At 67.4% G+C, this 91,739-nt stretch carries 85 protein-coding genes, 2 tRNA genes, 2 pseudogenes and 2 riboswitches; of the genes and pseudogenes, 40 read left to right on the top strand and 49 right to left on the bottom strand.

The window, feature by feature from the left end:
• The 7 genes and pseudogenes from ACE3Q6_RS16120 to glpD form a co-directional block, all read right to left on the bottom strand.
• Positions 1-586, bottom strand: a pseudogene (locus tag ACE3Q6_RS16120) (carbohydrate ABC transporter substrate-binding protein); the annotation flags it as partial.
• An 84-nt stretch (positions 587-670) separates the two neighbouring features.
• On the bottom strand, positions 671-1,078 hold the full coding sequence (locus tag ACE3Q6_RS16115) for a DUF2160 family membrane protein (protein ID WP_374434504.1): 408 nt from the start codon (positions 1,076-1,078) through the stop codon (positions 671-673).
• Positions 1,079-1,241: 163 nt separating this feature from the next.
• On the bottom strand, positions 1,242-2,045 hold the full coding sequence (locus ACE3Q6_RS16110) for a carbohydrate ABC transporter permease (RefSeq protein ID WP_374434501.1): 804 nt from the start codon (positions 2,043-2,045) through the stop codon (positions 1,242-1,244).
• Entirely contained in the window at positions 2,045-2,917 is an 873-nt protein-coding gene (locus tag ACE3Q6_RS16105; protein ID WP_374434498.1) for a carbohydrate ABC transporter permease, read from the bottom strand. The genes ACE3Q6_RS16110 and ACE3Q6_RS16105 overlap by 1 nt, the downstream gene beginning before the upstream one ends.
• Positions 2,918-2,920: 3 nt before the next feature.
• Positions 2,921-3,991: an ABC transporter ATP-binding protein gene (locus ACE3Q6_RS16100; protein WP_374434496.1), complete on the bottom strand. Its 1,071-nt coding sequence runs from the start codon at positions 3,989-3,991 to the stop codon at positions 2,921-2,923.
• On the bottom strand, positions 3,992-5,080 hold the full coding sequence (locus ACE3Q6_RS16095) for an ABC transporter ATP-binding protein (protein ID WP_374434492.1): 1,089 nt from the start codon (positions 5,078-5,080) through the stop codon (positions 3,992-3,994).
• A 10-nt stretch (positions 5,081-5,090) separates the two neighbouring features.
• The gene (glpD, locus tag ACE3Q6_RS16090; protein WP_374434490.1) at positions 5,091-6,692 is read right to left on the bottom strand and encodes a glycerol-3-phosphate dehydrogenase; all 1,602 of its coding nucleotides are present in this window, start codon (positions 6,690-6,692) and stop codon (positions 5,091-5,093) included.
• Between the two features lie 228 nt (positions 6,693-6,920).
• Here glpD and ACE3Q6_RS16085 point away from each other — a divergent pair, with 228 nt between their 5' ends.
• Complete coding sequence (locus ACE3Q6_RS16085; protein WP_374434488.1) at positions 6,921-7,682, top strand: DeoR/GlpR family DNA-binding transcription regulator; 762 nt, start codon at positions 6,921-6,923, stop codon at positions 7,680-7,682.
• Between the two features lie 39 nt (positions 7,683-7,721).
• On the opposite strand, the gene ACE3Q6_RS16080 is transcribed toward ACE3Q6_RS16085, so the two are convergent.
• Together ACE3Q6_RS16080 and ACE3Q6_RS16075 are read right to left on the bottom strand one after the other, a co-directional pair.
• Complete coding sequence (locus ACE3Q6_RS16080; RefSeq protein WP_374434485.1) at positions 7,722-9,023, bottom strand: HlyD family type I secretion periplasmic adaptor subunit; 1,302 nt, start codon at positions 9,021-9,023, stop codon at positions 7,722-7,724.
• On the bottom strand, positions 9,020-10,759 hold the full coding sequence (locus ACE3Q6_RS16075; protein ID WP_374434483.1) for a type I secretion system permease/ATPase: 1,740 nt from the start codon (positions 10,757-10,759) through the stop codon (positions 9,020-9,022). Before ACE3Q6_RS16075 ends, ACE3Q6_RS16080 begins: the two co-directional genes overlap by 4 nt.
• Before the next feature lie 584 nt (positions 10,760-11,343).
• Here ACE3Q6_RS16075 and ACE3Q6_RS16070 point away from each other — a divergent pair.
• Complete coding sequence (locus ACE3Q6_RS16070) at positions 11,344-13,458, top strand: M10 family metallopeptidase C-terminal domain-containing protein (RefSeq protein ID WP_374434481.1); 2,115 nt, start codon at positions 11,344-11,346, stop codon at positions 13,456-13,458.
• A 140-nt stretch (positions 13,459-13,598) separates the two neighbouring features.
• Here ACE3Q6_RS16070 and ACE3Q6_RS16065 read toward each other — a convergent pair.
• The 8 genes from ACE3Q6_RS16065 to ACE3Q6_RS16030 form a co-directional block, all read right to left on the bottom strand.
• Positions 13,599-13,674 (bottom strand) — tRNA-Ala (locus ACE3Q6_RS16065).
• Positions 13,675-13,805: 131 nt separating this feature from the next.
• The gene (locus ACE3Q6_RS16060) at positions 13,806-14,225 is read right to left on the bottom strand and encodes a hypothetical protein (RefSeq protein ID WP_374434479.1); all 420 of its coding nucleotides are present in this window, start codon (positions 14,223-14,225) and stop codon (positions 13,806-13,808) included.
• A gap of 115 nt (positions 14,226-14,340) precedes the next feature.
• Positions 14,341-14,985, bottom strand: coding sequence for a response regulator (locus ACE3Q6_RS16055; RefSeq protein WP_374434477.1), 645 nt, complete (start codon positions 14,983-14,985; stop codon positions 14,341-14,343).
• Positions 14,982-16,364, bottom strand: a complete 1,383-nt coding sequence (locus ACE3Q6_RS16050; RefSeq protein WP_374434476.1) for a sensor histidine kinase — start codon at positions 16,362-16,364, stop codon at positions 14,982-14,984. The genes ACE3Q6_RS16055 and ACE3Q6_RS16050 overlap by 4 nt, the downstream gene beginning before the upstream one ends.
• A 68-nt stretch (positions 16,365-16,432) precedes the next feature.
• A complete protein-coding gene (gene trxC / locus ACE3Q6_RS16045; RefSeq protein ID WP_374434474.1) occupies positions 16,433-16,876 on the bottom strand; it encodes a thioredoxin TrxC in 444 nt (147 codons plus the stop codon).
• Between the two features lie 63 nt (positions 16,877-16,939).
• Complete coding sequence (locus tag ACE3Q6_RS16040) at positions 16,940-17,257, bottom strand: DUF3775 domain-containing protein (protein WP_374434472.1); 318 nt, start codon at positions 17,255-17,257, stop codon at positions 16,940-16,942.
• A 53-nt stretch (positions 17,258-17,310) separates the two neighbouring features.
• On the bottom strand, positions 17,311-17,634 hold the full coding sequence (locus ACE3Q6_RS16035; protein WP_374434469.1) for an AzlD domain-containing protein: 324 nt from the start codon (positions 17,632-17,634) through the stop codon (positions 17,311-17,313).
• Positions 17,631-18,317: an AzlC family ABC transporter permease gene (locus ACE3Q6_RS16030; protein WP_374434467.1), complete on the bottom strand. Its 687-nt coding sequence runs from the start codon at positions 18,315-18,317 to the stop codon at positions 17,631-17,633. The genes ACE3Q6_RS16035 and ACE3Q6_RS16030 overlap by 4 nt, the downstream gene beginning before the upstream one ends.
• A 126-nt stretch (positions 18,318-18,443) precedes the next feature.
• Here ACE3Q6_RS16030 and ACE3Q6_RS16025 point away from each other — a divergent pair, with 126 nt between their 5' ends.
• Complete coding sequence (locus ACE3Q6_RS16025) at positions 18,444-19,103, top strand: hypothetical protein (protein WP_374434465.1); 660 nt, start codon at positions 18,444-18,446, stop codon at positions 19,101-19,103.
• Between the two features lie 82 nt (positions 19,104-19,185).
• On the opposite strand, the gene gcvP is transcribed toward ACE3Q6_RS16025, so the two are convergent.
• From gcvP to gltX, 5 genes are all read right to left on the bottom strand, one after another.
• Positions 19,186-22,053, bottom strand: a complete 2,868-nt coding sequence (gene gcvP / locus ACE3Q6_RS16020) for an aminomethyl-transferring glycine dehydrogenase (protein ID WP_374434463.1) — start codon at positions 22,051-22,053, stop codon at positions 19,186-19,188.
• Positions 22,054-22,155: 102 nt separating this feature from the next.
• On the bottom strand, positions 22,156-22,515 hold the full coding sequence (gene gcvH / locus ACE3Q6_RS16015) for a glycine cleavage system protein GcvH (protein ID WP_374434461.1): 360 nt from the start codon (positions 22,513-22,515) through the stop codon (positions 22,156-22,158).
• Positions 22,516-22,524: 9 nt separating this feature from the next.
• The gene (gcvT, locus tag ACE3Q6_RS16010) at positions 22,525-23,646 is read right to left on the bottom strand and encodes a glycine cleavage system aminomethyltransferase GcvT (RefSeq protein ID WP_374434459.1); all 1,122 of its coding nucleotides are present in this window, start codon (positions 23,644-23,646) and stop codon (positions 22,525-22,527) included.
• Between the two features lie 159 nt (positions 23,647-23,805).
• Positions 23,806-23,895, bottom strand: a riboswitch (glycine riboswitch).
• 77 nt (positions 23,896-23,972) lie between these two features.
• Positions 23,973-25,385, bottom strand: a complete 1,413-nt coding sequence (locus ACE3Q6_RS16005) for an MATE family efflux transporter (RefSeq protein WP_374434457.1) — start codon at positions 25,383-25,385, stop codon at positions 23,973-23,975.
• Between the two features lie 106 nt (positions 25,386-25,491).
• Complete coding sequence (gene gltX, locus ACE3Q6_RS16000) at positions 25,492-26,817, bottom strand: glutamate--tRNA ligase (protein WP_374434454.1); 1,326 nt, start codon at positions 26,815-26,817, stop codon at positions 25,492-25,494.
• Between the two features lie 225 nt (positions 26,818-27,042).
• Between gltX and ACE3Q6_RS15995 the strand changes: the two genes are divergently transcribed.
• Positions 27,043-27,843: an FkbM family methyltransferase gene (locus ACE3Q6_RS15995; protein ID WP_374434451.1), complete on the top strand. Its 801-nt coding sequence runs from the start codon at positions 27,043-27,045 to the stop codon at positions 27,841-27,843.
• A 212-nt stretch (positions 27,844-28,055) separates the two neighbouring features.
• Here ACE3Q6_RS15995 and ACE3Q6_RS15990 read toward each other — a convergent pair whose 3' ends face one another.
• Positions 28,056-28,373, bottom strand: a complete 318-nt coding sequence (locus ACE3Q6_RS15990) for a hypothetical protein (protein ID WP_374434449.1) — start codon at positions 28,371-28,373, stop codon at positions 28,056-28,058.
• 146 nt (positions 28,374-28,519) lie between these two features.
• On the opposite strand from ACE3Q6_RS15990, the gene ACE3Q6_RS15985 reads away from it, so the two are divergent.
• From ACE3Q6_RS15985 to ACE3Q6_RS15970, 4 genes are all read left to right on the top strand, one after another.
• Positions 28,520-28,930, top strand: coding sequence for a metallopeptidase family protein (locus ACE3Q6_RS15985; RefSeq protein WP_374434446.1), 411 nt, complete (start codon positions 28,520-28,522; stop codon positions 28,928-28,930).
• Positions 28,931-29,047: 117 nt separating this feature from the next.
• Positions 29,048-29,980 (top strand): MBL fold metallo-hydrolase, encoded by a 933-nt coding sequence (locus tag ACE3Q6_RS15980; RefSeq protein ID WP_374434444.1) that lies wholly within the window; start codon positions 29,048-29,050, stop codon positions 29,978-29,980.
• A gap of 127 nt (positions 29,981-30,107) precedes the next feature.
• Positions 30,108-31,055, top strand: coding sequence for a 1-phosphofructokinase family hexose kinase (locus ACE3Q6_RS15975; RefSeq protein WP_374434442.1), 948 nt, complete (start codon positions 30,108-30,110; stop codon positions 31,053-31,055).
• Between the two features lie 104 nt (positions 31,056-31,159).
• Positions 31,160-31,951, top strand: a complete 792-nt coding sequence (locus ACE3Q6_RS15970) for a phosphodiesterase (RefSeq protein WP_374434439.1) — start codon at positions 31,160-31,162, stop codon at positions 31,949-31,951.
• Here ACE3Q6_RS15970 and ACE3Q6_RS15965 read toward each other — a convergent pair.
• Both ACE3Q6_RS15965 and ACE3Q6_RS15960 read right to left on the bottom strand, forming a co-directional pair.
• A complete protein-coding gene (locus ACE3Q6_RS15965) occupies positions 31,899-32,321 on the bottom strand; it encodes a hypothetical protein (protein ID WP_374434437.1) in 423 nt (140 codons plus the stop codon). The genes ACE3Q6_RS15970 and ACE3Q6_RS15965 overlap by 53 nt on opposite strands.
• Entirely contained in the window at positions 32,311-33,969 is a 1,659-nt protein-coding gene (locus tag ACE3Q6_RS15960) for an NAD+ synthase (protein WP_374434435.1), read from the bottom strand. Before ACE3Q6_RS15960 ends, ACE3Q6_RS15965 begins: the two co-directional genes overlap by 11 nt.
• A 150-nt stretch (positions 33,970-34,119) precedes the next feature.
• Here ACE3Q6_RS15960 and ACE3Q6_RS15955 point away from each other — a divergent pair, with 150 nt between their 5' ends.
• A complete protein-coding gene (locus ACE3Q6_RS15955; RefSeq protein WP_374434433.1) occupies positions 34,120-35,589 on the top strand; it encodes a 2-isopropylmalate synthase in 1,470 nt (489 codons plus the stop codon).
• 138 nt (positions 35,590-35,727) lie between these two features.
• Here the strand turns inward: ACE3Q6_RS15955 and ACE3Q6_RS15950 are convergent, their stop codons facing one another.
• On the bottom strand, positions 35,728-36,051 hold the full coding sequence (locus ACE3Q6_RS15950; protein ID WP_374434431.1) for a hypothetical protein: 324 nt from the start codon (positions 36,049-36,051) through the stop codon (positions 35,728-35,730).
• Positions 36,052-36,458: 407 nt separating this feature from the next.
• Here ACE3Q6_RS15950 and zapE point away from each other — a divergent pair, with 407 nt between their 5' ends.
• Positions 36,459-37,538 carry a cell division protein ZapE gene (gene zapE, locus ACE3Q6_RS15945; protein ID WP_374434429.1) on the top strand — a complete coding sequence of 360 codons (1,080 nt, stop codon included), beginning with the start codon at positions 36,459-36,461 and terminating at the stop codon, positions 37,536-37,538.
• Here zapE and ACE3Q6_RS15940 read toward each other — a convergent pair.
• Genes ACE3Q6_RS15940 through serB form a run of 3 tightly spaced genes read right to left on the bottom strand, consistent with a single transcriptional unit; the run spans position 37,535 to position 39,673 of the window.
• Positions 37,535-38,296, bottom strand: a complete 762-nt coding sequence (locus ACE3Q6_RS15940) for a TSUP family transporter (RefSeq protein ID WP_374434426.1) — start codon at positions 38,294-38,296, stop codon at positions 37,535-37,537. The genes zapE and ACE3Q6_RS15940 overlap by 4 nt on opposite strands.
• A 40-nt stretch (positions 38,297-38,336) precedes the next feature.
• Entirely contained in the window at positions 38,337-38,804 is a 468-nt protein-coding gene (locus ACE3Q6_RS15935) for an N-acetyltransferase family protein (RefSeq protein ID WP_374434424.1), read from the bottom strand.
• Entirely contained in the window at positions 38,798-39,673 is an 876-nt protein-coding gene (gene serB / locus ACE3Q6_RS15930; protein WP_374434422.1) for a phosphoserine phosphatase SerB, read from the bottom strand. Before serB ends, ACE3Q6_RS15935 begins: the two co-directional genes overlap by 7 nt.
• Positions 39,674-39,827: 154 nt before the next feature.
• On the opposite strand from serB, the gene ACE3Q6_RS15925 reads away from it, so the two are divergent.
• The 4 genes from ACE3Q6_RS15925 (at position 39,828) to ACE3Q6_RS15910 (ending at position 44,133) form a co-directional block, all read left to right on the top strand.
• Positions 39,828-40,985: a phosphoserine transaminase gene (locus ACE3Q6_RS15925; RefSeq protein ID WP_374434420.1), complete on the top strand. Its 1,158-nt coding sequence runs from the start codon at positions 39,828-39,830 to the stop codon at positions 40,983-40,985.
• Positions 40,986-41,074: 89 nt separating this feature from the next.
• Positions 41,075-42,667: a phosphoglycerate dehydrogenase gene (gene serA / locus ACE3Q6_RS15920; RefSeq protein ID WP_374434417.1), complete on the top strand. Its 1,593-nt coding sequence runs from the start codon at positions 41,075-41,077 to the stop codon at positions 42,665-42,667.
• Positions 42,668-42,710: 43 nt separating this feature from the next.
• Entirely contained in the window at positions 42,711-43,298 is a 588-nt protein-coding gene (locus ACE3Q6_RS15915) for a dimethylsulfonioproprionate lyase family protein (protein ID WP_374434415.1), read from the top strand.
• A 79-nt stretch (positions 43,299-43,377) separates the two neighbouring features.
• Complete coding sequence (locus ACE3Q6_RS15910) at positions 43,378-44,133, top strand: metallophosphoesterase (RefSeq protein WP_374434412.1); 756 nt, start codon at positions 43,378-43,380, stop codon at positions 44,131-44,133.
• Here the strand turns inward: ACE3Q6_RS15910 and ACE3Q6_RS15905 are convergent.
• On the bottom strand, positions 44,130-44,351 hold the full coding sequence (locus ACE3Q6_RS15905) for a hypothetical protein (RefSeq protein WP_374434409.1): 222 nt from the start codon (positions 44,349-44,351) through the stop codon (positions 44,130-44,132). The genes ACE3Q6_RS15910 and ACE3Q6_RS15905 overlap by 4 nt on opposite strands.
• Before the next feature lie 98 nt (positions 44,352-44,449).
• Here ACE3Q6_RS15905 and ACE3Q6_RS15900 point away from each other — a divergent pair, with 98 nt between their 5' ends.
• A complete protein-coding gene (locus ACE3Q6_RS15900; protein WP_374434407.1) occupies positions 44,450-45,025 on the top strand; it encodes a DUF2585 domain-containing protein in 576 nt (191 codons plus the stop codon).
• Between the two features lie 4 nt (positions 45,026-45,029).
• Here the strand turns inward: ACE3Q6_RS15900 and ACE3Q6_RS15895 are convergent, their stop codons facing one another.
• Positions 45,030-46,130, bottom strand: coding sequence for a sugar MFS transporter (locus tag ACE3Q6_RS15895; protein ID WP_374434405.1), 1,101 nt, complete (start codon positions 46,128-46,130; stop codon positions 45,030-45,032).
• A 127-nt stretch (positions 46,131-46,257) separates the two neighbouring features.
• On the opposite strand from ACE3Q6_RS15895, the gene bktB reads away from it, so the two are divergent.
• Positions 46,258-47,415 (top strand): beta-ketothiolase BktB, encoded by a 1,158-nt coding sequence (gene bktB / locus ACE3Q6_RS15890; protein WP_374434403.1) that lies wholly within the window; start codon positions 46,258-46,260, stop codon positions 47,413-47,415.
• 92 nt (positions 47,416-47,507) lie between these two features.
• Here bktB and rpiB read toward each other — a convergent pair.
• The 3 genes and pseudogenes from rpiB to ACE3Q6_RS15875 form a co-directional block, all read right to left on the bottom strand.
• Positions 47,508-47,957 (bottom strand): annotated as a pseudogene (gene rpiB, locus ACE3Q6_RS15885) (ribose 5-phosphate isomerase B).
• A 103-nt stretch (positions 47,958-48,060) separates the two neighbouring features.
• Positions 48,061-50,103, bottom strand: a complete 2,043-nt coding sequence (pbpC, locus tag ACE3Q6_RS15880) for a penicillin-binding protein 1C (RefSeq protein WP_374434401.1) — start codon at positions 50,101-50,103, stop codon at positions 48,061-48,063.
• 118 nt (positions 50,104-50,221) lie between these two features.
• Positions 50,222-55,669 carry an alpha-2-macroglobulin family protein gene (locus tag ACE3Q6_RS15875; protein WP_374434397.1) on the bottom strand — a complete coding sequence of 1,816 codons (5,448 nt, stop codon included), beginning with the start codon at positions 55,667-55,669 and terminating at the stop codon, positions 50,222-50,224.
• Between the two features lie 164 nt (positions 55,670-55,833).
• Between ACE3Q6_RS15875 and ACE3Q6_RS15870 the strand changes: the two genes are divergently transcribed.
• Positions 55,834-58,371 (top strand): response regulator, encoded by a 2,538-nt coding sequence (locus ACE3Q6_RS15870; protein ID WP_374434395.1) that lies wholly within the window; start codon positions 55,834-55,836, stop codon positions 58,369-58,371.
• Between the two features lie 422 nt (positions 58,372-58,793).
• Here ACE3Q6_RS15870 and recQ read toward each other — a convergent pair whose 3' ends face one another.
• Complete coding sequence (recQ, locus tag ACE3Q6_RS15865; protein ID WP_374434393.1) at positions 58,794-60,839, bottom strand: DNA helicase RecQ; 2,046 nt, start codon at positions 60,837-60,839, stop codon at positions 58,794-58,796.
• A 2-nt stretch (positions 60,840-60,841) separates the two neighbouring features.
• Positions 60,842-61,126, bottom strand: a complete 285-nt coding sequence (locus ACE3Q6_RS15860; protein WP_374434391.1) for a YggT family protein — start codon at positions 61,124-61,126, stop codon at positions 60,842-60,844.
• A 126-nt stretch (positions 61,127-61,252) separates the two neighbouring features.
• On the opposite strand from ACE3Q6_RS15860, the gene ACE3Q6_RS15855 reads away from it, so the two are divergent.
• The 8 genes from ACE3Q6_RS15855 (at position 61,253) to ACE3Q6_RS15820 (ending at position 68,191) form a co-directional block, all read left to right on the top strand.
• Positions 61,253-61,786, top strand: a complete 534-nt coding sequence (locus tag ACE3Q6_RS15855; RefSeq protein ID WP_374434389.1) for an acyl-CoA thioesterase — start codon at positions 61,253-61,255, stop codon at positions 61,784-61,786.
• A gap of 97 nt (positions 61,787-61,883) precedes the next feature.
• A complete protein-coding gene (locus ACE3Q6_RS15850) occupies positions 61,884-63,251 on the top strand; it encodes an MFS transporter (protein WP_374434386.1) in 1,368 nt (455 codons plus the stop codon).
• The gene (mepA, locus tag ACE3Q6_RS15845; RefSeq protein WP_374434384.1) at positions 63,248-64,144 is read left to right on the top strand and encodes a penicillin-insensitive murein endopeptidase; all 897 of its coding nucleotides are present in this window, start codon (positions 63,248-63,250) and stop codon (positions 64,142-64,144) included. Before ACE3Q6_RS15850 ends, mepA begins: the two co-directional genes overlap by 4 nt.
• Before the next feature lie 84 nt (positions 64,145-64,228).
• Complete coding sequence (locus ACE3Q6_RS15840) at positions 64,229-64,849, top strand: queuosine precursor transporter (RefSeq protein ID WP_374434382.1); 621 nt, start codon at positions 64,229-64,231, stop codon at positions 64,847-64,849.
• Positions 64,850-65,108: 259 nt separating this feature from the next.
• A complete protein-coding gene (gene arfB / locus ACE3Q6_RS15835) occupies positions 65,109-65,531 on the top strand; it encodes an alternative ribosome rescue aminoacyl-tRNA hydrolase ArfB (RefSeq protein ID WP_374434380.1) in 423 nt (140 codons plus the stop codon).
• Positions 65,528-66,436 carry a phosphotransferase enzyme family protein gene (locus ACE3Q6_RS15830; RefSeq protein WP_374434378.1) on the top strand — a complete coding sequence of 303 codons (909 nt, stop codon included), beginning with the start codon at positions 65,528-65,530 and terminating at the stop codon, positions 66,434-66,436. The genes arfB and ACE3Q6_RS15830 overlap by 4 nt, the downstream gene beginning before the upstream one ends.
• Before the next feature lie 94 nt (positions 66,437-66,530).
• Complete coding sequence (locus ACE3Q6_RS15825) at positions 66,531-67,175, top strand: DUF47 domain-containing protein (RefSeq protein ID WP_374434376.1); 645 nt, start codon at positions 66,531-66,533, stop codon at positions 67,173-67,175.
• Positions 67,175-68,191, top strand: coding sequence for an anion permease (locus ACE3Q6_RS15820; RefSeq protein WP_374434373.1), 1,017 nt, complete (start codon positions 67,175-67,177; stop codon positions 68,189-68,191). The genes ACE3Q6_RS15825 and ACE3Q6_RS15820 overlap by 1 nt, the downstream gene beginning before the upstream one ends.
• 10 nt (positions 68,192-68,201) lie before the next feature.
• Here ACE3Q6_RS15820 and pncB read toward each other — a convergent pair whose 3' ends face one another.
• Together pncB and pncA are read right to left on the bottom strand one after the other, a co-directional pair.
• Complete coding sequence (pncB, locus tag ACE3Q6_RS15815; RefSeq protein WP_374434371.1) at positions 68,202-69,494, bottom strand: nicotinate phosphoribosyltransferase; 1,293 nt, start codon at positions 69,492-69,494, stop codon at positions 68,202-68,204.
• Between the two features lies 1 nt (position 69,495).
• Complete coding sequence (gene pncA, locus ACE3Q6_RS15810) at positions 69,496-70,104, bottom strand: bifunctional nicotinamidase/pyrazinamidase (protein ID WP_374434369.1); 609 nt, start codon at positions 70,102-70,104, stop codon at positions 69,496-69,498.
• A 99-nt stretch (positions 70,105-70,203) separates the two neighbouring features.
• Between pncA and ACE3Q6_RS15805 the strand changes: the two genes are divergently transcribed.
• Positions 70,204-71,115, top strand: coding sequence for a rhodanese-related sulfurtransferase (locus ACE3Q6_RS15805; protein ID WP_374434367.1), 912 nt, complete (start codon positions 70,204-70,206; stop codon positions 71,113-71,115).
• 6 nt (positions 71,116-71,121) lie between these two features.
• Here the strand turns inward: ACE3Q6_RS15805 and ACE3Q6_RS15800 are convergent, their stop codons facing one another.
• Positions 71,122-72,159 carry an LLM class flavin-dependent oxidoreductase gene (locus ACE3Q6_RS15800; protein ID WP_374434364.1) on the bottom strand — a complete coding sequence of 346 codons (1,038 nt, stop codon included), beginning with the start codon at positions 72,157-72,159 and terminating at the stop codon, positions 71,122-71,124.
• Between the two features lie 261 nt (positions 72,160-72,420).
• Here ACE3Q6_RS15800 and ACE3Q6_RS15795 point away from each other — a divergent pair, with 261 nt between their 5' ends.
• On the top strand, positions 72,421-72,903 hold the full coding sequence (locus ACE3Q6_RS15795) for a RidA family protein (protein WP_374434362.1): 483 nt from the start codon (positions 72,421-72,423) through the stop codon (positions 72,901-72,903).
• 102 nt (positions 72,904-73,005) lie between these two features.
• On the opposite strand, the gene ACE3Q6_RS15790 is transcribed toward ACE3Q6_RS15795, so the two are convergent.
• On the bottom strand, positions 73,006-73,194 hold the full coding sequence (locus ACE3Q6_RS15790; protein ID WP_374434360.1) for a hypothetical protein: 189 nt from the start codon (positions 73,192-73,194) through the stop codon (positions 73,006-73,008).
• Positions 73,195-73,289: 95 nt separating this feature from the next.
• Here ACE3Q6_RS15790 and ACE3Q6_RS15785 point away from each other — a divergent pair, with 95 nt between their 5' ends.
• Positions 73,290-74,144: a LysR substrate-binding domain-containing protein gene (locus tag ACE3Q6_RS15785; protein ID WP_374434358.1), complete on the top strand. Its 855-nt coding sequence runs from the start codon at positions 73,290-73,292 to the stop codon at positions 74,142-74,144.
• Positions 74,145-74,148: 4 nt separating this feature from the next.
• On the opposite strand, the gene ACE3Q6_RS15780 is transcribed toward ACE3Q6_RS15785, so the two are convergent.
• A complete protein-coding gene (locus ACE3Q6_RS15780; RefSeq protein ID WP_374434356.1) occupies positions 74,149-74,898 on the bottom strand; it encodes an NYN domain-containing protein in 750 nt (249 codons plus the stop codon).
• A gap of 122 nt (positions 74,899-75,020) precedes the next feature.
• Here ACE3Q6_RS15780 and ACE3Q6_RS15775 point away from each other — a divergent pair, with 122 nt between their 5' ends.
• Entirely contained in the window at positions 75,021-76,007 is a 987-nt protein-coding gene (locus ACE3Q6_RS15775) for an acyltransferase family protein (RefSeq protein WP_374434354.1), read from the top strand.
• Here the strand turns inward: ACE3Q6_RS15775 and ACE3Q6_RS15770 are convergent.
• The 5 genes from ACE3Q6_RS15770 to ACE3Q6_RS15750 are packed head-to-tail and all read right to left on the bottom strand — an operon-like array spanning position 76,004 to position 78,740.
• Positions 76,004-76,384, bottom strand: a complete 381-nt coding sequence (locus tag ACE3Q6_RS15770) for a hypothetical protein (protein ID WP_374434352.1) — start codon at positions 76,382-76,384, stop codon at positions 76,004-76,006. The two genes, ACE3Q6_RS15775 and ACE3Q6_RS15770, sit on opposite strands and share 4 nt — an antisense overlap.
• Positions 76,385-76,420: 36 nt before the next feature.
• The gene (gene ybaK, locus ACE3Q6_RS15765; RefSeq protein ID WP_374434350.1) at positions 76,421-76,897 is read right to left on the bottom strand and encodes a Cys-tRNA(Pro) deacylase; all 477 of its coding nucleotides are present in this window, start codon (positions 76,895-76,897) and stop codon (positions 76,421-76,423) included.
• Positions 76,894-77,310 carry a type II toxin-antitoxin system VapC family toxin gene (locus ACE3Q6_RS15760; protein ID WP_374434347.1) on the bottom strand — a complete coding sequence of 139 codons (417 nt, stop codon included), beginning with the start codon at positions 77,308-77,310 and terminating at the stop codon, positions 76,894-76,896. The genes ybaK and ACE3Q6_RS15760 overlap by 4 nt, the downstream gene beginning before the upstream one ends.
• Positions 77,307-77,549: a type II toxin-antitoxin system Phd/YefM family antitoxin gene (locus tag ACE3Q6_RS15755; protein WP_374434344.1), complete on the bottom strand. Its 243-nt coding sequence runs from the start codon at positions 77,547-77,549 to the stop codon at positions 77,307-77,309. The genes ACE3Q6_RS15760 and ACE3Q6_RS15755 overlap by 4 nt, the downstream gene beginning before the upstream one ends.
• A 60-nt stretch (positions 77,550-77,609) precedes the next feature.
• Positions 77,610-78,740: an S-(hydroxymethyl)glutathione dehydrogenase/class III alcohol dehydrogenase gene (locus tag ACE3Q6_RS15750; RefSeq protein ID WP_374434340.1), complete on the bottom strand. Its 1,131-nt coding sequence runs from the start codon at positions 78,738-78,740 to the stop codon at positions 77,610-77,612.
• 92 nt (positions 78,741-78,832) lie between these two features.
• Between ACE3Q6_RS15750 and ACE3Q6_RS15745 the strand changes: the two genes are divergently transcribed.
• Together ACE3Q6_RS15745 and ACE3Q6_RS15740 are read left to right on the top strand one after the other, a co-directional pair.
• Positions 78,833-79,117: an I78 family peptidase inhibitor gene (locus ACE3Q6_RS15745; protein WP_374434337.1), complete on the top strand. Its 285-nt coding sequence runs from the start codon at positions 78,833-78,835 to the stop codon at positions 79,115-79,117.
• Positions 79,110-79,364, top strand: coding sequence for an I78 family peptidase inhibitor (locus ACE3Q6_RS15740; RefSeq protein ID WP_374434336.1), 255 nt, complete (start codon positions 79,110-79,112; stop codon positions 79,362-79,364). Before ACE3Q6_RS15745 ends, ACE3Q6_RS15740 begins: the two co-directional genes overlap by 8 nt.
• A 51-nt stretch (positions 79,365-79,415) precedes the next feature.
• Here ACE3Q6_RS15740 and ACE3Q6_RS15735 read toward each other — a convergent pair whose 3' ends face one another.
• On the bottom strand, positions 79,416-79,859 hold the full coding sequence (locus ACE3Q6_RS15735) for a cytochrome c (RefSeq protein WP_374434334.1): 444 nt from the start codon (positions 79,857-79,859) through the stop codon (positions 79,416-79,418).
• 202 nt (positions 79,860-80,061) lie between these two features.
• Here ACE3Q6_RS15735 and ACE3Q6_RS15730 point away from each other — a divergent pair, with 202 nt between their 5' ends.
• The 4 genes from ACE3Q6_RS15730 (at position 80,062) to ACE3Q6_RS15715 (ending at position 85,359) form a co-directional block, all read left to right on the top strand.
• Complete coding sequence (locus ACE3Q6_RS15730) at positions 80,062-81,738, top strand: DNA polymerase Y family protein (RefSeq protein WP_374434508.1); 1,677 nt, start codon at positions 80,062-80,064, stop codon at positions 81,736-81,738.
• Between the two features lie 121 nt (positions 81,739-81,859).
• Positions 81,860-83,107: an RNA polymerase factor sigma-54 gene (gene rpoN / locus ACE3Q6_RS15725; RefSeq protein WP_374434332.1), complete on the top strand. Its 1,248-nt coding sequence runs from the start codon at positions 81,860-81,862 to the stop codon at positions 83,105-83,107.
• 73 nt (positions 83,108-83,180) lie between these two features.
• Complete coding sequence (locus ACE3Q6_RS15720; protein WP_374434330.1) at positions 83,181-85,181, top strand: hydantoinase/oxoprolinase N-terminal domain-containing protein; 2,001 nt, start codon at positions 83,181-83,183, stop codon at positions 85,179-85,181.
• Positions 85,182-85,282: 101 nt separating this feature from the next.
• Positions 85,283-85,359: transfer RNA gene (locus ACE3Q6_RS15715), tRNA-Met, on the top strand.
• A gap of 305 nt (positions 85,360-85,664) precedes the next feature.
• Here ACE3Q6_RS15715 and gndA read toward each other — a convergent pair.
• Entirely contained in the window at positions 85,665-87,062 is a 1,398-nt protein-coding gene (gene gndA, locus ACE3Q6_RS15710) for an NADP-dependent phosphogluconate dehydrogenase (protein ID WP_374434506.1), read from the bottom strand.
• Complete coding sequence (locus tag ACE3Q6_RS15705) at positions 87,059-87,961, bottom strand: SMP-30/gluconolactonase/LRE family protein (RefSeq protein ID WP_374434328.1); 903 nt, start codon at positions 87,959-87,961, stop codon at positions 87,059-87,061. The genes gndA and ACE3Q6_RS15705 overlap by 4 nt, the downstream gene beginning before the upstream one ends.
• Positions 87,962-88,026: 65 nt before the next feature.
• Between ACE3Q6_RS15705 and ACE3Q6_RS15700 the strand changes: the two genes are divergently transcribed.
• From ACE3Q6_RS15700 to ACE3Q6_RS15680, 5 genes are all read left to right on the top strand, one after another.
• Positions 88,027-88,782, top strand: a complete 756-nt coding sequence (locus ACE3Q6_RS15700) for an SDR family oxidoreductase (RefSeq protein ID WP_374434326.1) — start codon at positions 88,027-88,029, stop codon at positions 88,780-88,782.
• Positions 88,779-89,261 carry a gluconokinase gene (locus ACE3Q6_RS15695; protein WP_374434324.1) on the top strand — a complete coding sequence of 161 codons (483 nt, stop codon included), beginning with the start codon at positions 88,779-88,781 and terminating at the stop codon, positions 89,259-89,261. Before ACE3Q6_RS15700 ends, ACE3Q6_RS15695 begins: the two co-directional genes overlap by 4 nt.
• 152 nt (positions 89,262-89,413) lie before the next feature.
• Positions 89,414-89,626: riboswitch (cobalamin riboswitch) on the top strand.
• 30 nt (positions 89,627-89,656) lie between these two features.
• Entirely contained in the window at positions 89,657-90,106 is a 450-nt protein-coding gene (locus ACE3Q6_RS15690) for a DUF1636 family protein (protein WP_374434322.1), read from the top strand.
• Positions 90,103-90,867 carry an ABC transporter ATP-binding protein gene (locus tag ACE3Q6_RS15685; protein ID WP_374434319.1) on the top strand — a complete coding sequence of 255 codons (765 nt, stop codon included), beginning with the start codon at positions 90,103-90,105 and terminating at the stop codon, positions 90,865-90,867. The genes ACE3Q6_RS15690 and ACE3Q6_RS15685 overlap by 4 nt, the downstream gene beginning before the upstream one ends.
• Positions 90,867-91,739 (top strand): ABC transporter substrate-binding protein (locus ACE3Q6_RS15680; protein WP_374434317.1); only part of this gene is annotated, 873 nt, incomplete at its 3' end. The genes ACE3Q6_RS15685 and ACE3Q6_RS15680, both read left to right, overlap by 1 nt.

Below are 91,739 nucleotides of genomic sequence, written 5' to 3'. Positions count from 1 at the left end.
TGAACCAGTCGTAGCGGAACCAGTAGAGGTTCGCGAACTGCTGGTCGGGCAGCTGGTAGACCTTGCCATCCGGCCCGGTCACGAACTTCAGGCCGATGAAGTCCTGCAGGTCGAGGTTCGGGTTCGTGACCGCCGCCCCGTCGCCTGCCATCCAGTCGGTCAGGTTGTGGGCCAGCTGATAGCGCCAGTGGGTGCCGATCAGGTCCGAGTCGTTGATGTAGGCGTCATAGATGTTCTCGCCCGACTGCATCTGCGTCTGCAGCTTTTCCACCACGTCGCCTTCGCCGATCAGGTCATGGGTGACCTTGATCCCGGTGATCGCGGTGAAGGCCGGCGCCAGCACCTTGGATTCGTATTCGTGCGTGGTGATGGTTTCCGAGACGACCTTGATCTCCATGCCCGCATAGGGCTTGGCCGCGTCGATGAACCACTGCATTTCCGCTTCCTGCGCGGCGCGGTCCAGCGTCGAAAGCTCGCCGATTTCGGCATCGAGGAAGGCTTTCGCCGCCTCGATGTCGGCCCAGGCGGGGGCCTGCATGGCGATCAGCGCAAGCGCCATCGCCGTTGCGGTGGAACGAAGTCTCATGTGATTCCTCCCAGAATGTTGAGACGTTTCAGGTTCTTGTTCCCGGGCCGGTCTCCTTGCCCGCCCCGGGCCGTCGTTGCCCCCTTACACCCAGCGGAAGACCGCGAAGGCATAGGCGAGGGAGAGGATAAGCGCGCCCCAAAGTGCGTCGGGGCCCGCGAAGAAGAGCCAGCCCAGATGGATGAAGGCTGTGCCCAGAAGGGTGATGAAGAGCCGGTCGCCACGCGTCGTCTCGATCCGCAGGATGCCGACGCGGGGGGTTTCCGGGAAGCGGATCGCAAGCAGCGTCATGATGATGAGAAGCGCCGCGATGCACCAGAAGAAGAGCGCGACCGGGAAGGTCCAGGCCATCCAGAAACCGGGGATGAGCTGGCCGGTCCATTCGCGGACGCCCTCGTCATCGACGGGGACGGCCCAGATCAGAAGGGCGAGGATCGCGCCCATGATCGCGGCGATGGTCAGGTAGATCGGGGTCCAGCGGGTAGTGGTCATGGCGTTGGTCCCTTGGGTCTGGCCGTGTGCCCCCCACCCCCGGCCCCTCCCCACGGGGGGGAGGGGAGGCGCTTGGGGCAGACGGCGGGAAGGAAGGCGGGGTTTGCGGCTCCCCTCCCCCTGGTGGGGAGGGGATGGGGGTGGGGGGCGCTGTGGTGGATCATCACACCCTCCCCAGGGCGAAGCCCTTGGCGATGTAGTTGCGGACGAAGTAGATCACCAAGGCCCCCGGCACGATGGTCAGGACCCCTGCGGCGGCGAGCACTCCCCAGTCCATCCCCGAGGCGGAGACGGTCCGGGTCATCGTGGCGGCGATGGGCTTTGCGTCGGTGGTGGTGAGAGTGCGGCTCAGCAGGAGTTCGACCCAGCTGAACATGAAGCAGAAGAAGGCGGCGACGCCGATGCCCGAGGCGATGAGCGGCATGAAGATCTTCACGAAGAACTTCGGGAAGGAGTAGCCGTCGATATAGGCCGTCTCGTCGATTTCTTTCGGGACGCCGCGCATGAAGCCTTCCAGGATCCAGACCGCGAGCGGCACGTTGAAGAGGCAGTGCGCTAAAGCCACGGCGATGTGCGTGTCGATCAGGTTCATCGCCGAGTAGAGCTGGAAGAACGGCAGCGCGAAGACGGCCGGCGGGGCCATGCGGTTGGTGAGCAGCCAGAAGAACAGGTGCTTGTCGCCCATGAAGCTGTAGCGGCTGAAGGCATAGGCCGCGGGCAGCGCCACGATGATGGTGATGACCACGTTCATGGTCACGTAGATCATCGAATTGACGTAACCCATGTACCAGGACGGGTCGGTCAGGATGACCGCGTAGTTCTGGAACGTGAGGTCCGCCGGGAAGAGGGTGAAGGTCGAGGTGATCTCGGTGTTGGTCTTCAGGCTCATCCCCACCAGCCAGTAGATCGGGATGAGGAGGAACAGCAGGTAGATCGTCATCACGACGGCGTTGGAACGGAAGCGCATCAGCGGGACTCCTCACGGTCGAGGTTGGTCATGACGGTGTAGAAGACCCAGGAGATCAGGAGGATCACCAGGAAGTACATGATCGAGAAGGCGGCGGCGGGGCCGAGGTCGAACTGGCCGGTGGCCATTTTCGCCAGGTCGATCGACAGGAAGGTGGTGGAGTTGCCGGGGCCGCCGCCGGTGACGACGAAGGGCTCGGTGTAGATCATGAAGCTGTCCATGAAGCGGAGGAGGACGGCAATGAGAAGGACGCCCTTCATCTTCGGCAGCTCGATGTAGCGGAAGACGGACCAGCGGGTGGCCTGGTCGATCTTGGCGGCCTGGTAGTAGGCCTGCGGGATCGACTGGAGGCCCGCGTAGCAGAGGAGTGCCACCAGCGAGGTCCAGTGCCAGACGTCCATCACGATGACGGTGATCCAGGCGTCGATGGGATCGTTGGTGTAGTTGTAGTCGATCCCCATCGCGGCGAGCGTATGGCCCAGAAGCCCGATGTCGACGCGGCCGAAGATCTGCCAGATGGTGCCGACAACGTTGAAGGGGATAAGCAGCGGAAGGGCCATCAGGACCAGGCAGAACGAGGCCCAGAAGCCCTTCTTCGGCATGTTCAGCGCGATGAAGATGCCAAGGGGGACCTGGATCAGCAGGATGATGACCGAGAAGAGGATCTGCCGCCCCAGAGCCTCGTGCAGGCGGTCGGAGGCGACCATCTCCTCGAACCAGTCGATCCCGGCCCAGAAGAATTCGTTCTGCCCGAAGGTGTCGTTGAAGGCGTAGTTGACCACGGTCATCAGGGGCAGGATGGCCGAGAAGGCCACCAGCACGAGGACGGGAAGGACGAGGAACCAGGCCTTGTTGTTCTGGGTCTTTTCCATCGGTCAGGCCCCCATTGGCTGGATGCGCCAGTCGTTGGCGTAGACGTTGATCTTTGCGGGCGGGAAGGCGACGCGGGGGTCCGCCGGAACCGTCTGGCCTTCGGCCAGGATGGCGTTCAGCGGCTGGCCCTGGAACTCGGCCCGGATGATGCGGTGGCGGCCCACGTCCTCGACCCGCTTCACGGTCACGGGCAGGCCCTGATCCGAAATGGTCACGTAGTCCGGGCGGATGCCGATCTGGGTGCGGCCCGTTGTTGGCCCGTAGGCCGCACCCAGGGGCACCGAGACGCCTTGCAGGCGCGCCTCGGATCCCGAAATCTCGGCCTCAAACAGATTCATGCCCGGCGAGCCGATGAAGTAGCCGACGAAGGTATGGGCCGGGGTCTCGAAGAGTTCCTCGGGCGTGCCCATCTGCACCACGCGGCCCTCGTGCATCACGACGACCTTCTGCGCGAAGGTCAGCGCCTCGGTCTGGTCATGGGTCACGTAGATCATCGTGTGCCCGAACTCGCGGTGGAGCTCCTTGAGCTGGGTCCGCAGCTCCCACTTCATGTGGGGGTCGATCACCGTCAAAGGCTCGTCGAAGAGGATCGCGTTCACGTCCTCGCGCACCATGCCGCGGCCAAGGCTGATCTTCTGCTTGGCGTCCGCCGTCAGCCCGCGCGCCTTGCGGTTCAAGTCGGCCTCCATGCCGATCATCTTCGCGATCTGGTCGACGCGCCGCGCGATGTAGGCGGCATCCATCCCCCGGTTCCGCAACGGGAAGGCCAGGTTGTCGCGGACGGTCATCGTGTCGTAGACCACGGGGAACTGGAACACCTGGGCGATGTTGCGTTCCGTCGTCTCGGCGTCGGTCACGTCGCGATCACCGAACAGGACGCGGCCCTGCGACGGGCGCACGAGGCCCGAGATGATGTTCAGAAGAGTGGTCTTGCCGCAGCCCGACGCGCCCAGGAGAGCATAGGCCCCGCCGTCCTGCCAGACGTGGTCCATCTCTTTCAGCGCATAGTCGGCGTCGCTGGTCGGGTTGGCCAGGTAGCTGTGGGCCAGGTTGGAAAGCGTGATCCGGGACATTCAGGCCGCCATCGCGTAAGGGGCGGGCGCGGCAAGGCGGCCCGAGTTGTCGAACAGGTAGACATGGGCGGGGTCGAGGTAGACCGAGCAGGCCGTGCCCGCTGACATCGGATGCACCCCGTGCACCAGCCCGACCCAGCGGTCCGGCCCGTGGTCGAGGTGCAGGAAGGTTTCCGACCCCGTGATCTCGGTCGCGCCGATGGTGCAGCGGAATTCGACCGCATCGCCGGAGTGGCGGTTCAGCGTGACATGGTTCGCGCGGAACCCGGCCATGTAGCTGCCGTCCGGCAGGGACAGAAGCCCCTGCGGAGCGGGCGCGTGGGTGCTGTCGCCGAAGGTCAGGCGGCCGGCTTCCTTGCGGCAGGCCACGAAGTTCATCGGCGGATCCGAGAAGACGCGCGCCGTGGTCGCATCCGTGGGCATCCGGTAGACCTGCGGCGTCGGGCCGAACTGGGTCACCCGGCCCTCCCAAAGCGTGGCGGTGTTTCCGCCCAGAAGCAGCGCCTCTTCCGGCTCGGTGGTCGCATAGACGAAGATCGCGCCCGAGGCCTCGAAGATCCGCGGAATCTCGATCCGCAATTCCTCGCGCAGCTTGTAGTCAAGGTTGGCGAGCGGTTCATCCAAGAGGACCAGCCCCGCGCCCTTGACCAGCGCCCGGGCAAGCGCGCAACGCTGCTGCTGGCCGCCCGAAAGCTCCAGCGGCTTCCGTTGCAGCATGGGCGTCAGGCGCAGCATCTCGGCGGTCTGGCGGACGGCCTTGTCGATCTCGGCCGCCGGGCGCCCCATCAGGCGCAGGGGCGAGGCGATGTTTTCATAGACCGTCAGGCCCGGGTAGTTGATGAACTGCTGGTAGACCATCGCCACCTTGCGGTCCTGGACCTTGACACCGGTGACGTCCTTCCCTTCCCAAAGGATGCGGCCTGCAGACGGCTTGTCGAGGCCCGCCATCAGCCGCATCAGCGTGGTCTTGCCCGCAAGCGTCGGCCCCAGAAGCACGTTCATGGTCCCGTTCTTCAAAGTGAGGTCAGTGGGGTGGATATGCACCCTGCCCCCGACCAACCTTGAGACCCCCTGCAATTCCAGCGTCATTCCGTCCCCCCTATTCCGCCGCCGGGCTGACCGCCCGCGCGGCGTCCGCCCCGGCCTCGTGGGCCATGAAGCGGTCAAGCCGTTCGATCTGGTCCGCCGTCATCCGCAGCCCAAGCTTCGACCGCCGCCAGACCACATCGGCAGCCGCCACCGCATATTCGTGTGACATGAGCCAGCGCACCTCGGCCTCCGTCAGCGTCGCGCCGAAGTCCTGGCCCAGCGCCTCGGCCGTGGTGGCCCGCCCGAGGATCGCCTCGGCCTCGGTCCCGTAGGCGCGGACCAGGCGGGCGGCCCAGTAATCGGTGAGGAAGGGGTGATTGGTCTTCAGCTTCGAGATCAGGGCGGCAACACCGTCGTGCGGGAAGTTGCCCCCGGGAAGCGGCACGCGGGCAGTCCAGGCGGGCTTTGCCGCCGGGAAGAAGGGCTGAAGCTTCGCAAGCGCGGATTCGGCCAGGCGGCGGTACGTGGTGATCTTGCCGCCAAAGACGTTCAGAAGAGGCGCGCCGTTCTGATCCAGCGACAGGACATAGTCGCGCGTGGCCGCCGTGGCCGACTTGGCCCCGTCGTTGTAAAGCGGCCGGACGCCAGAATAGGTCCAGACCACGTCGTCTTTCGTCACCGGCTTGGCGAAGTACTGCGAGGCGAAGGCCAGCAGATAGTCCCGTTCCTCGTCCGTGCAGTGGGCGTCCTTGGGGGCGCCCTTGTGGTCCTTGTCGGTGGTGCCGATCAGGGTGAAGTCCTGCTCGTAGGGGATCGCAAAGATGATCCGCCCGTCCGATCCCTGGAAGAAGTAGCAGCGGTCGTGGTCGAAAAGCCGTTTCGTCACGATGTGGCTGCCGCGGACAAGCCGGACGCCTTCGCTGGAGTTGATGCGGGCCACGTTGCGGATGACGTCTTCCACCCAGGGGCCGCCGGCGTTGACCAGGGCGCGGGCCTGGTGGTGTTCGGTGCCGTGGGGGCCTTGGGTCGTGACATGCCACAGGCCATCGCGGCGCTCGGCACTGGCGACGCGGGTGCGCGTCAGGATCCGCGCGCCGCGCTGCGCCGCATCGCGGGCGTTCAGGGCGACAAGGCGCGAATCCTCCACCCAGCAGTCGGAGTATTCGAAGGCCTTGCGGAACTTCGGCTGCAGCGGCTTGCCCGCCACGTCTCGCGTCAGGTCCAGCGTGCGGGTCGCGGGCAGGATCTTCCGGCCGCCCATGGTGTCGTAAAGGAAAAGGCCCAGCCGGATCAGCCAGTCCGGGCGCCGCCCCTTGGCCCAGGGCATGACCCAGCCCAGAAGGCGCGAGGTCGGCGTGTCGCTTTCAAACCGCATGTCCGGGGACAAGGGCAGGACGAAGCGCATCGGCCACGAGATGTGCGGCATGGCGACAAGAAGCGTCTCGCGTTCTTCCAGCGCTTCGCGGACCAGGCGGAACTCGAAATATTCCAGGTAGCGGAGGCCACCGTGGAAAAGCTTGGTCGAGGCCGAGGAGGTACCCTGCGCAAGGTCACCCTGTTCGGCCAGCGTGACGGTCAGCCCGCGGCCGGTCGCGTCGCGGGCGATGCCGCAGCCGTTGATTCCGCCGCCGATGATGAAGAGGTCGCTGACCCCTGCGCGTTCGATTGTCACCTTGGGCTCCTCCCCCGGTGGCAAACTGGACCGGGCGTTGCGATTCAGTCAACAGGAAATTTTCGTTTACGCGCGCTTTTCCAAAAAGCGAACATCGGCGCAAGCGCGATTGTGCATCTGCAGCGGAAAATTCTGCAATCGCAAAAAAGCGAAAGCAAGAAAATCGCTGACAGCCGCGCTCGTGCGTGGCAGAAAGCGGGAACGCGGAATGCGAAGGAAACCGAACCCGTGGCGCTGAACTTTCGGCAGACCGAGATCCTGGAACTGGCCCGCGCCGAGGGCCGGGTGGTGGTCGAGGATCTGGCGCAGCGCTTCGACGTGACGCTGCAGACGATCCGGCGCGACCTGTCGGACCTGGCGGACGCCGGGCACCTCGATCGGGTGCATGGGGGCGCAGTGCTGCGGACGGGCGTGGCCAACATCGGCTACGAGGCACGGCGCAAGATGAACGAGGGCGCGAAGGCCGCCATCGCCCGGGCCTGCGCGGCGGCGATTCCGGACAATTGCAGCCTGATCCTGAACCTTGGCACCACCACCGAAGCGGTCGCCCGCGAATTGCTGGCGCACCGCAACATCACCGTCATCACCAACAACATGAACGTGGCGAACACTCTCGTCGCGAACCCGGGCTGCGAGATCGTGGTGGCGGGGGGTGCGCTGCGCCGGACGGACGGGGGCCTGGTCGGAGAGCTGACGACCCAGTTCTTCGGACAGTTCAAGGTCGACTACGCGGTCATCGGCGTCTCGGCCCTGGATCGGGACGGCGACCTTCTGGACTTCGACCTGGCCGAGGTGCGGGTGTCCAAGGCGATCATCCAGCAGTCGCGGCGGACTTACCTCGTCTGCGACCATTCCAAGCTCGACCGATCCGCCCCGGCCCGGCTGGCGTCCCTGTCCGAGATCACGACGCTGTTCACCGATCAGCCCTTGCCGGCAGAGCTTATGCGGAAATGCGAGGCCTGGGGGACCGGAGTGCAGGTCGCGGGCTGAGCCCGGCCCTTCGCGACCTTCCGTCGGTCCCGGCGGCAATCAGTGTTCGCGGAAGGCGTTGCGGAAGTAGTCGGTGAAGGGCTTGAGCAGATAGGACAGAGGCGTCCGGTCTCCCGTCCTGATGAAGGCATCCACGGGCATTCCCGGGACCACGGTCTGGTCCAGCTTCTGCAGCCCCTCGGGATCGATCAGGATTTCGGTCCGAAAGAAGCGCGCTCCGCTCGCCTCGTCCACAAGCGCGTCGGCCGAGACCAGCGTCACCTGCCCGACGACCTCGGGCGTGGTCCGGGACGGCAGCGAGGAGAAGACGAGCCGGGTTTCCTGACCCACGTGCACGTCGTCGACATCGGTCGCCCGAATGCGGACCGCAGCCAGAAGCGGGCGGTCTTGCGGCACGATGAACAGAAGCGGATCGGCGGGCCGGATCACCGATTGCGGGGTCGTCACCTTCAGCCCGAACACCACCCCCGCCGCCGGCGCGCGGATGTCGAGCCGCCCGATCCGCTCGACAAGAGCGCGCTGGCGTTCCGAAAGCTCAAGCTCTCGCGCGGCGACATCGCGCAGCTCGGCCTCGGCCCTTTCACGCAGTTCGGTGGCAAGGCCCTGGATCTCGATCTCGATCTCGGTGATCCGTCCGGCGGCTTCAGCCTCTGAGGCCGCCAGCTCCCCCATCCGCCCCTCGACCTCGGCCAGCTCGCGCTCGATGGCCGTCACGCGCGGTGCCTGGGCCAGCCCCTTGGCCAAGAGGTCGCGCTGCGCCTGAAGGTCGGTGCCAAGAAGTCTTGCCTGCGTCTCAAGCGCCGCCTCCTGCGCCTTGATCCCCTTGATCTGGCTGCCGATCTGGTCGATCCGCTTGCGTCTTTCCTCGACCCCATGGGCCAGGCTCTCGCGGTGCGCGGCGAAGAGACCGGCCTGCCCTTCGACCATCTCGGCCACGTCTGGGGACCCCTCGGCCACCTGCAGCAGGTTGTCCGGGAAAGTCACCACCCCGGCCCCGTTGCGTTCGGCCTCCAGCCGGGCGCGGCGGGCGCGGAGTTCGTGAAGCTGGTTCTCGACAATGGTCAGCTCGGACCGCAGCGGGCTTCCGTCCAGCCGCAGAAGGACATCACCGACCCCAACCCTGTCGCCTTCCGCGACCAGGATCTCGGAGACGACCCCGCCGTCGATGTGTTCGACCACCTGCCGGTTCCTGGACACCTCGACCTGGCCGGGCGCGATGATCGCCCCGGTCAGCGTCGTCAGGACCGACCAGGCCCCCAACCCACCGATCAGCAGCACCAAGGTCAGGAATCCCAGGACCATCGGCCCGCGCGCCGACCAATGCGTCGTTTGCCCGGTCATGTCGCCCCCACCCGGTTGGCTGGTCCGAGGATCAGCGTGTTGTGGTTTCGCACCAGCTCGCGCAGGACCTGGTTGCGCGGACCGAAGCCCCGGCGCAGCCCCTCGTCCAGGACCAGAAGCATGTCGCATTCCTGGATCGCCGCCGGGCGGTGCGCCATGATCAGGACCGAGTTGCCCTCGGCTTTCATGGCCCGGATCGCGGCGTTCACCGCCGCCGAGCCGTCGCTGTCGAGGTTCGAGTTCGGCTCGTCCAGGATCAGCAGCACCGGGTCGCCGTAAAGCGCCCGCGCCAGGCCGATGCGCTGGATCTGGCCGCCGGACAAGCGGTTGCCCGCTGCCGAGACCAGCGTGTCATACCCGTTCGGCAACCTGACGATCATCCCGTGCGCATCGGCCTTCATCGCCGCGGCCACAACGCGGGCGCTGTCTGGTTTGGGATCAAGCCGCGCGATGTTGTCGGCGATGGTGCCGTCGAACAGCGTGATCCGCTGCGGAAGATAGCCGATGAGACGCCCAAGCCGATCCGGATCGTACTGGTCCAGCGTCGCCCCATCCAGCCGGATCGTCCCCGACCGCGGGCGCCAGACGCCGGTCAGGGCCTTTGCCAACGTCGACTTGCCCGATCCGGAGGGTCCGATGACGCCGACCGCTTGTCCCGGATCGACCCGGAAGCTGACCATGCGCAGGATCACCCCCTGGTCGCCCGGAGGGCCGACCGTCAGCGCGTCCACTTGGACCAGCGCGCGCGGGCGCGGCAGGGCCGTGCGCGGTGCTGTGGGCGGCACGCGGGACAGAAGCCCTTCCAGACGGCGCCAGCCTTCGCGCGACCGCTGCGCCAGCGGCCATTGCCCCACCACGGCCTCGATCGGCGCCAGCGCCCGGCCAAGCAGGATCGAGCCCGCGATCATCGCCCCCGCCGTCAGTTCGCCCTGCAGGACCAGCCAGGCCCCCAGGCCCAGCATCGCTGATTGCAGGAACAGCCGGAAGGTCCGGGTAACGGAGCCGAAGGCACCCACCACCCCGCCGGCCGTGATCGCCTTCTGCAGCGCCCTTTGGCGAGAGACATGCCAGCGGTCGAAGCCCGCCTCCTGCATCCCCAGCGCCTGCAGGGTCTCGGCTTCGTTCTTCAACTGGTCCGACAGGCGTTCGGATGTGACCGAAGCCCGGCCCGCTTCGATCTGGGGACGGCGCGAAAGGATCTGGTTGACCAGGGTGATGGCCACCAGCGCCGCACCTCCCCCGATGGCAAGCCAGCCCATAAGCGGATGGAAGACGAAGGCGGCGGCGAAGAAGACCAGTGTCCAGGGCAGGTCCATCAGGGCCAGGAACAGGGGCGAGGCGAGGAAGGTCCGGATCGCCTCGAGGTCCCGCTGGGCCGTGACGGCGTCCGCATCGTTCGGAGCGACGGCCGCCACCTGCATCGCTGCACTGAACACCCGCCGGTCCAGCCGGTCCTGGAACCGGGCGGCGGCGATTGCCATGATCCAGCTGCGGGCATAGTCCAGAAGGCCCATCGCCAGGAACAGGGCAAGGGTCAGGATCGACAGCGCCACCAGCGTTTCCTCGGACCGGCTGCCCAGCACGCGGTCGTAGACCTGCAACATGTAAAGTGGTCCGGTCAGCATCAGGACGTTCACCACCAGGCTGAAGAGCGCGACGGTCCAGGTCAGTCCGATGGCCTTTCTTCGCGCCGACCGAAGCTCGCCCCCGCCCTGGACCGACTTACTCTCCTCCAAGATGATTCTCCGGGTGGCTTGCCATCGTCATTCCTTCACGCTGCGGACGGCGGTCCGGTCGTTGGCACGGGGGTCACCAGCACAGGAAAGACGGGCTCACATGCCCTTCAGGACCCGATTTGCAACCCGCATAGGCGGACGGCCGCGGCAGAATGCCACGGACAGGCGAATTTCGCCCACAACCAGAGGTTAACTCTCGCCAAGTGATTTAATCCGCCGTATAGGGAAATGGTTCCGTAACGAATGAAATATTTTTTGGGGCGACAACGCCCCGCGGGGGCATATCGATTGGCCCCGTTCACCCGGAATGGCTTTCTGCCCCGCAATTCCACGCCGCCACCCGCGGCGCGGACCGGAAGACGCTTGCCTGCCCGCAATCTTAAGGCTTGGCCGCGGTCAAGACCCGTCAGTTCTGCTGCCTTTCCGGCGGCCTGTTCCCGCATGCCCAGTTGGGCCCCCAACTCACACCCCAGGATCACTGCCATGACTCCCACCCTCCACCTCCCGGCCACGTCGCCGATGCTTCACCACAGGCTCGCAGAAACCGCGGCGGCCCGTTCCACCCTTCTTGCGGCGGTCTGATCATGCTCGTTTCGCTTGGCACGACCGCGGCGCAGCTGCAGACACTGATCAACACGGCACCCGCCGGGACCACGCTTCAGCTTGCGGCGGGTCACTACAAGTTCGACCGCACCATCGTCGTGGACCGCGACGACATCTCGATCGTGGGCGCGGGATCGGGGAAAACCTTCATCGACATGCCGTCCGGCCTGGGCGGGGCCGCATTCCAGATCGGCAGCGGGGTCCAGAAGGGGGCCTTCACCCTTGCCAAGGACATGGCCGAAGGCGGCACGGTGATGACCCTGTCCGGCGCGCACAGCTTTGTTGCGGGAGACTATGTCTACCTGTCGCGGGAAAGCACCGCGGCCTTCTACGCCGAGATCGGCGACACCACCTGGGCGCGGACCGACGTGCCGCTGCGCACCTCGATCGCGAAGGTCGTGGCGGTCAACGGATCGCAGATCACCCTGTCGCCCGGCGTCCACTTCGATTTCCCCATCGGCGAGACCAAGATCAGCGAGATCGCGATGGCCGAGAACGTCAAGGTCGGCGGGTTCACCGTGGACTACGGCCTGTCCGCTGCGAATCCGTCCAATTTCGCAAATACGCTCAGCGCCTATGACCGCAACGCCGTGATCGAGATCGACGGCACGGCGGGCGTCCAGCTGTTCGACGTCACCTCGCATGACGTGCCCTCGCTGGGGGTCAACGTGGCCAGCAGCACGAACGCGAAGATCGACGGCATCACGATGACCGGCGCGCACAACAAGGGCGAGGGCGGCAACGGCTATGGCCTGCAGATCCGCGACGTCTATGACAGCAGCTTCACCAACCTCAGCGACATGGACATGCGCCATTCGGTGGTCTTCGCCTCGTGGACCTCGGCCGCCGGGAACTTCGTGCATGTGTCGCAGACCGACCGCGACATCAACTTCCACGGCGGGCGCGACCATGACAACGTGGTGATGGTCGACCGGTCGATCCGCGATGCGAACTCGGACATCATCTCGCCCACGCTTTTCGTCAACACCGAGGGCACGCATTACGGAACCGTCACGGACGCCAGCGCAAACAAGGTCGCTTTCGGCAGCGTGGTCGGAACCCGGCTGGCCGACGCCATCACCGGCTATGACAACGGCGCATTGCTGGACGGCAAGGCGGGCAACGACAGCCTGACGGGCGGGGCCGGCAACGACAAGCTGATCGGCGGCGCGGGCGCGGACAACCTGAACGGCATGGCCGGCGTGGATATCGCCGCCTACACCGGCAAGCATGCCGACTTCACGATCCGGTCGCTGGGCGCCGGCGTGTTCGAGGTGACCGACCGGGTGGGCACCCAGTCGGTGGACCGCGTGACGGGCGTGGAATGGCTGGTCTTCGATGACAAGGCCGTCGATCTTCGGGACATGTCGGTCAAGCCGCTTTCGGCCGTGGACGGCATCTTCCAGGGTGCCGGAACCTGGCGGCCCGCCAGCACCACCACGCAGACGCAGAACATCGCCACCACGGGCGACGACGTCTTCACCGTCACCAGCAGCAGCACCGTCATCTCAGGCCTGGCCGGGATCGACACGGTGCGGTCATCGGCGACCTACACCATCGCGTCCGATGTCGAGAACCTGGAACTGACGGGCACGGCGGCGATCAACGGCACCGGGAACCTGAATGCCAACGTCCTGACCGGCAACGCCTTGGCCAACACCCTGCGCGGGCTGGCAGGGGCCGACCGGCTGGAGGGACGCGAGGGGAACGACAGCCTGAACGGCGGTTCCGGGAACGACGTCCTGCACGGCGACGCCGGCAATGACATGCTGAACGGCGGCGCGGATCGGGACGTCCTTTCGGGCGGCGCGGGCGCGGACGTGTTCATCTTCCAGCGCGCCTCGCACTCGACCCGCGCCGCAAGCGACAGGATCCTGGATTTCCAGACCGGGGTCGACAAGCTGGACCTGTCGCTGATCGACGCCGACACCTCGGTCTCGGGGAACCAGGCTTTCGTTTACGGCACCTCCGCCGCGGGGGCGGCCTCGCTGTGGATGAGCGGCGGATTCGTCTTCGGCGACGTGAACAACGACGGCATCGCGGACCTCGCGATCGAAGTGACCGGCGCCATCGCCCAGAGCGACTTCCTGTTCTAGGCGATCTGGCAGGGCTGGGGCATCCGGCCTTCCGTAGTCCTCGGAAGAAGGGCACGGAAGGTCGGCGAGCGCCGGAATGTCAACGGCCGGACCCGCCGGGGTCAGGTGCAGAGTTCAGGCCGGTCTGAAATGGAAGGATTTGGTGGAGCAGAGGGGGATCGAACCCCTGACCTTATCATTGCGAACGATACGCTCTCCCAACTGAGCTACTGCCCCATCCGCGCCGCCGTATTCATCGCAAATCGGCAAAGGAGTCAAGCCGGGTCGGTGCGTGGATGAGGATCGCACATGGACGAACAGGGCGGGCCGGCGGCCCACCCTGTTGCACATCCTTGCCCTTGCAGGACTCAGGTGTGGTTCGGGCCGTCGTCGCGGCCACGGCCCTTGCCGCCCCGGTCGTCACCAGCCGGATCATCCGCGCCATGCTTGGCCAGGATCAGCGTCGAGCCCGGGATCCAGGCGTGGTTCGCGCCGTCGTCGCCGCCACGGCCCTTGCCGCCCCGGTCGTCACCAGCCGGATCATCCGCGCCATGCTTGGCCAGGATCGGGGTCGAGCCCGGGACCCAAGTGTGGTTCGCGCCGTCGTCGCCGCCACGGCCCTTGCCGCCCCGGTCGTCGCCAGCCGGATCATCGGCGCCGTGCTTGGCCATGACCGTCGGCGCAAAGGACAGAAGATCGGCCTCGGGCGATACCGAAGCCTGGGCGGCGGGAAGGGCGAGCAGGCTCAGCGCGGCGGCGAGGGCGGGGAAAGTCAGCATTCTGGACATCTCTGGTCTCCTGTTGGTTTGCGTAGGCCAAAGGTAGACCAGTGACTGTCGCCGCATCAGGGAAGAAGGTCGGGCGATATTGGGGGATTGTTTCAGACCAAGGTCCGACTCCCCGTCAGCCCTTGAGATGTTCGCGTGCCAGCATCGCCGCCTCGACCCGGTTCCTGACATGCAGCTTCTGCAGGATCGAGGTCATGTAGTGCTTCACCGTCTTTTCCTGCAGGTCGAGCGCCTCTCCCACCTCGCGGTTGGACTTGCCCTGCGCCACCAGCCGCAGGATGTCCTCCTCGCGGCGCGACAGGTCTGCCATCGGGTCATGCCGGTCGGGCCGGCCCTTCAGCGAGACGAGAAGCCGCCCGGCCAGACCCGGCGACACATGCGGCCGACCGCTGGCAAGGTCCCGGACCAGGGCCACCAGGTCTCCTGCGCCGATGCCCTTGAGGATGTAGCCAAGCGCCCCCTCGCGCATCGCCTGGACAAGGTCGTCCTCCGCCTCGGAAGCGGTGAGCATGGCGACATGCGGAGGTGCGGGAAGGGCGCGGATCTGCTTCAGGGCCGCCAGCCCGCCGCCACCGGGCATGGAGATGTCAAGCAGGACAAGGTCCGGCGCCAGCCTTTCCGCCAGGCGCACCACTTCGGCGCCGTCCGCAGCCTGGCCCACCACGGCGATTCCCGCTGCCTCACCCAGGGTATGCGCAAGACCTTCGCGGTAGATCGGATGGTCGTCGGCCAGAAGCACGGTGATGGTCCGATCGGTCATTCCAGGCCTCCAAGGTCGAGTGTCATCCGAAGTTCGGCTCCGCCCGAGTCGCGGTTGCGCCGATCGATGTGACCACCAAGGCTTTCCACCCGGTCCTTCACCCCCTGCAGGCCCATCCCGCCCTCGTCCGGCGCGGCATTGTCCGGCGGGAAGCCCGGCCCCCGGTCGCGGACCCAGAGCGAGAGCCGCTCGCCCACGATTTCCAGTTCGACCTCCTGGCCGGTCCCGCCGCCGTGCCGCCAGGCGTTGGTCAACCCTTCCTGCGCGACGCGGAAGACGCAGGTCTTGACCGCTGCCGATAGCTTTGGCGCATTGCGAAGGCGGGAGGCGAAGCCGACTTCGGTGCCGGTCCGGTCGGCGTGGCTTTGCGTCAGCGCCTGCAACAGGTCGGGCAGTGACCGCTCGGCGATGTCGGGCAGCGACAGACCCCGGGCGATGGAGCGGATTTCGCCCATCGCGTCACGGACCGCCCGCTCGACCTGGTCAAGGTCGGCTTGCGCCTTGCCCGCCGGGGCCTGCGCCCGAAGCGAATCCAGCCGCAGGGCGGCAAAGCCCAGCAGTTGCGCCGGGCCGTCGTGCAGGTCGGCGCCGATCTGTTTCAGCGTGCTGTCGTTCATCGCGGCGACCCGCCCCGCAGCGCCCTGCGCCCGGATCCGCAGCGCGACATTGCGGGCCGACAGCGATTTCAGCTCGGCGATCTGGCGGTCGATGGTGAAGCTGCCGCGCAGTACGATGGCGAAGAGCGAAATCCCGATGGCCGCCATCACCGCCGCGACCGCCCCCCAGCTGGCGAGCCGGGCTTTCAGCAGGTCGGACTTCAGCGCGCTGGCGTCCTCGTAGAACTCTGCCACGGCGATCACCTCACCCGTGCGGGTGTTGCGGATCGGGCTGTAGATTTCCAGAAGCGGGATGCCCAGCGCCCGCTCGGCGATATCCTCTTCGTCGCTGGTCTCTTCCAGATCGGCCTGAACCTCGCCCTCCCAGGCCAGCTTGAGGTTCCGCGTCTCGTCGAAATGCTTGCCGACCAGGGACTGGTTGCTGGCATCGGCCAGATAGCCGCCAGCCCGCCACAACTTGAACGAAACCACCCGCTTGCCCAGCGCGGTCTCGTCCAGAAGCCGCGCGACTTCCAGCCGGGTCTCCGGGCTAAGGCTTTCACGCGTGGACAGCTCCTGCATCAGCGGCGCAACGAAGCTTTCCATGTAGAGCGCGGTGGCGTTGGCCGTGTTGCGGACCGTGACCTCCTCGATCCGGCCCGAGACCCAAAGCCCCACGGCGAGGACCGCCACCAGCATGACCGTCCCGCCTGCAAGCGCGAATTGCCGGGCAAGGGACAACCTTTCCCACTGCCAATCGGACAGACCCGCCCCTACCGTCACTCTGAACACTCCTGCACCTGGGGCGCAGGCTAGCGGATGCACCGCACAAGGCCAGAGTTTTTCGGGCGTCAGACGGCGTGCTGGCGGACGAAGGCCAGGATGTCGGCGGCGGGGCGCGCACCTGCAAGGCGGGCGACCTCGCGGCCGTTGCGGTAAAGGATCAGCGCCGGGATGCCGCGGATACCCGCCCGGGCCGAGATCTGGGGATGGTCCTCGGTGTTCAGCTTCATCAGCCGGGCCTGGCCCTCCAGGGCCTTGGCGGCCTTGGCGAATTCCGGTGCCATCATCCGGCAGGGACCGCACCACGGCGCCCAGTAGTCGACAAGGACGGGCAGGCCGTCGCCGCGCGTCACCTTGTCATGGCTGGCGGCGTCCAGCTCGTGTACCGCGCCGTCCACCAGCACCGCGCCGCAGATGCCGCATTTCGGGGCGTCGCCCAGCCGGGCCAGGGGCACGCGGTTCGCTTGGCCACAAGCCGCGCAGGTCAGTTTCAGGGCTTCGGTCACGGGCATGGCGCACCTCACATCTTGCAAGTCTTGAAGATGTGTCGAGTGGATCGCCGCTGCAAGGGAGGGTCAGAGAAAATCCTCTTCCTCGCCGCTGACGTCGACACCCAAGGCCTCGAGCCCCGCTTCCAGGTTCTCGGCCAGGTGTGGCATTCCCATCAGGTAGTCGGCGGTGGGCGTGGTTGCCTCGCGCACGGCAGTGGCCACCGCCTCGTCGAAATCCTCGGGCTCGAAGGCGCCACGGCCGACCCAGGCGACGGCGGTGAGCTGCGCCTTGTCGTCCTCGTTCAGCGCGTCGATGAAGGCGTGCAACTCGGCATCGCCGACGCCGCCCTCACGGGCCAGGTAGATCACGTGCACCACCTTCTGCGGGCTGATCTCAAGCATGGCGGTCTCCCTCTTTCGTGCATCGTCGCGCAAGGCGGCGCGGGGCGCAAGCGTCAGCCGATCAGCCAGACGGTGACCCCGTGCGCCACGGCCCCGGCGAGAGTGGCCAGGACGACCGACCGGCGCGCGATCCAGGTTGCCACCACCGCCGCCGTTCCGATGACGACCGGGGCAAGGCGCAAGGCATCCGGTGACAGTGCGGGCAGGATCGAGGCCACGAACAGCGTCGCGATGGCTGCCGGTCCCGTCGCCGACAGAAATCGGCCCAGCCAGCCGCCGACGGACATCCGGTCCATCCGCGCCAGGATCGGCAAGGCGCGAAAGGCCCAGTTCGCGACGCCGGCCATCAGTGCGACCGTCAGAAGCTCCCAGTTCATCGCCGCACCAGCCCGGTGGCCGCGCCCGCAAGCATTCCCAGAAGGATGCCGCTCGTCGTGCCCAGCGCCAGCGTCGCCGCCACGGTCACCAGCCCCGCCACCGCGATGACCGGCAATTGCGCCCGGCTGAGGATCGACAAAAGAAGCGCCAGGAACAAGGCGGGCAGCATGAAGCCCAGGCCCGCGTTCAGCGCAGGCCAGCCTTCCAGCGCCCCGCCCCCGGCGAAGGCGCCGACAGCCGTGCCCGAAACCCAGGCGACATAGGCCCCAAGGCCCAGGCCGAACATGTGCGCCTCCGAGAACCGATGTCCCCGCGCCAGCGCCCCAAGCGCCTGGCCAAAGACCTCGTCCGTCAGGCCCCAGGCCCAGGCCCAGGCATGGCGGCGGGTGGCCTCGGGCCCCGCCTCGCGCATCAGGGCGGGGCCGTAAAGGAGATGGCGCAGGTTCATCGCGATCAACGTGAAGGCCGCGACAAGGACCGGAGCGCCCGAGGACAGAAGCGCCAGGGCCAGGAACTGCGAAGCCCCGGCATAGATCACCAGGGACAAGGCGACCGCATCCAGCGCCGTGAAGCCCGCCCGCGTGGCAGCAACCCCGAAGGAAAAGGCGATCGGAAAATAGCCAAGCGCGATGGGAAGGCTGGCCATCAGGCCGTCAAGGAAGGGCGGGCGGGACCGGGTCATGGGGACGATGGGCTATCGCGGCGACTGGGCGCGGTCAATGCCGCGGGACTGTTGCGGAAACCCTGACTTGCGCCTGTGCCTGCGGCTCTGCATTCTCGGCGCCGAAATCTGGTTCAGGACCCGCCCATGCGTCTCGCTGCCCTTGCCGCCCTTCTGACCGCCACCGCCGCGCTGCCCGCCCTTGCCCAGGACATTCCGGGCACCGAATTCGAAGCCGGCAACTGGGCGGGCGCTGCGGTTGCCGACGACCGCGGGAATTTCTCGCACTGCTATACCTCGGTCGGCTACATGAACGGCCAGACGCTGTGGGTTGGGCTTTACCCGAACGACAGCGTGTCGATCCTTCTGTCCCAGCCAGATGTGCGCTTCGAACCCGGCCAGAAATTCGAGCTTTGGGTGATGATGGAGACCGGCCTTCCCGCCATCGGCAACGGCGAGGCCTGGGACGAAGCCTTCGCGGGCATCACCTACACCGGCATCCAGCCCACGGTCGAGTTCCTGGTCAGCGGCCGCTACCTGAGGATGCTCGGCATGGGCATCGACGACGGGTTCGACGTCGACGGGATCGCCCCGGCGCTGGACCTGGCGCAGGCCTGCCTTGCAGCGCAGGGCCAGCAGGGCGGGTCGGGCGGCAAGGTGCTGGGCTCCTCCCCCGGGGGCGTCAAGACACCGCCGAAAGTCCCGGACCTGTCGAAGCCGAAAACCAGCGGCGTAGGGTCCGGAGGCGGCCTTGGCGCGCGGCCGGGCGGTGCACTCGGGACCCCGGCACCGAAGCCCCAGCCCTGACGTTTTGGCCCCCGGGTTGCTCCAGGGGCCAAATTTCTTAAGCAAGAAATTTGTCAAAATCCTTGCTTAAGGATTTTGGTCCTTACTCCGCCGCCTCGGCGTAGGCCTCCACCGGCGGGCAGGTGCAGATCAGGTTCCGGTCGCCATAGACGTTGTCGACCCGGCCCACCGGCGGCCAGTACTTGTCGACGCGGAACGACCCCGGCGGGAAGCAGCCGGTCTCGCGGCTGTATTTCCGGTCCCAGTCGCCCACCAGCGCCGCCACCGTGTGCGGTGCATGGCGGAGGGGTGAGTCCTCGGCCGTGATCTCGCCCTTCTCGACCGCCCGGATCTCATCCCGTATCGACAGGAGCGCGGTGATGAAGCGGTCGATCTCGGCCTTGGTTTCCGATTCCGTCGGCTCCACCATCAGCGTGCCCGCCACCGGCCAGGACATGGTCGGTGCGTGGAATCCGTTGTCGATCAGGCGCTTGGCGATGTCGTCCACCGTCACGCCCGCTTCCGCGAAGGGCCGGGTGTCGAGGATGCATTCATGCGCGACCCGGCCCTTGTTGCCCATGAAGAGGATCGGGTAGTGGCCGCTGAGCCGCGCCGCGATGTAGTTCGCGTTCAGGATCGCCACCCGCGTCGCCTGCGTCAGCCCTGGTCCGCCCATCATCAGGCAGTAGGCCCAGGAGATCAGCAGGATCGAGGCCGAGCCGTAAGGCGCCGCCGAGACGGTTCCCTGATCGGTGCTCTTCAGCCCGCCACCTTCCGGATTGTCCGTCTCCGGATGCCCCGGCAGGTGCGGCGCGAGGTGGGCCTTCACGCCGATCGGCCCCATGCCCGGCCCCCCGCCGCCATGCGGGATGGCAAAGGTCTTGTGCAGGTTCAGGTGGCTGACATCCCCGCCAATCTCGCCCGGCTTCACCAGGCCCACCAGCGCGTTCATGTTCGCCCCGTCGATGTAGACCTGCCCACCGTGGTCATGGGTGATCTGGCAGATCGTCCGGACGGTTTCCTCGAAGACGCCATGCGTGGAGGGATAGGTGATCATGCAGGCCGCAAGCCGGTTCCCCGCCGCCTCGGCCTTCGCGCGGAAGTCCTCGACATCCACGTCACCGTTCGGGGCGGATTTCACCACCACGACCTCCATCCCTGCCATCTGGGCGCTGGCCGGGTTGGTGCCGTGCGCGCTGGTCGGGATCAGGCAGACCGTCCGCTGGGTATCCCCCCGCGCGCGGTGGTAGGCGAGGATGGTCAGAAGCCCCGCGTATTCCCCTTGCGCGCCCGAGTTCGGCTGCATCGACATGGCGTCGTAGCCGGTGATCTCGCACAGCTTCTGGCTCAGGTCGTTGATCGCCTCATGATACCCCGCCGCCTGGTCGCGCGGGGCGAAGGGGTGAAGGCTGCCGAACTCCGGCCAGGTGATCGGCATCATCTCGGCCGCGGCGTTCAGCTTCATCGTGCAGGACCCAAGCGGGATCATCGCCCGGTCCAGCGCCAGGTCGCGGTCCGACAGACGGCGCATGTAGCGCATCATCTCGGACTCGGCCCGGTTCATGTGGAAGACCGGATGGGTCAGGTAATCGGAGGTCCGAAGCATCTCCTCCGGGAAGCCCAGGTCGGCGCGGTGCGGCGGGACCCCGTCGATCCCGAAGGCGCGGAGGACCTTGATCAGGACACGCTCGTCGGTCGTCTCGTCCAGGCTGATGCCCACGCGGTTGTTGCCGATCTTGCGGAAGTTCAGGCCTTCGTTCCGGGCCGCGGCAAGGATACCCGCCTGGCCCACGCCGACCTCCACCGTGATCGTGTCGAAGAACGCCCGCGGTGCCACGACCGCGCCGGCCGCCTTCAAGGCCCGCGCAAGGCGCTGGGTCAGGAAATGCACCCGCTCGGCAATCGCGCGCAGGCCTTTGGGCCCGTGGAAGACCGCGTACATCGAGGCCATGACGGCAAGGAGAGCTTGCGCCGTGCAGACGTTCGACGTGGCCTTCTCGCGCCGGATGTGCTGCTCGCGGGTCTGGAGCGAAAGGCGATAAGCCTTGTTCCCCTGCGCGTCGATGGAGACGCCCACGATCCGCCCCGGCATCTGCCGCTTGTGCGCATCCTTCACCGCCATGAAAGCGGCATGCGGGCCGCCATAGCCCATCGGCACCCCGAAGCGCTGCGCCGAGCCGACGGCGATATCCGCCCCCATCGCGCCCGGTTCCTTCAGCATGCACAGCGCCAGAAGATCCGTCGCCATGATCGCGATGGCACCCACGGCATGAAGCGTGGCGATACGCTGGGTGAAGTCGACCACGTGGCCGTAGCTGGACGGATACTGGAAGATTGCGCCAAAGACCTTGGCGGGTTCCAGCGCCCGGACGTCATCGACGATGATCTCGATCCCCAGGGGCAGCGCGCGGGTCTTGATGACGGCGATGGTCTGGGGGTGGCAGAAGCGGTCGACGAAAAAGGCTTTCGCCTTCGACTTCGCCACACGTTCGGCCATGGTCATCGCCTCGGCGGCGGCCGTCGCCTCGTCCAGAAGGGAGGCGTTGGCCACATCAAGGCCGGTCAGGTCGCAGACCATCGTCTGGAAGTTCAGCAGAGCCTCCAGCCTACCTTGCGCGATTTCGGGCTGGTAGGGGGTGTAGGCGGTGTACCAGGCCGGGTTCTCCAGGATGTTCCGCTGGATCGCCGGGGGCGTCACCGTGCCGTAGTAGCCCTGCCCGATCAGGCTGGTCATAACGCGGTTCTTCGCGCCGACCTCCTTCATCTTGGCCAGAAGCTCATGCTCGGCCAAAGGCGCCCAGGGAAGCGGCTTCGACTGGCGGATCGACGGCGGCACGGTCTGGTCGATCAGCTCGTCCAGGGTGCGGACACCGACGGCGGCCAGCATCTCTTCCATCTCTACCGGGGACGGGCCGATGTGGCGGCGGTTGGCGAAATCGTAAGGGTTGTAGTCGGTGGGAGTGAAGGTCATGGGACAAGCCTTTGGCATGGGGCGGACAAATCCCTTCGAAGGGATTTGCAATTTTCTTCGAAGAAAATTGTCCGGAGTTTTCGAAAACTCCGGGCGCGGAGATCAGCCGATCAGGTCCTGATACTCGTCCTCGTCCATGAACTGGTCGAGCACGCTCAGGTCGTCAACCTTCAGCTTGAAGAACCAGGCGGCGCCGGTCGGGTCCTCGTTGACGAGGCCGGGGTTGTCGACAAGCTTCTGGTTCACCGCCACCACCTCACCGTCGATGGGCGCAAGGATGTCGGACGCGGCCTTGACGCTTTCGATCACGCAGACCTCGTCCCCCTCGGCGACCATCGTGTCGGTCTCGGGAAGCTCGACGAAGACCACGTCGCCCAACTGGGTCGCGGCGTGTTCGGTGATGCCGACGACCACGAGGTCACCCTCGACGCGCAGCCATTCGTGTTCCTTGGTGTATTTCATGGTCAGTCCTCAGCGCTTGTAGGTTGTCGGTTGGAAAGGCATCTCGGCAACGGTCACGGGCAGGCGCTTGCCGCGCACCTCGCCCATGAGAGTCGTGCCGATGGTAGCATGGGCGCGGGCGACGTAACCCATCGCGATGGGGGCGTTGACCGAAGGGCCAAAGCCGCCGGAAGTCACTTTTCCGACAGGCGTCCCGTCCTCTGCGAAAAGCTCCACGCCTTCGCGCATCGGCGCGCGACCCTCGGGGCGGAGACCGACGCGGAGCCGCTCCGGCCCCTCGGCCAGTTCCTTCAGGATGCGCGCCGCTCCCGGGAAGCCCCCTTCCCGCGCGCCACCGGCCTTGCGGGCCTTCTGGATCGCCCAGGTCAGGTTCGCCTCAACCGGGCTGGTGGTCGTGTCGATGTCATGGCCGTAGAGGCAGAGCCCCGCCTCCAGCCGAAGCGAGTCCCTTGCGCCAAGGCCAATCGGCGCGACCCCGGCCTGAGCCAGCAACTTCCGCGCGAAACCCTCCGCCTGCGCCTCGGGGACCGAGACCTCGAACCCGTCCTCGCCCGTGTAGCCCGACCGCGAAACCCAGATATCCCCGAACACCCGGTGATCCATGAACCGCATCGCGGTCACGCCCGGCACCACCGCCTCCAGCGCGGCCTCGGCCCCCGGCCCCTGCAAGGCAAGCAGCGCCCGGTCGGTCAAAGGTTCCACCGAAACGCCCGGCATCCCGGCGGTCATATGGGCGATGTCCGCCGCCTTGCAGGCCGCGTTCACCACGACATAGAGGTGATCCCCCCGGTTGGTGAACATCAGGTCATCCAGGATCCCGCCCGCATCATTGGTGAAGAGGCCATAGCGCTGCCGCCCCTCGCTGAGGCCCAGCACATCCACCGGCATCAGCGCCTCGAAGGCGAGCTTCAGCTCCTCCATCGAGCCCCTGGGCCGCAGGATCACCTGACCCATGTGGCTCACGTCGAACAACCCCGCCGCACTGCGCGTGTGCAGGTGTTCCTTCAGCACCCCGTCCGGGTACTGCACTGGCATCCGGTAGCCCGCGAAGGGCACCATCTTGCCGCCAAGTTCCTCATGCAGGGGCTCCAGCCCCAGATGCAAAAGCTCCGGCTCCTCCAGGTCGGCCATCGCCGTCCCTCCCGTCGTCTTTGGCCGGAAAACGCACCGGCACCGTCAGGCGGGCCAATCCCCACCCTGCGATGCCCCCTCTGTCCCTGTGCCCGAAAGCACGCCTGAGATCGTTATCCCTTCGGCGTCCCGCCTGCGGCGGGAACTCTCCAGAGTCCTTGGTCAGAAACGGTCCTTGCGCCTGAGAGTTTACCGGGGCGGTTGCTCCTTCGGCACCGGGCTTTTCCCGGATTCTCCCGAACCTGACGACACTTCCCTACCCCAAAGCCCCACCACCCGGCAAGCGAAATTCGGAATACGACGGTATGCCGAGCACTACCGACGCGTCACGCCCGCCGCTCGCCGGGGCTGGCCACCGGCTCGGTCTCGGGCGCAGGGTCGGGGGCCGGGCGCATCCGGGACGCAGGCAGGCCCGGCGCGCGGATCGCCAACAGCGCCAGCCAGGCGGCCAGAAGGCCGAAGACCACCCCGCCCAAAGCCTGCCCCACCAGAACGCCCTCGGCCCCCCAGTATTGCCCCAGCCAAAGGGCCAGCGGGATCGTCCCCACCGTGTGGCGGCCCCAGTTCACCAGCGTGGACCAGAAGGGCCGGCCAAGGTTGTTGCAGACCGCATTGCCCACGAAGACCATGCCGTTGAAGAACCACAACAGCGCCAGCGGCCCGCAGAAGAGGTAGACGAGGTCGCGCGTCAGCCCCTCGGCCTTGAACGCGTCCGCGATGGGTCCGCGCAACAGGAACAGCAGCGCCGAGACGAAGAGGATGACCAGCGCCGTGAAGATCAGCCCGTCCCAGAAGGTGCGCCTGACGCGGTCCATCCGCCCCGCACCGAAGTTCTGTCCCACGATGGGTCCGATGGCACCCGCCAAGGCGAAGATCACCCCGAAGGCCACCGGCGTCAGCCGCCCGGCGATGGCCATGCCCGCCACCGCCGCCTCGCCATAGGCGCTGGTGGCGCGGGTCACGAAGGCCTGTCCTACCGGGGTTGCCACCTGCGTCAGGATCGCCGGGATCGCGATGGCCCAGATCGGCCCCATGTCCGCCACCACCTGCCCGACCGTGGGCCGGTCGAACCCGCCGTATTTCCGGCGGATCGGTTGCAGGGCGATCCAGGCGATGACCACCCGCGCCGCGACGGATGCAATCGCCGCTCCGGTCAGTTCAAGCTTGAAGCCGAAGATCAGGATCGGGTCCAGCACGGCCGTCGCCACCGCGCCCCAGACCGTCGCCATCATCGCCGCGCGGGCGTCGCCGTGGCTCCGCAGGATCGCGCCGCCGATCATCCCGACCATCAGCAGGGGCTGCGAGGGCACCACGATCTGCAGGAAATGCACCGCCAGCGCCGCCGTCTCTCCCGTCGCGCCCAGAAGCCCGACCAGCGGCCAGAGGAAGAGCCACACCACCGCCGCGAAGAGCGAGCCGAAGACGAAGCTCAGCACCAGCCCGGTCGTCGCCTTCTCGCGCGCAAGGACCGGGTCCCGCGCCCCCAGTGCCCGCGCCACCAGCGCGCCCACGCCGATGGACATCCCGATCCCGAAGCTTGTGGTGAAGAACAGAATCGCTCCCGCGTACCCGATGGCGGCCGCCAGTTCCTCGCGCCCCAGAAGCGCGATGTAGAACATGTTGATCAGGTCGACGACGAAGACCGCCATCAGCCCGACGGACGAGGTGAGCGACATCACCGACACATGCCGGAAGAGGTTTCCCTCGACGAACTTCGCCTGCGCGTTCGGTGCTGCCATAGCCGATCCTAGTCTTGGGACTGACCGGGCCCAAGCTCATTTCATGTCTACAAATATCCCACGGGAGGTCCGGAGGGTGTGAAACCCTCCGGGGTGTCCATGGGGCTCAGACGCTCGGCACCTTGCGCAAGAGCGGCATCACGTCGGCCATCTCCGGCCCCGCATCGCGGCCCGTCAGCGCCCGGCGCAGCGGGCGGAACAGGTCCTTGCCCTTGCGCCCCGTCGCTTCCTTCACCGCCGCCGTCCACTCGCCCCAGGTTCCTTGCGTCCACGGCTTCGGCGGCAGCATCGCCAGCGCCTGGGCCACGAAGTCGCGGTCGGCAGGGTCGATCACCGGCTCGGCCCCGTCGCGGAAGAGTGTCCACCACTCCTGCAGGTCCGCCAGCACCGTGATGTTGCCTTTGGCCACCGCCCAGAAGGCCTCGGCCTCGCCCTCGGGCACGCCGAGGTCCAGCACACGGTCCTTCACCGCCTCGAAGGGCAGCGACTGGACATGGTGGCGGGTCAGGGGGAACAGGTCCTCGGCATCGAACTTCGTCGGCGCGGCCCCGAAGGAGCCCACGTCGAACCCCGCCACCAGCTCGTCCATGTTCGCGGCCAGTTCCACCGGCTTCGACGACCCCAGCCGCGCCATCAGGCTGAGAAGAGCCATCGGCTCCACCCCCCGCGCGCGCAGGTCGCGCAGGGACAGGACGCCCAGACGCTTCGACAATTCCTCGCCCTGCGGCCCGGTGAGCAGTGAGTGGTGCGCAAAGGTCGGCGGGGTGCCGCCCAGGGCCTTCATGATCTGGATCTGCGTCGCCGTGTTCGTCACATGGTCCGCGCCGCGCACGATGTGGGTCACCCCCATGTCCACGTCGTCCACCGACGAGGCGAAGGTATAGAGCACCTGGCCGTCGGCCTTGATCAGCACCGGGTCACTGACGGACGCCGCATCGATGGAGATCGGCCCGATGATCCCGTCGGTCCACTCGATCCGCTCCTGGTCCAGCTTGAAGCGCCAATAGCCCTGCCGCCCCTCGGCGCGGTAGGCCGCCTTCTGCTCCTCGGTCAGGTTCAAGGCCGCGCGGTCATAGACCGGGGGTTTCCCCATGTTCAGCTGCTTCTTCCGCTTCAGGTCCAGCTCGACCGGGGTCTCGAAGCACTCATAGAACCGCCCGGCAGCCTTCAGCTGCTCGGCCGCTTCCGCATAGCGGGCCATCCGGAGCGACTGCTGCTCGATCCGGTCGTACTTGATCCCCAGCCAGGCAAGGTCCGCCTTCAGCCCGTCGATGTATTCCTGCTTCGACCGCTCCTGGTCGGTGTCGTCCAGCCGCAGGATGAAGGTCCCGCCGTTCTGGCGCGCGATCAGGTAGTTCATCAGCGCGGTGCGGAGGTTCCCTACATGGATCCAGCCGGTGGGCGAGGGGGCGAAGCGACAGGTGACGGTCATTGATAGGGCTCCTTCGAAGGCCCCTCCCTGTCATATGGACCCGCGATTGTCCAGTTTGCGGCAGGGTGCAAGGTCGTTCTGGCCAGGGATGCCAGGCCGGGATGCGGCATCTGCGACCGAATCCGGCACAATACTGCGCCTGTCCCTGGCTCCAAGAACAACTTGATCGGTGCGCGAGAACATCTCATCCTCTCCGGCAGGATTGGTTGATCGTGTAAGGTGTGGATGAAGCTCTTCAGGAAGATTTCGCAGGAAGGTTTCGTAGCTCCGATCAAACGGCGTCTTGGCTGGTACAAGGTACGTCTCCAGGTCGAAAACAGGACGGTTGGCCGCCTGGTTGAACTCTTTGGCAATCGCGTCCGGATGGACGGGCTTCGCTATTCGGTCGACTGCCCGCTGATCTCCACGCCCCGCAAAAGCACGCTCTACTTTGGCCTGCACGAAATGGACGAGCGGGCTCTGGTGAAAAGCTGGATCGATGGCCGTTTCGCGGTGGTCGAGTTTGGCGGTGGTCTGGGCGTCGTCTCCTGCCTGACAAACCGCAAGCTCCCTCCCGGCACCAAACATGTCGTTGTCGAAGCGATTCCCATGATGATCCCCCTGCTCGAACGCAACCGCGACCTGAACGGCTGCACCTTCACGGTGATCAACCGGGCCCTGGCCTACGACCAGGACTGGATCGCGCTCAGCGTCGATCCCGAATTCGTCGGCTCCAGCGCCGTCGCTGACGTCGGAGCGGAAGATATCAAGGTCCCGACGATCCAGTTGGGTCAGATCCTTCAGGACCACGGCTTTGGCGCCACCGTCGTGGTCTGCGATATCGAGGGTCTTGAGCGCGAGTTGATTCGCCGGGAAATCCTGCACGAGACGAAGGTTGTCGGCCTTCTCGCGGAAATGCACCCGGCCATCCTGGGCGAAGAAGAGGTCGACAGGCTTCTCGCCGAATTGGTGGCCGCCGGCTTTGCAGTGCGGGGCCGCGTGGGCGATTCCGTCTACATGGAGCGGGGCCAGAGCGGTGGCAGGTGAACAGCGGGCTGCAAGACTGCGCGATCGGAAAATCTATTGGCGTCGCTCGTGGTTCCCGTGCGTATCCACCCCGTGCATAAAACAGTGCGATTGAATTGACCAGGCTAGCAACGCCGTCCGAGAGGCTCGATGCCACGAGGACGGCTCCGCGTTCAGGGTCACACCGGATGCACCGGCCAGCGCACCTTTGTTCTCCTCGACCCCAGCCCGGATCATCGCGCGCAAGACGCCCTCGTCCAACCCCGCCGCCGCTTCACATAAGGGCAGGACTTGCCCATCCGGTGCCGCCCCAGCCGCTCCAGGAGCCCCGCCGCGCCGGGGGCCGATGTCAGCCCATAGAGCGAAATCTCCGGCTTCCGGGGCGAGAAGCCCACGACATGCCCCTCGCCGCCATGCCCGCTGTCATAGCGGTAGACCTGCCGCCCGAACCCGGCCTGCGTTTGCGCCGCCCCCCAGACCCGCGGCTCCCAGCCCATCACCTCGGCAAAAGGGTCCAGAAGCCGCGCCGCCTCGGACCGCCGCTCGGGCAAGGCCGCCGCCAGCCAGGCCGCCCGGTCCTTCGGCCCCCCCGTGTCCCGGCACCCTCCGCCATCCGCGCCTCGCTTGCCGCCACCCTATCACGAACCCGCCCGCCGCGCCCCTTCCCCCCGGCGCCCGACGGCCCTATCTTCCGACCATGACAAACCCATCGCCCGACAGCATCGCCCCCTCCCTCGCCCTTCTCGAGCAGCTCGCCCACGAGGCGATCTCCACCCTGCCCGAGCCTTTCCGCGAACCCGCCACCCACATCCGCCTCAGGATCGAGGAATTCCCGGACGAGGACATCCTGGACGAGTTGCAGATCGACGACCCGTTCGAGCTGACCGGCCTTTACGACGGCATCCCGCTGACCGAGAAATCCACTGCCGATCAGGTCATCAAGCCCGACGTGATCTGGCTCTTCCGCCGCCCGATCCTGGACGAATGGTGCGAACGCGGCGATGTCTCGATCCAGGAACTGGTCTCCCACGTCGTCGTGCACGAGCTTGCCCACCACTTCGGCTGGTCGGACGAGGACATCGCCAACAACGATCGCTGGTGGGAGTGATCGGCCCGGCCCTGCCGCACAGCGTCTGTGCAGCGCCGCACGACTGCTGACACAGCCGTGACCGGACAGCGCCCGCCTGCGTCCTATCCTTCCGCCATTCAACCGAAGGAGGACCCCATGACCAGCCTTTCCCGCCGTCAGGCGATCTTTGCCGGTGCTGCCCTGCCTCTTGCCGCCACCCTACTGCCCCGGCCCGTCCAGGCGCAGGAAACCATGCTTGGCTCGGGCTTCGCGCCCTGGAACCGCTTCAAGCTGGGCAGCTTCGAGGTGACGACCCTGCTCGCCGGCACCCGCGCCGGTGACAAGCCGCAGGAAACCTTCGGCACCAACGCCAGCCCCGAGGACTTCGCAGCGCTTTCGGCAGCGAACTTCATCCCGGCCGACAAGACGCAGAACTTCTTCACCCCCACCGTCGTCAACACCGGCTCCGAGATCGTGCTCTTCGACACCGGCCTCGCCGCCGAGGGAACGCTGGCCGCCCTGACCGCCGCCGGCATGTCCCCCGACATGGTCGACGTCGTGGTCCTGACCCACATGCACGGCGACCACATCGGCGGGCTGATGGGCGCAGACGGCACCACGCCGACCTTTGCCAATGCGCGCTACGTCACCGGCGCCGTCGAGCACAACGCGGCGACCGAGGCGGGGGATGAGGGCTTCGTGAAGAATGTGGCTCCGCTGAACGACCGGATGACCTTCCTTGACGACGGCGGCTCGGTCGCATCGGGCATCACCGGCATGGCGGCGTTCGGCCACTCGCCCGGGCACATGGTCTACCAGGTCGAATCCGGCGGCCAGCGCCTGATGATCACCGCCGACACCGCCAACCACTACGTCTGGTCGCTTCAGCGCCCGGACTGGGAGGTTCGCTTCGACCGCGACAAGGCCGCGGCCGCCGCCGTCCGCAAGCAGGTCTTCGGGATGATTGCCGCCGACAAGATCCCCTTCATCGGCTACCACATGCCCTTCCCCGGCGTGGGCTATGTCGAAGCCCAGGGCGAAGGCTTCCGCTACGTCCCGGCCTCCTACCAGCTTCTGCTGAACGGCTGAGCCTGGTCCGGACTGCTCCCTCCGGACTGAGGTTCTTGACGAGTGTGCCCCCGGCGACCCCTCGACCGGGGGCTGTTCCATTTCCCGACGGAAGGCTTATGATAGCGGTAACACGAACAGGTGCCGCATGTCCCAAGCCCCCATCCTTACCCTCACGCTCAACCCCGCGCTCGACATGGCGACCGAGGTGCATGAGCTGATCCCCGGCCACAAGCTGCGCTGCACGGAACCGCTGCTGGACCCCGGCGGTGGCGGGCTGAACGTCTCGCGCGCGATCAAGTCGCTGGGCGGGGACAGCCTGGCGCTGGTGGCCATCGGCGGCCTGACTGGCGACCGGCTTGCCGGTCTGATCCGGCAGGAAGGCGTGACGTTCCTGTCGATCCTCGGCCCCGGCGAGACGCGCCAGTCGCTGACCGTCAATGAAGGCACCACCGGCAAGCAGTATCGCTTCATGCTCCCCGGCCCGGTCTGGGGCGAGGCGGAGCGGGCGCGCGTCTTCACCCTTCTGCGCGCCACTGCGCGGCCCGGCGGGTTCTCGGTCATCTCGGGCAGCCAGCCTCCCGGCGTGCCGGTCGACTTCCCCGCCCAACTCGCGGCCTCGATGCCCGAGACGCGCGTTGTCCTCGACACCTCCGGCTCCACCCTGACCGAGGCCGTGCGCCACCCGATCCCCGATCTCGAAGTCCTGCGGATGGACGGGCCGGAAGGCGAGGAACTGGCGGGCAAGCCCCTGCCGACGCTAGCCGACACCGCCGAATTCGCCCAGTCGCTCGTCCGCCGCGGCGTGGCCAAGACGGTGATCATCGCGCGGGGGGCCGAGGGCAACGTGCTGGCTGACAAGGACCAGAAGCTCTTCGCCAAGGCCGCAAAGGTGAAAGTCAAGTCCACCGTCGGGGCGGGCGACAGCTTCGTCGCGGCCTTCGTGCTGGCGCTTGCGCAGGGCCAGACCAATGCCGAGGCGCTGGCCCTCGGTTCCGCGGCCGCCTCCGCCGCCGTGACCACCGACGCGACCCAGCTTTGCCGCCCCGAGGACGTGATGCGCCTCCTGCGCGAATGCACGGTTACCGAGGTCTGACCGAAGGGGTCGGCAGTCCTGCCCACCTTTCCCACCAAACTGGGGACTTCGCGCACAAACCCCCGTAGGGTGGGCATACCTGCCCACCGCCCGCGGACACCACCATGCTGATCGCCCACCTCTCCGACCCGCACCTCTGCCCCGAAGGTCAGCTCTACCAGTCCGTCCTGGACACCACCCCGCGCTTTGCCGAGGCGCTGGAGCAGGCGGCGACCTTCTCCCCCGACCTCCTCATCCTCTCCGGCGATCTGACCGAGCATGGCGACGCGGAAAGCTACGCCCGCGCCCGCGAACTGCTGGCAGGCTTCCCGGCCCCCATCCTTGCCATCCCCGGCAACCACGACGACCGTGAGGGCTTTCGCATGGGCCTCTCCGGCCTGCCGAACCTGATCCCGCTCCCCACCAGCGGCCCGCTCCATTCCGCCGCCGACGGCCCCATCCGCGTGATCGGCTTCGACGTCACCGTCCCCGGCGACCACCACGGTCTTGTCACCCCGGACCACGCCGCCTGGCTCGACGCCACGCTCTCCGCCGCGCCGGACCGGCCCACGCTGGTCATGATGCACCAGCCGCCCTACGCCACCGGCATCAGCTTCATCGACGAGTTCCGGTGCTTCGGAGAGGACCTTCTGGCCGAGGTCCTGTCACGCCACCCCCAGGTGATCCGCCTCCTCGCGGGCCACGTCCACCGTTTCATGCTGACCAGCTTCGCGGGGCGTCCTGCCCTGACCGCCCCCGCCATCGCGACCAGCCTCGCCCTGCGCCTCGATCCGGGGGCCGAGCCCGCCTCGTTCACCGAACCCGCAGCCTTCCTCCTTCACCACTGGCGGGACGGGCAGCTTGTCAGCCACCTGCAAGTCTCTGGAAAATACCCCGGGCCGCACCCGTTCTTCTGACCGGCGCGGCGGGCGCAGATGGCGTGTCGCCGATCAGCCGGAGCCGCCGCCCAAGACCCAGCCCTTCGGCCCAATCCCGCATGGGCGGAGAAAGCGAGCCATAGACGTCCATCCGCGCCAGTCGCGCCGCGACCCGCAAGGCCGCGCTTTCCGCCCAGGGGGCGATCCGCTCCTGAAACTCCACCCAGGCCGCGGCGTCCTCATATATCGCCACCAGCCGCCGGTCCCGCAAACCTCCCAGGAACCGGAAGCTCCGCACCCCCTCCATCCCCGTCAGCCGCATCCGCGCGACAAGAAGCCGGGCCGCCCGGTCGAAGGCCTCGGCATCCCGCAGGTCGTAGAAGCTGGAGACGACCAGCTCAGCTGTCATCGCGCCAGCGGTTGGCGATGGGATAGCGGCGGTCGAGCCAGAAGGCCTTCTGCGTCAGCCGCACGCCGGGCGCCGACTGGAAGCGCTTGTATTCCGCGATGTAAAGCAGGTGCTCGACCTTCTTCACCACCGCCCGGTCGAAGCCCAGGGCCACGATCTCGGCCACGGACATCTCCTTCTCGACCAGGCATTCCAGGATCGCGTCCAGCACCTCGTAGGGCGGCAGGCTGTCGTCGTCGCGCTGGTTCGCGCGCAGCTCCGCCGACGGGGGGCGCGAGATGATCCGCTCGGGGATGACCTCTCCCGGCGGACCCTTCATCCAGCTCCGATGGTTCTCGTTCCGCCACCGCGCGGTCAGGAACATGCGGGTCTTGTACATGTCCTTTACGGGGTTGTAGCCCCCGTTCATGTCGCCGTAGATCGTGCAGTAACCCACCGCCATCTCGGACTTGTTGCCGGTGGTCAGCAGCATCTCGCCGAACTTGTTCGACAGCGCCATGAGGAGAAGCCCGCGCAGGCGGGACTGGATGTTCTCCTCCGTGATCCCCGGCTCGGTTCCCGCGAACAGAGGCGCCAAGGCTTCGCCCACCGCCGCTTGCGCGCCCTTGATCGGCACCGTGTCGTAGCGGCACCCGAGGGCCTTCGCCGCCGCCGTGGCAAGGTCCAGCGACTCCTGGCTGGTAAACTCCGACGGGAGCATCACGCAGCGCACGTTCTCTGGCCCCAGGGCATCAACCGCCATCGCCGCGACGATCGCCGAGTCGATCCCGCCCGACAGGCCCAAAAGCGCCTTCTTGAAACCCGTCTTCCGCATGTAGTCGCCAAGGCCCATGACGCAGGCCCGATAATCCGCTTCCCCGATTGGCGGGATCTCCGCAATTTCCCCCTGGTCCGCGAGCCAGCCCTCCGGCCCGCGCAGGAACGTGACCATCACCTCGCACTCATCGAACTGCGGCAGCTGCGCCATCAGCCGCCCGCCCGGGTTCAGGACCATCGATGACCCATCGAACACCTGGTCATCCTGCCCGCCCACCATGTTCAGGTAGACCAAGGGCAACCCCGTCTCGACGACGCGCGACACCATCAGGTTCAGCCGCAGGTTGGGCTTCCCTCGGTGATAGGGCGACCCGTTCGGGATCAGCAAAATCTCCGCCCCCGTCTCGGCCAGCGTCTCGGCCACGTCCGGATGCCAGGCGTCCTCGCAAATCGGGGTCCCGATCCGCACGCCCTTTACCACGTATGGACCATGCACGTCCGCCGAGGCGAAGACCCGCTTCTCGTCGAAGACCGCATCGTTCGGCAGGTGGTGCTTCAACACGCGGGCATGGACCCGCCCGCCTTCCAGCACATAGTACCCGTTGTAAAGCTTCAGCCCCGCCAGCACCGGCCCGCCGATCCCCAGCGCCGGGCCATCCGCGCACTCCACCGCCAGCCGCTCCACCGCCGCCACCGCCGCCGCGACGAAGGCGGGCTTCAGGATCAGGTCCTGGGTCTGGTAGCCGGTGATGAACATCTCGGTCAGCGCGACCATGTCCGCCCCCGCCGCGCGGCCCGCTTCCCAGGCCGCCTTCGCCCGCGTGGCATTCCCCGCGATGTCCCCCACCACCGGGTTCAGCTGCGCCAGCATCATCTTGAACGTGTCGGTCATGGCCCGGCCCCTACTATATCCTCCCCTTCTACCAAACCACGCCCCAAGGGAAAGCGTTTCCGGCCGCTCCCAAGGCTTTGACCGTCAAATCCTTGTCACACCGGAACCCGCCCCTTACCCTGCCCGGCACAAGCCCCCAGGGATTCGCCCATGCGCCTGCCCACTGCCCTGCTCCTCGCCGCCCTCGCCCTTCCCGCAGCGGCCCAGGAAGGGGACATCATCACCAAGCAGTACGACGACGGCTCGGTCTACGAAGGCACGTTCCTGAACGGCCGCCAGCACGGGATGGGCACCTACCGGCTGCCCTCAGGCTTCACCTATTCCGGTGAGTGGGTCGAGGGCGAGATCACCGGCGTCGGCACCGCGCGCTACCCCAACGGCTCGGTCTACGAGGGCAGCTTCGTCAAGGGCCAGCCCGAGGGGAAGGGCAAGATCACCTCGCCCGACGGACGCATCTACGAAGGCGACTGGGTCCAGGGCCAGATGACCGGCACGGGCAAGGCCACCTATGCCAACGGGTCGGTCTATGAAGGGACCTTCGTCAAGGGCACCCACAACGGCAAGGGCAAGCTGACGAACCCCTCCGGCTACACCTACGAGGGCGACTGGGTGCTGGGCGTCAAGGAAGGCCAGGGCAAGATCACCTACCCCGATGGTACCGTCTACGAAGGAGCGCTGGTCAAGGGCCAGCGGTCGGGCAAGGGCAAGCTCACCATGCCCGACGGTTTGATCTACCAGGGCGACTGGGCCGAGGGGCAGATCAACGGCCAGGGCATGCTGACCCAGCCCAACGGGGACGTCTACGAGGGCAGCTTCAAGGATGGCCTCCGCGACGGGCAGGGGAAACTGACCCACAAGAACGGCGACATCTACATCGGCACCTGGACCAAGGACCGCCGCCAGGGCCGCGGCACCTTCACCACGCCGGACGGCTTCAAGTACGAAGGCACCTGGGTCGAAGGCCGGATGGAGGGCACGGGCTCCATCACCTACCCCGACGGGTCAGTCTACATCGGCGCGATGAAGGCCGACCAGCCGAACGGCCAGGGCGCGATCACCTATCCCGACGGCTCCACCTACCAGGGCAACTGGGTTGCGGGAGTGATCGAGGGCCAGGGCCGCGCCACCTACCGGGACGGCCGGGTCTATGAGGGGTCGTTCAAGCAGGCCAAGCCCGAGGGCAAAGGCACGATGACCTACCCCGACGGCTACCGCTACGAAGGCGACTGGGTCGCGGGTCAGCGGCAGGGCGTGGGGTCAGCCGTCTACCCCGACGGCAGCCTCTACAAGGGCGACTTCAAGGCCGGCCTCCGCGACGGCCAGGGCGAGTTCTCCACGACCGACGGGTTCAAATACGTGGGCAGCTGGGTCAAGGGCCAGATCGAGGGCCAGGGCGTGGCCACCTACCCCGAGGGCGACATCTACGAAGGCATGTTCAAGGCCGGCAAGCGCGAGGGCCAGGGCAAGCTCACCTACGCCAGCGGCGAGGTGGCAGAAGGCATCTGGCAGAACGGCATCCTGACCGCCCCCCCCGAGGCTCCGGCTGCTCCGGCGGAAGGTGAGGCCCCTGCGGCTCCCACCGAGGACACCGCCCCGGCAGAACCTGCGGCAAACCCGTAGGTCGGGCTTAAGCCCGACTTCCTTCGCATTGTATTGCAACTCGCCAAGTTAGGGCTCTGGCCGGGGGCAGCTCGGCGCCTTGTGCTGGGCATTAACGTCGCCCCCAGACATCGTCTTTTTAGCCCCGGAATATCAGCGTCAGCACGTCGCGATACCCTTTTCGGCGATCTCTTTCCATTTCTCGCCAAGAACACCCTTAGCGTCCACGCCACGTTCATAGCCAGCATCACCGCGCTTCAGAAGGAGCACGCCAAGGGAAGCATCATGCGTTCCATAAATGATGGTGTTTCCTCCGCCGAACTGAGTATTGGAATAACCGTAGCCGGTATTTCCATACGTATTCAGCGTGGTGGTGGTTGCGTAAGTTGGCGCGGTCTGGAACACCCCAGTATTGTTCTGTTGTGCCGCCCCAGTAATGATAAAACGGTCAAACCCTCTACGCAGTGCCTCTACCGCGGCCATCTTTACCGCGACATTCTGCGCGCCTGTCCCGCGACAGACTGGTGCCGCACTAGTGTTAATTATGATTTGATTCTGAGCCACGGGTACTACCGAGGTCTCAACACAGGCTGAAAGCGCGAGTATCGCAATAAGGGAAAGTTTCGAATACATAGCTTTGACCTCGTTTGGGATTCGTTCGATCTTTCTTATCGATCCTCTTTGGCAACTAAGAGTGGAATTTCTGTCGAATGTTGGACGCCAGTCCACCGCAGTTCACCATTGCGTCACCGACTTTTCCGAATAAGCCAGTTAACACCACCCTAACGCCCACCCCCAACCCCTTGAAATCCCTGCCCCCGCACCCCCTGTCCTGCGTGGACAGCCGGAATCCCTTGCGGCCCCCACCCCGGCCCCGCTAATCCTCCTCCATGCGCCAGACCCTGACCGAGATCTACGAGGCCCGCGTGGCCGAGGGCACCCTGAAGCCCGACCCTGCCCAGCACGCCCTCCTCCCCCGCCTCGAAGAGCTCCGGTCCTGGCTGGAAGCGAACGCGACCCGCAAGGTCGGCCTCTTCGCGGGCCTCTTCGCCAAGCCCATCCAGCCCCCGAAGGGTCTCTACCTCTGGGGCGGCGTCGGGCGGGGGAAGTCGATGCTGATGGACCTCTTCACCGAGGCCACCCAGATCACCCAGAAACGCCGCGTCCACTTCCACGCCTTCATGCAAGGCGTCCACAAGGGCATGCACGCCGCCCGCGCGCGCGGCGTCGAGGACCCGCTGACCCCCGTCGCCGACGAGATCATCCGCGACCTGCGCCTCCTCGCCTTCGACGAGATGCAGATCACCGACATCACCGACGCGATGCTGGTCGGCCGCCTCTTCGAGAAGCTCTTCGCCGCCGGGATCGTGATCGTCACCACCTCGAACCGCCCGCCGCAGGACCTCTACAAGGACGGCCTCAACCGCGGCATCTTCCTGCCCTTCATCGCCATGCTGGAGGACCGCCTCCACGTCGTGGAACTGGAAAGCCCCACCGACTACCGCCAGCACCGCCTGCAGGGCGCGCAGGTCTATTTCCACCCGGCCCGGTCTGCCACCACCCAGATCGCCGAGATCTGGACCGACCTCACCGGCGGCGCACCCGAAGCCTCGCTTCAGCTGGAGGTCAACGGGCGGCAAGTCACTCTGCCCCGCTTCTCCAACGGCGTCGGGCGGGCCAGCTTCTGGGACCTCTGCTCGAAACCCCTCGGCCCCGCCGACTACCTCGCCATCGCCCGCACGGTCCGCGTGCTGATCCTGGAGGACATACCGCAGCTCTCCTCGGCCAACTACAACGAGGCCAAACGCTTCGTCACCCTGATCGACGCGCTCTACGAGGCGAAGGTCCGCCTCATCGCCTCGGCCGCCGAAGCGCCGGAGCGGCTTTACATCGAGGGCGAAGGGTCCTTCGAGTTCGAACGCACCGCGAGCCGGCTGCGCGAGATGCAGGGCGCGGACTGGGGCCTTTAGCCGAAGGCCTGCCACAGAAGCCGCAGCGCCATCGCGGTCGAAGTGACGACCAGCAAAGGCTTGATCAGCCGCGCGCCCACCCGCATCGCGAGCCGCGCTCCCAGAGACGCCCCCGCTACCTGCGCTGCCGCCATCGCCAGCCCCACCGCCCACCACATGGCACCCGAGGGGATGAAGACGACGAGCGAGCCGATGTTCGAGGCGAAGTTCAGCATCTTGGTGTGCGCGGTCGCTTTCAGGACCCCGTAGCCCGCCAGCAGGACGAACCCCATCATGAAGAATGACCCGGTCCCCGGCCCGAAGAACCCGTCATAGGCCGCGATCAGCGGCACCGCCGTGACGGCGAAGACCGCGGGCTTCATCCTCTGCGCCCGGGCGTCATCCGACAGGCCCGGCTTCAGCGCGAAGAACCCCGCCACCCCGATCAGCACCACCGGCATGACGATCCGCAAGACCTCCGCCGGGATTAGATGCGCGACGAGCGCCCCGAGCGCCCCGAACACCGCGCTGATCGCCGCCATCCCCAGTTGCTCCGACGGCCGGACGTGCCCTGCGCGCGCATAGGTCAGCGTCGCCGTCGCCGCGCCGAAAGTGCCCTGCAGCTTGTTCGTCGCCAGGGCTTCGACCGGGGAAGCACCGACCAGAAGAAGGGCCGGAACCGAGATCAGCCCGCCGCCGCCCGCGATGCTATCGACGAAGCCTGCGCAGAAGGCGGCAAGGACCAGCAGAAGGGCAAGGTGGGTGGCAATCTCGAACATGCTGGCTTGTCGCCCGCGCTGGCTGCGGGGGCAAGGGGGCTCAGAGTGTGAAGCGGCGGTGCACGCGTCCGACCTTGCGCCCGTCCGACAGCATGAAGTCGGGGTCGTGGGCAAAGTCGACAAAGCCGATGCGGGCGTAGTAGGCGAGCCCGGGCACATTGTCCGCCCGGATCGAGGCGACGATTTCGCGCATCCCCTTGCCCCGCAGGATCTCGCAGGTCAGGGCGAACATCCGGACGCCCGCGCCTTTCGCCTGCAGGCCCGGCTGGACGAAGCTCCCGATATGCGCCTCGCCCTCCCAATGCTCCACCGACTGCCAGCCGACAACGCGACCCTCGTCCTCTGCCACGACCGAGGAGAGAACCTCCGGCCCGTCGATGTACTCGAGCTGCACTTCGGCGGGGGATTTCGGCACCTCGTGCGCGGTCGTGCCGCCCACCGCGATGACTGCATTCAGCACCTCGGCCATCGCTTCGGCGTCCGCGGGAGTCGCCGGGCGGATCAGCACGCGAACTCCTCGCGGGAATAGCCCTGCAGGTAGAGAAGCGCCGTCAGGTCGCCGTGGTTCACCCGGACCTCGCACTGCGCCTGGACCGTGGGCTTCGCGTGCAGTGCAACCCCCGTCCCTGCGGCCTTGAGCATGGGCAGGTCGTTCGCCCCATCCCCCACCGCCAGCGCCTCGGCGGGCGTGATCCCCAGCCGCGCGGTGATCTCGTTCAGCGCCTGGAGCTTTGCTTCCTTGCCCAGGATCGGCTCGGCCACCGTGCCCGCCAGGGCGCCCTCGGCCACATGCAGCGTGTTAGCCCGGTTCTCGTCGAACCCCAGCTTCCCCGCCACCGCCGCAGTGAAGGCCGTGAACCCACCCGACACCAGCGCCGCATAGGCCCCGTTCGCCTTCATCGTCGCCAGCAGCACCGGCCCCCCTGGCATCAGCGTGATCCGGTCGCGCAGGACCCGGCCGATCACGCTCTCCGGCATCCCCTTCAGCAACCCCACCCGCTCGCGCAGTGCGCCCTCGAAGTCGAGCTCGCCATTCATCGCCCGCGCCGTGATGTCGGCCACCCGCGCACCCACGCCCGCCTCATCGGCCAGCTCGTCGATGCATTCCTGCCGGATCATCGTCGAATCCATGTCGGCGATGAGGAGGCGCTTCTTCCGCCCCTCCGCCGCCTGGACCACCATGTCCACCCGCAGCGCCTGCAGGCCTTCCCAGACCTCCCAGCGGTTCTCCGGGACCGAGGCAAGGTCGAACTCCGCCGCCACACCCGGGTCCAGCCAGCGCGCCTCGCCCCCGCCCCAGGCGTTTCGCAGGGATTCGACCGTCACGCGCTCCAGCACCGGGGTTTCGGGGTTGGTCAGAAGCGTGACGACATACATGGGGCAGGTTTCCGATAGTGAACTTGGGTGTCGCTTTTTCGCGACGATGCGGCGCATTAGCGCGGTTTTTTCCCTTGCGCCAGAGCGGGCGGGTCTTTAGCCAAGGCGGCGGGACACCCTTCCCCAACGAAGGGCTTTTAGCTGGAAGGCTACCATGACAGACCTGACCCCGCCGGCCAAGCGCCCGGCCAACCCGCGCTTCTCTTCTGGCCCCTGCGCCAAGATCCCCGGATATTCCCTCGACATGCTGGCCGACGCCCCCCTGGGCCGCAGCCACCGCGCCGCCGTCGGCAAGGCCAAGCTGAAAGAGGCGATCGACCTTACCCGCGAAATCCTCGGCGTGCCCGCCGACTACCGGATCGGCATCGTTCCCGCCTCGGACACCGGGGCCGTAGAGATGGCGATGTGGTCGCTCCTCGGCGCCCGTCCGGTCGAGATGCTGGCCTGGGAGTCGTTCGGCGAAGGCTGGGTCACGGATGTGGTCAAGCAACTGAAACTGGACGCTGTGGTCCGCAAGGCCCCCTATGGGCAAATCGTGGACTTTGCCCAGGTCGATTTCGACAAGGACGTCGTCTTCACCTGGAATGGCACAACCTCGGGCGTCCGCCTGCCGAACGGCGATGCGATCCCCGCGAACCGCCAGGGCCTGACCATCTGCGACGCGACCAGCGCGGCGTTTGCAATGGACCTGCCCTGGGACAAGCTCGACGTCACCACCTTCTCCTGGCAGAAGGTCCTCGGCGGTGAGGGCGCGCATGGCGTGTTGATCCTGTCGCCCCGCGCCGTAGAGCGGCTGGAGAGCTACACCCCCGCCTGGCCGCTGCCGAAGATTTTCCGCCTGACCGCCAAGGGCAAGCTGATCGAAGGCATCTTCCAGGGCGAGACGATCAACACGCCCTCGATGCTCGCGAACGAGGATTACCTCGTCGCGCTGAAATGGGCGAAGTCCATCGGCGGGCTGAAAGGCCTGATCGCCCGCGCCAATGCCAACGCCAAGGTGGTCTGGGACTTCTGCGCCGCAAACCCCTGGATCGCCAACCTGGCCGAGGACCCGGCCACCGCCTCCACCACCTCGGTCTGCCTCAAGTTCACCGACCCGCGCATCACCGACGGCGAGGCTTTCGCCAAGGCCGTCGCCAAGCGGATCGAGAAGGCCGGCGCGGGCTTCGACCTCGGCGCCTACCGCGACGCCCCTCCGGGCCTGCGGATCTGGTGCGGCTCGACGGTCGAGACGGCGGACGTCCAGGCGCTGATGCCCTGGATCGCCCATGCCTTCGAGGCCGAGATCGCCGCGCTGGCGCAAGCTGCCTGACATCGCGGGTGCGCCGTGAATGCGCACCCTAACCCACCGCGTAGGGGGCGCATTAATGGCGCACCCCCCCCACCCACAGGATTGATCCCATGCCCAAAGTCCTCGGTTCCGACGTACTTTCCGAAACCGCCGTCCAGATCTTCCGCGACCGGGGGGTCGAGGTCGACTACCTTCCGAAGCTCGGCAAGGACAAGGAGGCGCTTGCCGCCGCCATCGGCCAGTATGACGGCCTTGCCATCCGCTCGGCCACCAAGGTCACCGAGAAGCTCCTGGAGAACGCCACCAACCTCAAGGTCGTCGGCCGCGCCGGGATCGGGGTGGACAACGTCGACATCCCGGCGGCGTCGAAGAAGGGCGTCATCGTGATGAACACGCCCTTCGGCAACTCCATCACCACGGCCGAGCACGCCATCGCCATGATGTTCGCTGTTGCCCGGCAAATCCCCGAGGCCAACGCCTCCACCCACGCCGGAAAGTGGGAAAAGTCCAAGTTCATGGGGGTGGAGCTTTTCAACAAGACCCTCGGCGTGATCGGGGCCGGAAACATCGGCGGCATCGTCTGCGACCGCGCCGTGGGCCTGCACATGAAGGTCGTGGCCTATGACCCGTTCCTCAGCGACGAACGCGCCAAGCAGCTGGGCGTGACCAAGGTCGACCTGGACGAACTCCTCGCCCGCGCCGACTTCATCACCCTCCACGTCCCCCTCACCGACAAGACCCGCAACATCCTGTCGCGCGAGAACCTCGCCAAGACCAAGAAGGGCGTCCGCATCATAAACTGTGCCCGCGGCGGGCTGATCGACGAGGCGGCGCTCCTCGACGCGCTCAACTCCGGCCATGTCGCCGGGGCCGCGCTGGACGTGTTCGAAACCGAACCCGCCACCGAAAACCCGCTCTTCAACCACCCGAACGTCGTCTGCACCCCGCACCTCGGCGCCTCCACCACGGAAGCGCAGGAGAACGTGGCGCTGCAAGTGGCCGAGCAGATGTCGGACTACCTCCTGACCGGCGCCGTGCAGAACGCGCTGAACATGCCCAACGTCACGGCCGAAGAGGCCGCCGTGATGGGCCCCTGGATCAAGCTCGCCGGGCACCTCGGCGCCTTCATCGGCCAGATGACCGACGAGCCGATCAAGGCGATCAACATCCTCTACGACGGCACCGTGGCCAACATGAACCTCGCCGCGCTGAACCAGGCCGTCATCGCGGGCGTTCTCAAGGCGCACAACCCCGACGTCAACCTCGTCTCCGCCCCCGTCGTGGCCAAGGACAAGGGCATCCAGATCTCCACCACCCGGCAGGAAAAGACCGGGGTCTTCGACGCCTACATCAAGGTGACGATGGTGACCGACAAGCGCGAACGCTCGGTCGCCGGGACCTGCTTCTCGGACGGCAAGCCGCGCTTCATCCAGATCAAGGGCATCAACATCGACGCCGAGATCGGGCAGCACATGCTCTACACCACGAACGAGGACGTACCGGGCATCATCGGCCTGCTCGGCATGACGATGGGCAAGAACAACGTGAACATCGCGAACTTCACCCTCGGCCGGTCCGGCGTCGGGCAGGACGCGATCGCCATCCTCTACCTCGACCAGCCGATCGACCCCAAGGTGATCGAGACGCTGGAGGGCACCGGCATGTTCCAGCAGGTCAAGGCCTTGCAGTTCGACGTCGCCTGACCCAACCTGCCTCGGCCGGGCGCCCCGCCTGGCCGAGGCAACCATGCTGCTCCCCGACCTCCTTTACGCCCTCGCCGACCTCACGGCCACCGAACCGCGCCCAGAGGCGCAAGCCACCGCCGAGGCCCTCCGCGCCGCCGCCGGCACCGACTTCCCGGCGCAACCACCCTCCAGCCTCTCCCCCGGCATCCTCCACGCGGCCAGCCTGCCCGGCCACCCCGCCGCCAAGCTGATCCACGCCGCGCACCAATGGCTTCCCTGGCAAGACAGCCCCGCCGCCTCCCTGCAACCCACCGGCCTCCGCGCGATCAAGTCCATCGTGACGCTCCTCGGCCCCGAGGCCCCGATCCCGTCCGACACCCTCCTCTTCGGCCTCTTCTACCAGGCCCCCGGCTCCTACTACCCCCTCCACGCCCACAACGCCGCCGAGACCTACACGGTCCTCGCAGGCTCCGCCCTCTGGCAGGCGGGCGACCGCCGCTTCCCCACCGCCGCGGGTGAGCCCATCCACCACCCCTCGAACCTGCCCCACGCCATGCGGGCAGGCCCCGAAGGCTTCCTCGCCATGTGGCGCTGGTCCGGCGACATCGGGTTCAAGAGCTACCGGATGCTCCCCGACCCAGAAGGCTGACCGGACTTGCCCTTTCATCTTTGCACAAATATCCCGGGGGTCCGGGGGTAGCACCCCCGGGGGCAGCCAAGGGAACCCCATGCACCTTTACGCCATCGGCGACATCCACGGGCACCTCAGTCTCCTGAAGGCCGCGCATGACCTCATCGCCAGGGACATGGCGCAGCATGGACCCGGCCAGGTGGTCCACGTCGGCGACCTCGTGGACCGCGGGCCGGACAGCAAAGGCGTGATCGATTTCCTGATGCAGGGCCAGGCGCAGGGCGAGGACTGGGTGGTCCTCAAGGGCAACCACGACCGCATGTTCAGCCGCTTCCTGAACGACCCGCTGGAGCCCGAACCCGGCCTCCGCGCCGACCTCGGCTGGCTGCACCCCAAGCTTGGCGGGCCGGATACGCTCGCCTCCTACGGGGTGAAAAAAGCAGCCGATCGCCCGATCCCCAAGGTCCATGCCGATGCGCTGGCTGCCGTCCCGCAGGCCCACCGCGATTTCCTCGCGGCCCGTCCCACGATGCACCGGGCCGGCGACTGCGTCTTCGTCCACGCGGGCCTCCGCCCCGGGGTGGCGCTTGACCAGCAGACCGAGACCGACCTCGTCTGGATCCGCGACATCTTCCTGATCGAGGTGGAAAGCTTCGGCCCCCTCGTCGTGCACGGCCATACCGCGATCAAGGAAGCCACCCACTACGGCAACCGGATCAACATCGACTCAAGCGCGGCTTACGGCGGCCCGCTGTCGGCCATCGTGATCGAGGGGCGCGAGGCCGCGCTTCTGACCCCGCAGGGCCGCCAGAAACTTCCCGGCCCGCCGCCCCTCTTGTTCCAGAAGAACTAAGGATGCTCTCGCCGGATCAGGCGCTTCACGGACCGTCCGCCAAGATAGCCGAAGACCACCGTCGCCAGCCCCACGACCTCGGCGATCGCCGGGCCTTGCGGAAGGCCGCGGAGCGCAAGGGCAACGCCCATCAGGGCAAAGCCGCCCAGGCTGATCCAGAGCCAGAACCACAACTCGCCCCGAGAGGGCCCGAAGCGCCAGGGGTTCTTCTTTTCCATCGCCGCCCTCCTGCACTGCCGCCACACTGGCCGGGAATAACCCGACCTCAGGCATACCCTACTTTACCGCCGTCTCGGCCCGTGATTCCTTGCAGCCCATGACCGACCGCAGCGCATCATCCCGCCTGACGCCGATCCTGATCACGCTTGGCATCATCCTGCTTACGGCCGCCTGGCTTTTGTGGATCGGTCGCGAGCCGATCTGCAAATGCGGCTACGTGAAGCTCTGGCACGGGCAGGTCGTCAGCTCGGAGAATTCGCAGCACCTGTCGGACTGGTATACGCCCAGCCATATCATCCACGGCTTCCTGTTCTATGGCGCGCTCTGGCTGGTGGCTTCGCGGCTGAGCTTCGCCTGGCGGCTGTCCATCGCCACCCTGGTCGAATGCATCTGGGAGATCGTCGAGAATTCCGACGCGGTGATCGAACGCTACCGGGCGGTGACGATCTCGCTCGACTACTACGGCGACAGCGTGATCAACACGGTGTTCGACGTCCTGGCGATGATCCTCGGCTTCTGGCTGGCGGCGAGACTGCCGGTCTGGGCAACGGTGGCGCTGATCATCCTGTTCGAAGGCGCGACGATGTGGCTGATCCGCGACGGGCTGGCGCTGAACGTGCTGATGCTCTTGTACCCGCTCGACTGGGTCGCCAGCTGGCAGGCGGGGCGCTGAGGTCTCAGACCTTCATCCTTCGTAGCGACAGAAGCGCCAGCGCCGTCGCCGTCCCGAGAAGGGCCGCGCTGACCCAGAAGAACCCCCGCTCGCCCATGCCCGCGACCAGCGGTGCCAGGATCAGCGGGGTCGCGATGGCCCCGACGAGGCCCGCCGCGACGATGGTCGGCGGCACGCGGAGGTCCTCGCCCATCTTGCCGCTTGCGGTCACGTAGTATCCCGGGAAGAACACCCCCGCCGAGGCCCCCATCGCCACGAAGCAGATCGCCGGAGTCCAGACCGCCGCCCCCAGCGCGAAGAGGGCCGCCGAACCGATGGAGAGCGTGTAAAGGACGAAGGGCTCCACCCGGTGCGCGATGAAGATCAGGACCACCCGAGCCAGCAGGAACACCACGAAGAAGGCCGACAGAAGCTGCGCGGCCCGCGTCTCCTCGATCCCGGCGCGGATCAGCGCGGTGGGGCCAAGGCCCGCAAGGCTTGCCTCCATCCCGATGGCCAGGGCCCCGAAGGCGAGGATCCCCCAATGCGGCCGGAAGGCCTTGACCGGCCCTTCGACCGCCACGCTCTCGCGCCCCGCCGGTCCGGCCAGCGCGAAGACCGCCACCAGCGCCAGGGCGACCAGTCCGAAGGTCCAGGCCGGGTCGCTGCCGAGCCAGACGAAGACCAGCGGCGCGGCGATCGCCCCCACCCCGAAGGTCGCGTTCAGAAGGCTCAGCATCGACGGCCCGCGCGTCCCGAAGGCCCGCATGACCCGCGGGTTGAACACCGCCGTCGCCATGCCGTAGCCCATGCCAAAGAACATCCCACCCGCAAAGGTGAGGATCCAGCCCGCTTCGGCCGCCATGAGGCCCATCCCGGCGGCCATCACCGCCAGCGTGTGCCGCGGCCCGACCAGTGCGCCCTTGAAGAACATGAAGCCCACGCCCAGGAAGCAGCCGACCCAGAGGAGCGCCACGAAAAGCCCCGCCTCGCCCTCTCCCAGCGCGAAGTCGCGGACATAGACCGGCAGGGCCGGCCCGAACAGCGCCTGACCCGCCCCCATGAGGATGAAGGTCGCCACCCCGGCAAACAGCAGCCCCGCATTGGCCCGGATCAGGTCTTTCACGTCGCTCTCCCGTTGGTGCGCCCGATCAACCCTGACCGCCCACGCATGTCAATGGCGGGCGTGACGCGACGTCCTCTCTGCAACCGCCCCCAGTTCATGCAAACTGGACGAAACGCCGGAGGCCCCCATGACCGAGATCCATATCCTCTCTGCCACCCGCACCGCCATCGGCGGCTTCGGCGGCTCTTTGTCCGCGCTGCCGCCCATCGACATCGCGACCCATGCCGCCAAGGCCGCACTGGCCCGCGCGGGGGTGGAGGGCGCGCAGATCGGTCAGGTCGTGATGGGCCACGTCATCAACACCGAACCCCGCGACATGTACCTTTCCCGCGTCATGGCGATGAATGCAGGAATCCCGGAGACGACGCCCGCGATGAACGTCAACCGCCTCTGCGGATCCGGCGCGCAGGCCGTGGTCTCGGCGGTGCAGGCCCTGATGCTGGGCGACGCCGAGATGGCGCTGGCCGGGGGCGCCGAGTGCATGAGCCGATCACCCTACATCCTTCCCGCCGCGCGCTTCGGGCAGAAGATGGGCGACACGCGGGCCCTGGACATGATGACCGGCGCGCTGACCTGCCCGTTCGGGACCGGGCACATGGGCGTGACGGCCGAGAACGTGGCAGCGGCGCATGGCATTACTCGGGAAGACCAGGATGCCTTCGCGCTGGAGTCACAGACACGCGCCGCACGCGCCATCGCCGAAGGGCGGTTCGCGGATCAGATCGTGCCGGTGGAAATTGGCGGCAAGAAAGGCCCCGTCACCTTCGCCGTTGACGAACACCCCAAGACCACCAGCCTTGAGGCGCTTTCCGGCCTGAAACCGGCCTTCCAAAAGGACGGCACGGTCACGGCGGGCAACGCCTCGGGCATCAACGACGGCGCCGCGGCGCTGGTCCTTTCCCGCAGCGACAAGGGCTCGCGCGCCCGGATCATGGGCTATGCACTGGCGGGAGTGGACCCAAAGGTCATGGGCCTTGGCCCGATCCCCGCCGTGCAAGCGCTATGCCGGAAGCTGGGCGTCAATCCGCAGTCCTTCGACGTCGTGGAATCGAACGAGGCCTTTGCGGCCCAGGCCCTGGCCGTTTCCCGCGCGCTGGACCTCGACCCGGCGCGCGTGAACCCCAACGGCGGGGCTATCGCGCTTGGCCACCCGGTGGGCGCGACGGGCGCGATCCTCGTCGTGAAGGCCCTGCACGAGCTGGAACGCTCCGGCGGGCGCACCGCGCTGATCACCATGTGCATCGGCGGCGGGCAGGGCATCGCGCTGGCGATCGAGCGCGCCTGACCGATTTCTTCGAAGAAATCGGATCGGAGCCTTCAAAGGCTCTGTTCCGGAGTTTTCGAAAACTCCGGCGCACGAGGAGCCGCGCCCGCCGCTCACCCCTCCAGCGCGTCGATCATCCGGACGCGCAGGGCGTGGCGCCCGCCCTCGAACTCGGCCCCAAGGAACGCGTCAACGATCTCCAGCGCCAGGCCCTCGCCCACCACCCGCGCGCCCAGCGACAGCATGTTGGCATCGTTGTGCATCCGGATCATCCGGGCCGAGAACGTATCGGAACAGACGCCGCAGCGAATGCCGCGGACCTTGTTCGCCGCCATCATGATCCCCTGCCCGGTGCCGCAGAGCACGATCCCCAGGTCGCAGTCGCCCGAGGCCACGCGCCGCGCCGCTGCCTCGCCATGCGCGGTTTAATGCGTGCTTTCCGGGCTGGTGGGGCCGATGTCGACCACCGTATGGCCCTTGCCTGCCAGATGCGCGGCGATGGCAAGGCGCAGGGAAATGGCCGCGTGGTCGCTGGACAGGACGATGCGTCTGGCTTGGGTCATGGGGGTCTCTTCAATCGGGACGGTTTGCGCCCCGGTTACGGCACCGGGACCGGCATCACAACCACCTCGTCCCGCGTAGAATGGGCGATCCGCCCACCGCGCGTCAGCGCACCCGGACCTGCGACCGGGCCGACCGCCCTTCTGCGTCGATCACGCTGAGCGTCACGAAGCCCTCGCCCGGCAGGGCCAGCATCTCCTCACGCGCGTCTGACCCGACGATCACCGGCACCCCGTCCGCGAGCCAGGTGAAGGGTGCCGTCCCCCCCGTGACCCGCACTTTCAACCCGGCGGGCAAAAGCTCCACCTCCGCCCCGTCCGGCGGGAAGGCCACGGCGGGGGCGTCTGCCGCCGCTTCGAAGGCTGCGGACCGGGACTTGAACCGTTGCAGCGGCTGCGGCAGTTCCGCATTCGCAACCAGCAGCGTCGAGGCAGGCGCAGGCCCCTGCGGGTCCAGCTCACGCTTCAGCCGGTTGAAGGCCTGGAACAGCACGGGCGCCGCGACATCCGCGCCGAAGGCCCCCGGCACCGGCGTCCCGTCGGCCCGGCCCATCCAGACGCCCACCACATGCTTGCCATCGAAGCCGATCGCCCAGGCGTCGCGGTGCCCATAGGAGGTCCCGGTCTTGTACGCCAGCCGGTTCGAAGGCGCGCCGGGCGGCGGGGCCAGCCCTGCCAGGATGTCGCCGACCTGCCAGGCCGCGACTTCGGAAACCACGCGCTGCCCCTCGGGCACCTCGGAGTCCAGCCGATACGACAGAGGCCGCACCACCCCGCCCCGCGCGATGGCCGCATAAAGCTGCACCATGTCCGACAGCGTGACCCCGACCCCGCCCAGCGCGATGGCCAGCCCCGGCTGATCGCCGGGAAATACGGGCTTCATCCCCGCCTTCTCCATTGCCGAGATCAGCCTGGCCGGTCCCATCGCATCGGTCAGCGCCACCACCGGGATGTTCCGCGACAGCTGCAAGGCCTCGCGCATCCGGATCGTGCCCATGTAGAGCTTGTCGAAGTTCTGCGGCGCATAGGTGCCGAAGGCCATCGGCCTGTCGTCGATCATCGTCTCGGGATGGCCAAGGCCGTCGTCGAAGGCCAAGGCATAGACCAGCGGTTTCAGCGTCGACCCCGGCGACCGAAGCGCCTGCGTCATGTCCACGAACCCCTGCCGCAGGTCGGCCTGATAGCCCGCCGAGCCCACGCTCGCCAAAATCTCCCCCGAAGCATGGTCCGCCACCAGGATCGCCACCTGCAATCGCTCGCCCCGGCCCTCGACCGCCTCCAGCGCCAGCGCCTCCAGCTTCCGCTGCAGGTCCCCGTCGATGGTCAGCCGATGCGCCACAACCTGCGGCTTTTCGGCCCGCGCCTGATCCGCCAGGTGCGGGGCCAGCGCCGGGAAGGGCTTCCTGAGGCCCGGCACCGCCTCGCGCAGTGCAGCCTCTGCCTCTTCGGGGTCCAGCACCCCCTCGCCCACCGCCCGCGCCAGCACCCGGTTCCGCGCCGCCTCGGCCCGGTCGGCGGCCCGGTCCGGTCGGCGGCTTTCGGGGGACTGCGGGATCGCGACAAGAAGCGCCGCCTCGGCCGGGGTCAGCCGGTAGGGCTCTTTCCCGAAATAACTGATCGAGGCCGCCCGCACCCCCTCCAGGTTCCCGCCGAAGGGCGCAAGATGCAGGTAAAGCTGCAGGATCTGGTCCTTGGACAGCCGCCGCTCCAAGGCAAGCGCCACCCGCATCTGCCGCAGCTTGCCTCCGACCTCGCCCGTGGTGCCCTCCTCCAGCAGCCGCGCGACCTGCATGGTCAACGTGGACCCGCCCGAGATGACGCGGCCGTTCCACAAGGCCTGCAGGACCGCCCGCGTCAGCGACCGCGGGTCGACGCCCGCGTGGACGTAGAACCGCTTGTCCTCATAGGCGAGAAGCATCCGCAAATACTTCGGATCGACCTTGTCCGGCGGCAGGGCCAGCCGCCAGCGGCCATCGGCCACCGTATAGGCACGCAGAAGGTCGCCGTCGCGGTCCAGCACCTCGACCGACATCTCCAGCGCCAGGGGCGGCAGGACCGTCGCGGCGACCCAGGCGTCGAAGCGGTCCCGGCCCAGGGCGCCGAGCCAAAGGCTGATAGCAAGGCAGAGGATCCAACGCGCGCGGATCATGACCACGACCCCTCCCAGGCGCCAAGCCTTCCCCGGGTAGGGAGGTCAACGCCAGGTGCCCCCCACCCCCATCCCCTCCCCACGCGGGGGAGGGGAGGCGCATATGCGCGCCGGAGGCTCACTTGACGATCGTCACCTCGCCCGTCTCGCTTCTGGCCCGGAAGTCGGGGCGGTACATGTCCTCGACCGAGGCCGCCGGGTGGTGGAACGTGCCGGGGCTGACGGCGCGGACGACGTAGGCGAGCTTGAACGGCTGATCCGCGCGCCAGTCCACCGCCGTAAGGAAGCGGTCCTGCCGGAACTCGGAATGCGCCACGTCCTGCAGGCTATCCAGCCACGACAGTTCGGACGTGGACCCGGCCGACATCAGGTTCGGATTGTCGATCTCGAACCCCGCGGGCAGCGGGTCACTGACCATCAGCCGCGCCTCGCCATAGCTGAACGGAGTGACCTCGAGCACCACCACCATCCGCGTCCCCGCCGCCACATTCTCCAGCGCGACAGGCTCGCCTGCCATGGAGAAGTAGCTGCGGGTGATCGCATAGCCGTTCCCACCTGCCGGTTCCGGTTCCGAAGGCACACCATAAGTGGTCACCGTGACCGTCGTGTCCGGCCCGTCGTTCCTGACCACCACCGGCGTCACCGAGCCTGCGTCCAGCACGCGGACCAGAGGCCCATCGGCAGGCTTCCCGTCAATGGTCACGCCCTGCACATCCGGCCGGTCGATCAGCGCGTTTGCCGCGAGCAGCGTCCAGGTCGTCTCCTGGGTCGAGAGGTTGCCACCCCGCGCCACCAGCCGGTCCGTCAGCGCCTCGCGGTCCACCGCGTTCGACCCGGCCTCCACCGCCAGCGTCAGAAGCGCCGCCGTATCGCGGTAGCGCGTGCCATAGTCCACCCGCCAGACCTGGCCCTGCTCTGGCGCCTCGGCCTCCATCTTCGCCACGGCCTTGCGGAACATCGCATCCGCCCGCGCCTGGTCGCCGTAAGAGGCCAGCGCCGCCCCCACCTGACCCATCGCCAAGGGGGTCGCGAAATCATCGCCCTTCACGTCAGCATAGTAGCGCAGGTCGCCAATCGCCGCCGCGCCTTCCCGCGCCAGCACCATCAGCGCATAGGCCAAAGCCTCGCCGCCGCCGTTGGTTTCGGCGCTGAAGTCGGGCGCGTAGTTCACCTGGTTCCGCAGGTTCGCCAGCGCCGACTTGAACGCCACGTCGGGCACCGCGTAACCTTGCGCCTTGGCCCGGCTCAGGAAATCGGTGACATAGGCGTCCAGCCAGAAGTCGCCCTCGCCCGGCCCCCACAGCCCGAAACCGCCCGTGGAGGACTGGTTCGCAAGGATCTCCACGATCGCCTCGTTGATCCGGCCCGAGATCTCGGCGTCCCCTTCAAGGTCCATCACCCGCGCCACTTCGTCGAAGTAGAGAAGCGGCAGCGCGCGGGACGTCATCTGCTCGGTGCAGCCATAGGGATACCGGTCCAAGGCCGCCAGCAACCCAGGAGCATTCAGCCGCGCCAAGGGGCCGATCGCCATCGTGGCTTTCCCCGACCCCGGCACCAGCCCGGCAAAGACGTTCTCGTCGAAGGTGAAGGTCTGGCCCGAGGCAAGCTCCAACCGGCTGATCTTCGCCACTTCCGGGTCGTTCACCTGCACCGGGATGGTCAGCGTCTTCTTCAAGACCTTCCCGTCCGGCGTCGTCAGCGAAATGTCGATGGTCCGGACCCCGACATCCCCCGCCGTCACCGGCACCTCGAACACCGCCTTGGCCTTGTCGCCCAGGTCAAAGCCCGAGGGCACTTCGCCCAGGGTCAGCCCGTTGGCCGTCACGTCCAGGCTCATCCGGCCCGACGGCCCCGTCGCATGGACCACCTCCAAGAGCAGCCGCGAGGTATCGCCTGGAGACAGGAAGCGCGGCACCGAGGCCGTCACCACGACCGGATCGCGCACCAGCACGTCGGCGCTCGCCTGCCCGACCCCGGTCTTCGACCAGGCAACGGCCATCACCTTCACCGTCCCGTTGAAGGACGGCAGGTCGAACGTCGTGCGCGCATAGCCATCCGCGCCCACCTCGACCGGCCCGGTGAAATAGGCCACCAGTTCCTCTGTGGGCGGAGGCGCCTGCAACCGCGCCTGCGCGCCCGCATCACCACCCGAGCGGACCTCACCCGTGGCCCCGTTCAGCCCGTCGATCAGCCGGCCGTAGATGTCGCGGATGCCGACGCCCAGCCTCCGCTGGCCGAAGTAGTGGCCCTGCGGGTCCGGCGCCTCGAACCCGGTCAGGTTCAGGATGCCCACATCCACCGCCGCGATGGTGACATAGGCCGTCTCGCCCGCCGCCACGCCGTCGACCTTCACTGCCACATCCAGCGGCCCACGGGGAGCCGCCTCAGCCGCCATCTCGACCTTGGCCGAAAGCGCGCGCGCACCCGGATCAATCGAGGCATGGGTCAGCCCCAGCGCCCGCGCCGGGTTGCGGCCCGCTGCCACGTCCATCGGCCGCAGGACCGAGGCCGTCACATAGACCCCCGCGCCCCATTCGTCGGTCACGGGCAGCGAAATCAGGTTTTCGCCTTCCTTCACCTCCACCGCCTGCATCGCCACCAGCCGGTTCGACAGCACCGTCACCAGCGCCGTCCCCGCCGCCCGCGGCACGATCCGCAGCGTAGCGGTGTCGCCCGGCTTGTACGCGGGCTTGTCCAAGGACAGCTCCAGCGTGTCCGGCGTCGCCGAAGCATCCGCGGGCGCATACCAGCCGGCCCAGAACTCCATCGAGGTCGAAGCCTTGCCGCCATCCGCCGCCGTGACCACGACCTCAAAGGTCCCCCAGGTCACGTCCGCCGAAATCTCGACCGGAGAGGTTCCCAAAGTCGCCTCGCCCTCGGCCACCACCGCGCGGCTGACCACCGGCTCCCAGCTCCAGTTGCCGTAGCTTTGGTACCACTGGTAGTCGTATTGCACCCGGTTGACGGTCCACTTCAACGGCAGATCGACTGCCGCCTCACCCTGCACCGCCAGCAGCTGGAACCGCGCCTCGCCGCCTTCCGGGGCCACGCCATCGAACATCGGCTTCACCCCGATCATCGGTTCTGCCGAGGTCACCGCCTTGGTCACTTGCCGCTCCACCGGCCGGCCCGATCCTTCGGCCACGCGGATCGTCACGCGGGCCTCCAGCGGGCGGTGCGGGTCTTCGATCTGCGGCAGGAAGACCGGGATCGTGGCATTGCCCGCCTCATCCGTCTCGCCCCCGTTCAGCGACGACATCTGCGCGCTGAAAGGCTGGTCGTGGCGACCAAAGACATAGCCGGGGAAGGCCGCCAGCCCATCCGCCGCACGCAGCAGAACCTCGCCCTCGATGGCCAGCCCCGCGCCGGGGGCACCGAACAGGTACTTCGCCGCCACCGTCAGATCGACCGCCGAATCCTGCCCGACCAGCAAGGGCGCATCGGCCAGCGTCAGGTCAAAGTCGATCCGTTCCGGCAGGAAATCCTCGACGAGGAAAGTCTTCGACGCCAAGGCCGGGGCCTCCAGGTCGGCGAACATCTCCAGCCGCCAAACGCCCCTTGGGGCCGACCCCGCGATGGGGAGCGAGAACACATGCCCGCCCGCGCCGAAGTCGTCGACCTGCTGGCGGGAATACTCCACGCCGTCGGGCCGCTTGAGGACCGCCGTCAACGGCAGACCTTCGACCGCCGCCTGCTCCGCATCGCGGGCAAGCGCAGTGACATAGACCGTCTCCCCAGCGCGATAGGCCCCCCGGTCGGTCGTCACGAACACGTCGACGGGCGGAGCCGCCTCGCGCCCCTCGACCCCACGGTCGGACAGGTCAAACTCCGGATCGGTCAGCGACAGGAAGGCGATGTCGGTGTCTGCCTCCTTGACCACCACCATCGCCGGGGCCGAGCCCCCCGTCCCCCGCGTCAGGCCGGCGTCGAAGCGCGCATAGCCCTGGTCATCCGTGGTGGCCGTGCCCAACACCGTATTGGCGCGGTTCAAAAGCTCTACCGTCACGCCGGGTTTGGCCCCAGCCGTCCCCAGCGAGCGGACAAAGACATGCAGCCCGTCCGTCCCCGACATCGTGGTGACCCCAAGGTCCGAGATCACGAACCACTGCCAGGCCGGCGGGATGTTGTAGGGATCAACCCCCGGCACCGAGGCCTTCAGCGCATAGATGCCCGCCGGAAGCCCCTCCAGCGCTTCGCCCATCGGGAGCCGCGTGGTGACGTCCTTGTTCACCTCCTGGCCCACCGTCGCGGACCCGGTCCACAGGCTTTCGCCCACGGTGTCGGCGAAATACTCCTCGGAATAGACGTTGATCGGCGCGCCGAAGTAGTAGTCCTGGATCGAGCGCAGCAGGTTCCGGTCCGTCACCCGGTAGAGTTCCAGGTCCAGCTTTTCGGTGTTCACCGTCTGCACCGGCAGCGCCGGATCACCCGCCTTCGGCAGCACATAGCCCCTTCCCGGGAACTTCACCCCGGGCGCGCGGTCGCGGACGTATTGCGTGATCTCGACCGATTTCGCCATCACCTGGCCATCGGCCGCAGGCAGCCCCTCGCGGAAGGTGACGCTGTAGCGCTTGCCATGCTCCAGCCCCGCCACGCAAAGCTGCCGCCAGCCGCCGCTCTCTACTGTCAGGCCGGGGTCGTTCAGCTGCACGAAGGTCGAGTAGTCGACGCCCGAAGCCACGAGGTCTTCGCTGAAGGTCGCGCAGATCCGCGGGCGGGCGAGGTCAGACTGCACCAGCGTTTCGGCGATCCGGAAGCCGTATTTCCCGATCGCCTGATCCAGAAGGGCCGCCGTATCCACCCGCTCCTGCAGCGACTGCGCCAGCTTCAGCGCGCTGACGGTATCCCGCCCCCGCCCGTTCCGCTCCAGCACGTCGGCCATCGTGACCAGGATCGTATGGCGAAGGGCCGGGTTCTCTGCCCTGAGGTAAGCGTTCACCGAGGACAGCATCGCCTGGTAGAAGAAATAACCCGACTGGTTCTGGTCCGCGATCCCCGCCTGCAGCTGCCGCCGGGCAAATTCACCCCAGGTCGCCGCGTCATCGGTCAGGTTCAGCGCCGCGCCCGTGAAAGCCGCCGCCCCCGCCCAGTCGCCCCGCCCCTCGGCCTCGGCCGCCGCCGTCAGGTGCTCCTCGGCCGACCACGGCCCCGTCGTGTGCTGCCGCCCCAGCCCCTGCGCCTGCTCGAAGGCGGGCTGGATGTCCCAGTCCGGCAGAAAGGCCAGCTCGGCCCGCCGCTCGGCCGCCGCCGCCCGCACCGCCGCATCCGCCTCGATGACCGTGGCCGAGAAGGCCCCCGCGAAGAACGTCCCCTCGCCCGGCGCGTTCTTCACGAAACACGCCCCCTTGTTCGAGTTGAACACATAGGCCGTGCAACGCGCGTTGGTCAGGCAGGCGCGTTCGCAAGCCTCGATCGTGGTGTCGAAGATCGACGCGATGTCGCCTCCCGGCAGGTCCTGGTCCTGGGTCACGACAAGGCGGCGCTCGGGAATCAGGTCCTGAGCCTGGGCGAGCCCCGAAATGCCAAGGAACGCCGCCGCCACCGCAGCCTTCAGAAACCAGCGCATCGAAAATGCCTCCCGCAATGGATTGCCGCGACTGTCGCATGGCCCGCCCCGGGCAGGCAAGCCGACAACCCCGTCGCCGTTAAGGCTTGGTTCATTTTGATCGGCGAGGGTAGTCGCGAAAACCGGATGTCGGGCCGCCCCGGCATCGCAGCGCCACGGCCAGAATGGATCTCTCGGAACGTCTCGTGAAGGAACGCCGCGCCCGCCTTGCGGCCGAACGCCTTCTCGAACAGAAAAGCCGTGAGCTTTTCGCCGCGAACGAGAAGCTGGCGATCCACGCCCGCACGCTCTCGGACCAGATCGTCGAACAGCGCCAGGTGGTGAAATCCGCGCTCTCCGAGGCCGAGCTTCTGAAGGACCAGAACCTCCGCTTCGTCGAGGACCTCGATCGCGCCCATACCGCCGCCGTGATGGCCGAACGCAGGCTCTGGGACGCGATCAACACGATCCGCGACGGCTTTGCCGTCTTCGACGCCAACCTGAAGCTCGCCACCGCCAACCAGGCCTTCCTGTCCTGGTTCGACGGCCAGCCCGTCGCGCCCGGCGTGTCCTATGACGACATGCTGGTCCTCTTCGCGAAGACCTACGTCGACCTCGGCGAGGAACCGCTTTACGATTTCGTCCAGCGGATGCGCAGCCGGATCGAGGCCGACCGCATCGAACCCGTCACCCTGAAACTGAAGAACGGCACCTGGATCAAGCTGCAGGACCGCCGCGCCAACGATGGCGGCATCGTCACCTTGGCCATCGACATCACCGAACAGATGCGCATCTGGGCCGCCATCGACGTGCTGCCCGATGGTTTTGTCCTTTTCGACCGGGAGGAACGACTTTTGGCCTGCAATCAGCGTTACCGCGAAATGTTCCCCGATTCGGCCGAGGCGATGCTGCCCGGCGTGACGTTCGAGGATCTCCTCCGCAACGGGTTGAAGAACGGCCACGTGCCCGAGGCCGTCGGGCGCGAGGAGGAATGGCTTGCCCAGCGGCTTGAGCATTTCCGCGCGGCCGACCGGGTCGAGGAAAGCGTGCTCGCCTCGGGCCGGGTGATCCTGGAATCCGACCATGTCACCCCCGACGGCGGCCGCGTCGGCCTGCGCACCGACATCACCGCGATGCGCGAACAGCAGGCCCAGCTTGTCACCGCCCGCAAGGCCGCCGAGGCCGCGAACCGTGCCAAGTCCGCCTTCCTCGCCAACATGAGCCACGAGATCCGCACGCCGATGAACGGCGTCGTCGGCATGGCCGAGCTTCTCTGCGACACAGCGCTGACCGAAGAACAGCGCCTTTTTGCCGAGACGATCCGGTCATCGGGCGAGGCGCTTCTGGTCATCATCAACGACATCCTCGACTATTCGAAGATCGAGGCGGAACGGCTGACCCTGCGTCCCGAACCCTTCGACCTCGAACGCACGATCCACGAGGTGACGATGCTCCTCCAGCCCCGCGCGCGGGAAAAGGGCATCGACCTGATGATCGACTTCGACATGTTCCTGCCCACCCGTTTCGTCGGCGACCCGGGCCGTCTGCGCCAGGTCCTGACGAACCTGATCGGCAATGCCGTGAAGTTCACCGAAACGGGCCACGTCCTGACCCGCGTGGTCGGCGTCGATTGCGAGGAGGGCCGCCAGACCCTGCACGTGACGGTCGAGGACACCGGGATCGGCATCGCGCCGGAATACCTCGACCACATCTTCGGCGAGTTCAACCAGGTCGAGGATGAGCGGAACCGCAAGTTCGAAGGCACCGGCCTGGGCCTCGCCATCACCCGGCGGCTCATCGAACACATGGGCGGCGCGGTCTGGGTCGACAGCGATCCCGGCCAGGGGTCAAGCTTCGGCTTCCGCGTCACCCTTCCGGTGGCCGAGGATTCCGCCCCGGTCCAGGTTCCGGTCACCGTCCGGCGGGTCATCGCCGTGGACGACCAGTTCATCAACCGCACCATCCTGGAACGCCAGCTTGCGCCCTGCGGGATCGAGGTGACGCTTTGCCGGTCCGGCGCCGAGGTGCTGGAGCGTCTGGCCCAGGACCCGGGCTATGACGTGGTCCTGACCGACCACGCGATGCCGGAAATGGACGGGGTGCAGCTTCTGGACCAGATTCGGCTTGCGGGACACGGCCTTCCGGTGATGCTGCTCAGCTCGAACCCGACCGGCCTCGATAGCCTGACCAACGCCTTCGCCGCGGTCCTGCAGAAGCCGATCCTGCGGTCGGACCTCTACCGCCATCTCCAGGGCCTGAACGCACCTGCCGTCGAAACGGTGGTCGAGGCGGCCCCCCTTGCCCCCGTCGACCTGCGCCAGATGCGCGTCCTTGCAGCCGAGGACAACCGGACGAACCAGCTCGTCTTCCAGAAGATGGTCCGCGACATGGACATCGACCTGCGCTTTGCCGACAACGGCCGCATCGCGGTCGAAATGTTCCAGGACTTCAAGCCTGACCTCATCTTCATGGACATCTCCATGCCCGAGATGGACGGCAAGGAAGCCGCCCGCACCCTCCGCGCGATGGGCGCGACGGTCCCGATCGTCGCCCTGACCGCCCATGCGATGGAGGGCGACGCCGAGGCGATCCTGGCCGCAGGCATCGACCGCTACCTGACCAAGCCCTTGCGCAAGACCGCCATCGAAGGCGCGCTTGGCGAATACTGCCCTCCCGAGGCCAGGTCTCCGGTCGTGGCCGCGCCGGCCGAAAACGCCGCCTGAGGGCAAAGCAGATCACTCCGCGTGGGCCGGCCGGTCGCCGGACTTCTCCGGCACCAAACCGACCAATCTGCGGCCCGCCTCAGCCACGGGCCGACAGAGCGCGCCACGGGCCAGACTCGCGCCCACGACGGACCGAGCGGCCCCCTCGGTCCGCTGCACCGGACGATTGCAGGCCGCGCGGGTCCATGGTCGCCCGGAACCTCGTGCAACCCACTCCTTTCATCTTTGCCCAAGTATCCCCGCCGGAGGCACTGCCACGCCAGCCCCGCACTTGTTGGCAAGGCCTTCAAGCTGGCCAAACCATCCCCGCTCCACCTTCGTCTTGCCGGGATGGAACGTGGTTAGCCGATCCCTAATGTCCGCGATCAAATCATTGATTCGAAAGGCCTCGCAATCCTGTCCTGCGTGGACAGGATCGTGCGTCAGCCCTCGCGCAGGACCGCCAGGAACGCCTCTCCGAACCGCTCCAGCTTCAGCTCCCCCATCCCCTGGATCGCCTGCAACTCCCCCAGGGTCGAGGGCCGCCGCTCCGCGATTGCCCGCAGGGTGGAATGGGTGCAGGTCAGGTACTTCCCCGTCCCGTCCTCTCCCCGGCACAGCTCCAGCTGCACCTCTGCGAGCCGGTCGAACAGCGCCCCCTCCGGCCGGCCAACAAGCTTCATCCGCGCCGGATGCAGCCCCTCGGCCGCCCCGGTGATCACCTCCAGGAAGGCCGCCCCATAGCTTTCCAGCTTCCGCGCGCCCACCCCCGTGATCCCCGCCATCTGATCCAGCGTCGCAGGCTTCTTCTCCGCCATCTCGATCAGAGTCTTGTCCGGGAAGACCACATAGGCCGGCACGTTCTGAGCCTCGGCCAGCGCCCGCCGGCGGGCCTTCAGCAGCGCCAGCAGCCCCGCGTCCTCTTCGGCCACCTGGGCGCGCACCACCGGCTCGCGCTCACCCGCCGCCACGACCGTGTCGCGCCGCAAGGTGACCGAGGCCTCGCCCCGCAGCACGGGCCGCGCCGCCTCGGTCATCCGCAGCGCGCCGTGGCGGTCGGGGTCCGGGCGGACCAGATCGCGGCCCATCATCTGCCGGAAGACGGCGCCCCAGGCCGGTTTCGACAGGTCGCGGCCCACCGCGAAGGTCGGGAGCTGGTCATGCCCCTTCTCGCGCACCTTGGGCGTCGCCGTGCCGGTCAGGATGTCGATCAGATGGCCCGCCCCGAACCACTCCCCCGTCCGCAGGATTGCAGAGAGCGCCTTCCGCACCGCCTCTGTGGCGTCGAAAAGCTGGGCCGGACGGTCGCAGAGGTCGCAGTTGCCGCAGGGTTCCGCCGTCTCGCCGAAATAGCCCAGCAAGACCTGACGCCGACAGCCCAGCGCCTCTGCCAGACCCAGAAGAGCATTCAGCCGCGCATGATCTGCCGCCTTCCGGTCCGGCGGGGCCGCGCCCTCGTCGATCTGCGACCGTCGCAGGCGGATGTCGTCGGGGCCGTAAAGCGTCATTGTCTCGGCCGGAGAACCATCCCGCCCCGCGCGACCGATTTCCTGGTAATAGCCCTCGATCGACTTCGGCAGGTCGGCATGTGCCACCCAGCGGATGTCCGGCTTGTCGATCCCCATCCCGAAGGCGATGGTCGCTACCACGATCAGCCCGTCCTCGCGCTGGAAGCGGGACTCGACCTGGCGGCGTTCCTCGGCCTCCATGCCTCCGTGATAGGCCACAGCCTCGTGCCGCGCCTCCTGCAGCGCCTGGGCGAGCGTCTCGGTCTTGGCCCGCGTCGCGCAGTAGACGATGCCGGACTGGCCCCGGCGGGCGGCGGCGAAACGCAGGATCTGCTCGCGCGGCTTGTCCTTCACGGCGAAGGCGAGGTGGATGTTCGGCCGGTCGAAGCCGCGCAGGAAGGTGACCGGGGCCTCGCCATCGAAAAGCCGCGTCACGATCTCGGCTCGCGTCTCCTCGTCCGCTGTCGCGGTGAAGGCCGCCAGGGGCACCCGCAGCGACCGGCGCAGCTCGCCGATGCGCAGGTAGTCGGGTCGGAAGTCGTGGCCCCACTGGCTGACGCAATGCGCCTCGTCCACCGCGATCAGGCTGCACTTCGCCCGCCGCAGGAGCGACAGCGCCCCGCCCGAGGCCAGCCGCTCGGGTGCCATGTAGAGAAGCTTCAGCCGGCCCTCGTCGATGGCCTGGAAGACCTCTTCCGTTTCCTCCTCGGTGTTGCCCGAGGTCAGCGCCCCGGCCTCGACCCCCGCCGCGCGCAGGGCGCGGACCTGGTCCCGCATCAGCGCGATGAGCGGAGAGATGACGACCGTAACCCCGTCACGGCAAAGGGCCGGCAGCTGGAAGCAGAGCGACTTCCCCCCGCCCGTCGGCATGATGGCCAGGGTGTTCCGCCCCTCAAGCACCGATTGCACGATTTCGGCCTGACCCGGGCGAAAGTCCGGGAAGCCGAAGACGGAATGCAGAAGCCGGGCAGCCTGGTCCAAGGTCAGAGGAAGGCCGCGACGTTGTTCCGCAGGATGATCTGCAGGGCGTAGATCGCGATCAGCACGATCAGCGGCGCCAGGTCCAGGCCCATCGGCGGCAGGATCCGGCGGATCGGGCCATAAAGCGGCTCGAGCAGCCGCTCCAGCCCGTACCAGATCTGCGAGACGAGCGGCTGCCGGATGTTCAGCACCTGGAAGTTGATCAGCCAGCTCATGATGACATGGGCCAGGACGATGAACTGGGCCACATTCAGGATCAGCATCAGGATCTGGTAGAGCGAGGTCATCGGGCACTCCGTCTGGATTTGGGCAGAGGTAGCGACCGGGCGCCGAAAGGGCAATGGCTTCCGCAGCGTTCCGCTTGACGCCGGCGAGGCGTCGGGCCACTTCCGGCGCGAAAGCCGGAGAGCCCGATGTACCCCTTCCTGCGCATGTTCAAGGAGATGGCCCGTGCCAGACGGATGCCGGAGCTGGGCCTGTTCGACACCCATGTCAGCCACCACATCTGCTGGCCCTGGGACCTGGACCCTTGGGTCGAGCTGAACAACGGCCGCACGCTGACGCTTTACGACCTTGGCCGCCTGCCGCTTGGATCGCGGACCGGGATCCACCGGCACCTGATCGCGAACCGCTGGGGGATGACCGTCGCGGGGTCGAGCGTGCGGTACCGGCGGCGGGTCACGGTCTTTTCGCGGCTGACCACCTACAGCCGCTGCCTGGGCTGGGACGACCGTTTCCTCTACACCGAACAGTCGATGTGGAAGGGCGAGGAATGTGCCTCCCAGGTGCTGATCCGGTCCGCCATCGTCGGCAAGCAGGGGATCGTGCCGCCGGCGGAACTGGCGAAGGCGGCGGGCGTCTCTACCGTCAGCCCGAAGTTGCCCGACTGGGTCAACGCCTGGATCGCCGCGGAGGCGACGCGCCCCTGGCCCCCCGCCCGCGGCTGACCCGGCGATCGGCAAGCGTCAGCGCCGCGAAGAGCCTTCCCTTGCACAACCGGCGGTTTCCGGGTTCACTTGGCCCCAAAAACAAGGGGCAGGCAGGATGGGTGACCGCAAGCGGATCTGGGGCTGGTACTTCTTCGACTGGGCCAGCCAGCCGTACAACACGCTGCTTCTGACCTTCATCTTCGGGCCCTACTTCGCGGAGATCGCCCGCGGCTACTACATGGGCGCGGGCCTGGACGAAGCGGCTGCAAAGGCCGCCGCGCAGGCCTACTGGGGCTGGGGGCTTGCCATCGCCTCGGCCACCGTCGCCATCCTTGCCCCCATCCTTGGGGCGATTGCGGACGGCACAGGCCGGCGTCTGGTCTGGGTCTGGACCTTCTCGGCCTTCTATGTCCTTGGCGCTTTCGGCCTGTGGTGGGTGGCGCCTGGTGGAACCGAGGGGATGCTGTTCTGGGCGGTCTGCCTGTTCGGGATCGGCTTCATCGGGATGGAGTTCGCCACGATCTTCACCAACGCGCTGATGCCGTCCCTCACGCAGTCCGACGATCTGGGCGCGATCTCGGGGACCGGCTTCGCCTTCGGCTATCTGGGCGGCCTTCTGGCGCTGGTCATCATGCTTCTGTTCTTCGCGGAAGGCGCGGACACCGGGCTGACGCTTCTGGGCACGCCCCCGCTTTTCGGCCTTGACCCTGAGGCGCGGGAAGGGACGCGCTTCGTGGGGCCGTTCACCGCGATCTGGTTCATCGTCTTCATGATCCCCTTCTTCCTGTGGGTGAGGGAACCGCACACCGACCGCCGCCCGCTGCACCTGGGCCGGGCCTTCGGCAGCCTCAAGGACCTGATCCGCAGCTTGCGCTATCGGCGCAGCCTGTCGGCCTACCTGGCCTCGGCACTGTTCTACCGGGATGCGCTGAACGCGCTTTACGGCTTCGGCGGGGTCTATGCCTCGGGTGTGCTGGGCTGGTCGATCATCCAGATCGGCATCTTCGGCATCGTGGGCGCGGTGACGGCAATGGTCGCCGCCTTCATCGGCGGCCGGGTCGACCGGGCGCTTGGACCCAAACCCGTGATCGTGGCGTCGATCCTTGTGCTGATCGCTGTCTGCCTCGTCATCGTCGGCATGACGCGCGAGGGCGTCTGGGGCATCCCGCTCGACCCGGCGTCCAGCCTGCCCGACCAGATCTTCTTCATCTGCGGCGCGCTGATCGGCGCGGCGGGAGGCTCGCTGCAGGCCGCAAGCCGCACGATGATGGCCCGCCACACCACCCCGGACCGCGCGACCGAGGCCTTTGGGCTTTACGCGCTGTCCGGCAAGGTGGCGAGCTTCATGTCCCCCGCGCTGATCGCGCTCGTCACCACCATAAGCGGATCGCAGCGGATCGGGATTGCTCCCTTGGTTGTGTTGTTCCTCATCGGTCTGCTTCTGCTAGTCTTCGTCAAACCGAAAGGCGAGATGCCCGCATGATCCTCACCCGCGCCCTGCTTCTGTCCCTTCTGCTGGCCGCCCCGGTGCAGGCCGAAAAGCTGGCCAACCGGCTGTTCGGCGCGATGGATGCGCCGTCCAGTCAGGATTCGATGCCCATCGGCAGCTATGCCAAGGGCTGTGCGGCCGGCTTGGTGGAGCTGCCGGAAACCGGGCCGACCTGGCAGGCGATGCGGCTGTCACGCAACCGCAACTTCGGCCATCCGCAGATGGTGCAGTTCCTGATGGACCTCTCGGCCACCGCGCGGGACATCGGCTTCGGCCGGGGCCTCTACATCGGCGACATCAGCCAGCCGCGCGGCGGGCCGATGACCAGCGGCCACGCGAGCCACCAGATCGGTCTGGACGCCGACATCTGGATGCTGCCCCCCCGCCGCCTGGACCTGAGCCCGGCGGAGCGCGAGGAGATCAGCTCGATCCCCGTCCGCTCGGCCGACCAGCGGTCCGTCACCGAGAACTGGACCCGCACCCACCGCGAGCTGCTGAAGGCCGCCGCCTCCGACCCCCGCGTCGACCGGATCTTCGTGGCCGCCGCCGTCAAGATCGAGATGTGCCGGACCGCGAAACGGTCGGACAAGAAGTGGCTGCAGAAGATACGCCCCGTCGCGGGCCATGACACGCATTTCCATGTGCGTCTGAAATGTCCGAAGGGTGCGCGGCTCTGCGAGACGCAGACGCCCACGGTGGACGAGCTTTCCAAGGGCGGGGACGGCTGCGACGAGACGCTGATGTGGTGGGTGACCGACTACCTCGACCCGCCGAAATCCGACGGCAAGAAGCCGCGCGACGAGGATACGCCGCGGAAGAAGCACCCGCGCGAATTTACGCTGGCCGACCTGCCGCGGCAGTGCAAAGGCGTGCTTGCCTCGGATTGACAGGGGGCAGCGCCGGATATAGTCCGCCCCCCGCCCTCATGGTGGGGGCCAAGTCTCCGCGACCTTGTAAAAACGGAAAGTCCTATGCGCATCCTTCTTCCTGCCGTGATCGGCATGGCGACCATCGTCGTCGCCTCGAACATCCTCGTCCAGTATCCCCTGGGCACCTTCCTGACCTGGGGGGCGCTGACATACCCCTTTGCCTTCCTGGTGACGGACGTGACCAACCGGCTGGCCGGACCGGCTGCAGCGCGCCGCGTCGTGCTGGCGGGCTTCGTGACCGGTATTCTCTGTTCCTTCATCGGCACGCAGATCATGGGCGAGTTCGGGCCGCTGGTGACCCTGCGCATTGCCATCGGATCGGGCCTTGCCTTCCTTTGCGCCCAGCTTCTTGACATCTCGGTCTTCAACCGCCTGCGTGAGGGCAGCTGGTGGAAGGCTCCGCTGGTGTCGACCCTCATCTCCTCGACTGTCGACACGGCGATCTTCTTCACGGTCGCCTTCTCGGCGGCGCTGACCGTACTGGAACCTGGTAACGACGTGTCATGGGCGACCGCGCCGATTCCGCTTCTGGGCCTTGGGTTCCAAGCGCCTTTCTGGGTTTCGCTGGCCGTCGGGGACTGGTTGGTCAAACTTCTGATGGCTTTGGCTGCACTGGTGCCTTTCAGAGTGGCAATCGCTAGGCTCACGGCAAGGGTAGCGTGATTTGTTTTGACAAACACAAAATCTGTGTCACGCTCCCCTTATCGGCAACCATTTGAAAGGAGGTGACCCAGTGTCTAGAGTGATATTGGAGAGAGGTGTCGGGACAGTCGGGAGGGGTATTTTCTAAGGGCAGCCCCTGGAAAATAGACCACCGATTGGATTTGGATGCCCTAACTGGCCCATCTCCTTGGATCTCGGAAAGGGTTGCCTGAGCAGGGCAACCCTTTCTCTATTTCGCCCAACCGAATACCGTCCCGGAATGCTTTACGTCACCGAAACCCTGTCCATCGCCGAATGGGAATTGTCCGAAAGCTTCATGCGGGCCTCGGGTCCCGGCGGGCAGAACGTCAACAAGGTCTCGACCGCCGTCGAACTGCGCTTCGAGGCCGAGCGGTCGCCGCACCTGCCCCCCGGCGTGAAGGCGCGGCTCAAGAAACTTGCCGGTCGGCGCTGGACGACGGAGGGCGCGATCGTCCTGCAGGTGGACGAGACCCGCAGCCAGGCCCGAAACCGCGACATCGCGCGGGAAAGGCTGGTCGAGATGATCCGCGCCGCCCTTGTTGCGCCAAAGCGGCGCATCGCAACCAAGCCCACGCTCGGCAGCCAACGGCGGCGTATTGCCGCCAAGACCGCCCGGGGCGAGGTCAAGGCCCTGCGCGGCAAGGTCGGGGACGAGGAATGACTCCCGCCGAAGAGGCCGCGCGTCACTGGGATGGCCGGATCCTCCGCCTGATCCGCGACCGCGAGAACCACGTCTTCGAGATGGTCACCCCCCAAGGCCGCGCCGCCCTCCGCCTGCACCGCGCGGGCTATCAGGCCCCCGCCGCGATCCGGTCCGAGCTCTGGTGGTGCGCCGAACTCGCCCGCGCCGGCCTGCCCGTCCCCGCCGCTCTGCCCGCCCGCGATGACGCGCTGCTGGTGGGCCTTTCGGACGGCCGGCACGCCTCGGCCATCGCCTGGATGGAGGGGGAGGCGCTGGGCGAGGCCGCCGCGCCGAACCCCCGCCCGAAGCCGCAGGTGCTGGAGCTGTACCACGCGCTTGGCGCATTGCTGGCGCGGGTCCACCAGGCCACGGACCGCCTTGTCCTTCCGCCGGACTTCGACAGACCCCGCTGGGACCGGGAAGGGCTGGTGGGCGATCAACCGCTCTGGGGTCGGTTCTGGGAGCATCCCGTCGCCACCCCCGACCAGCGCGTCCTCCTGATCCGCGCCCGGGACGCCCTGCGCGAGCGGTTGGCGGGGGACATCGGCCTGATCCATGCCGACGTCCTGCGCGAGAACATCCTGGTGAACGGCCGTTCGGTTTCGCTGATCGACTTTGACGATTCGGGCTTCGGCTTTCGGCTTTACGACCTGGGCACCGCCCTGGTGCAGACCGTGCAGCACCCGGAACACGAAGACCTCCGCGACGCCCTGATGGCCGGCTACGGCACGAAAGATGTGGCGCTGGTCGAGGCGTTCACCCTGGCCCGCACTCTGGCCTCGGTCGGCTGGACCATGCCGCGACTCGCGCCCGACGACCCGATCCATCGCAGCCACCTGGCCCGCGCGGTTTTCTGCGCCCGGCGCGTCCTGAACGGCGCGTAACGGGAACGTAACAGATAGACAACGGTTTTGTGACCGGATAGTCGGTGCCCCTGAACGCAGGTCGGGCAGCCACTCCCGACATCCGGGGGACACCATGTTCAAGCTCGTCAAATCCATCATGCCGCGGTCGGACAACTTCTTCGACCTGTTCGAGGCCCAGGCCCGGAAGGCCCAGGAAGCCGCCCAGACCCTGCGCGCGATCCTGGATGGAGGCGCCGACACTGCCGACAAATGCGCCCGGCTTTCGACGCAAGAGGAGGAGGCGGACCAGATCAGCTACGAGGTGATGCAGTCGATCCGCCGCAGCTTCATCACGCCCTTCGACCGGTCCGACATCAAGGCACTGTCCTCCGCGATCGACGACGCCATCGACCAGATGAACAAGACCGGCAAGTCGGTGATGCTGTATGACGTGGCCACCTTCCAGCCGAACATGCGCGCCATGGGCGACCGGATCATCCTTCTGGCGAACATCGTGGCCGACGCCCTGCCACTGATGCGCAACATCGGCACCAACTCGGGCCGTCTCCACCAGATGGTGGGCGAGATCAGCCGGATCGAGGAACAGTCCGACCAGATGTACGACACGGGGTTGAAGGACCTCTTCAAGTCCACTCCCAAGGATCAGGCGCTGGATTTCGTCATCGGGGCCGAGCTTTATGACCGACTGGAAAAGGTCTGCGACCGGTTCGAGGACGTCGCCCATGTCATGAGCGACATCGTGATCGAGCACGTCTGATGGACGCGGGTTCGGTCACCTTCCTTCTGGTCTTCCTGATCGCCGTCGCCCTGTTCTTCGACCTGCTGAACGGGATGCACGACGCGGCGAACTCCATCGCCACCATCGTCTCGACCCGTGTCCTGTCGCCGTTCCTGGCCGTCGGCTGGGCGGCGTTCTGGAACTTCTCAGCCTACTTCATCGGCCACTACTTCGGGTTCGAGGCCAAGGTCGCCTCGACGGTCGGCAAGGGGCTGATCGACCCGGAAATGGTTACCAACGCCGTGATCTTCGGCGCGCTCATGGGGGCAATCGTCTGGAACGTGATCACCTGGCGGCTTGGGATCCCCTCGTCCTCGTCCCACGCGCTGGTGGGAGGGATCATCGGGGCGGGCGTCGCCAAGGCGGGCTTCCCGGCCATCGTCTGGGGCGGGTTGTCGAAGACGCTTGTCGCCATCGTCCTGTCGCCGGTCACGGGGTTCGTTCTTGGCATCCTTCTGATCGTCCTGATCAGCTGGCTTTTCGTCCGCGCCAACCCGGCACGGACCGACGGCTTCTTCCGCAAGATGCAGCTTCTGACCTCGGCGCTTTACTCCATCGGGCACGGCTCGAACGACGCGCAGAAGACCGCCGGGATCATCGCGGTCCTCCTTTACGCCAACGGGGTATATTCCGAGTTCACCGTCCCCGCCTGGGTGGTCCTGTCCTGCTTCACCGTCATGGGCATCGGCACGATGCTGGGCGGCTGGCGGATCGTGCACACGATGGGATCGAAGATCACCCGCCTTACCCCCATGCAGGGCGCCGCGGCCGAGACGGCAGGCGCGATGACACTGTTCGGCGCGACCTACCTCGGCATCCCGGTGTCCACGACCCATACGATCACGTCGTCCATCGTGGGCGTGGGTTCGGCCCGTCGGGTCCATGCGGTGCGCTGGGGCATCGCGGGGCGAATCGTCTGGGCCTGGATCATCACCATTCCCGCCTCGGCCCTGATGGGCGCGATCTTCTACTGGATCGGCGCGCAGTTCATGTGACGCGCCGGGGTCAGACGAGGACCTCCTGCGCCTCTTGCTGGCCCACGCCGAAGACGCGCTTGTAGCGCTCGATCTCGTCCTTCGGGCCCATCGCCTTGGCCGGGTTGTCCGACAGCTTGACGGTCGGCCGCCCGTTGGCGGACAGCGCCTTGCAGACAAGGCTGAACGGCGCCAGGGCATCGCCGTCCACCAACCCGCGGAAGTCGTTCGTCAGCATGGTGCCCCAGCCAAAAGACACCTTCACCCGTCCGTTGAACTGGGCATAAAGCTCTTCGATCTTCTCGACGTCTAACCCGTCCGAGAAGATCACCAGCTTCTTCGTCGGGTCCTCGCCCCGGCTTTTCCACCAGGCAATCGCCGTCTCGGCCCCTTTTGCCGGGTCGCCCGAGTCGATGCGGATCCCCGTCCAGCCCGCCAGCCAGTCCGGCGCGTTCTTCAGGAAGTTTTCCGTTCCGTAAGTGTCGGGCAGGATGATCCGCAAGTTGCCTTCATGCTCTTCCTGCCAGTCCTCCAGCACCCTGTAGGGCGCCTGCAGAAGCGCTTCGTCCGTATCGGCCAAGGCACTGTAAACCATCGGCAGTTCGTGCGCGTTGGTCCCGATCGCCTCGACGTCGCGGCTTTTCGCGATCAGGCAGTTCGAGGTGCCGATGAACTTCGACCCCAGACCCTCCTGCATCGCCTGGACGCACCAGTCCTGCCACAGGAACCCGTGCCGCCGCCGGGTGCCGAAATCGGCGATCTTCAGTCCGTCGATCCCCCTAAGCCGCTCGATCTTCTCCCAAAGCCGGGTCATGGCGCGGGCGTAAAGGACCTGCAGCTCGAACCGCCCCATGTCGTGCAGCACCGCACGCGAGCGCAGCTCCATCAGGACGGAAAGTGCCGGGATCTCCCACAGCATGACCTCGGGCCAGCGCCCCTCGAACGTCAGCTCGAACTGGCCGTCTCGCTTTTCCAGGTGGTAAGAGGGCAGGCGGAGGCCCTCGAACCACTCCATGAAATCCGGCCGGAACATCTGCCGCTTGCCGTAGAAGGTGTTCCCACGCAGCCAGGTGCTTTCGCCGCGCGTCAGGGACAGCGAGCGCACATGGTCCAGCTGTTCGCGCAGCTCGCCCTCATCGATAAGCTCGGCGAGGCGCACCTTGGTTGACCGGTTGATCAGCGAGAAGACCACGGTCGTATCCGGCTTGTTGCGGAAAATCGACTGGCACATCAGAAGCTTGTAGAAGTCCGTGTCGATCAGCGACCGCACGATCGGGTCGATCTTCCACTTGTGGTTCCAGACCCGGGTCGCGATATCCACCATCTCAATCCTCCAGCGCGACGCCAGCCGCGCGCATCTGGGTCCGGGCGTCGGCGAGGGAACCGTTCAGGTCGATGGCCCGGCAGGCCCCTTCCAGCACCGTGGCCTTGAACCCAAGCCGCGCCGCGTCCAGCGCCGAATAGGCGACGCAGTAGTCGGTGGCGAGGCCGACCAGAGTGACCGAGGTGACGCCACGGTTTTTTAGGTAGCCTTCCAGCCCGGTGGCCGTGGTCCGGTCGTTTTCAAAGAAGGCCGAGTAGCTGTCGATCTCAGGCCGAAAGCCTTTGCGGACAACCAGTTGCGCCGGGTCGGTGCGCAAGTCCAGGTGGAACTCGGCCCCTTTCGTGCCCTGCACGCAATGCGTGGGCCACAGGACCTGCGGTCCGTAGGGCATCTGGGTCAGGCTGAACGGCGCGGCCCCGGGGTGGTTCGCGGCGAAGGAGGCGTGGTTGGCCGGGTGCCAGTCCTGCGTCAGCACTACGGTGGCGAAATCGCCCATCAACCCGTTGATCCGGCTGATGATTTCATCGCCCCCTGCCACGGCGAGGGCTCCACCGGGGCAGAAGTCGTTCTGCACGTCGATCACGATCAGCGCGTCGGTTGCGGGTCTCATGGCGGCCTCCGGGTGGTGTCCTTCCTTGCGTAAGGGCGGGTCGGGGGTGCGTCAAGCGAAGCGCTTGAAATTCCGGGGGGATGGGCGCAAAGGGGGGCCATGCTGACCGTCGCCGCGCTTTACCATTTCACCCGCTTTCCGGACCCTGCTGCCTTGAAGCCGGGGTTGCTGGAGGTCTGCCTGGGGCATGGGGTGAAGGGGTCGCTGCTGCTCGCGCCCGAGGGGATCAACGGCACCATCGCGGGGACGCGGGAAGGGATCGACGCGGTGCTGGCGGCGATCCGGGCGCTGCCGGGGTGCGAGGCGCTGGAGTGGAAGGAAAGCTTTGCGGAGTCCATGCCGTTCGGGCGGATGAAGGTGAAGCTGAAGCGCGAGATCGTCACGATGGGTAAGCCCGACGTGGATCCTCTAGCGCGGGTTGGAAACTATGTCTCGGCGCGGGACTGGAACGCGCTGATCTCGGACCCGGATACCGTGGTGATCGACACCCGCAACGACTACGAAGTCGCCATCGGGACGTTCCGCGGTGCGGTGGACCCGGGGACCAAGGCTTTTGGCGAGTTTCCGGATTGGTGGCAGGAGAACCGCGACCGCTTCGCGGGCAAGCGGATCGCCATGTTCTGCACCGGTGGCATCCGTTGCGAGAAGTCGACGAATTACCTTCTGGGCCAAGGGGTCAATCAGGTCTTTCACCTGAAGGGCGGGATCCTGAAATACCTGGAGGACGTGCCCGAGGCGGAGAGCCTTTGGCAGGGCCAGTGCTTCGTCTTCGACGACCGGGTGTCGGTGGGGCATGGGCTCAAGCCCGGGGGCCTGAAGGTCTGCGGCGCCTGCCGGAGGCCGGTGACCGAGACGGACCAGGCGGCCGCGGTCTACGAGGAAGGGGTGTGCTGCCCGGCCTGCGTGGACGAGTATTCCGCCGCCGACCGGGAGAGATTTAGGGAGCGTCACCGCCAGATGTTGCTGGCCGCAAAGCGCGGCACACAACATCTTGGCGGCGGCGCGCCCTAGCGCAGGCTACGCGGCCTTGTCGGCCAGCATGTCCTGCACCATCGGAATGACCTTCTGACCATAAAGCCGGATGCAGTCCATCAGGTCGCCGTGCGGCACCGGCCCCGTCGAGTATTTCATGTCGAACCGCTGGATGCCCAAGGTCTTCACCGTCCGCGCGATCTTCCGCGCCACCGTCTCGGGGCTGCCGACATACAGCGCGCCGTGGTGGACTTCGTTCAGGTAGCGGTCCTTGGTGACGGGGGGCCAGCCCCTCTCGCGCCCGATGCGGCCGAACATGTCGGCGTAGTGGGGCCAGAGGATTTCCTGCGCCTTTTCGTCCGTCTCGGCGACGAACCCCGGCGAGTGGACGCCGACGGGACGCACCGGCTTGCCCAGTTGCGCGCAGGCGCGGTGGTAGAGGTCGATGTAAGGCGCGAAGCGGCCCGCATCGCCACCGATGATCGCCAGCATCAGCTGGAGGTCCTGCCGGACCACGCGGACGACGCTTTCCGGGCTGCCCCCCACGCCCACCCAGACGGTCATCGGCTGTCCGAGCTGCGGGAAGACCGGCTGATCGTGCAAGGCGCTGCGGGTCTGGCCGGACCAGGTCACGCGGGGCTCGCGCAGGAGTTTGGCGAAGAGGTCCAGGCGTTCTTCGAAAAGCTGGTCATAGTCGTGCAGATCCTGCCCGAACAGCGGATAGCTTTCGGTAAACGATCCCCGGCCGAGGATCGGCTCGGCGCGGCCGTTGGACAGCGCGTTCAGCGTCGTGAAGCGCTGGAAGACGCGAACCGGGTCGTCGGTCGACAGGACGGTGACCGCGGTGCCCAGCTTGATGCGCTGGGTGCGACCCGCGATGGCGGCCAGCACGATCTCGGGCGCCGAGATCGCGAAGTCCGGGCGGTGGTGTTCGCCCAAGCCGATGAAATCGATGCCGATTTCGTCGGCCAACGTGGCCTGGTCCAGCACTTCGCGCAGCACGACATCCATCGGTTGCGGCTTGCCGTCCGGGCCAAGGGAGACGTCGCCGAAGGTGTCAAGGCCAAGGGAGATGGGGGTCATGGGAAGCTCCTTTGGTGCCAAGGTAGGGATTGGCCCGGCGGAAATGAACGCGGATTTCGAGAGACGATCGGTTCAGACATGCACGGGATCGGGCAAGTCTCTGCGGACGCTGGATTAATTGGCCGGGTTGCGCCGGTTTCCGGGCAGTGGTTTCTGCCTGGAATGCGTATGGGAAGCGGCCATACGCGCGCATGGGGCAGAAGCGATTAGCCATGGCGGCGAATCATCCGGCGCGGCAGGTTGGCGGCGAAGGAGACCGCCATGACATCACCCGAAACGCTGGCCATCCAGATGGGCCTCGACATCCCCGACTTCGACCGCGACGGCTATTACGGCGCGGATTACGGGACGATGAAGCCCTACCACCGGGTGGGGAGCCTGCTGTTCCTGTCCGGGCATGTCGCGCAGGTGGGCGCGCAGGTCACGCACAAGGGGCGGCTTGGCAAGGACGTGACGGTGGAAGAGGGCTACCAGGCCGCACGTCGGACCGGGCTGAACGTGCTGGGCGGGATCCGGCAGGCGGTGGGGTCGCTGGACCGCGTGAAGGGGATCGTGCGCAGCCTGAACTTCGTCGTCTGCACACCGGAGTTCGAGGAGGTCCACAAGGTGTCCTCGGGCCTGTCGGACCTTTTCGTCGAGGTCTTCGGGCGAGAACAGGGCCTGGGTGGCCGGGCAACCATCGGGGTGATGGCGCTGGCGAACGGGGTCTGCTTCGAGACCTGGGTCACGGTCGAGGTGGAGTGAAGGCTCCTCGTTGCGGCTTCGCCTTCTCGTCGCGGGCGTTGCGCCCGGGGACCGGCCCCGAGGCGCCGCCCCGGACCCCGGAGTATTTGCGCCATGGGCAAATCAGGGGGCGTGTTCGGGCCGGGCCACCGGGGCGGGACGATGAAGGAGGGCGCGGAGGCGGGCGAGACGGTCCAGCCAGCGCTGGCGGCGGGCGGCGCGCCGGTCGGCAAGATGGTCCGCAAGGTGGTGGGCATGCGGGTCCGCCGGGCGGGAGGCGGCGCGGAGGAGGTCGAGGTTGACGCCGTGCATGGCTTACGTCCCATCAGAGGATTACCCTACAAACCTGCCATGAATCATGGGACAATCCGAATCAGGAAAATCCTTGAGACGTAAGTTCAGATTACATGTCGCGCTGGCGTGATCTTCCCTCTCTCTCGCTTCTGCGGGCCTTCGACGCCACCGCCCGGCATGGTGGCTTCACGGGCGCTGGGCGGGCGCTGAACGTGACCCATGCCGCCGTGACACAGGCGGTGCGCGGGCTGGAGGCGGAGTTGGGCGTCGTCCTGGTGCGGCGCGAGGGGCGGACGGTCCGGTTGACCGAGGCGGGCGAGCGGCTGGCGGCCTCGCTGAACCAGGGGTTTGGCACCATTGCAGGCGGGATCGAGGAGCTGCGGCGCAGCGAGGCGCGCAAGCCCCTGCGGGTGGCGACGACGGTCTTCCTGGCTCAGGCGCTGATCCTGCCGCGGCTGAGCGAATTCTGGGCGATGCATCCGGGGGTCGAGGTGTCGATGACCCCCGGCCTGGCCCTCGTCGACGTGGTGGCGGAGGGCTACGACCTTGCGCTGCGTGCCTGGCGGGGAACCCAGCCGGGGGCGGTGACCGAGCCGCTTGCCCAGTCGCGCTGGGTCGTGGCGGGGGCGCCGTCGCTCCTGGGCGAGGGCGGCACGGATATCCGACGGCTTCCCTGGATCGTGCCGGATGACGACCACGCCGACATCCTGCGCCAGGTCGGGATCGAGGTGCCCGCGGCGCAGCGCGTGCAGATCGGCAGCCCGCACCTAGAGATCTCTGCCGGCTTGACCGGCCTGGGCCTGATCCTCGCGACCGAGGTTGTGATCCGCAACGAGCTTGCCAGTGGCCAGCTGCGTGAGGTTCCGCTGTCCGGCTTTCCGGAGGTGAACTACTACGTCACGATGCCAGCCGGTCCCCGCCGCGCCGAGACCGAGGCCTTCGTCAGATGGGTCCAGACGCTGTTCTGACGCGTCACGCCTTGTCGCGCACCATCAACTGGCTGCCGTCGCCCTTCTGCACGTCGAAGCGGCCGGTGCGCTTCAACAGGTCGGACAGGCGCGCGCTGCCATAGCTGCGGCTGTCGAAGTCGGGGTAAAGCTGGGTCAGCACCTGGCCAAGCTGGCCCAGGGAATAGCTGTCCTCCTCGATCCCGATCTTCTTCATCGCGGCCAGGACCAGGGGGATCGCCTTGGACGGCGGGTCCTTCTCGGCCTTGGCGGGGGCGGGCTTTGCCGGGGTCGGGGCGCCACTGGCGGCTTCCGGGGCGACTTCGGGGGCCGAGGCGATGTTTTCCAGGAAAAGGAAGCGGTTGCAGACGTTGCGCAACGATTCCGGGGTCTTCTTTTCGCCCACGCCGATCACCTGCAGCCCGTCCTCGCGTATGCGGGAGGCAAGCCGGGTGAAGTCGCTGTCCGAGGACACCAGCACGAAGCCGTCGACCTTGCCCGCGTGCAGGATGTCCATCGCGTCGATGACCAGGCCGATGTCGCTGGCGTTCTTGCCCTTGGTGTTCGCCGATTGCTGGTGCATCACCAGGCCCAGGTTGCGGGCCTTTTCCTTCCACTGGCCCAGCGCCTGCGACGACCAGTCGCCATAGACCCGACGGACCGAGGGCTCGCCGTAGGTGGCAAGTTCGTCCAGCACTGCCTCGATATGGCGCGCGGGGATGTTGTCGGCGTCGATCAGGACGGCAAGACGGGGGGCGCGGGGGTCTGCGGGCATGGTGGCTCCTGAGGTTCCTCCCTTTGTGGCCGAGCCGGGACAGCAAGGAAAGCGCAATCGGTTGGTTGACCAGCGGCTGGCCGGGCGGGCATCATCGCGGGCGGTGGGCAAGGGATGCGGGCATGATCGGTGGGTTGCAGATGTTGCGCGGGGTGGCCGCTGCGCTGGTCGTGCTGTTCCACCTGCAAGCCGCCGCAGTCAACGAGGGGCATGACGCGGGGCTTCTGTCCTGGTTCAAGGGCGGCGAGGTCGGCGTGGACGTGTTCTTCGTCCTGTCGGGTTTCGTGATCTTTCACGCGGTGCAGGGGCGGCCCGGCATGACCGCGGGGCGGTTCCTGCGGCAGCGGTTCTGGCGGATCGTGCCGCCCTATTGGGCCGTCCTTGCGCTGACTCTGATGGCACTTTTCGCGCTGGGGCTGATGCAGGGCGACTGGGGCGGCTGGCCCTCGGCCTGGACGCTGGTAGTGTCGGTCCTGCTGTTGCCGTTGCCCGATCAGGTTATGGCTGTGGCCTGGACCCTGACGGTCGAGGGGATGTTCTACCTGATTTTCGCGGCGACCTATTTCCGCTGGGGCACGCGCGGGGCGATCGCAGCGCTGGCGGTCTGGTCGGCGATCACTGTGGCGCTGAATTACCTGCAGCTGGGGCTGCCGCCGGTGCTGGGGCTGATCCTGTACTCTGGCGCGATCGAGTTCCTGTTCGGCGCCCTTATCGCCCTGGCCATCGGTCGGGGCTGGCGGCGGGGGGCGGTTCCTGCGGTGGTCCTGGGGGTGGTGGGGCTGGCGGCCGTGGTGACCGAGGTGGTGACCTTCCACTATGGCCGGATCTGGGTGGCGGGGCTGCCCTCGGCGCTGCTGGTCTACGGGCTGGCGGCGGGGGACTGGCGAATGCCGAACTGGACCCTGGTCTGGGGCGAGGCGTCCTATCTTCTGTACCTGGTGCACCTTCTGGTGTTTTCCATCGCGGGAACCCTGCTGCGGATGGTGGGGGTCGAACCCTATGGCTCACTGACCGCGCTCATGGGTCTGGGGGTGTTGTCGATTGTGGTGTCGGTGGCGGGGACGATCTGGGTGGAGCGGCCCTATCGCGCCTGGACAAAGGGGCGTTAGCCGCCCGGGGGCCCGGGACAGCTGGGGCTTGCCAGCAGCGCCTGCAAATGATCGATGCGGGCAGGGTCGGCGTCGGAAATCTGGAAGATGGCCCGGTCGATCGGGGCGAACAGAACCGGTTCGATCACGACCTCGGCGCAGATCATCAGGCGACCGGTTTCGCCGACATGGGCCGTGGTCAGCGCCAGCATGGCCGCATCAAGGGCAGGCGAGAGCCGGATCGAGAGGGTCGAGCCGCGGTCATCGTCCACGCGGCGCGTGTCGAGGATGTCTTCGGCCTGGGCTTCCAGCGCATCCTGGCCAAAGATCAGCGACAGGCGCGGCGGCTCGGCCAAGGCGGGAAGTGCGGTTGCGAGAAGGGCAATCAGGCTGCGCATGGCGCAGAGGATAATCGGTCATGCGCAGGGGACAAGTCAGGCGATCAGCGGCAGGGCCAGGGCGGCCACGGCGCGCAGGGCCTCGGCCGGGGGCAGCGAGAGGAGGAGCCCGCGCTGGCCGGCGTTGATCCAGACCCGCTCGGCTGTGCAGGCGGTGGCTTCCAGCGCGGTGGGGACGGCGCGCTTCTGCCCGAAGGGAGAGATCCCGCCGACATGGTAGCCGGTCAGCTTTTCCGCCTTGGGCACCGGCATCATCGCCGCCGACTTGCCCCCGAAGGCCGCGGCCACGCGCTTCATCGACAGCTGCCGGTCCGAGGGGATGACGCAACAGGCGGGTTTGCCGTCGACCTCGACCATCAGGGTCTTGAGCATCACGGCCGGGTCGATCCCCAGCGCCTGTGCGGCCTGCAGCCCCGTCGCCTCAGCCTTGGGGTCGTAGGGGTAGGGGTGGAGGGCGACCTCGATCCCAAGGGCGGCCAGGGCGCGGAGGGCGGGGGTGGAGGCGGTGGTCATGCCAGGGGCTCGGGGAAGGGGGAAAGGACCTTTGCCCCGGTGGCAAGGAAGGCCCGATCGCCGGTGACGACGGTGGCATCCAGGGACAGCGCAGTCGCGGCGATCTGCAGGTCGGCCCCGGCGTTGCCGATGCGGGCGGAAAGTTGGCCCCAGATCTGGGCGGCGGGAGCATCGAAGGACAGGACGCGGTCCGAGAACAGCTGGACGGTCCGATCAAGCCAGGCCCGCAGGTCGCGGGCAAAGGTTGGGTCGCGTTGGGACTGCTGGGCGATCCCGCGTTCGATTTCGCCCAGCGTGATGACCGAAAGGAACAGGCTGTCGTCCGGCTTGTCGGCCAGCCAGCGCACGACATGCGGGGCGCGGTCGGGGCGGCGCAAGGCCGACAGGACATTGGTGTCGAGGATGTAGATCACAGGCTTACGTCGCGGGGCTTAGCCCCGGCGCGGTCGATGTCGCCGCCCGGAAAGGCCAGCAGATGGTCGACGAAGCGACCGCGGCTCTGCCCTGCCTCTGCGGTGAGGCGAGCGTAGTCGGCGGCCGACACAACGACGACCGCCGGCTTGCCCCGGCGCGTGACCTCTTGCGGGCGACCGCCGAGGGCAGCGTCAACGACTTCCGAAAAGCGGTTCTTGGCGTCCTGAAGGGTCCACATGGGGCTATCCAGCTAGACAGGTAGCTAGCTAGATAGGTCCACCATGCAGCTGAGTCAACCTCAATACACCACCACCGCCCGGATCGACTTGCCCTCGTGCATCAGGTCGAAGCCCTTGTTGATGTCTTCAAGCGTCAGGATATGGGTGATCATGCTGTCGATCTCGATCTTGCCGTCCATGTACCAGTCGACGATCTTCGGCACATCCGTCCGGCCCCGCGCGCCGCCGAAGGCCGTGCCTTTCCAGACCCGGCCGGTGACCAGCTGGAAGGGCCGCGTCTCGATGGTGGCACCCGCAGGTGCCACGCCGATCACGATCGACTGGCCCCAGCCGCGGTGGGTGCATTCCAGCGCCGCGCGCATCACCTTGACGTTGCCGGTGCAGTCGAACGAGTAGTCGACGCCCCCGATCTTGTCGAAAGGCGTTTTCGTCATGTTGACGATATGCGGGGCGATGTCGCCGTCGATCTTCGTCGGGTTGACGAAATGGGTCATGCCGAACTTGCGGCCCCATTCCTCCTTGTCGTCGTTGATGTCGACGCCGATGATCTTGTCCGCGCCCGCGAGCTTGAGCCCCTGGATCACGTTCAGCCCAATGCCGCCCAGCCCGAAGACGGCGGCCGTCGCGCCCTGTTCCACCTTGGCGGTGTTCAGGACCGCGCCGACCCCGGTGGTCACGCCGCAGCCGATGTAGCAGATCTTGTCGAACGGCGCGTCGTCGCGGACCTTGGCCAGCGCGATCTCCGGCAGGACCGTGTGGTTCGCGAAGGTCGAGCAGCCCATGTAGTGGTAGATCGGGGTGCCATCGAGCATCGAGAAGCGGGTGGTCCCGTCAGGCATCAGCCCCTTGCCTTGCGTGTCGCGGATCGCGGTGCAGAGGTTGGTCTTGCGGCTCAGGCAGCTCGGGCATTCCCGGCATTCGGGCGTGTAAAGCGGGATCACATGGTCGCCCGGTTTCAGCGTCTTCACGCCCGGCCCGCACTTGACCACGACGCCCGCGCCCTCATGGCCCAGGATGGACGGAAAGATCCCTTCCGGGTCCGCGCCGGACAGGGTGAATTCGTCGGTGTGGCAGATGCCGGTGGCCTTGATCTCGATCAGGACCTCGCCCTCCTTGGGGTCGTCGAGGTTGACCTCCATCACTTGCAGCGGTTGGCCGGCAGCGACGGCGACGGCGGCACGGGTGCGCATCTGATATTCCTCCCTGAAGATTTCCCGGAACCTGTGCCAATCTGGGGCGTAAAGCAATGCGGGATTCGACTCGCCCATGTGAGGATACGACAATGAAACGTGCCTTCCCCCTGCTGCTCTGCGCGCCGCTCCTGGCAGCCTGCGTGATGGAGCCGACCCCGGTGCCGGTTCCGCCCTCGGACAACCTGGCCAGCTGTGGGGCCGATGACCTGCAGTATCTGGTGGGTCGTCCCGGTGTCGTGCTGGACGGGATGCGTTTCAGCCAGGAAGTCCGGGTGATCCAGTACGGCATGGCTGTGACGATGGACTACAACCCCTACCGGCTGAACTTCTGGCTTGACCGCCGCGACGTGATCGAGCGGGTCGTCTGTGGGTAAGGCGGCGCTTCTGCTGGCATTGGGCCTGGCGGGCTGCGTGGCGGCTATGCCGGAGGAGGATGCCTGCGGCGCTGCGGGCCTGCAGTCGCTGATCGGTCAGAAGGACGACGCGCTGGCGGCGATGACCTTCCCGCAGGGCACGCGCTTCATCTATCCCGGCACGCCCGTGACCGAGGATTACCGCCCCGACCGACTGAACATCGACATCGACCAGTCGGAACGGATCACCGGCGTCTGGTGCGGATGAGAAAAGGCCCCGGCGGTTGACCGGGGCCTTCTGCAATCAGGTGGTGGCGGATCAGTTCGTCGCCATGCGGAATTCGGTGTGGCAGTCCTTGCAGGTCCCGCCCAGCGCACCCATCCCGGCTCCGATCGTCTCGGCCGAGGCGACATCCATCGCAGCGGCGGCATCGCCCAGCGCCTTGGCATCGGCCAGGAATTCATCCCAGTTCGTCCAGATCTCGGGCTTGGCTTCCGAAGCCGGGTCGGCACCGCCCTGGTCCTTGAAGGCGGCTTCGATGGCAGCGGCGTCCGCGACCAGTGCGGCCTTTGCTGCTTCTGCGGCGGCGGCGTCATAGGCAGCCTTGCCACCGGCCATGTCGCCAAGGACGCCGATGTTCTTGCCGATGTCGCGCATAAGGTCCGACCGCGCCTTGGCATTCGGGTCTGTGCGATCGCCCTTGGCATAGGCGGCGCCGGCCACCACGACAGCGCCGATCAGTATGGCTTTGACAAACTTCATTTACTGGCTCCCTCGTTGACGTTCGCCCCCACTATAGACGCGGCATTCCGTCGCGGTAGCAGAGGAGTTGTGCGCTCACGCACTTGTCATCCGCGGTGATGCGAGCGTCCTCACACAGTTGTCATTAGTCCCCGGGCGGGACTCGACAGTGCAGGGGCGCACTGGCACGATGGAACATAAAGTGAACATCCTTGAGTCGGTGATGGCGGGTCGGCGCATCCTTTCCCTTTGGTTCCCGCGGCTTGCGGCGGACCGTGTCGTGCGGCTGCGGGGCGATGCGGTGCCGACGCCGCTGGCCGTGGTGGGGGACCGCAATGGCGCACAGGTGCTGGTGTCGCTGTCGGCCGAGGCCGAGGCGGCGGGCCTCTCCCCCGGCCAGCCGCTGCGCGATGCCACCGCGATCTGCCCCGCGCTTCTGACCGTCCCCGCCGATCCCCTGGCCGAGGCGCGGTTCCTCCTGACGCTCCGCCGCTGGGCCGGGCGCTTCTCGCCCTGGGTGGCCGAGGAGCCTCCCGCCGGGCTGATGATCGACCTCACCGGGGCTGCGCATCTGCATGGCGGCGAGGAGGGCGTGCTGGAACGGGTGGCCGAGGATTGTGAGGGGCTGGGCCTGACGGTGCGGGCGGCCATCGCCGACACGCCGGGGGCCGCCTGGGGCCTCGCGCGCTATGCCGGCGGCAGCACCGGGCTTGGGCGGTCGGGCGACGCCATCGACCAGGAGGCGCGGGCGACGCGGTCGCGCGCCGTCAAGCGCAGGGGCTGGGAACGTGGCGGCGGGGCCCCCCGTCCGGTGGCCGCGCGCGGGGCCGAGGCCGCGGTGATCTCGCCCCCCGGCCGGTTGCATGAGGCTTTGTCCGGCCTTCCGCTCGCCGCGCTGCGCCTGGACGGAGAGGTCGTGGACCGGCTGATGCGGCTTGGCCTGCGCCGGGTGGGCGACATCATGGGCATCCCCCGCGCGGCCCTGGCCCGGCGCTTCGGGGCCGACACGCTGCGGCGGCTGGACCAGGCGATGGGGCTGGAGCCGGAACCTGTCAGCCCCGCCCACCCGCCGATGCATTTCGCCGTGCGGCTGACAATGCCCGACCCCATCGGCCTTCGGTCAGACATCGAAGCGGCGCTGGACCGCCTCTTGCCCCCCTTCTGCGACAAGCTGAAAGCCAAAGGCCGGGGTGCACGGCGGGTGCTGTTCCAGGGCTTCCGCGCCGATGGCGGGGCGACCTCGGTCGAAGTGGGCCTTGCCCGCGCCGCCGACAGCCCCGACCGCATCCGCCCGCTCTTGCACCTGAAGCTCGACCAGATCGACCCGGGCTTCGGGATCGACTGCCTGCGGCTGGAGGCGCTGGCCACCGAAGCCGTCAGCGCCGTCCAGCACCGCGGGCATCTGGAGGTGACGGCTCATGCGCTGGCCAATGCGGGCCGGGTCAGCGTTGGCTCTCCCCAGGCGCTGGAGGACCTGGTGGGCCGCCTCGGCGCAAGGCTTGGCACCGAGGCGGTCCTGCGCATGCATCCCGCCGATAGTCATGTGCCCGCCAAGGCGGCAAAGCTTCTGATGGCCGCATGGAGCCAGCCGCACGACGGCCTCTGGCCCGCCCCCCCGGCCCCGCGCCCGCTGGTCATGTTCCGCCCCGAGCCCGTGGACGCACCCGAAGTCCGCGAGCTTCCCGCCCGTTTCCGCTGGCGCCGCCGCGACTTTGCCGTGCGGATGGCGGCGGGGCCGGAACGGCTGCAGCCGGAATGGTGGTTCGAGGACCCCGACTGGCGCAGCGGCACCCGCGACTACTGGCGGGTCGAGACCGAGGGCGGCGAAAGGCTCTGGCTCTTCTTCGGTCAGGGCGGGGCGGTCAATCCGCAATGGTATTGCGAAGGGACCTTCGCCTGACCGCCGGGCGCCCGGAGTTTTCGAAAACTCCGGACCGGAGCCTTCGAAGGCTCCGTCACGATTTCTTCGAAGAAATCGTTCCCGGTTGCGACAGGCCCGCATCCGTGGGAACCATTCCGCCATGAAGTCCCGCAACCGCATTTCGGTGCAGCAGACCCAGCGCATGGCGCTGACCACCGGGCTTGCGACCTCGATCCGACTGCTCAGGGCCGACGCCGCGGGCCTCAGCCGTTATCTCGAAGAAGCCGCGGCGGAAAACCCGCAGATCATCCTGACGAAGCCGCAGTCGACCGAGTGGCTGCCGCGCTGGAAATCCGCTTTCGGCTCTGACGCCGAACGCCCGGAACAGGAGGCCGCGGGGCCAAGCCTGGTGAGCCATGTGCTGGGGATGATCGAATCCCTGCGCCTGTCGCCCGCCGACCAGCGCATCGCCGTGACCTTGGCCGAGGCGCTGGAGCCCTCGGGCTGGATCGGGCGGTCGCTCGCCGCTATCGCCGGGCAGCTGGCCGTGGCGCCCGCCGCCGTCGAAACCGTGCTGAAGCGCCTGCAGGACCGCGCCGAACCCACCGGCCTCTTTGCCCGGAACCTGGCCGAATGCCTGAGCTTGCAGGCCGAGGAGGCGGGCGAGCTGGATCGGCCGATGCAGGCGCTGCTCGACCGGCTGGATCTTCTGGCCAAGGGCGACATCGACCGGATCGCCCGCGAGGCAGGGTTGAAGGTGGCCGACCTTCGTCAAGCCTTCGGGCGGCTGCGCAGCTACAACCCCAAACCCGGCGCGGGATTCGAGGTCAGCGCAGCCCCGGTCCGCGAGCCGGACCTGATCGCCGAGAAGGGTGCCTCGGGCTGGATCGTGTCGCTGAACCGCTCGGCGCTGCCCTCGGTGTCCGTGGCCGAGGGACGTGCCAAGGGAAGGGCCGAGGCGCGGGCGCTGATCAAGATGATCGAGGGGCGGAATGCGACGCTTCTGTCCGTGGCGCAGGACATCCTTGCCCGGCAGACCGCCGCGCTGGACCACGGGATCGGCGCGCTGGTCCCGATGACGATGGCCGAAGTGGCCGAGGCCCTGGGGCTGCACGAAAGCACGATCAGCCGCGTCGTCTCGGGCACCGCCGTCGACACGCCGCGCGGCACCTGGTGGCTGCGGTCGCTCTTCACCCGCGCCACCCGCGAAGGCGGGCCGGCGGCAGGCGCGCTCCGCGACCGGCTGGCGAAGCTGGTGGCCGATGAGGACCCCGAAGCTCCCTTGTCCGACGAGATTCTGGCCGAAGCCCTGGCCGAAGGCGGCGCGCCCATCGCGCGGCGGACGGTCGCGAAATACCGGGCGATGCTGAACCTGCCCCCCGCCCATCGGCGCAGGCGGCGGCATTGATGTCGCTTCCGGGGCTGACAGGGCGGCCCGGGTGCTCTAGCTGGCGGGAAACGCGGGCGGATCAGGGACGGACATGGCCTATTTTCTGGGTGTCGACACCGGGGGCACCTATACGGATGCGGTGATCCTGGACGAGGCGGCGAATGTCGTCCTGGGCAAGGCCAAGGCGCTGACCTCGCGACATGATCTGGCCGTGGGGATCGGTCAGGCCGTAGACGCCGCCATCGCCGCCGCCGGAGTGAAGGCTTCGGACGTGGCGCTGGTCTCGCTCTCCACGACCCTTGCCACCAACGCGCTGGTCGAGGGCCAGGGCGCCCGCGTGGCGCTGGTCTTCATCGGCTTCGACGACGCCGACCTCGGCCGGAGCGGGCTGACCGAGGCGTTGAAGGGCGACCCGGTGGTCAAGCTTCCCGGCGGCCACACCCATGCCGGGACCGAGGTCGCGGCCCTGGACCTCGGTCTTCTGGAACTGATGGTGCGCGAGCTGGGCGACGAGGTTTCGGGCTTCGCCGTCGCGTCGCAATTCGCCACCCGCAACCCCGCGCACGAGATCGCGGCGCGCGACCTGATCCGCCGCGTCACGGGCCGCCCCGTGACCTGCAGCCACGAGCTGTCCGCCAACCTGAACGGCCCCAAGCGCGCGTTGACCGCCGTCCTGAACGCCCGTCTGATCGGCATGATCGACCGGCTCGTCGCCGCCTGTGAACGCCACCTCGCACAAGTGGGGATCGAAGCGCCCCTGATGGTCGTTCGCGGCGACGGCGCGCTGATCTCGGCCGCGATGGTGCGGGAACGGCCGATCGAAACGATCCTGAGCGGCCCCGCCGCCTCCATCGTCGGCGCGCGCTGGCTGACCGGGGCGTCGGACGCGCTGGTCAGTGACATCGGCGGGACGACGACCGACGTGGCCCTCCTCCGCGGCGGTCTGCCCGAGATCGACCCGCAAGGCGCGCGGGTGGGTGGCTTCCGCACGATGGTCGAGGCCGTGGCGATGCGGACCACGGGCCTTGGCGGCGACAGCGAGGTGCATCTGGTGACCGAGGGGTTGAAGGGCGGGTTGCGCCTTGGTCCGCGGCGGCTGATGCCGGTCTCGCTTCTGGCGGTGGACCACGGCCCGATGGTGCATGCGGCGCTGGACCGCTGGCTTGGCTCCGAGGCGGTGGGCGAGATGGATGGCCGTTTCGTCGTGCCGATGTCCGGCCAGCGCGGCGGCCTGAACGCCCGGGAACTGGCGGTGCTGGAGCGGATCACGCAGCCGATGCCCATGGCCTCCTGCCTGACCTCGCGGCTGGAGGTCGCGGCGCTGGAGCGGCTGGTGGCGCGCGGGCTGGTGATGATCTCGGGCGTCACGCCCTCGGATGCCTCGCACGTGCTGGGGCGGCTGGCGGATTGGGACGGGGTGGCCGCCGAAAAGGCCCTGCGGCTGATCGCCAAGCGGCGCACCGGGGCGGGGGAGCGCTTTGCCACGGGACCAGAGGTCTTTGCGCAGGCGGTGGTGGACCAGCTGACGCAGCAGACGGTGGATTGCCTTCTGGAAGCGGCCTTCGGCGAGGACGCGGGTTTTGCGGGTGAGGCGCCGGAGGCTCTGGCCCGCCACAAGCTGACGACGCAGGGCCTTTCCCAGCACAAGGGCGTGGTTGAGGTCGCAGTCAGGCTGGGTGTCCCGGTCATCGGCCTCGGCGCCTCGGCGCCCTCCTATTACGGCGCGGTGGGGGAACGGCTGCATTGCCCGATGATCCTGCCGGAACATGCCGGGGTGGCGAATGCCATCGGCGCGGTGGCGGGCCAGGTCAGCCAGCGCGCGACCGGCACCGTCTCCTCCCCTGCCGAGGGCCGCTTCGTCGCGCATCTGGCCGAGGGGCTGCAAAGCTTCTCCTCCTCCACCGACGCCCTTGCCGCGCTGGAGGCCGCACTGGTAGCCGAAGCCTCCTCCCGCGCGAAAGAGGCGGGGGCGGTGGACCTGCGGGTCACCGTGGACCGCGAGGTGAAAGAGGTCGAGATCGAGGGCCGCACGATGTTCATCGAGGCGCGCGTCACGGCGACGGCTTCGGGACGGCCCCGCGTGGCGCATTGAGGCGGCTTCACTTGCGCTTACGACGCAAGAGCACAAGGAGGACGTGGGCAGCCGATTCACCCTTGACCTTGCCCTGCCGCGCCCTTAATCCGCGCCCCAGTGGCTAGGTAGCTCAGCTGGTTAGAGCGTGCGACTCATAATCGCAAGGTCGAGGGTTCGAGTCCCTCCCTCGCCACCACTTCCCTTCAGACCCCGAACTCCTCTGCACCAGCAGCCTGCGGCAGGCGCAGGCGCTTGAGGCCGCACGGCAGGTGTTTGCGGAAGCTTGGCATAAGGACCGCCTGGCAGGCGGCAATCTCGGCGTCGGAAAAATTGCCCAGCTGAGGGGTGGGGCTGGGCAAGTCTGAAAGTGGACTGAAACCAAAGGGGGAAAACGGGGCCGTTGATAATAGTGTCTTGCGGCCGGGGTGGCCGTTTCGACAGGATCAGATTGCCCCGCAACGCGGCGTTGCGCTGTTCCCTGGGGAACAGCACCGCGATGTATCACTCCTTGGCCCAGGGACCATGCGGGTGGTCCTGCCCGTCAAGCCGCTGGAACCCGTGCAGCCCGAAGAAATCGCGCTGGCCCTGGATCATGTTGGCCGTCCCGCGGGCGGTGCGCATCAGGTCGAACCAGGCCAGCCCCGCCGACAGCGCCGGAAGGCCCAGACCGTTCAGCGCGCCCGCTGCCACGACGCGGCGGAGGGAGGGCGTCTTCTGTTGCAGAAGCTCGGCGAAGAAGGGCGCGAGCATCAGGTTGCGCGTGGGGTCCTGGCCCAGCGCCTCGGCCATGTCGTTCAGCATGGCCGAGCGGATGATGCAGCCCGCCCGCCAGACCCGCGCGATGGCCGGCATGTCAAGCCCCCAGCCGAACTCGGCCGCCGCGGCGGTCATCATCGCGAAGCCCTGTGCATAGCAGAGGATCTTGCCCGCGATCAGCGCCTGTTCCAGGTCCTGCAGCGAGATCTCGGCGCGGCTCGGGGCCGGGCCGTAAAGCGCCTCGCCCGCCGCCCGTTCGCCCCGCCGGGACGACACGTTGCGCGCCATGACCGCGGCTTCGATGACCGGGATCGGCGCGCCGAGGTTCAGGGCCTCGATCGCCGTCCAGCGCCCGGTGCCCTTCTGGCCCGCAGCGTCGACGATCATGTCGAGAAGCGGCCCGCCCGCGACCGGGTCGGCGGCCCCGGCGACGGCGGCAGATATCTCCACCAGGTAGGACCGCAGCACACCCTCGTTCCAGCGGGCGAAGACCGGGGCGATCTCGGCCGCCGACATCCCGAGGCCGTCGCGCATCACGCCATAGGTCTCGGCGATCATCTGCATGTCGGCGTATTCGATGCCGTTGTGGACGGCCTTGACGAAATGCCCCGCCCCGTCCGGCCCCATGTGGTCAGCGCAGGGGGTGCCGTCCTCGGCCTTGGCGGCAATCGCGCGGAAGACCTCGGCCATCCGTGCCCAGTCCTCGGGGCTGCCCCCCGCCATGATCGCCGGCCCATGCCGCGCGCCGTCCTCGCCGCCCGAGACGCCGATGCCCATGAAGCGGAAGGGCAGACCGGCCGCCGCCCGGCGGTTGGTGTCGTGGAAATTGGCGTTGCCCGCGTCGATCACCAGGTCCTCGGGCTGCAGATGCGCGGCGAGGAGCGCCATCATGTCGTCCACCGCCTTGCCGGCCGGGACCATCAGGATGATCGCGCGGGGCGAGGCCATCGCGGCCACCAGCCCCTCCAGCGTCTCGGTTGGGACGATCCGGGCGGCCAGCTCCCCCGCGCCCGCGTGGAAGTCCTGGGTGACCGAGGCCGTGCGGTTCCAGACGGCGATGGGGAAGCCCTTTTCGGCGATGTTCAGCGCCAGCGCAGCGCCCATCGTGCCCAGGCCCACCAGCCCCACCTGCGGTTTCGTCATGGCCATTGCGCGCCCTTCCGGTTGAGGACGACCGAGTAGAGTCCCGTCGTCGCAGTGATGAACAGCCGGTGCTTGGCCCGGCCCCCGAAGCAAAGGTTCGACACCACCTCGGGCACCAGGATCTTGCCCATCAGGTGCCCGTCCGGCGCAAGGCAGTGGACCCCATCCCCGGCCGAGGACCAGAGGTTGCCCTCGTCGTCCATGCGGATGCCGTCGGCGCAGCCGGGTTCGATCCGGTGGAAGAGGGAACCCTTGCGGGGACGCCCGGTTCCCATGTCGAAGACAAGGATGTGCCGGGGATCGTCATGGCCAAGCCGTCCGGTATCGGCGACATAGAGGCGGCTTTCATCCGGGTTGAAGGCCAGGCCGTTCGGGCAGCGCATGTCGGTGATCACCGCCTCCAGCGTCCCGTCCGGGTCGACGCGGTAGACGGAACAGGGGAGTTCCGCTTCCGCCTTGAAGCCTTCGTAATCGCTGACGATCCCGTAATGCGGGTCGGTGAACCAGATCGCCCCGTCGCTACTGACGACCACGTCGTTGGGGCTGTTCAGCCGCTTGCCCTGGTAGCTGTCCGCGATGACCGTGATGGACCCGTCCCATTCCGTCCGTGTCACCCGCCGCGTGCCATGTTCGCAGCTGACAAGCCTCCCCTGCCGGTCGCGGGTATGGCCGTTGGAATAGTTGGCCGGGGCGCGGAAGGTGGTCAGGCCAGCCTCGCTCCACCGCATTATCCGGTCATTCGGGATGTCCGAGAACAGCAGGCACTGGTGATCGCCGAACCAGACCGGCCCCTCGGCCCAGTCGAAGCCCTCGGCCAGTTTCTTCAGGGGCGCGTTGAACAGGACATACTGGCTGAACACGGGATCGACGATCTCGAACCACGAAGCGCTTGCGGTCATGGGTCACCTCCGTTAGCGCTCACCTTTGCCCAGCCGAGGCGGGCGCACAAGACGCGGAGGGGCCGATGTCGCATCCCATCTTCGACCTGACCGGACGGCGCGCGCTGGTGACGGGGGCCTCGCAGGGGATCGGGCTTGCCTTGGCGCAGGGTCTGGCCGAGGCGGGTGCGAATGTGGTGATCAACGGCCGCGACCGGGCCCGTGCCGAGGCGGCGGCATCGGGCATTCCGGGGGCCGAGGTGCTGGTCTTCGACGTGACCGACCACGACGCGGTGCGCGCGGCGGTGGACGGGTATGAGGCGCAGGGAAAGTCCATCGACATCCTGGTCAACAACGCGGGCATCCAGCACCGCGCCCCCCTGCAGGACTTCCCGGCCGAAGCGTTCGAGCGTCTCCTCCAGACCAACGTCGCCAGCGTCTTCCACGTGGGCCAGGCCGTTGCCCGCCACATGATCGCGCGGGGCCGCGGGCGGATCATCAACATTGCCAGCGTGCAGACCGCCCTCGCCCGGCCCGGGATCGCGCCCTACACCGCCACCAAGGGCGCGGTGGGCAACCTGACCAAGGGCATGGCCACCGACTGGGCGCGCTTCGGCCTGACCTGCAACGCCATCGCGCCGGGCTATTTCGAGACCCCGCTCAACGCGGCCTTGGTGACTGATGCGGAGTTTGACGCCTGGCTGAAGAAACGCACCCCCGCCGGGCGTTGGGGCAAGGTTGACGAGCTGAAGGGCGCCTGCATTTTTCTGGCCTCGGACGCGGCGAGTTTCATCAACGGCCACACGGTCTATGTCGACGGCGGCATCTCGGTGTCGCTGTGAGGCGGATCGTCGTCATGGGCGTCTCGGGCTGCGGCAAGTCCTCGGTCGGCGAGGCGCTGTCGGCGCGCCTGGGCATCCCCTATTTCGACGGCGACGACCTTCATACCCCGCAAGCGGTGGAGAAGATGCGGCAGGGCATCCCCCTGACGGACGAGGACCGCTGGCCCTGGCTGGACCAGGTGGCCGGGGTGCTGCAGGACAAGGCCCCGGTGATCGTCGGCTGCTCGGCCCTGAAACGCACCTACCGCGACCGGATCCGGGCGGGCGCGGGCGGGCCGGTGACCTTTGTCCACCTGTCGGGGAGCCGGGACCTCATCGCCTCGCGCATGGGCGAGCGGACCGGGCATTACATGCCGACCTCGCTTCTGGACAGCCAGTTCGCCGCGCTCGAGGCCCCCGGCCCGGACGAGGCGGTCACGGTGGACATCGCACCGGACCTGCCGGAGATCATCGAGGAGATTCTTGCGCGGCTTCCATGACGGAGCGTCTTGCGTAATGTTATAATATAACATACACCGGCGGCATGGCACTGCTCCTGCATCCCGTCGCTGCGCCTTATCGGTCTTCCTGCCCCACGGCGCGACCGGATTGCCGAATGTCGCTTTCCGTATTGATAAGCCGCACGATCCGGCGCACACCTGTCGTTGATGGTCCCCGGCCAAGCCAAGCGCGGCGGGGTGAAAAGGGAATACGGTGTGGTGTAGGCATCAGCCGCCAAATCCGTAACTGCCCCCGCAACTGTAAGCGGCGAGCGACCTCCGATGCCACTGGCCCAAAGGCCGGGAAGGTGGGGGAAGCCCAGACCCGCGAAGTCAGGAGACCTGCCATCGAAGCAACCAACCACCCGGGCGGGGTGCCCCGGAAGGAGTGTTCGATGGACGTCAAGTCGAGGCCCGCGGCCTCACCCCCCTATTCCGTGGCGCAATCCGCGCCGCACCAGGTGCTTGTCTGCAAGGCCTGCAAGCACAAGGGCGATGCCTGCAAGCCGGGCTTTGCCCTGCTGAAAAAGCTCCGCGCCGCGATCGAGGCCGCCGGTCTGGGCAAGGAGTTCGAGGTCTCGGGAACCGCCTGCCTTGCCGGCTGCGTCCCCGACCACGGCGAGCCTTGCGTCGTGGGCTACCGTGCGACCGAAAAGGCCACCTGGCTTTTCGGCGACATCGACCCAGACCAGCCCCTGGACGAGCTGGTCGACTTCGCCCGCAGCTATGCGGCGCTGGAGGATGGCTGGCTGAACGGGAAGGACCTGCCCCCCGGCCTTTGCGACACCACGCTGGCCCGCATCCCCGCCGCGATGATCGTGACGCGCGAGGGCACGATCCAATGACCGTGCTGGAACTGCGCAACGTCACCTGGGGCCCGAAGCGGGCGCCGGTGATCCTGCACGACATTTCCTTTGCCCTGGCCGAGGGCGAGGTGCTGACCATCTGCGGTGCGAACGGGGCCGGGAAATCCTCGCTCCTCCGCCTCCTCTACCGCCACCAGGCACCGCTTTCCGGCGCGGTCCTGATCGAAGGCCGCGACCTCTGGCTGACCCCCCCGCGTGAGGCCGCCCGCACCGTCGCCGCCGTGTTGCAGGAACAGCCCACCGACTTCGCCCTGACCACCCGCGACATCGTGGCCTTGGGCCGCCTGCCGCACCGGCAAGGCATGGGGCCAGGCGCCCGCGACAAGGCCATCACCGACGCCGCGATGGTCCGGATGGACCTTTCCCACCTCGCGGACCGCCGCTTCGGCACCCTCTCGGGCGGCGAACGCCAGCGGGTCATGGTCGCCCGGGCACTTGCCCAGGAACCCCGCATCCTGGTCCTGGACGAGCCCACCAACCACCTCGACATCCGCCACCAGCTGGAGCTTCTCCGTCTCCTCCGCGGCCTCGGCCTCGCCGTGGTCTGCACGCTGCACGACCTGACCCTGGCCGCCGAGTTCGCCGACCGGGTCCTTATCCTGGACCAGGGCCGCGTGGTCGCCGACGCGCCGCCGGGCGAAGCCCTGACCGAAGCCACCATCGCCCGCGCCTTTCAGGTGATCCCCCGCATCGACCGCACCGGCACGGCCCCCCGTTTCTCTTTCCGACTGGACCACTGATGAAGACCGCTCTCCTTGCCCTCGTGCTGACCGCTACCCCCGCCCTCGCCTTCCCCGTCACCGTGCAAAGCTGCAACCGCGAGGTCACCTTCGACGCCCCGCCCGCGAAGGCCATCGCCAATGACGTGAACCTGGTCGAGATGATGCTGGCCCTTGGCCTGCGCGACCGGATGGTCGGCTATACCGGCGTCTCCGGTTGGAAGACGCTGGACGAGGAACTGCGCGCCGGGATCGCCGAACTCCCCGAGCTTTCCGCCCAATACCCCACCCGCGAGGTCCTTCTGGGTGCCGAGCCCGACTTCTTCTTCGCCGGCTGGAATTACGGCATGAAGGTCGGCGGCGAGGTCACGCCCGAGACGCTGGAGCCCCTCGGGATCAAGACCTATGAACTCACCGAAAGCTGCATCTTTGTCGGCCCGAAGGCGCGCAGCACGATGCAGGACATGTACAACGACCTTCTGAACCTCGGGCGGATCTTCGGCGTCGAGGACCGCGCAAAGGACCTCGTCGCAGGCTATGAGGCGAAGCTGGCCGACCTCACTGCCGGGATCGACCGCACCAATCCCCTGCGCGTCTTCGTCTACGACAGCGGCGAGGAAACCCCCTTCACCGCCGGGGCCTATGCCATCCCCACCGCGCTGATCGAGGCGGCGGGGGGCCGGAACATCATGGACGACCTCGACAAGAGCTGGGCCACCGTCGCCTGGGAGCCGGTGGTCGAGCGCAACCCCGAGGTCATCGTGATCGTCAACTACGGCGACGTGACGGCCGAGCAGAAGATCGCCTTCCTGGAAGCGAACCCCGCCTTCGCCAATGTCGACGCGGTGAAGAATGATCGCTATGTGGTCCTTGAATACGTCGAAGCCACGCCC

Origin of the sequence: Tabrizicola sp. (assembly GCF_041913445.1) — a bacterium.
Taxonomy (GTDB): domain Bacteria; phylum Pseudomonadota; class Alphaproteobacteria; order Rhodobacterales; family Rhodobacteraceae; genus Tabrizicola.
This window is presented reverse-complemented; position numbering and strand designations above follow the sequence as displayed.

Coding starts and splice junctions, on each gene's coding strand:
- ACE3Q6_RS16060 (WP_374434479.1), bottom strand. CDS start 14,225: ATGTCCAGAATGCTGACTTTCCCCGCCCTCGCCGCCGCGCTGAGCCTG.
- bktB (WP_374434403.1), top strand. CDS start 46,258: ATGACCGAGATCCATATCCTCTCTGCCACCCGCACCGCCATCGGCGGC.
- ACE3Q6_RS15975 (WP_374434442.1), top strand. CDS start 30,108: ATGTCCCAAGCCCCCATCCTTACCCTCACGCTCAACCCCGCGCTCGAC.
- ACE3Q6_RS15855 (WP_374434389.1), top strand. CDS start 61,253: ATGTACCCCTTCCTGCGCATGTTCAAGGAGATGGCCCGTGCCAGACGG.
- ACE3Q6_RS15750 (WP_374434340.1), bottom strand. CDS start 78,740: ATGCGCACCCGTGCCGCCGTCGCCGTCGCTGCCGGCCAACCGCTGCAA.
- ACE3Q6_RS15775 (WP_374434354.1), top strand. CDS start 75,021: ATGATCGGTGGGTTGCAGATGTTGCGCGGGGTGGCCGCTGCGCTGGTC.
- ACE3Q6_RS16115 (WP_374434504.1), bottom strand. CDS start 1,078: ATGACCACTACCCGCTGGACCCCGATCTACCTGACCATCGCCGCGATC.
- ACE3Q6_RS15950 (WP_374434431.1), bottom strand. CDS start 36,051: ATGGCCGCGGTAGAGGCACTGCGTAGAGGGTTTGACCGTTTTATCATT.
- ACE3Q6_RS15900 (WP_374434407.1), top strand. CDS start 44,450: ATGACCGACCGCAGCGCATCATCCCGCCTGACGCCGATCCTGATCACG.
- ACE3Q6_RS15820 (WP_374434373.1), top strand. CDS start 67,175: ATGGACGCGGGTTCGGTCACCTTCCTTCTGGTCTTCCTGATCGCCGTC.
- ACE3Q6_RS16055 (WP_374434477.1), bottom strand. CDS start 14,985: ATGACCGATCGGACCATCACCGTGCTTCTGGCCGACGACCATCCGATC.
- trxC (WP_374434474.1), bottom strand. CDS start 16,876: ATGCCCGTGACCGAAGCCCTGAAACTGACCTGCGCGGCTTGTGGCCAA.
- ACE3Q6_RS15795 (WP_374434362.1), top strand. CDS start 72,421: ATGACATCACCCGAAACGCTGGCCATCCAGATGGGCCTCGACATCCCC.
- ACE3Q6_RS15870 (WP_374434395.1), top strand. CDS start 55,834: ATGGATCTCTCGGAACGTCTCGTGAAGGAACGCCGCGCCCGCCTTGCG.
- gndA (WP_374434506.1), bottom strand. CDS start 87,062: ATGACGAAACCGCAGGTGGGGCTGGTGGGCCTGGGCACGATGGGCGCT.
- ACE3Q6_RS16110 (WP_374434501.1), bottom strand. CDS start 2,045: ATGCGCTTCCGTTCCAACGCCGTCGTGATGACGATCTACCTGCTGTTC.
- ACE3Q6_RS15770 (WP_374434352.1), bottom strand. CDS start 76,384: ATGCGCAGCCTGATTGCCCTTCTCGCAACCGCACTTCCCGCCTTGGCC.
- ACE3Q6_RS15800 (WP_374434364.1), bottom strand. CDS start 72,159: ATGACCCCCATCTCCCTTGGCCTTGACACCTTCGGCGACGTCTCCCTT.
- ACE3Q6_RS16100 (WP_374434496.1), bottom strand. CDS start 3,991: ATGTCCCGGATCACGCTTTCCAACCTGGCCCACAGCTACCTGGCCAAC.
- arfB (WP_374434380.1), top strand. CDS start 65,109: ATGCTTTACGTCACCGAAACCCTGTCCATCGCCGAATGGGAATTGTCC.
- pncA (WP_374434369.1), bottom strand. CDS start 70,104: ATGAGACCCGCAACCGACGCGCTGATCGTGATCGACGTGCAGAACGAC.
- ACE3Q6_RS15755 (WP_374434344.1), bottom strand. CDS start 77,549: ATGTGGACCCTTCAGGACGCCAAGAACCGCTTTTCGGAAGTCGTTGAC.
- ACE3Q6_RS15860 (WP_374434391.1), bottom strand. CDS start 61,126: ATGACCTCGCTCTACCAGATCCTGATGCTGATCCTGAATGTGGCCCAG.
- ACE3Q6_RS15830 (WP_374434378.1), top strand. CDS start 65,528: ATGACTCCCGCCGAAGAGGCCGCGCGTCACTGGGATGGCCGGATCCTC.
- gcvP (WP_374434463.1), bottom strand. CDS start 22,053: ATGACCTTCACTCCCACCGACTACAACCCTTACGATTTCGCCAACCGC.
- ACE3Q6_RS15970 (WP_374434439.1), top strand. CDS start 31,160: ATGCTGATCGCCCACCTCTCCGACCCGCACCTCTGCCCCGAAGGTCAG.
- zapE (WP_374434429.1), top strand. CDS start 36,459: ATGCGCCAGACCCTGACCGAGATCTACGAGGCCCGCGTGGCCGAGGGC.
- ACE3Q6_RS15735 (WP_374434334.1), bottom strand. CDS start 79,859: ATGAAGTTTGTCAAAGCCATACTGATCGGCGCTGTCGTGGTGGCCGGC.
- ACE3Q6_RS15905 (WP_374434409.1), bottom strand. CDS start 44,351: ATGGAAAAGAAGAACCCCTGGCGCTTCGGGCCCTCTCGGGGCGAGTTG.
- ACE3Q6_RS15965 (WP_374434437.1), bottom strand. CDS start 32,321: ATGACAGCTGAGCTGGTCGTCTCCAGCTTCTACGACCTGCGGGATGCC.
- gcvT (WP_374434459.1), bottom strand. CDS start 23,646: ATGGCCGACCTGGAGGAGCCGGAGCTTTTGCATCTGGGGCTGGAGCCC.
- ACE3Q6_RS15840 (WP_374434382.1), top strand. CDS start 64,229: ATGCGCATCCTTCTTCCTGCCGTGATCGGCATGGCGACCATCGTCGTC.
- serA (WP_374434417.1), top strand. CDS start 41,075: ATGCCCAAAGTCCTCGGTTCCGACGTACTTTCCGAAACCGCCGTCCAG.
- ACE3Q6_RS15720 (WP_374434330.1), top strand. CDS start 83,181: ATGGCCTATTTTCTGGGTGTCGACACCGGGGGCACCTATACGGATGCG.
- serB (WP_374434422.1), bottom strand. CDS start 39,673: ATGTATGTCGTCACGCTTCTGACCAACCCCGAAACCCCGGTGCTGGAG.
- ACE3Q6_RS16005 (WP_374434457.1), bottom strand. CDS start 25,385: ATGGCAGCACCGAACGCGCAGGCGAAGTTCGTCGAGGGAAACCTCTTC.
- ybaK (WP_374434350.1), bottom strand. CDS start 76,897: ATGACCACCGCCTCCACCCCCGCCCTCCGCGCCCTGGCCGCCCTTGGG.
- ACE3Q6_RS15955 (WP_374434433.1), top strand. CDS start 34,120: ATGCGCCTGCCCACTGCCCTGCTCCTCGCCGCCCTCGCCCTTCCCGCA.
- mepA (WP_374434384.1), top strand. CDS start 63,248: ATGATCCTCACCCGCGCCCTGCTTCTGTCCCTTCTGCTGGCCGCCCCG.
- ACE3Q6_RS15940 (WP_374434426.1), bottom strand. CDS start 38,296: ATGTTCGAGATTGCCACCCACCTTGCCCTTCTGCTGGTCCTTGCCGCC.
- pncB (WP_374434371.1), bottom strand. CDS start 69,494: ATGGTGGATATCGCGACCCGGGTCTGGAACCACAAGTGGAAGATCGAC.
- ACE3Q6_RS15805 (WP_374434367.1), top strand. CDS start 70,204: ATGCTGACCGTCGCCGCGCTTTACCATTTCACCCGCTTTCCGGACCCT.
- ACE3Q6_RS15685 (WP_374434319.1), top strand. CDS start 90,103: ATGACCGTGCTGGAACTGCGCAACGTCACCTGGGGCCCGAAGCGGGCG.
- ACE3Q6_RS15875 (WP_374434397.1), bottom strand. CDS start 55,669: ATGCGCTGGTTTCTGAAGGCTGCGGTGGCGGCGGCGTTCCTTGGCATT.
- gltX (WP_374434454.1), bottom strand. CDS start 26,817: ATGACCGTCACCTGTCGCTTCGCCCCCTCGCCCACCGGCTGGATCCAT.
- gcvH (WP_374434461.1), bottom strand. CDS start 22,515: ATGAAATACACCAAGGAACACGAATGGCTGCGCGTCGAGGGTGACCTC.
- ACE3Q6_RS16095 (WP_374434492.1), bottom strand. CDS start 5,080: ATGACGCTGGAATTGCAGGGGGTCTCAAGGTTGGTCGGGGGCAGGGTG.
- ACE3Q6_RS15985 (WP_374434446.1), top strand. CDS start 28,520: ATGACAAACCCATCGCCCGACAGCATCGCCCCCTCCCTCGCCCTTCTC.
- ACE3Q6_RS15850 (WP_374434386.1), top strand. CDS start 61,884: ATGGGTGACCGCAAGCGGATCTGGGGCTGGTACTTCTTCGACTGGGCC.
- pbpC (WP_374434401.1), bottom strand. CDS start 50,103: ATGATCCGCGCGCGTTGGATCCTCTGCCTTGCTATCAGCCTTTGGCTC.
- ACE3Q6_RS15910 (WP_374434412.1), top strand. CDS start 43,378: ATGCACCTTTACGCCATCGGCGACATCCACGGGCACCTCAGTCTCCTG.
- ACE3Q6_RS16040 (WP_374434472.1), bottom strand. CDS start 17,257: ATGCTTGAGATCAGCCCGCAGAAGGTGGTGCACGTGATCTACCTGGCC.
- rpoN (WP_374434332.1), top strand. CDS start 81,860: ATGAAGTCCCGCAACCGCATTTCGGTGCAGCAGACCCAGCGCATGGCG.
- ACE3Q6_RS15745 (WP_374434337.1), top strand. CDS start 78,833: ATGAAACGTGCCTTCCCCCTGCTGCTCTGCGCGCCGCTCCTGGCAGCC.
- ACE3Q6_RS16070 (WP_374434481.1), top strand. CDS start 11,344: ATGCTCGTTTCGCTTGGCACGACCGCGGCGCAGCTGCAGACACTGATC.
- ACE3Q6_RS15915 (WP_374434415.1), top strand. CDS start 42,711: ATGCTGCTCCCCGACCTCCTTTACGCCCTCGCCGACCTCACGGCCACC.
- ACE3Q6_RS16080 (WP_374434485.1), bottom strand. CDS start 9,023: ATGACCGGGCAAACGACGCATTGGTCGGCGCGCGGGCCGATGGTCCTG.
- ACE3Q6_RS15705 (WP_374434328.1), bottom strand. CDS start 87,961: ATGACCGCAAGCGCTTCGTGGTTCGAGATCGTCGATCCCGTGTTCAGC.
- ACE3Q6_RS15780 (WP_374434356.1), bottom strand. CDS start 74,898: ATGCCCGCAGACCCCCGCGCCCCCCGTCTTGCCGTCCTGATCGACGCC.
- ACE3Q6_RS15960 (WP_374434435.1), bottom strand. CDS start 33,969: ATGACCGACACGTTCAAGATGATGCTGGCGCAGCTGAACCCGGTGGTG.
- ACE3Q6_RS15925 (WP_374434420.1), top strand. CDS start 39,828: ATGACAGACCTGACCCCGCCGGCCAAGCGCCCGGCCAACCCGCGCTTC.
- ACE3Q6_RS15690 (WP_374434322.1), top strand. CDS start 89,657: ATGGACGTCAAGTCGAGGCCCGCGGCCTCACCCCCCTATTCCGTGGCG.
- ACE3Q6_RS15785 (WP_374434358.1), top strand. CDS start 73,290: ATGTCGCGCTGGCGTGATCTTCCCTCTCTCTCGCTTCTGCGGGCCTTC.
- ACE3Q6_RS15980 (WP_374434444.1), top strand. CDS start 29,048: ATGACCAGCCTTTCCCGCCGTCAGGCGATCTTTGCCGGTGCTGCCCTG.
- ACE3Q6_RS15790 (WP_374434360.1), bottom strand. CDS start 73,194: ATGCACGGCGTCAACCTCGACCTCCTCCGCGCCGCCTCCCGCCCGGCG.
- ACE3Q6_RS15700 (WP_374434326.1), top strand. CDS start 88,027: ATGTCGCATCCCATCTTCGACCTGACCGGACGGCGCGCGCTGGTGACG.
- ACE3Q6_RS15730 (WP_374434508.1), top strand. CDS start 80,062: ATGGCGGGTCGGCGCATCCTTTCCCTTTGGTTCCCGCGGCTTGCGGCG.
- ACE3Q6_RS16035 (WP_374434469.1), bottom strand. CDS start 17,634: ATGAACTGGGAGCTTCTGACGGTCGCACTGATGGCCGGCGTCGCGAAC.
- ACE3Q6_RS15825 (WP_374434376.1), top strand. CDS start 66,531: ATGTTCAAGCTCGTCAAATCCATCATGCCGCGGTCGGACAACTTCTTC.
- ACE3Q6_RS15995 (WP_374434451.1), top strand. CDS start 27,043: ATGAAGCTCTTCAGGAAGATTTCGCAGGAAGGTTTCGTAGCTCCGATC.
- ACE3Q6_RS16030 (WP_374434467.1), bottom strand. CDS start 18,317: ATGACCCGGTCCCGCCCGCCCTTCCTTGACGGCCTGATGGCCAGCCTT.
- ACE3Q6_RS16025 (WP_374434465.1), top strand. CDS start 18,444: ATGCGTCTCGCTGCCCTTGCCGCCCTTCTGACCGCCACCGCCGCGCTG.
- ACE3Q6_RS16105 (WP_374434498.1), bottom strand. CDS start 2,917: ATGGAAAAGACCCAGAACAACAAGGCCTGGTTCCTCGTCCTTCCCGTC.